This window comes from Faecalicatena contorta, assembly GCF_003149105.1.
Taxonomy (GTDB): Bacteria; Bacillota; Clostridia; order Lachnospirales; family Lachnospiraceae; genus Muricomes; species Muricomes contortus_C.
In genome coordinates this window covers 1-115,343 of sequence record NZ_QGDS01000012.1, presented here as the reverse complement: position 1 = coordinate 115,343, position 115,343 = coordinate 1, and the positions used below count along the sequence as shown (strand labels likewise).

Here is a 115,343-nt window from a genome sequence, read left to right as displayed (position 1 = left end):
ACATCCTGTCGACTTAGGCGGGGTTCTTTCACGCCTTAGTGACATGGATGTTTCCTACAATTGTTTTAACCCCATGCTGTTAGCCGGCATGTCAATCAGTTCCTTCAATTCATCATCTAATTTCATCATGGTTAATGTGGCTCCCATCATCTCAAGAGAGGTAAAATAGTTACCTACATATGCCTTATGAGTCTTAATTCCCATCTCCTGCAGGAGTTTATCAATCTCATCATATAATACGTACAGCTCCATAACAGGTGTAGCACCAAGACCGGATACAAGTATAACCACCTCATCTCCGGATTCAAACGGATAATCGGGAACAACCACATCTACCATGCGCTTTGCCATCTGAGCCGCTGTCTCCAGAGCACATACTTCAATCCCCGGCTCTCCATGATGCCCGATTCCTACCTCCATGGTTCCTTCTTTAATTTCAAAGTTCGGATGCCCTACTGCTGGAAGGGTACATGGAGTCAGACCAATCCCCACACTTCTGGTGTTGTCGATTGCTTTCTGGGATACGGCAATTACTTCATCCAGACTGCCGCCTGCTGCTGCTTTAGCTCCCCCTACTTTCCACATGAGTACTTCGCCTGCAACTCCCCGGCGTTTTTCTCTCTGGTCTTTAGGAGCAGATGCCACATCATCATTGGCAACTACTGTTTTTAACGTAATTCCGGCCTTTTTTGCCATTTTAACAGCCATCTTCACATTCATGTTATCCCCGGAGTAGTTCCCGTACAGGCACGCAACCCCTTCTCCCTGGTCCGCTGCCTTACATGCATCCAGGAATGCCGCTGCAGTCGGGGAGGAGCAGATTTCTCCTACCGCCGCAGCATCACAGAGGTTTTTTCCCACATATCCAATAAATGCAGGTTTATGCCCGGAACCCCCTCCTGTAATCACTCCTACTTTTCCTTCCGGTATGTTTTTCGCCTTTACCACCCGGGGGTTTTCTGTTGCTTCCACAATATCTCCATGGGCTTTCAAAAATCCTTTCAGCATTTCATCTACAATATCATCCGGATTATTTAATATTCTCTGCATCTCTCTCCTCCAGTATTAGTTAAAAAGTTATTTGATTGTATATCCGCCATCTATTATCAGGTTATGCCCTGTAATCATGGCTGCACCTCCGCTGCACAAAAATGCAATTGCTGCTGCAATTTCATCAGGTTCCGCAAACCTCTCAGAAGGCATTTCCTTCTTAAATGCATCTCCTACAGGGCCATCCCATGCCTTATGTCCAAGCTCTGTCAATACAACTGTGGGAGAAACTGCGTTTACACGTATCCCGTATTTTCCCCACTCGTACGCAAGGACTTTTGTCATCGAAATGATTGCTCCTTTGGATGCACAGTAGGCCACATGCTTATCAAGGGCTATAACTCCCGCCTGGGATGCCATGTTGACAATACATCCATCCACTTCATGATCAATAAAATATTTGCCTATCATCTGTGCCATCATAAAGGATGCTTTCAGATTAACATCCATCGTTCTGTCCCAGTCTGTCTCAGTCAGGCTCTCGGCACTTTCCAGTGCAACGATTCCGGCACAGTTCACTAATATATCCACCCGTCCGAAGGCGTTTAGTGCTTCCTCCAGTACCTTCTTCCGGTATTCTGCATCTGTAGCATTTCCTGCCACACCAATCGCATTATCCTGGAGTTTCTTAGCCACCTCATTTACATTGGGATTTAAATCCGCCAAGCAAAGATTGACTTCTTTTTTTGAAAAGAATTCCGCCGTGGCATATCCTATGCCCGCAGCACCACCTGTAATAATCGCAGTTTTCCCTTCTAATGAAAACTCCGCATCTACCCCATAATATTTAATCAATTCAAGCTTCCTCCTTTCTTAAGTTCAGAATATTCTGAAAATGGCTTTCAAAAGGGACTGTCCCCTGTTGTACTATTGTGCTCTCTTTTTGAATTCTGCAACGTTGTCTTTGTTTACTTCCTCAAAATCAATCCAGTAGTTCTCATCTACTGTATCGCCTTTGATTGCATTCACAAGGACTTCTACTGCTTTGCTTCCCTGGCCTGCTCCATCCTGGAAGATAGATGCTACAAGATCATCATTTTCTACTGCATTTAATGCATCTGTTATACCATCAACTCCAATAGCGGGAATATCTTTTCCTGCTGCTTTTACTGCCTCTCTTGCACCAAGAGCCATTTCGTCATTTTCAGCAACAATTGCATCAATTTGGTCAAATGCCTGGAGCCATGTTTCCATTACAGTCATTGCCTCTGAACGTGACCAGTTTGCAGTCTTCTCTGCAAGTACTTTGATGTCCGGATTTTTATCCAGAATGTTTTGGATACCTTCTCTTCTTTCAATCTGTGCAGATTGTCCCATAGGACCTTCAATAATCACGATGTTGCCTTTTCCACCTAATAAGTCTACAATTTTCTGCATTTCCATCTCACCGGCTGTTACATCCTGAGATCCTACATAGCTAGTGAGCTTGTCGCTCTTTACTCTCGTATTAACACCTACAATCGGAATTCCTGCTTCAACAGCTTTATCCACACAGGGGGCGCATGCTTCCGCATCCTGAGGATTCAGGATGATTCCTTTGCATCCGTCAGAAATCATTGTTTCAACCTGGCTGATCTGGGTACTCGGATCATAATTTCCATCATAAACTTTCAATTCAACTCCCAGTTCTTTTGCCTTTGCTTCTGCCGCATTAGCGAGCCTTACTGTAAACTCATTTTTTAAACTGTAGAGTGTAATACCGATTTTAATTGTTTCTTCAGAACTGTCCTCTTTTGCCTCACTCTTTGCCTGCTTATCTGCTGCCCCGCACCCTATAAGCATTGAGCCCACCATGACTGCACACATCAAAATACTTAATACCCTCTTTTTCATTTCTTAAATCCTCCTTGTTTTTTATGTCAAAACGGGCACCCTTAGACCCGCTTTGCTTCTTATTTGTCTATAAGGCACTTCTATTTAGACTCATTCAGGGAATCCAGCATAACTGCACCTATAATAATAATTCCTTTGATAACTAACTGCCAGTAGGAAGAAACTGCCATCATATCTAATCCATTATTCATCGCCCCCATAATCAGAAAGCCGATAATTGTACCCCACAGCCGTCCTCTGCCTCCTGCCAGGCTGTTGCCGCCGATAACTGCCGCTGCAATGGCATCTACTTCATATCCTTCTCCGCTGGCTGCCAGCCCTGATGTTACACGGGAAGTCAGGATAACTCCTGCAAGTCCTGCAAGAACACCAGAAATCATATACACCGAGCAGATAATCATCTTTACATTAATACCGGATACCCTTGCAGATACGGGATTCCCTCCGGTTGCAAATACATAACGCCCATATCTTGTTTTATACAGCACTATATAACAAACTACAAGTACTACCACAAGAACAATAATCGGTATGGGAATGATTCCAATACTTCCGCCGCCCATTTTCAGGAACTGGGGGCTAAGCCCCGGAACCGGTTTGGCATCACTTGCCATAAACGTAACCCCTCTGGCTATACTCAGCATACCCAGGGTAGCAATAAATGCAGGAACCTTTAAATATGCAATAATAATTCCATTGAGAAGTCCCAGCATCAGCCCTACTGTCAAACCTGTAAGTACCGCCAGAAACCAGGGCATTCCTGTCTCTGTCCTTGCCACCAGTGCGGCAAACATGCCGGAGGCACCAACTATAGACCCTACGGAAAGATCAATTCCTCCGGTCAGAACTACAAATGTCATTCCAATCGCCAAAAATCCATTAATGGATGTCTGCCGCAGCATATTCAGCATATTGTCCACTGTTAGAAACTTTGCTTTCATTACCGTAAAAAATGTCATAATCAGAATCAACCCGATGATAACTCCATATTTTGCAGCAAATTCTTTTATGTTAAATTGTCTTTTTTCTATCGCCTTTTCCATCCCTTTACCTCTCCATTATATATGTGATACTGCCATCTCCATAATACGTTCCTGCCCAAATTCCGTTCTCTCCAGTTCTCCGCCCGCTTTGCCATTGCTCAGCACCAGTACTCTGTCTGCCATTCCCATAACCTCAGGCATTTCCGATGAAATCATAATAATTGCATTTCCTTTGGAAACGAACTCACACATGATTTTATAGATTTCCGCTTTTGCACCTACATCGATTCCTCTGGTAGGCTCATCCAGAATAAGCAGTCTTGGTTCCCGTATCAGCCATTTTGCCAATACTACCTTCTGTTGATTTCCTCCGGACAGAGATTTTACAAGCTGCCTTGAACTATTCAGCTTAATGCGCAGCTGCTCAATCTGATGTTTAATGGTCCGATTCTCCTTCCCGGAATTAATGAATAGGCCCTGGCTCATCTCTTTCATAGAGGGAAGGGTAATGTTTTGCCCCACGCTCATCTCAAGCACCAGCCCTTCATCCTTTCTATCCTCCGTCACATATGCGATTCCATGTTTAATCGCATCTTTTGGATTATGGATATCCAGTTTTTCTCCATCGAAAATAATCTCACCCTGCTCCTTTTTGCTCAATCCGAAAATAGCATGCATTAATTCCGTTCTTCCGGCCCCTACAAGCCCCGCAATCCCAAATATTTCACCTTTTCTGACGCGGAAACTGATATCTTCAAATTGCCCTGTGACAGAAAAGTTCTTTACTTCCAGCATAGTGTCGGTAATAGGAACTTCGGTTTTGGGGAATATCTCTGTTAATTCCCGGCCAACCATATTTTTAATGAGAATATTATTGTCAATGTCCTTTGCCTGCCAGGTGTTTACATATCTCCCATCCCTGAGCACTGTAATGTCATCTGCAATCTGGAAAATCTCGTCCATTTTATGGGAAATATAAATAATCCCCTTTTGCTGGTCTTTCAAATCCCTGATTACATGAAACAAATTTTCCACTTCTTTATCCGTAATTGCCGATGTCGGCTCATCCATAATGATGATTTCGGCATTTAAGGAAATGGCCTTTGCAATTTCTACCAATTGCTGGTCTGCAACTTTCAAGTCCCCCACTCTTGCCTTAGGGCTTATTTTCACATTCAGACTTGCAAGTAATTCTTCAGTCTGTTTATACAACTGTGCATAGTCAAGGAAAATCCCCTTCTCCGGTTCTCTTCCAAGGTAAATATTCTCCGCAACAGTCATTTCCGGCACCGGTGATAATTCCTGATGAATCATTGCTACTCCCAAAGACTGGGAATGTTTTGGAGAAGTGATTTCAATCTCTTTTCCTTTAATCATCATAGAGCCTTTGTCGCATTTATGTATTCCTGCCAATGCCTTCATCAGTGTGGATTTCCCCGCACCATTTTCTCCCATCAGTGCATGTACTGTCCCCGGCCGTAATACAAAATCAACCCCGTGCAGCACTTTTACCGTATTGAAGCTTTTTTCAATTGCCCGCATCTCTAATAAATTCAAGACCCCCGCCCCTTTCCTGCATTTCTTTTTCTGACGTTAGTTCGGGTGCGTTTGAAAATGCATTCCCACAATTTGTACGCCCCACTTACTTTGTCACTGCAAACTTATTTTACCGTCTTTCTGCCTGGGAAAAAGGTTTGAATTTTTACAATTAAGTTTAAATTTTCCATATAGTTTGTGATACAATTATCAAAGAGGATGCTGCAAAATGCAAATATCTCAAAGAAAGATACTAGATTTCGCAACATCCTCTTATAAAAGTCTCTTTACTGCATTATCTGATATGCCTGGCTCTGTATTCCCTGGGTGACTCCCCTGTCATTTTCTTAAATACAACAGAAAAATATTTTGAATTGCTGAATCCGCTCAGCTCACTAATTTCTTGTATAGGAATACTACTGTCCCCGATTAACTTTTTTGCAATTTTTATTCTCTCGTTTGTTAGATAGGTATTAAATCCGCCTTCTGTATGCCGTTTAAAAATAGTACTGATATATCCGGGAGTTCTGTTAAACTTGTCCGCAATCAGATTCAGGTCCAGCTCCTCTGTAATATGTTCATCTACATACTGCAGTATCATCTTACTCAACTGTGTATTTCCCTGGTTTCCTTTATTCAGAGACTGCTGCAGGAGTTCAATTCTTTCCTTCAGCTCCCTTTTCACTTCACTGAAATCCCAGCAGCGGGCCAGGGGCGTATAGGCGCTTAGTTCCCCGTCCTTTCCGGTCTGATGCCTGATAAGCTGAAGGCTGATATATTCCTGAATGTCTTCATACTCTTTTTTCAGGGTATTGATGACCTGTTTGTTTTCCCCTTGGTTCAAGATTTTCTGCATTTCCTCCAAAATATGAAATATATTAATATTCTCAACAGGTTTCATATACTTCACAAGATTCGGTGCCTTTACCACAGACTCTTTTTCTATTTCGTCATAGACCATTACAATATCCCCATGTCCATACAGCTTAAAATCTGCTGCCAGCAGCGCATGTCTCAAAGAAGTATGCAGATGAATAAAATCGTATGCCACATCTCCGATTCCCGCATAAACTTCTGTCTTGCAGTACTTCTTAATAAGAGAAGCGGCTTTCCTTATCAGCTTTTTCTTGGACTCCTGAAGGGATAGCTGGTTGCAGCCTTCGAATATAGTAACAATCTGCCCTTTATCATATGTAACATTGATGATTCTTTCATTTTCCGCCTCCAGATTCAGGTATTCATCTAAAATATTTTTCGCAGCAAAGTCCATGTAGTCCTGATTATCTTCCCTGACTTTGTATTCAATCACCGCACAAATATACAGCTTTGACTCAAACTCCATCCCCAGTTCCTTTAGTTGTATCAAATAGCGCTCTGCTTCTGCACTGCTTGGGCATTTGAGAAGGCCTAACAGAAAATCATGCTTCAGCCGTTCCATAATTCTGTCATTTTCCATTTTTCGGTTCAGCTCTTGAATTGTCCGGGCTTTCTGCTTTCTGATATCATCTATGTACTCCTGTATCAGAGTGATAAACTCCTGTTTTTTTATAGGCTTCATGATATACTCGCTGACTCCCAGACGGATTGCCCTCTGAGCATACTCAAAATTATCATATCCTGATAAAATAACAACAGGTATTGTTTTATTTTCCTCCCTGATCTGCCTTATAAATTCCAGTCCGTCACATCCCGGCATACTAATATCTGTAATAATCAAATTCAGCGCTGTTTCCCTGGCTTTTTCCAATGCTTCCTGCCCGTTTGCAGCCTCTATGCACTGAATTTCCTCCGTCAGATTCTTCTTTAGTATGGAAATTATCCCTTTTCTAATAAACTGTTCATCATCTGCTATTAACAACCTAAACATATCCATCTCCCATTCTATTTTCCGCTGAAACATCCATGTCACTGTGGAAACAGCCATGCTGCTAAGTTCGAAAAAACACACCACTGGTGAACTTTCACACTAAGTTCGAAAAGACCTCACCAAGTGTTCAATGTTTCATTAAGTAGTATAAGCAAGTCGACAGGATGTACTTTGCAACTATGGCTTGATAACACCAAGCCTACCATATTGAACATTAGCAGTTCAATAAGTATTAGTTGCATAAGTAATAACAAGTACGATTTTTGTTCCGGCTCCCGGCTGGCTCTCTATATGCATGGTACTGCCCGGCCTGCAAAGCAGTCCGATTCTTTGCTTTACATTGGTAACACCGATAGAGTTCCTTTTACTTTCCCCATCCTGGAAAGGCCGGTTTTCTTCCATACATTTCTGGAGCATCGCCAATTTTTCCGGCTCGATGCCATTGCCATTGTCTGTAATCGTAATCACTAGGGTATTTTCCTGATTTTTAGCAGTTATGCTCACTTCCCACGGCGGAATCTTATTTTTAAACCCATGATTAAAACTATTTTCTATCAATGGCTGGAGGATTAATTTAGGGACAATCACATCATCTAAATTATCATCTTTTTCTAAAACAAATTCTACAGAATCACCATAGCGCATCTGCATAATAGAAATATAATTTTTCAGATTCTTCCATTCCAGTTCGAAGCGCACCTCATCTGCTCCCCAGCTTATACTGTAACGAAATAATTCTCCCAGTACCGACAAGCTGTTTCCCAGAGAATAATATTCATCAATTTCACACTGCATACGCATATTTTCCAATGTATTATATAAGAAATGAGGGTTAATCTGAGCCTGCAGCGCTTTTAGCTCCGCTTCTTTCTGTGCCTGCTCATACTGCACCTTTTCCTCTATCACCTTATTCAGCCTTATAGACATTTCATTAAATGATTGTGTAATACGTGTCACTTCATCTTCTACATTATCATCTGCTATGACAACTCCAAAATTCCCTTCTCTCACCTTCCCCATCATATCATCAAGAATAACCAAACGTTTCAGCATATTATGCACAAGATAATAAACAATACCAAACAAAACAAGGAGACACAAAATACACGCACACCATACCAGTATGACCCGTGTACGCAAAAAGTTCTGCAGAGCTTCCTGGTTTACAATGGACACTGTGACTAGATTTGTGTCCTTTAAGGTACGGTACAACATCAGATAACGCCCCTCATCATAAGAAAAGGTTTTTGTTCCTGATTTCCCGTCTATGGCGCCCTTTATCTCCTCTACAACTCCCCGAGAACCTTGAAAAGTGTCTACCATGACGTTTTTCGAATCATCCAGAACCATGACCCCCCGGTTTCCTCTTTCCGATTCCAGATTTACACTATCTGAGAGCCTCGCCACGTTCAGATCTATTTCAACCACCCCAACCACCTCTTCTGTATTCAGGTCATAAACTTTCCGGTAAAGAGGTAGAATTTCATTCCCTGAATCTCCCATGTTCAGCTTATCTGTCTTAAAGGTAGTGGTTACCAAATTCATGTTTCTTACTTTTCCATATAGCCACCTTTTCGGACTATCCATAATTTCTCCATAGTACTCTTTCTTCCTCAGGGTATCCATGTGAAACTGCCAATCGCATCCCTGATTCTCACCAATTTGCTTATTTGATGAATATACCAAGAAATTTCCAAACATATTATTATATAACTGCCGGCCATTATACAGTGATGACTCCAATGATGAAATATAATAATTCATCTCACTTTTGGAAAGAACATTTTTATCATTCATGAAATAAGGGAATTCCTGTTTATAAAACAAGTCATCCAAAAAAGAATGGGCATCCTCCAGATTCCCTGTTATATTCTGCTCTACTTTTATCAATGACTGCTCCAGCTCTCTGGCTGCATCCTCCCTGGCCGACATGGTAAAAGTCTGCAGATACACAACCGACACAACCATAATCAGTACAGATATAATCACCGTCATAAATATAGATATCTTCCATACAAGACTAAGTTTCCATTTTTTCACCGGCAACATTTCCTCCATTCCTTTATCCGCTGTTTTGCTCTATTTTAACATATACATCCCGGGCGTTCCACATATTTCGGTTTCCTGCTTTAGAGGCCAGCTTCCTATGACATAAAAAGCAGGAGTCCCGTTTTTGCGGTTCTCCTGCTATCTCTTATCTTTTTGAACGTTAGCAGTTCAATAAGTATGCTCTATTATCTTAATTAAACACATTCTCCAAATCCTCTTTGCCGCTTTTCTGCAGCCTTACAGGAAGTTTGGATTACTTCTTAAAGAAATCCGGAATTTTGATAGACTGCTCTTTCACCTTACTTGATGGTGTTCTTGGCTGTTCCAGCGTCGGCATTGCACTTCCTGCCGTCCGTCCTGACGGAGATGCTGCCCCTGTTCTTCCAGCTGCCGCAGCTCTGCGCTGTTCCATATCTATAGGACTTCTGCTCGCCATATCTCCGGAAGGAAGAATTGATCCTACCTTCTGCTGTCCTTCCAGTCTTGCTTTCAGCTTGGAAGAACTTCCGCCTACATTATGTAAGCCGGTTGCAATAACGGTGATTGTAGCCTCGTCGGACCTGGAATCGTCATACATAGCACCAAAGATAATATTTGCATTCTCTCCGGCTAATTCCTGTACATATTCAGCCGCATCGGACGCATCCATCAGTGTAATATCACCAGAAATATTGATGATAACATGAGATGCCCCTTGGATAGTTGTCTCAAGCAGCGGACTGGCAACAGCCTGTTTTACTGCCTCCAAAGCCTTGTCATCTCCACGGCCTGCACCGATACCGATATGTGCGATACCCTTGTCCTTCATAACAGTCTGGATATCTGCAAAATCAAGGTTAATCAGTGATGGTACATTAATCAGGTCTGTAATACCCTGAATACCTTGCTGGAGCACTTCGTCAGCTTTCTTAAGAGCTTCCGGCATGGTTGTCCTTCTGTCAACGACTTCTAACAGCTTGTCATTCGGAATGACAATCAGTGTATCCACATTTTCTTTCAATTTATCTATTCCCGTTTGGGCATTGGACATACGTGTTCTTGATTCGAAACGGAATGGTTTTGTGACAACACCTACCGTCAATGCACCCTGCTCTTTCGCAATACGCGCAACCACCGGAGTAGCTCCTGTTCCTGTTCCGCCTCCCATACCACATGTTACAAATACCATGTCGGCACCTTTCAATGCGGCAGATATCTCTTCAGCACTTTCCTCCGCAGCCTTCTCCCCTACTTCCGGCTGTGCACCTGCACCGAGACCTTTCGTCAGCTTCTCACCGATCTGCATCAGAGTGGGAGCTTTACATAATTGGAGTGCCTGCTTATCTGTATTGATTGCGATAAATTCCACGCCTGCAATCTGCTCATCAATCATGCGGTTTACTGCGTTATTACCGCCGCCGCCGACTCCGATAACAATTATTCTTGCAGCCGCTTCTGATTCGTTTGTTTTAATTTCTAACAAGAGTATTTCCTCCTTTATGGTCTTATTAATATTACCTTATACTTCCCTTTATAATTGAACGATATAATCCAATATGTATATAATATAGTCTTTCCCGTAAATAATCAATAGATTTTTGCTTATTTTCCGATTTTTTGTTACAGTTCAGCAAAGGGTAATCAAGCTTATGGCTGAACTGCTGCTATCTCCTCTTCCGCTTCTTCCTGAACTGTACCGTCACTCTCCTCCTCTGCCTCTGGCACGAAACGGATTGCTTTATCAGAAACATCATAGTTTTCCAGATGGAGGGTACCCTTGCTGTCAGGATACTTCTCGGACAGCTTTTCTAAAATAGGAGGAATCTGTGCAATGCGGTCCCCATAATTTGTCTTTCCCAAAAGGACCTCCACACTTCCAAAGTAAAGATTCAGGCCTCCTCCTACACAAGTAATACTGTCCGGGGTAAGTTTATATCTCACAAGGAGCTGTGAGAGCTCTACAATTCCCCGGAACACCTTTTTATCTGAGACAGGCAGCACTTCACCCAGCTTTACCTTTGATATATCTACATCCATACCTTCTAAATAGGCTGCCCCGTCAAGCTTTTCTCCGGTCACCAGCACTGCCGTTCCTTCCTTATCAAAGTAAAGGTACTGGTTCTTATAATCAATATAACCTGTGATTTCCTTTTCCTTCACCTTAAATTGTACTGTCCACGGTGTTTTCAGCACGGCCTTCGAGGATTCCACTACCGGAAGCTGTTCTATATCATTACGGTTATATTTCCACAAGACATATATAGAATTTACTGCATATTTGTCTTCTTTCAGCCAGCCTATGATATCATTCTGTGTACAATATTTGTTTCCTTTTACTTCTACCTTCTGAATATGGAAAAGAAGCAGAAATGCAAATACAATAATTGCTATTCCCAAAATAAAGGTCAAAAGCCCGAGAAATACACCGTGACGCTTTTTCTTCTTAGGCTTGGGAGGATGTTCTTCTTCCCAGTCCAGCATTTCATTCACATATGCTTCGTCATCGAACTTTTCATATTCTTCACGCCTGCTTTTATTTTTGCGCTTCATCTACAGTCCTCCTTATTCGATAGGAGACCAGCCTGATTCCGCTATGCTCCATCTCGCTGCGGCTAAACGCCGAACAGCTACCATCATTCTATCAGATTTGAAACACTTAGTACAAGTCCCATTTCTAAAAGAAGAAACATAACGGATGTTCCTCCATAGCTAATGAAGGGGAGTGTAATTCCCGTATTTGGTATTGTATTTGTCACAACCGCAATATTGAGAATTACCTGAATCATCATATGGGCCATTGCCCCGGCGGCAATTAATGCACCCAGCAGGTCTTTCGCATGAGTTGCAATGACAAAGAACCGCCAGATTAAGATTAAAAACAAGATTACAATCAGGCTGGCTCCCACCAGACCCAGTTCTTCACATATAATAGAAAATATCATATCATTTTGTGCTTCCGGCAAAAACCCTAGTTTTTGCACACTTTCTCCAAGACCCCTTCCAAAAAGACCGCCGGAACCGATTGCATACAGCCCCTGCAAGGTCTGATATCCCTTTTCATACATCTCCGGGTTTCGCCAGATGGCCAGTCTCTCCAGGCGGTAGCTCTCCAGTGCTAAAAAAATCGCCATGAACCCCACACCGGCACCTCCCATCCAGACAAACTGGGCATACCTGGGACTTGCCACAAATATCAGAACAACCGCAATACCCATAATGATAATTGCAGTACTCAGGTTACTGGCTCCTACCAGCCCTACTACAGGAAGAACGGGAATCATTACCTTTACAAGAGTTCTGAATTTCCCCATTTTTTTTACATTTTTTGTGACTAAACATGCAAGAAAAAGTATAACTGCTACCTTGGCAAACTCGGAAGGCTGAAAAGAAATAGGCCCCAAAGACAACCATCTTTTGGACCCATTGTACTCGTCTCCTATAAACATAACTGCAACCGATAACAGAATGGCTGTCAGATATCCCAGGTTCGCCAGGGGCACCCATTTGTGATAATCGATATTTGCCACAACCAGCATTCCAACCATCCCCAAGGCAGTTGCAAAACCCTGCTTTTTCAGATAATAGAAAGAATCATGGAATTTTACCCGCCCATTATAAGCACTGGTACTATATAAAAGGACCAAGCCTATACTTACCAAAAGTAACACAACAATCAGCAATGTGTAGTCATACCGCCTTTTTTTAGCCGGACGCTCCAATATAAATTCACTCCTTATAAACGATTTACAAGTTCTTTGAATTTATCTCCACGTTCTTCATAATTCTGAAACATCCCCCAGCTCGCACAAGCTGGTGATAAGAGAACAGCATCCCCTGATTTGGCATGTTTTACACAGGCTTCCACAGCCTCCTCCAATGTATCCACAAGAATGGTATCTGTAAACCCTAATCTCCTGGCTGTTTCATCAATTTTCTCTCTTGTCGCGCCCAACAGCACCAATTTTTTTACTTTTCCGTCAAAAGCCTGAATCCATTCTTCATAAGAAGAATCCTTATCATAGCCGCCCCCTATCAACAGTGTAGGGCGGTTCATTGCCTGAATCCCTTTGATTGCCGCATCCGGGTTTGTTCCCTTTGAGTCATTATAGAATGCGATTTCATTTTTCTCTGCAACAAATTCGATCCGGTGCTCTACTCCCTGAAATTCCATAATCGTTTTTCTTATAATTTCCATAGGAACTTTATAGGCTGCTGCCATGACTGCCGCTGCCATAACGTTCTCATGGTTATGTGTCCCCAGAACCTTCAGTTCATTTACATGACAGATTTTCTCCGGTCCGTCTGAGATATGACAGATGATATCCCCCCGGTCCAGGTAGATTCCTTTTTCTAGTTTACGCTGGCTGCTGAAATATAGAACCTGTGCGTTGACTTTTTCTCCAAATCCTCTCGTAACCTGATCCTCGTAATTCAGTACACAGATGTCCTCTGCAGTCTGGTTTTTGGCTATATTCTGCTTTGCTTCTATATAAGCCTCCATCGTATGATGGCGGTTTAAGTGATCCGGTGTAATATTAAGCACTGCGCTTACCTTAGGCCGGAAGGTATGTATACTTTCCAACTGAAAACTGCTCATTTCCGCAACAACAACAGAATCCTCTTTCGTCTCCAGTGCAATACCCGTATAAGGAGTTCCAATGTTTCCAACCACAAAGGTGCTCTCTTTATAATTTTTCATAATCTCACCGAGTAGTGCCGTTGTTGTTGTTTTTCCGTTCGTTCCGGTAATCGCAAGTACATCTCCCTTGCTCAGAACGTAAGCAAGTTCTATCTCTCCCCAGACAGGTATTTTTCTTTTCTTCATCCGGTTTACTACAGGGAGGTCCGTGGGTACGCCCGGACTTATAATAACCAGATTTAAGCTGTCCAAAAGTTCTTCCGGCAGCTCTCCTAATATGACCTGTACATGGGTCTGTCCGCCTCTGCAAATTTCACTTTGAATCCTGGCTGCATCCGCTGAAGCATCTCCATCATAGAGAACCACTTCCGCGCCCTGGCTAAGAAGCAGGCGGCTTGCAGCTACCCCGCTGATGCCTGAACCAAATACCAGAACCTTTTTATCTTTCATATCCATTACTATACCCCCATGAGTGCGATGAGACAGAGAATAGCAGTGATTATAGAAAATACCGCAACCACTTTTGTCTCGGACCACCCACATAGCTCAAAATGATGATGAATCGGTGCCATTTTAAAAAAACGCTTCCCGCCTGTCTTTTTAAAATAAGCAACCTGTATCATAACAGAAGCTACTTCTACCAGATAAATCAACCCTACAATGATTATAAACAACGGCATCTGCATGATATAAGCCGTACCTGCCACAAATCCTCCCAACGCGAGAGAGCCTGTATCTCCCATAAAGACACTGGCAGGATATACATTAAATAGAAGAAATCCCAACAGCGCTCCCACAACTGCACAGGTAATCGGCTCTACTCCGCTTTCCGTTCCAATGGCTACAACCGTAAAGAAAGTGGCTACCAATACAGTAACGCTGGAAGCCAGACCATCCAGCCCGTCTGTAAAGTTCGTGCCATTTACCGTTCCGATAACTGCAACGAACAAAAGCACAATCGCCAGCCATCCAATGTCCCAATACTTTCCTCCGGAAAACGGAATCAAAAGGGTCAGCGGGATCTTAGCCACTCTTATAATGTAATAGGCAAAAACAGCTGTCACCACAATCTGAAGCGCCATCTTTTGCTTTGGATAAAGGCCATCTGAACGCTTCATCACAACTTTTAAGTAATCATCCAAAAACCCAATCAGCCCGAACCCTATGGTCAGAAACAGAATGGGGATGATATTGGGGGAACTCTTCACATAAAACAGGGAGGTAATTACCACACTGCCAAGAATGATTACACCTCCCATAGTAGGAGTCCCCGCTTTTTTCAAATGGGATTGCACCCCATCTGCCCTCTCGGTCTGCCCCATTTTCAATTTTCTAAGAAACGGTATTACAACCGGCCCCATCAGCAAGCTCAATGCAAATGAAATCAGCACCGGAATCACAACATGATAACTCATACACACACCTCTTCATCTCTTTTGTTAAACGAAAGCAGCTTTAATCTGCTTTCTTTTGCTAACCTGCCGCCCATTTCCAGCCGACACTTCATTTAGTATACCTCATTGGCTTTTGTTTTTCAAGAATTCTCTTAATCCGCAGCTTCTGTTTTCTCTTTATCCGCAGTTTCTGTGTTCTCTTCACCAACAGTTTCGGCCTTCTCTATCCCCAGATAGGGAAGTACATTGTCAAAAATATTTTTCATTACCGGCGCGGCAATTGTCCCCCCATAATACACACCCTGCGGATTATGTATCACTACCATTCCCAGTACTTGGGGATTCTCTGCGGGTGCAAATCCGATAAAAGAAGAAATATATTTATTTGCACTTCTTGGCAGAGTCTGTGAAGTCGCCGTTTTCCCTCCGATAGAATACCCTTCAATATATGCGTTTCTCCCCGTCCCTTCTGAAACTACACCTTCCAGAAGCATCCGCATGGTAGCAGAAGTTTCCTGGGATACAACTCCATTTTTTTCCTTATATTCTAATTCTTCAACTACATTTCCTTCTTTATCCAAAACTGCCTTTCCCAGATGAGGGGTGATCCGTCTTCCCCCGTTAATAAGGGAACTGACTGTTGCAGCCATCTGAATTGGTGTAATCTGAAAAGACTGCCCAAAAGACATAGTTGCCAGCTCTACTGTGCCAATATCTTCCTTCTTGTGCATAATCGTTCCTGCTTCACCTGGTAAGTCTACATTGGTCAGATTAAGAAGCCCAAATTGACCAAAATAATCATAAAATTTATCAGAACCAAGACGAAGCCCAATATCGATAAAAACAGGATTGCAGGAATTTTGGATTCCCTGGACAAATGTCTCTGATCCATGTCCGCCGACTTTATGGCACCTTATTTTACGGTCTTCCACAACCCGGTATCCGGGACAGGAGAACGTATCATTTAAACTTACGACACCTTCTTCCAGGCAGGCGGCTGTTGTAATAATTTTAAAAGTAGAACCTGGCTCATAAGTATCATTGATACAGCCATTCCTCCACATCTGATTTAATTGGTTCTGCAGTTCTTCGTCTGTCAACGTGTCCATATCTACTTCTGTATTTAGTATATACGGCTCATTCAGATTAAATTCCGGAACATTGACCATTGCCAGAATTTCTCCATTCTGGGGATTCATTAACAGTATAGATACAGCGTCTGCCTGTTTTTCCTCCATAGCCTTCAAAGCGGCCTGCTCACAGAATGCCTGGATATTATAGTCCAGACTGAGTTGAAGTGTCTGCCCTGCTATAGGCTCAACCCTATCTTCTGCCACACCTTCCAATTCGATTCCTCTTGCATCGGTTGTTGTCAGAATGGTTCCATTAATTCCTTTTAAATATTCCTCATACTTCACCTCAAGTCCGATGATACCCTGATTATCCCCGCCTGTAAATCCAAGCACTTTAGATGCAATTTCATTGTACGGATAATAGCGTTTAAAATCCTCGTCTACTTTTACACCTGCCAGATTATAATTACGGATTCTATCCCCTGTTTCTTTATCCACATTTGTTTTTATTTTTTCTATAGAAGAAACTTTTTCCACACGTTTTCTAATCTTGGATTCATCCATCTCCAATTCCTTCATCAATGTCTGGATGACTAATTCCGGGTCCTCAATCTGATTGTGTATGACAGAAATTGTGCAGACTGTCTTATTTGTAGCCAGCACCGTTTTATTCCTGTCCACAATTTCGCCTCTTGCTGCTTTAATTTCTCTCTCCCTCTCATGAAGAGATTCCGCCTTTTTTTGGTAATATTCTGCATCAAATACCATCAAATAAACCAAACGTCCGATTAATCCCAAAAGAATTATGGAGGCACCAATAAAGACGACAAGTATTTTTTTCTTATTATATGTTTTGTTCTTCATAAATAAAAACCTTACAAAAGATATTTTTATAACATATTACATCTTTTGTAAGGTTATGCGTATCTATTGTGCCGGCTGCCCCGAAGCCCAGTCATCCAGGTCCGGGCTATAATTTTCATCAATGTAAGAGCCATCGGCATTATCATATGTATCCTCATAAGCAGAATCAAAATCTGCATAGTCTGTCTGCTGGGATGTGTCATCTCCTGAGACTGTTTCACCGGCATCAGGTACATAACCCTCTTCTGTGGTTATATTCAAATAAGGAAAGGCCTGGGCCATAATTTTTTGAGAAAGTCCCAGCACATAGGAGCTGGTATCCTGCTTCGCCACATTTGGTTCATCCACCACCACATAAACCATTACCTCCGGATTTTCCTGGGGTGCATATCCTATAAAGGATAGTAAATACTTTCCATTATTACGGGGGAGTTTCTCGGCTGTACCGGTTTTTCCTCCGATATCATAACCCGCCACGGCTGCTCCCTGCCCCGTTCCTGATGTCATAACTGTCTTCATATATTGTTTGACCATTTTAGATGTCTCAGTTGATACTGTTTTTCTAAGAAGCACCGGATTTTTTGTCTCAATGACACTTCCGCTCTCATCTTGAATTTGTTTTACAATGTGAGGCTCATAATAATATCCTCCATTTATCAGTGATGAGAAGGCCGCCGCCATTTGCGTCATTGTCACGTTAAATCCCTGGCCAAAAGAATTCGTTGCGAGATCTGTAATTCCCATTGTTTCCTCTGTATAAATAAGAGATGCAGTGGACGCTTCTCCCGGTAAATCGATTCCCGTATATTCACCAAATCCAAAAATACGCTGATACCGTGCAAAGTTCTTCACACCAATGGACTGTGCAGCCTCCATCAAGGCAACATTACAAGAATTCGCCACCGCCTGTTCCAACGTCTGTACACCGTGCCCTGTCTTAAGGTGACAGTAAATATCATAGTCTCCTACATGAAGAAAACCATTGCACACATAGGACTCATTTCCTGTTAAAGCACCCGTCTCCAGTCCTGTTGCCACTGTAAATGGTTTAGCTGTAGACCCCGGCTCATAAGCATCACTGACGCAGAAATTCCGCCATAACGAATTTAGTGCATCCAGTTGTTCTTCCTCCGTCATCTCTGCCACTTTTTCTTTCGGATATAAGGAAGACAAATCTCTCGGATCATTCAAATTAAAATTCGGATAAGATGCCTCAGCAAGGATTTCTCCTGTATTCGGGTTCATAATGATAACTGCTGTATTCTTACTTCCCAGTTCACCTTCCCTTTCTTCTCCGGCATGTTCCTCATTGAACTCTTTGATACACTGCTCCACAATACTTTGCAGAGTCACATCAATAGTGGACACTACTGTATCTCCATTTTTTGCAGGCTTCACAGTACGTTTTACTGTAGAGGCACTGTCAAAATAACCATACTCCCGTCCATCTGTTCCATTCAATATGCTATTGTATGCACTTTCAATCCCTATGGCTCCCTGATTTCCTGCGGTGGTAAAGCCTATCACATCACTTGCCAGTGAATCATATGGATAAGACCTCTGATAATCATCTTCCAGCCAGATGCCCTTCACATTTTCATTCTTCTCTTGATCTGCTTCTATATCCTGAAATTTTTTTGCCTTGTCATAAGACACTCCCTTGGCCAGTATCTCATAGTGGCTGTCAGGGCTTTCTTCCATTCGCTTTCTGACATCAGCTTCCTTTACTCCAAAACACTCTTCCAGTACCTGAATGGTAGGAGCAACATAATCGTCCTTGGACATCATTACATTTACATCCAATATGACATTATACACTCTCTCGCTGGTAACAATCCTGGTCCCGTTCCGGTCCACAATATCTCCCCGCTTATAAGGGATTACCCTGCTGTCATATTCCTGCTGGTCGAGCACGATTTTCGTGTATTTATTTCCTTTTGAGGCATTAATATATGTAATTCTTCCCACAAGAACAATAAAAGCCAGTATAATTGCCATAAATAGCATTACCAGCTTTTTCTGCATTTTTTTCGAAAATCGTTTTGTTAAAAAGTTAAACCTGTTTCTTTTATTTCGTTTTGCCATATTTTATATCCTTAATCTGATGCCGCCTTAGACTTTGCAAGAACACCGTCAGATGGTATGTCGCTGTACTGCTTCACATAATCGCCGGTAAGACTTTCATACTCTATCACATTTCCCTGCGCTGCATATACCATTCCCATCTCGTTCATCGCCTTACTGCGGATTTCCTCCAGGTTTACAGAATCTGCGGCTGCATGATAGGCCGTATCATTTTGTTCTGTCAAATCCGCCAGCTCTTCCTGTAATGCAGAAATGTTTTCAGATCTGCTCACAATATCTGACTGCAGCCTTAGGTATCCAACACATATCATGACTGCACAAACTGCAGCAATCATCTGGAATACTACATATGCAGGACTCATACTTAATGCACGTCTGCGGTTTTTGCGTACCTGACGGCTTGTCCTGGCTGGATTCTTTGGTTTCTCCTGTACTCTTTTCTTTGGCAGAATTTCCGGCTGGCGTACTGTGTTGCCATAAACATATTCCTGCCTGTAGCTGCCGTTTATGCTTTTTGCCCGTCCAGATGATGATATCCGTCTTCTTGCCGCCATACTGTCTGCCCCTTTCCTAATACTGTCTCGTCAGGCTCTCCCCTTCCTGACGAATTTATATGCTATACTCCTCGCTCAAAGATTCTCAGCTTTGCGCTTTTTGAACGGCTGTTTTCAGCCAGTTCTTCCTCATTTGGTAAAATTGGTTTTCTTGTAATCACCTTTCCCTTTGATATGTTTCCACATACACATACCGGGAAATGACTTGGACAAGTACACGGATTCTCATTCTTCCTGAATGCGCTCTTCACAATCCTGTCTTCCAGTGAATGGAAGGTAATAATGCAAATCCTTCCGCCCGGATTCAATAAATCAATCATATCATCCAGTGTATCCTTTAAGACATCCAATTCATGATTCAACTCTATCCGAATTGCCTGAAATGTTCTCTTAGAAGGATGCCCGGCCATTTTCTGAAACTTCATTGGGATAGCTTGTCTTATAATTTCATTTAACTGTCCCGTTGTTTCAATCGGACCCCTCCCGCGTGCTATTGCGATATGTTTCGCAATGTTTTTCGCGAACCGGTCTTCTCCGTAATCGCGGATTACGCGGTAAAGGTCTGATTCACTGTAGTCATTGACAATATCCTTTGCTGTCATTTTCTGCCTCTGATCCATCCTCATGTCCAGAGGAGCATCGGACCGGTAGGAAAACCCCCGGTCTGCCGTATCCAGCTGATAAGAAGATACGCCCAAATCCAGTACGATTCCATCCACTTTGTCAATGCCTATCTCGTGGAGCCTCGGCTTCATATCACAATAATTGCTCCTGATTATTGTAACTCTCTCCCCGAAGTCGAGTAATCGGATACTTGCTGCCTCAATTGCAGCCGCATCCTGGTCTATTCCTATAAAACTCCCCTTGCTGCTTAACCGCTTACACACCTCCCAGGCATGTCCGCCTCCTCCGAGTGTAGCGTCGACGTAGATTCCATCCGGCTTTACAGCCAGGCCATCTACAGTCTCTTTCAGTAAAACTGATGCGTGCTTGAATGCCATAAATTCCTCCATGTGTTATTTGGTCTGAGTTCCAAGGTTAAATCCGGATACCGATTGACTCCATACGCTCTGCAATCGCATCCAAATCCTCTTCACTGACCTGACTCTTATCTTCCCAAAGTGCTTTATCCCAGATTTCAACGCGGTCCTGTACTCCTACAAGGACAACATCTTTTTCCAGTCCGGCTGCTTTCCTGAGTGTAGGGGGAACTAAAACTCTCCCCTGCTTGTCAAAACTGCCTTCTGATGCGCTTCCGAAGAAATAACGCTTGAATATTCTGGCATCTTTATTCATACGTGGCAAAGTTTCCAGTTCGGTAACAAAGTTATTCCATTCGTCCATGGAGTACACAAAAAGGCAGCCCTCCAAGCCATTACAGATTACGAAACTTTCTCCCAAATCGTCTCGTAACTTGGCTGGGATGATTAATCGGCCTTTTTCATCAATTGTATGATTAAACTCCCCTAGTAACATCCGGAACCCCTTCTGCGAAGTGGGCCTCCACATTTCTCCCACTTTACACCACTGTCTACCACTTCCTACCACTTGACTCCATTGTAAACCACACTCCCCCCATTTTCAAGTACTTTTTTCAAAACTTTTACGATAAGAAGTTAGATTGTTACTATTCAGACCGTGCCGTGCACTCCGCTGCGCGGCATCGGAGCCATTAAAGTATCGGTTTCAGGACATCCATCCCCTCGCCGCAGGCAACTTAAATGGGCTGGATGTCATTATAGTGTGCACCCGTAGGGCGGGAACTGTAACGTTAAATCCGGGGCGGCTCAGTAAAAAAGACAAAAAAATAAGGCAGTCCTGACAGACTGCCCTGTTTTTCGCCTTTTTCATTTTTATACTTCTTAAACCTACTGATCCAGCTGGCTCATGTAGTTATTGATGGGGTCATAATTAACCTCTGCTAATGGCCGCTCTTTTCCTGAATCATGCTTTTGATATGCAGAGTATCCAAGCCATCCCACCAGTGCGAATGCTGCCAATACCAGCATCCCTTTCCGGACAATATTCATCACCCGCTGTTTCCTCATGATTTTCTTCCGGTTTGCTTTTTCCACTTTATATCGGTCTACTTTTTCCTGACTCATATTCCCAAACTCCTTCATGCTCAATTAGAAGCCTCCACCTGGCCCCACTGCCTATACAGCATTTTAGCATAAACTTTTCTATATCACAACTATTATTCCGCCGTCGCTGGCATACATAGTACTGATACCTGCCGTATCTACAATAAAACTGGATTTCACTTTTGCTCTTTCCAAAATCATCCGCTGTACCTCCAATGCCCTATCCTTACAATTACAGTGGGCAATTGCCAGCACCTTTTCTTCCGGATTCTTCAACTCCGCTATAATATGATCTATCATCTTCTCCAATGCCCTCTTTATACCTCTGGCCTGACCCAGCTGGCATATGACCCCCTCCGGCTTTGCCCCCATAACCGGCTTAATGTTTAAAGCACTGGCTACGATAGCCTTAATCCCTGTGAGCCTTCCATTTTTTCTGAGCGTGTCCAGAGTCTCCAGTACAAAATAAGTATGCTGGTCTGCAATATACCCTTCTACAGCAGCAATGACTTCCTGAAAAGTCATGCCCGCATCTTCACATTCACGGACTTTCATTGCTATAAGCGTCTCCGCCACTGATGCGGCGCGGGAGTTGAACACATAGATATCCTTCTCTCCATATTCTTCCACATATAATTTTCTTCCAAGCTCAGCACTATTATAGGAACCGCTTAATTCCGAAGATAATGTCACTGCGTAAACTCTTTCTGCGCCGCAGTGGTAAAGCTCCATATATTCCTGGGGTGACGGGCAGGAAGATTTGGGACTTTCTGCACTCGCCGCCACACGCTTTAAAAAATCTGCCTGGTTAAATGTTGTATCATCTATAATCCGGACTCCATCCACTTCCATTGTCAGAGAGGCCGTTTCGTAAAACCCGCTGTTCTTCATCTCTTCTGTAAGTTCGCCGCAGCTGTCAACAATCACTTTATAACTCATGCCATATCCTCCCGCACCCTACATCGTGCATTCTATATCTATGCTTATGCAACTTAGGTTTGGTCTTTCCAAACCTTAGTAGCAAAGTACATCCTGTCGACTTAGGCGGGGTTCTTTCACGCCTTAGTGATATGGATGTTACCCTGATATGTAGTTTTAAATACTACATATCAATATAGCATATTTTATGGCATATGAAAAGGTATTTTTTTCAATTATTCTTCATTTAATTTTATTTTCCGGGAGATTCCCAGGGCGATGCCCATCTCCGCCATAAGAAATAGTATCGAAGTTCCCCCGTAACTGATGAAAGGAAGGGTAATCCCTGTTGTAGGAATCATGTTCGTCACTACCGCTATATTCAGTATGACCTGAAGCGCAATGTGTGCAAAAATTCCCACAGCCACCAATGAGCCATACATATCCGGAGCATTTCTTGCAATAAACATCAAGCGGTACAAAAGCAGACCAAATAGAACAAGTATTACAATTGCACCGAATACACCAAGTTCTTCACATACAACAGAAAGGATGAAATCATTTTGTACCTCCGGGATGACTCCCAGCTTCTGGGCACTGTTTCCCAGTCCCTTTCCAAAAAAACCGCCGGAGCCAATGGCATACATCCCCTGCATTACCTGAAACCCTCCGCCGTCCTGATTGTTTTCCAAGTCCAGCCATGCAATAATCCGGCGCATGCGGAAATTTTCACTTGTTGTAATGGTCGCTGCCAGAATGGAAACCGCTACTGCCGCGAAAGCCATTGCCCCTCCTGCAAGCATAATAAATGGCTTTGTCTTAGGATGCACAATAAAAAGCAGTACACAGGTAATGAACATGACGATAATCGCCGTACTCAGGTTTTCCGTCAAAAACAGAACCCCGCCGGAGGCGGCAGCACCAAATAGCATAATGCGGATTATTCCCTCCCGGGTATTGATTTTCTTCTGCAGCCTGCATAATTCATAAGATATGAACAGAATCACCGCTATTTTTGTAATCTCCGAAGGTTGCAGAGTCAGATTTCCGGGAAGCTGTATCCACCTTTTTGCACCGTAAATCTCAACTCCAAGTGGTGTCTGTACAAGAGCCATCATAACCATAGCAAATATGTAACATTCATAAGAGAAAGCCCCATAAATATGATAGTCTATTTTCGAGACAACAAACATGACACCAAAACTTAAAATACTGATGATTGCCTGTTTGGAAAAGTAATACATATCATCTCCGCTAAAGTCTGCCTGTGCGTTGTATGCACTGGTACTATACAGCATCACCAGCCCAAAGCACATTAAAAATATAATGACCAGCAGTAAATCATAATCAAAATATTGCGTGGCCCTTCCAGCCTCCCGTTTCCGCCTTTTGGGCGTCCTGGGGGAGGCCTGTGCCGTTCTGCTTCTCATAATATCTCCCCCCGCTTATTTACCACTCATTGCAGGATGCACCGGCTTTCCATGCTCAAAAAACCGGTCATACCATACAAGAAAAATATAAACTGTCCAAATTTTACGGCTGTTATCCGTCTTCTCATTGGTATTCTTTCCATTTTTATGGTTATCCAGCATCTTAACAAGCATGTCTGTGTTGAAAAACTTCTTCGCTGCTTCTGAGGTGAACATCTCTCTTACAATCTTATAATACTTCTCCTCTTTCAGCCATACCCTTGTCGGTATAGGAAATCCAAGTTTTTTCTTCTCTGCGGTCTTACTTCTGATTACTTTTTCTGCAGCAGCCCGGAGTGCAACCTTTGTTTTTGGAGCTCTGACTTTATAATCCAACGGCAAAGTCTCCGCCAGCTCCAGAACTTTTTTATCCAGGAAAGGCACCCTGACCTCCAGCGAATTTGCCATTCCCATCTTATCACCCTTCATCAGAATGTCATGAACAAGCCAGAGATGCAAGTCTACATACTGCATCTTTGTGACCGGATCTTTGCCTTTTACCCTGTCATAAAATGGACGGGTCACCTTCTGGATTCCCGGCTCACAGCCTTTTTTCAGTATTTTATTTGCCTCACGCTCCGTAAAAATATTTGTAGCATTTGCGAAATACCGTTCTTCCAGTGTCTTACCGTGGCGCATCAGGAATCCTCTTCCCTTCATCCCCCGGGGCAGACAGTATTCTGCAAATTTTCCCATAAATCTTCTCAAAAACATAGGAAGTTTATTAAAACCAGTATGCTCCAACGGCTCACAGTAAATATTATAACCACCGAACAGCTCGTCCGAGCCTTCCCCGGAAAGCACTACTTTTACCTTTTTAGCCGCCTCCTGGCTCAGGAAGTAAAGTGCAACAGCGGCAGGGTCTGCCACCGGCTCGTCCATATAATACTGGATATCTGACAATTTATCCCAATACTCCTCCGGCGTGATTACTTTTGCATCATTTTGCATATTAATGCTGGCAGCAAATTCCTTTGCATCCTGTATTTCACTATATTTTCCTTCATCAAATCCCACTGTGAAAGTTCTGTCTACCTGGCCTAAGTAAGTGAGGTAGCTGGAATCCACCCCGCTTGATAAATAAGAAGCAACCTCAACATCACTGATTTTATGCTTTTCAACAGAGTCTTTCATAATGCTTTCTACATCTTCTACAATCTCTTCAAAGGATTTCTTACTGTCGCCCGTAAAATGCGGTTCAAAATAACGGCTTATCGTCATTTCTCCATTTTCATAAGTAAAGGTATGTCCCGGCTGCAGACAGAATACTCCTTTAAAAAATGTTTCATTTGTCGGAACAAACTGGAAAGACAAATAATTTCCAAGAGCTGCCTCATTAAAAACTTTGTCAAACTTAGGGTGCTCCATAAAGGACTTAATCTCTGAGCCAAACATTAGAGTACCATTCATCTGAGCATAATACAGAGGCTTAATCCCAAAAATATCCCTTGCCGCAAAAAGCTTCTTTTTATTTATATCCCAAATTACAAATGCATACATTCCCCGCAGCCTGTCCACAAGGCTCTCTCCCCACTGCTCGTAGCCATGAAGAAGAGTCTCCGAGTCTGTATTAGATGTAAAAATATGTCCTGCCTCCAACAGTTCCTCTCTCAGGTCCTGATAATTGTAAATCTCACCATTGAATACAAGTACCAGGCTTCTGTCTTCATTATAAAGGGGCTGGTCCCCCACAGACGAAAGGTCGATAATACTTAAACGCCTGAATCCCAACGCCGCGTCTTCATCTACGTATTTTCCAGCACTGTCTGGCCCACGATGCACAATCGTGTCCATCATACGGACCAGCACCTGCTCTCTATCTTCAACATCTCCTACAAAACCTGCAAATCCACACATAAAATGTTTTCTCCTTTAATGATACTTCTCGTAACTTGCAACTCATTATAACTGTTTTCGTATGTAAACACAACGTTTTTTTATATAATAGGAAATTGCATTTCCTATTATATAAAAATCCGACCGGGGATCACACTGCGGCGTAAGCGGTAGATGTCGCTATGCGACCGCCGCAAGCGCAAGAGTTTGCTTCACAAACGCTTTGTTCTATAATGAGTTCTTTTCGCTGAGCCCGAAAGGACCCTGCCAATCACTGCCGGTTAGCAGATCCGCGGCAGTCCTTCACCATAAAGGATATCAATAATCCGGCTTCCATGCAGTGCTGTTGTCATAGAAACTCCGCTTCCCTCAGTAATTTTTCCAATGATTTCAGCATTTTTTCCATACTTATTCTGTTTCATGGCTGCGAGAGCTTTTTTTGCCTGTTCCCCAGGTACCACAGCTATCATTTTTCCTTCATTTGCCATATACAAAGGATCAAGTCCCAGAATGTCACAAAATCCTCTTACCTCCCGGCTTACGGGTATAGAAGTTTCGGATATTTCAACTCTGCAGTTTGAGCTTTCTGAAACTTCGTTCAGGACAGTAGCAAGGCCGCCTCTTGTCACATCACGCATGCAGCGAACATCAATCCCATTTTCCAGCAAATCTGAAACAACGGAAAAAAGAGGGGCACAATCGCTGGAAATTGTATTCTTAATTCCCATCCTGCCTGACATAATTGCCGCATGATGCTCCCCAAGGTTACCAGAAAGTAAAATCGCATCTCCGATGGAGCAATTTTGGATGCTGACCCCTTCTTTTAAAATATCTCCTACTCCGGATGTATTAATATAAATATTTCCGCTTCCCTCTATTACCTTAGTATCTCCCGCCACAATTTTTACATCCGCTTCCAAAGCAGTTATTTTCATAGTTTGTGCAATTTGATTCAACTGTTCCATATCTGCGCCCGCTTCAATGATAAACCCGGCAGTAAGATATTTGGGCTTAGCCCCCATCATAGAAAGATCATTGACGGTTCCGCACACAGCCAGTTTCCCGATATCACCTCCGGGAAAAAACATAGGTGTTACAACAAAGGAGTCCGTTGTATAGGCAATCCTGCCGCTAATATCAAGAACTGCTGCGTCTTCTAATTTATTTAAAATTTCATTATCAAAGTTTTTCAAAAATATGTCGTGTATCAGATTACTTGTCTGCTTCCCGCCGCTGCCATGTGATAAATCAATGTTCATACTTCTCTCCCTCTATTCTTATGTTACTGTTCACAGGTGCCCTGTAAACTGTAACATTTTTATACCAGATTCCACACACTCCCTCCGCTGATACCATACAGGGGCCAAGGGCATTGAGTGGGGTGCAGCCTTTGGAAAACAAAGGGCATTCCGTTGGATTTATTCTGCCCAAAATGACCTCTTTACATTTACATCCCTTTGGAAGAGCTTCTTTAAATTCTCCAAAAGAACTTCCTGCATCATACCGGGCATATTCTGCCTTCAGCCCATACGCCGATTTTTCAATGGTTCCAATTCCTCTCCAAAAGTCGTCTTTCACCTCAAAATACTTCTGAATCATTGACTGGGCCTTAAGATTCCCTTTTTCTGTAACAGCGCTCGTATACATATTTTTCATGTCATGCCGGTTTTGTTTTATCTGGCGCAAAATTTCATAAATCGCAGCAAGGATATGCTCCCCTTCAAATCCTGCCACTACGAATGGTTTTTTATATTTTTCTGCCAACTCCCTGTAAACATCACAGCCAATAACAACGCTTACATGCCCCGGGGAAAGAAACGCGTCAATCTTTTCTTCATGCTCACATACATAGGAAACAGCCGGAACAATCGTTTTTAGAGAAGTAAGCAGCTTCAAATTGTGTATCTCATTTTTTATAACTTCTTCAAGTAATACCCCATAAATGGGAGTTGTCGTTTCAAACCCCACGGCAGCAAAAACATACTGTATATTTTTGTTCTCTAACGCAAGTTTTACGGCATCCAGCGGGGAATATAATACTTTCACATCAGCTCCTCTGGCAACCGCTTCTGTCAGGGACATCTGGCTGCCCTTCACCTTCATCATATCTCCAAAAGTGAGAACGCAGTGTCCTTCCTGCCCGGCTATGTCCACCAGTTTATCTACGTAAACAGAAGGCGTCACACACACGGGGCAGCCGGGGCCGGAAATCAACCTGATTTTAGGGGAAATCAAGGTTCTTATTCCATTTTTAAATATACTGGAGGTGTGCGTTCCGCAAACCTCCATAATTTTAATTTCATCTCCGTCATAGGATTTTAATTCTCTCACGATTTGCTCAAGGGTTATCATTTATTTCTTCCTCCAGCTCTTCAAACATACTAAGTATATCCAGGGCAGAATCCTCCACCACCACATCAATCGCACATCCTGCATGAATCAGCACGTAATCTCCAATCTTTACATGAACTAATTTGATATTGATGTCACAAATATTATCCATAATATCTACTTTTGCAGTATCACCATTTATCTCCATTACCTTTCCAGGTACAGCAACACACATATCTTCACCTTCTCTTTCTTTCCTCGTATCTGTTCAGAACCATGAACAGTCACCTTCTGACATTAACCCTATATAGGTCTGGCCCAGACTAATTGACCCGTCATTTGGAGGAACGGCTATATTGTAATATACCTCAAAATAATGTTCCCTCAGAAGCTTGGTCATCCGGTTAGACAGTACCGAATTTTGGAACACACCGCCGCTAAAAGCGACACTGTTTATCCCTTCCTTTTCCCTCACCAGAATGCATACCTGTAATGCAAGCTCTGCCAGTGCATAGTGAAAACCAAGTGCCAGGGACTGGCGCAGAACCGCCTTACTTTCTTCTCCTTTTTCACTCCCGCCTCTTCCAACAGCCTCCAATATGGGACCGGGATCTATCACCATGCATCCCTCTGTTTGAATGATACCAAATGACATGGACCGGGGTGAAACATTATTTTTCTCCGCCAAAAGAGCTTCCTTTTCTAAAGACGCAGCACACTCTCCTTCATACCGGTTTTCATCCGATATTTCCAGCATACTGGATATTGCATCAAACAATCTGCCCATACTTGATGTCAATACTGTATGAATCCCATGCTTCAGGGCCGCTTTGATTATATCACTTCTGCTGTCTTTTATAAACTGGTCCAGGCCATAGTTTAGAAGAAAACAGGCTGCTGTCTTTTTTGCATCCCGCATAGACTGATCCCCGCCCAGCATCGGCGTATATGCCAAATGGGCGGCCCGCTGAAATCCGCTGCCCTCGCAAATCAAGAATTCACTGCCCCAGACATGTCCGTCCGTTCCATATCCAGTACCGTCAAAAGCAATTCCCAAAACTTTCCCTTTCAGATGATGCTCCGCCATAACAGATGCAATATGGGCATGATGATGCTGCACATAAAGAACCGGTTTGTTTAGTGCTTTTGTATATTTGGAAGAAAAATAATTCGGGTGCAGGTCACAGACCGTCAAATCCGGAGTAATTTTTAACAATTCGCATAAATCTTCTGCTGAAGCCTTATATTCTTCAAAAACTGCATTCTCTTCCAAATCACCAAAATACTGTGACACAACTGCATTTCCATCATGATACAGGCAGAATGCAGCTTTCAAGTCTCCTCCGGCAGCAAATATTTTTACATCCTTACCACAGTCCGGTAAAAAGACCGGATAAGGTACATATCCCCTGCTTCTTCGTACTAACTGAGGTTTCTTATCTATAATTTTTGCCACGGAATCATCTACCGACCTGATAATCCGCCTTGTGTTGTACAATACACCATCAAGCAGCGGTGCATTCAGAGACAACATAACGCTGTCGTCTTTGATAATTGGCTGGTCTGAAATATTTGCACTTGTCATAATCAAAGGGCCACAGTTATGAATCAGCATAATCTGCAGCGGAGTGTATGGTAAAAATGCTCCGCAGTAAATACTTCCTTTATACGTGGAAGGTGCCATTTTTTCATTATTAGAATAAAGCAATACAATAGGTCTGGGACCGGATTCTAAAAGCAGCCGCTCCTCCTCTGTAACCTGACAGTATTCTTCTATCTCACTTACGGAACCAAACATAACTGCAAAGGGCTTTTCTTCCCGGCCTTTTAATTTTCTCAGATTCTGTACTGTCTCTTCTATAAATGGAGAACATACAAAGTGATAGCCGCCAATCCCTTTTACCGCCACAATCCCGCCTTGTTTAATAACTTCAACCGCCCTCTCATACCCTGCCTGATTGGTCAGCTCCCCATCCTCCTTAAATATCACGAAGGGTCCGCAGTCATGACAGGAGATGGTCTGCGCATGAAAACGCCTGTCTAAGGGTGAAGAATACTCTTTTCCACACTCCCCGCACATGACAAAGTCTTCCATCACTGTATTTTCCCTGTCATAAGGAAGCCGGTCTATAATGGTATACCTTGGCCCGCAGGACATACAGCTTATAAATGGATGGAGATATCTCCGGTCTGTCCCTTTATACAATTCTTCTCTGCACTTACTGCAAACCGCGAGATCAGGTGGGATAATAGATGCTTCCTGAGCTGCCGAGCTTTGAATAATCCGGAATTCCTGAAATTGTTCTTCAGCCGTCCCTGTAATATCCTTTATTTCCATATTAATGATTTCGCAGCCATCGCACCGGGCAGTTTCTAATTCTTTTATAAAACATTCAAAATCATATCGGGCAGACTGGGCAATAATTTCCACCATTCCCCCAATATTCTGAACGGTTCCTTTAATAACATGTTTTTGGGCTAAACGAAAAGTAAGGGGGCGAAAACCAACCCCCTGCACAATTCCCGAAACCAAAACCTTTTTCGTCACTATTTCAAATTTTTCTTTATCCATGAAACAACTTCCTCAAATCCCTCGCCTGACTTACTGGATACCTTGAAAACAGGTACGGTGGAATTCAATGCTCTGACACCTTTCATAAAATATTCTTCATCGAAATCCACATATGGCAGCAAATCACATTTATTAACAAGAATAATATCTGCTTTTTCAAAAGCAAGGGGATATTTATATGGCTTATCACTGCCCTCAGTAACGGTAGAAATTAACATCTTAACATGTTCACCAATTTCAAATTCCGCAGGGCATACTAAGTTTCCGATATTTTCAATAAACAAAATCCCTTCCTGGACATTTAAATCCTCTACTGCTTCACCGATCAAAGGCGAGTCCAGGTGGCACGCACCATTTGTATTAATCTGGATTGTTTTTACACCTAATGAAAGCAATTTTTTTGTATCGATATCTGCCTCAATATCTCCTTCAATTACGTAAGGGGTAATGTCACCTAATCTTTGCATGATCTGAATCAGTGTAGAAGTCTTTCCCGCACCGGGGGCTCCCATCACATTAACAGCAAAAATCCCCTTTTGTGTTAACTTTTCATTAATCTGTTTTGCAATCTCTTCATTTTTGTCATATACAGACTGCATAACCTCTATTTCTTTTGTTTCTGGCATAAATACCTCCTCTCAGTATCTGCTCACTACCATGAACAGATACGCCACAAGCCCATGAAAATCGTCTTTGACGATGGGGCTTGCTATTGCATGTTCAATGTTTTCACACGGACTGTGCAGTTACTTCTCTCATACTTCAATGGACTTTATATAAAATTCTTTACCGATATCTGTAGGGCTTCCATCCCCCTTACAGTCAGGACATTCGAAAGAAAAAGGCTTACGCTCAAATAGCTTACCGCACCCGGTACACTTTAATTTGGGCTTTACCCGTTCTATATTCAGCACTGCATTTTTGCACATACTGTCCTTAGCAATAATTCCAAAATATAAATCAATTGAGCTTGCCACATACCCTGAGTAATCTCCCACAACCAGATTAATCTGTTTCACATCCCCGGCATTATTTTCTTTCGCAAGTTCTTCTGCTATTTCAATAATCCTCTTAGTTATCGGATACTCGTGCATCTACATATTCATCCTTTACTTTTATTGTATCAGGTGTTGTATACTCATTCCTCATATGAAGACATTTTTTAGGGCAAACCTCAACACAATAACCACACTGAATACACTGCATTCTCTCAATGCTCCAAAGTTTTTCTGCTTTTTCAATTTTCAGGGCAGATGTGGGGCATCGTCTTACACACAATCCACAAAAGATACAAGCTTCAATATCATTTTCAATGCTGCCCCTTGTCCGCTCAAAATTTTCCCTTGGCTTTATAGGGTAAAGCTGAGTATAGGGGCCATGCACAATACTCTTAAAAAGTGTCTTCGTCATACTTAAAATAGACATATTATTTTCCACGCCTTTCCGTAAGTTGGTGTTTCACAATTACCTTTCCGTGTATCTGTTCAGAACAATTACCTTTCCGTACAACTGATACATGGGTCAATTGTAAGAATCAGGATAGGAACATCTGCAAGGTCACAATCCTTTAAAGTTTCAAGAAGAGCAGGAACATTTGCGAACGTGGGGGTGCGAACTCTGAAACGGTCTAAAAAGCTTGTCCCGTTTGCTTTTACATAATAAATAACTTCTCCCCGGGGCTGTTCCAGTCTTATAAAATGTTCTCCGTTTGGGTTTCCTTTTACTTTTGTAATTACATCACCTTCCGGAATTAATTCTACACACTGTCTGATCAAATCTATCGCCTGGTAGACTTCTCCGATTCTAACTTCCATTCTGGCATAGCTGTCTCCGGCTTCCGCGGTAATAGGCTCAAACTTCAAGTGCTTATATGCCGCATATCCTAAGGTCCTCATATCCATGAAAATACCGCTTGCTCTTGCCATAGGACCTACTGCACCTGTTTCCTGTGCCTTTTCTTTTGATAATACTCCCACACCAACCGTACGGTGCTTTACAGACATATCATTTAAAAATACATTTGTAAGGTCACGCAGTTCTTTCTCCATTCTTGTCAATACAGAAACCATTGTATTTAACATCTCGGCATCAACATCTTTTCTCACTCCGCCAATATCGCATACAGAGAAAATAACACGTCCTCCTGTGGTCTGCTCAAATAAGTCCAGGACTTCTTCTCTCAATCTCCAGGAATGCATAAACAGACTTTCAAATCCAAAAGCATCGGCAGTCAATCCTAACCATAGTAAATGGCTGTGAATACGGGACAATTCGGCCCAGATAGTTCTGAGGAACTTTCCTCTTTCAGGCACTTCAATCTCCATGATACCTTCAACCGCCATACAGTATCCCATTCCATGCATGAAAGAACAGATTCCGCAAATTCTCTCTGCTACATAGGTATATTGTTTAAAATCCCTTTTTTCTACTAACTTTTCCAATCCTCTGTGGATATAGCCAATCTGAGGAATCGCTTCTACTACCTTTTCATCCTCAAGTACCAAATCCAGATGGATTGGTTCAGGAAGCACCGGGTGCTGAGGGCCAAAAGGAATTACTGTTCTCTTTCCCATTATTCCTCCTCCTTCTTCATGTTAAATGGAGTTTTCACCGATATTCTATACAGATTATCATTAAAATCCACTGTGATATTTTTTATCTTTACACCAAAAAGTTCTTTTATCTCATTTTCATATAAAAATGCATATTGATAAAAACAGCTCACGCTTTCTATTTCTGTATCATAATCCATATTAACTCTTAAATGGACAAAATCATAATCTTTATCAAAAGAATAACTTAATTCTATTCCATCCTTATTTACACAGGATATTGCCACCAGACGATAACCGGCATTTTTAAGATCTACAGTTTCCGCCAAAATCTCATCCGGAGATATTTTTATTATTTTTTGTTCTTCCATACTACACTACCTTCCTTTCAGAGCATTTTGCTTCTCTTCCAATATAGAAAGTGCCTTTACAACGCCATCAATAATTGCCTGAGGCCTGGCAGCACAGCCCGGCACATAAACATCAACCGGCAGTACCTTATCAACTCCGCCGACCACATTATAACACTCTGCAAAAATTCCGCCTGATGTGGCACATATCCCGATTGCCACAACCACTTTTGGCTCAGGCATTTGATCATAAATCTGCTTCACTACCGGGATATTCTGCGCATTCAGGCTTCCGGTAAGTAATAAAATATCCGCATGCCTTGGATTACCTGTGTTAATAATCCCAAAACGTTCTACGTCGTACAATGGTGTAAGGCAGGCCAAAACTTCTATGTCACAGCCATTACAGCTGGAACCGTCATAGTGTAATATCCACGGTGATTTTTTACTAAAATTCATATTTCCTGCTTTCTGAATAAACACAACCTGATTTATTCTAATAATGATATTATGTTATAGTTCAGCCATAAGCTGGATTCCTTATGGCCAAACTCCGACTAGAATTCAAAGAAAAACAAGACCGCAAGATTAAGTATTCCAAGAACTCCAGATACTACCCATGCAGAAGTCAATGCCATCTGCCATTTTACACGTACTGTTGAGTTATCTACAATAATTTCAAACCAATATACGAGTATGCACACAATAACCGCAACTACATGGCTGATAACGCTGTTCGCAGCAAAAAAGATGTATACAAAAGCCATGGCAATGATGGACTCATACCAATGGGTAACTTCTATGGCAGCCAGTGCCCTTCCTGAATACTCTGTTGAAATCCCCTGTACCAGTTCCTGATGCGCATGATGTCCCACGCTCAAATCAAAAGGCGACTTTCTCAATTTAAAGGTCAGAATATATACAAACCCCAGAAAAATTGCAGGTAAGTATACAACCGCCGGTATATCTCTGCTGATGATATCTTTGATAAAAAATGTATTGGTTACATAATACAGCCCCGCAGCCGTCATAAATACCATTGGCTCATATGCCATCATCTGCAGCAGTTCTCTTTCCGCTCCGATAACGCTGTATGGGGACTGAGAAGCATATCCTCCAAAAACAAAGAATATAGAGCCCAGTGTAAGTACAAAAATTGTCAGCAGTATATCTCCGCCCAACAACATAACAATAGCTGTAAAAACAATGAACAGCAGAGATACATATACATAAAAACGATGTGATGCATTTACCTCAATGGTTTCCTTTTGCAAAAGTTTAAGCACATCGTAAAAAGGCTGCAGCAGCGGAGGGCCTTTTCTTCCCTGAAGCCTTGCTGAAATAATTCTGTCGAAGCCTGCAAGCAGTCCGCCGGCTAATGGTGTCAAAATAATAATTAGAACTACTTTAATTGCCAGCAGCATTATGCCCACCTCCCAATCAGTAATAATACACCAATGCACAGTAATACAATTGAAATAATGTTACTCAACAGCATTAAATTTTTATTTCCAAATATTCCTTCCATATACCAGTTACTCATCTCACTCTTACGCTTTATACCTGTGGCAGCAATAAAGTTCTCATTATCACCTGCATTTTCACCCGCCATATAAATTGGGGTAATTCTTCTCTTAGACCTGACATTTGATGGAACATAGCCTAAAGGCACTAAAATAAGCAGACATATCATGACAAACATAAGGACCATAAGAATCTGGTCTCCTGTGCCAATCGGAGTGGACGCACTAATTCCAAATGTACTCTCCAGATATGGCACAATTGCATATTTAGAGATTATCGGATAAGCAAGGCATGACAAAAGTACAATGACTGCATGAATGAATATAGGGACTTTTTCATCTTTGTATAAGCCCCCATGAGGTTCATCCACTTTTGGCTGTCCGTTAGAAACAAGCTTTCCAATCCATTTTCCCCAATAGAATAATGTTGCGGCGCTGCCATAAGACAGAATAACCACAATAATCATATTTCTTGAATCAATAAAAGATTTCATTGCTACCCATTTTGATATCAACATACCAAATGGCGCCAGGAACATGCCTGAAATACCAATAATCATGCAGACAGCAAGTTTTCTTGATACATTCATCAATATGTCCATTTTTTCAACATTTCTGCTGCCAATCTGATTCTCAATAGAACCAACTGACAGGAATAACAGGGATTTTGAAACAGCATGGAAAATCACCAGCAGAATGGCTGCCCAAATTGATTCCTGCGTCCCAACACTGGCACATATCACAATCAGTCCTAAATTCGCAATAGTAGAATATGCCAGCACCTTTTTTGCATCCCTCTGAGAAATTGCTATCAGAGAGCAGGCAAGGAATGTAACTGCACCTACTAATGTAATGATTCGCCCTACCACTGTCTCACCTAACAGCGGAGCAAGCCTGATAATCAAATATACACCTGCTTTTACCATAGTTGCAGAATGCAGCAGCGCGGATGATGGCGTAGGTGCAACCATTGCCCCCAAAAGCCATGCTGAAAATGGAAGCTGCGCTGACTTTGTAAGTGCTGCCAGACAAAGCAAAAATACAGGAACGAGTACTAATGCTTCCGGCTGCATTGCAATAAAATCAGATAATTCCAATGTATGGAAATTCATGCCAATCATCACAATTGCACATGCAAAAGCAAGCCCGCCGCCTACGTTTATTGTCAGGGCAAGCAGTGAATTGTTTCTCGCCTCTTCTGTCTTTGTATAACCAATCAGTAAGTAAGAACAAAAAGTTGTAATTTCCCAGCAGAAATATATCCACATCAGGTTGTTGCTCAAAACCAGTCCAAACATAGCAGCTAAGAAAAGAAATAGGACCGCGAAGAAAAAGGACTTTCTCTCTTTTACTTCTGTATGGTGCACATGATAAGACTTCATGTATCCCACTGCATAGATGCAGATCAAACTTCCGATAACTCCAATGATTAAAATCATAACGCTGGATAGCTTATCCAGTATGATACCTGTCTGTACTTCAATTCCTTCCTTCCAAGTAAACTCAAACCAAAGAATCAAAATAATCTGAGCAATCGAAAACAGAGACAGCAGATATTTTTTTTCTCTAATACCAGTCACTATAATATAAACCGCCAGACACACTTCAACCACCATCATACAAATATCTATGAACTCAGTCCCATGTGCGGAAAGCTGGAGTCCATCGTTAAAATATGCAATAGCTGTCACCAATGTTAACCCAGCCGTAATCACCGCACCCACTCTTACGATGGTATTCCTGATATTCTCCGCTCTAACAAGATATACCATAATGGATGCTGCTAATGGAAATAGAATTAATACTGTAATTAGACTCATAACCCACCTCTTATTTTATCATTATGTAATGACTGTTCCAGGTATATATACTATCCCAGAAGACTTGGTTACTAATACCAAAACATTTGTATTCTTTATAACACCCTGCCGTCATTAGAACCAAATAAGCCACCTTCCCATTATACTACTCTATATATTTTTTACAATAACATTTTCATTTCTTTACGACTTTTATACACGAACCGACAATTTTTCCTCAATTTCGCCATAATATATACAAAGCTGTACCTTGCAGGTAATAAAGCAAAAGTAAAAAAGGCACATAAACAGACTATTTTATCTGTTCATATGCCTCTTTGCACTTATCCTATGCATCTATTTTTGATACAGCATTTCACTATGCTCTATCCCCTCATATAATATAGATGTCAGATATTGCTTCTAATCCAAATCCCTTATAAAATTCTTGAATATATACCTGTGCACAAATTCTGATTTCCTTTTTTTCCAGAGTATCTGTAATAAAATCTATTGCTTTTCGAACGATTTCTCCCGACAATCCCTTTTTCGATAGGCTTCTTTTGTCGGTCCCCTCCTATTGCTGCTTCCGGGTATGCTATGCCACTTGACAAAATTCTTAAATAGGCCGCTATCTCACTATTATCTTCTAAAAACAAATAATAACTTCCTCTTTTTTAAGTCTCTTAAATAAATTTATCTTTCAGTTATATTTCCCATCACAGATTACATAAAAATATACACTTTTAGTATTGATGTTTCCTGCTCTATGGTAAATATATTCGGTGAGTTTAAAATAGATTCTCTGACATAAAATATGCAAATAGAAGAATGATACGAAAAATGAAAAACGGATAAAAAAATCGGGGTGACAGGATTCGAACCTGCGACCTCACGGCCCCCAGCCGTGCACTCTAACCAAACTGAGCCACACCCCGCTCTCACTTTTCCTATTATATATGACTTTTTCCAAAATGTAAAGAGGAACCTTTTTAATTTTCTTCCATAATATAATACTGTAAGTAAGATTGGAAGGAGATATCGCAAATGGCGAACTACCAAAACAATATGCGCTATGGCAGGCAGATGAATTTTAATAATGGCTGCCGCCCCATGCCGGTTAATAATAATAACTGCCGCCCTGAACCTGTCCAGGCACCATGTGGGGAACAACAGCGCCGTGCGTCAGAATCATGCGAATGCCGCGTACCGGAACGCGAAATGCCAAAAAATAAAAAACCGGAACAATGTGAATGCCGCTATGATGTATTAGAGGATCTGCCAATTGCTATGGCTTATGTACCATGGCAGAAGTGGCGTAATCTGTGTAAACCTTGTAATGCATTAAGAATGGGCACTATTTTTGAAGACCTCTATAAACCGTTTTATGGGAGAGGAGGCTGTAATCGATGAGCGAACGCCTAAGCAAAAAAGAATTATTTGATCACATAAACGCTGTAAGTTTTGCTGTAGACGATGTGAAACTCTTTTTGGATACCCATCCATGTGATGAAGAGGCACTTGCCTATTTTCGTGAACACAGCCGCATGAGAAATGAGGCATTGAAAGAATATGCCGCACGTTTTGGACCTCTTACAATTGATACCGCCGTTTACTCATGTTCCGATAAATGGAACTGGATTAATGAGCCATGGCCATGGCAGGAAGGAGGATGCTAATATATGTGGAGTTATGAAAAACGACTGCAGTACCCAGTAAAAATCACGCAGACCAATCCTGAAATTGCCCAAATCATTATTACACAGTTCGGTGGACCGGATGGGGAGCTTGCTGCTTCCATGCGTTATCTTTCACAGAGATACACCATGCCTTATAAAGAAGTTACAGGCATCCTGACAGATATCGGCACTGAGGAACTTGCACATATGGAGATGATTTGTGCCATTGTTTATCAGCTTACCAAGCACCTGACACCAGAAGAGATCGAAAGATCAGGTTTTGGAAAATATTATGTAGACCACACCCTTGCACTTTGGCCTCAGGCAGCCAGCGGAGCTCCATGGACAGCTACAGTATTCCAGTCTAAGGGAGACCCTATCACTGATTTACATGAAGATATGGCAGCAGAACAGAAAGCAAGAACAACTTATGATAACATCCTGCGTTTAGTAAAAGACCCAGAAGTCTGTGACCCGATTCGTTTCCTTAGAGAACGCGAAATTGTCCATTATCAGAGATTTGGAGAAAGTCTCCGCATTGTACAGGATAAGCTGGACAGTAAAAACTTCTATGCAATTAATCCAGAGTTTGACGTTCGTCAGGATTGCGGGCGCAGGTAAGAAAATATTAGTGTATTAAAGAAACAGTTAAGGACGTTGAAAAGCAGCCTGACATATTCTCCTCGGAGTGGAACGTGAAAGAAACAAAAAGTCATTGTTTGCTCCGGGGTATTTTTATGCTATTTATAATATTCTTATACCAAATAGGTAAAGATTATTACACTGTCTTCTATAGTTAAATTTAAAAAGTTTTATTTTTAGAATCAAAATAATAAACACTAAACATTGATATTTGATTTTAACTATGTTATCTTAAAGAAGTCAAGTGGTCTCTACAAGTACGGTGCAGTGAGAAATGTGTCAAAAGCAATTGAATTGGTCTGCGGGCAAAAGAACGATATATACGTTAAATAATATGGGAATGAGGTTCTCCCTTGGACAAGATCCTAAAGTGCCTATGGGCTGATGACTTCTGTGGTAACGCAGGAGTTGTTGGCTTTTTTTATTTATAGTATGAATAATCTTTCTGGAAAAGTGAGGGTGTTTGACGAACTTTATTATAGTTATCAAAAAGAGAGGAAAGCAAAATGAAAACAAAAATCGTAAAAATTTATCGGACTTACGGCGGCTTGGCACTGCTTGGAATTGTTGGCATACCAATTGGTATCGTTGTAGGACTTATAGATGTTATATTTGGTAAAGTATTGCTAAAGCTTATGGATATCCGTGAAGCCTATCCCATGTATTTTATTCCATTTTTAGCTATTGCAGGTGTTATTATCGCCTATTGCTATTTTAAATTTGGTGGTAAAAGCAGTAAAGGAATGAATCTGATTTTCGAAGTAGGACATGGAGATGAGGAAGTTATACCATTGCGCTTAATTCCATTTATTATTTCTGGGACATGGCTGACCCATCTCTTTGGAGGGAGTGCCGGGAGGGAAGGTGTTGCAGTACAGATAGGGGCCACCTTTTCTCACTGGGCAGGGAAAAAGCTGCCGTTTAAAAATGCTTCCAGTATTTTTTTAGTTACCGGTATGGCGGCAGGGTTTGCCGGACTGTTTCAGACACCTATTGCTGCTACTTTGTTTGCAATGGAAGTCCTAGTCGCCGGTGCATTGGAATATCAGGCACTTCTTCCGGCATTTACAGCCGCTTTTACAGCAAGTACGGTTTCAAAAGCTTTAGGGTTGGAAAACTTTTCCTTTGCTCTTACAGCAAAAGTTACTTCTGATTTTTCTGTATTCTGGAAACTGATTGTACTGGGAATTCTTTTCGGAATTGTGGGTGGTGCTTTTGCATGGTGTCTGAAATGGACAAAGAAAATAGCCGGGACTAAACTGAAAAATCCGATTATTCGAATTGCTGTTTTGGGAGTATGTCTAAGCATATTATTTTTACTATTTTATAAAGGCCGATATTCAGGTCTCGGTACAAACCTGATTCAAGATAGTTTTCAAGGAGGCGAAATCTTCTCCTATGACTGGCTTCTGAAATTTGCTCTGACAATTTTAACATTGGCGGCAGGTTTTCAAGGTGGTGAAGTGACTCCTTTATTTTCCATAGGTGCCAGCTTTGGAGTAATCCTCGCAGGAATTTTTCATCTTCCAATAGAGTTGGTGGCGGCATTGGGATATGCAAGTGTATTCGGAAGTGCAACCAATACGTTGTTCGCCCCCATTTTTATTGGTGCAGAGGTTTTTGGTTATGCTTATCTTCCATACTTTTTTATAGTCTGCACAATTGCATATGCTTTCAATATGAACAAATCAATATATTCATTGCAGAAAATTGCAGCACACAGGAATAGAAATTAAATGTGAAGGACACTAAGTAAGTTCAGATACTTTATCAGCTCCCGGTGCGGCATATGCCGTCTTAAACGGCAGAATGTTCAGAAGCGGCATCAGTACCAATACCCGGCTTATAAGTATTTGTTTTTTACCATAGCTTTCTCTCACTTCCTACACGATGCCCTTCTCCCATGAGTATATTGATATTTGGTTCAAATCTCCCCCTTACATATCCGCCCCTGTGCTCATATAGTAAATCATTTTGTTATAGCTATTTTAGAAAAGCAGCAACATAAGATTATCGTTGATCTTATTTTCTAAATATAAGCTGAATATTCCTATGTACACAATTATTTTCAGCACTGCTTGAAAAATTGGAACAAATTAACATTTATACTAGACAAAAAAAGAAATTTTTCTTAAACTAATTTCATTTATAGGAAAGCAGAAGTCAAAAAAAATGTGTATAATAGAAAATAATACTACTTTTACTTTAAGATGAAGCGGAGGATAAAAATGAGAACTGGTGTGTTGTTAGAAGAGCTTATCAATATAGCCAAAATACCCAAAACTGACTTTGCACTTAGTATGAACATGACACCAAGTGGTTTGAGTAAAATTCTGACGGGAAAAAGACTACCTCTTTTAAAAGAAAAAAGGATATTCAGCAGACAGGCTGCCAGTTATTTTTCTGAAGTCATATATGATTACGGCTGTTATTTGAGATTTGAAACACTATTTCCAGTGGTATATGACTTCAGCTCAAAATATGAACTGGAGCTGTTTTTGGCAACTGCAATAAAATATTCCCTGGATAAAGACTTTGCTGCGGAAAATAGGGAAAATGTAGACTACTTTGATATGGAACGAAGTTTCCTTGGGAAAAAATCAGTTTTAAATATGGTCTGTGTGATTCTTTCAGATTACCTCCTGAACGATGACAATATTCCTTTGGAGTTTTACAGCACTATCCCTGTATTCAGTCAGCTTTATTCTGATATTTTTCAACGTATCAGGATGATAGGTTCAAAAAAGCCTAAAAATGTTTCCATGAATCATTTTTTTGATATGTCTTTCTTTGAAGCTTTCTACAGCAAGTATAATATTGATCTCTTTCTAACGATTTCCAAGGCACAGCAGCATTTTGACCTGAATTTATGGAAAACAGAAGAAAAGATAACTTCTACATTTTTGTTATTAAAGGGACGGTTATTACTACTTTTCAATATCCAGATTGACGGAACTCCTCTCATGACTTTTGTTACCCATAAAGGGTATATCACTGCATTTTTTAACTCTCTCATGAAGAAGAATGTCAAAAAAATCAGCTATAACCGAAATGAAGCTATTGCCGCCCTGGAAGCCAATCCTTCCTGCATGGATCAATTTTTCAATAATCCTATTGATGCGGTATATAATTTTATATCCATAGGGTATTTGATTGAGAAAAAAGAATTGGATGAAGCAGAGGGAAGTGAAGTCATAAAAGAGCTTGTTATGAAGTTTTTCAATCATATTTTAACAACAGAAACGACTTTCTTTGTAACCATTGATGCTATGACAGGTTTTTGTGCTACAGGCAATGCAATTGTCCCCCTCCTTGGAGCTGTTAACTTTTCACCGGATAAACGAATCCCCTATCTCCAGCGGTTCAATTTATATATCGGTCAGGAAACCCCTGATAAAATCAGAATTTTAAATGGAGAACCTCCTAAAATGGCTGTTCTCTGTTCACAGGAATACAGTATAATTTATCTCATTGATGAGGAATGTAAATCTGAAAAAATTCATTATTTTGAAACAGATGTGATTCACAATATCCTGTCCAGACAGGTCACGGGAGATGATACGAAAGAAATGGATTTTAGTACTGATTTGTGGGAAGTTTATATTGAAGAACTGTCAAGGAACATTAACTAATCCAATTACGAAAGTAAATCAATAAAACGTTCTAATAATGAAACTTAAAAGGGTGCCCCAAAAGTCATGAAGTAACTTTTGGGGCACCCTTGGCTGTCTTTACTCTATTACATTGTTTTTCTTTATTTGGCTTATTCTGACTTTGTACCTAATATAACCTTGTAGGTCTCCTCGGTATATTCGCCATTATTTTCAGCTTTCTGGACGGTCAGTGTCACAGTATCACCTTTTGCATAATACTTTAACTGCTCCTGCAAAGTATTCATGCTGTCAATCGTAATACCATTCAGCCCGGTGATAATTCCACCCTTTGTCATGCCGGCACTATCTGCACCACCTCCGCTGACAACATCAGTAATATATACTCCCAGAGGCATGTTAAATCTTTCCGCATATTCTGAAGTCACATCAAACCCCTGGATGCCAATATATCCTCTGTCTTTCTCAGCAACTTTGGTCTTTGTCTGCTGGTTCATCAGATTCGTAATAATATCAGAAACATCACTGATTGGAATTGCATATCCTACACCTTCTACTGAACTTGCCACCAATTTAGAGGAGTTAATTCCAATTACCTCGCCGTTTGCATTCACCAGAGCTCCGCCGCTGTTTCCAGGATTAATCGCTGCATCTGTCTGAATCAGTTTTACATCACTGTTTACTGCTCCACTAGCTGCCCCATCTGCTGCCATAATTCCACGATCTGTAGCACTGATAACGCCTGTTGTAACAGACTGTCCATATCCAAGTGCATTCCCAATCGCAATCGCAGGCTCTCCCACTTTTAATTTTGTAGAATCTCCCAAAGTAGCCACTGCGATGGCATTCATTGTATCTTTGGAGATTGTGTTCACTGGTACCGCAATTACTGCAAGATCATGTGCAGGATCTGTTCCCTTAATATCAGCCTCCAGACTGGTATTATCATGGAATGTGACAGTCAGAGTCTCACTGCCCTGTACCACATGATTATTTGTTACAATCAGTAATTCCGAGTCATTCTGGTTAATGATGATTCCAGTCCCTGCACTTTCACTTTCCTGTTGGGAAACCCCTCCGAAGAAATCCTGTACCTGCTGAACACTCATGTTTGTAATAGATACAATAGACGGCATTACCTGCTCAACAACACCGGACACATCGGATGTCACTACATTTGATGTAGTTGTAAGTGCAGTACTATTTACAGATGCCGTATTCTCGGAAGAGGAGTTGGTCGGCTCATCCAGCCTGAGCACCTTGCTTCCTATTATATTTGATGTCAAAAATGTGGCGCTTGACACCACTCCGAATAACAGGGCAAATCCGGTCACTGCAACAGCTTTGGGCATTTTTTTCTTTGGCCTTCTATTGTTATTTTGATCTGGCTGGCTATTATACTGAATATCTCCCTGCTGTCCTTCAGGATTATAATAATTATACTGATTTTCCATATAAACTCCTTCTTTCTCTTGTATTTTATATTGATATAATAGCCGTTCTTTGTGATAGAAGTGTGTTTAATTATTTAACAAAGTTTGAAACAATATAAGAATTACTCTACTGTAACAGATTTCGCAAGGTTTCTCGGTTTATCTACGTCGCAGCCTCTGCCCACAGAAATATAGTAGCCGAATAACTGCAATGGTATAATTGCAAGTGAGTTTGTAAAATACCGGTTCGTCTTAGGTATATAAATAACATAATCGGCAGCACGTTCCACTTCATCATTGCCTTCATTCGTCACCGCAAGCACAAACGCTCCACGGGTACTCACTTCTCTCATATTGCTAATCATTTTCTGATATAAATCTTCTTGTGTCAGCACTGCTGCCACCAAGGTCCCCTCCTCTATCAGGGAAATGGTTCCATGCTTCAGCTCACCCGCCGCATATGCTTCTGAATGAATATAGGATATTTCTTTTAACTTTAATGAGCCCTCCATAGAAATAGCATAATCAATTCCTCTTCCGATGAAGAATACGTCTCTTGCGGCCAGATATCTGTTTGCAAACTTCTGGATTCTGTTCTTATTATTTAAAAGAAGCTCTACTTGATCCGGAATTCGTTTTAAATCTTCTATATAACTTTTCAATTCTGCGTCTGTAATTTTTCCCCGCACTTTTGCAAACTTCATAGCCAACAGGTACAGCGCAATCAACTGACAGGAGTATGCCTTTGTAGTTGCCACGGCAATTTCAGGGCCTGCCCATGTATACATCACATTATCAGCCTCCCTTGCAATGGAACTTCCTACCACATTTACAATGCCAAGAACCTTTGCTCCTCTTGCTTTGGACTCCCGCAGGGCTGCCAGTGAATCTGCCGTCTCACCTGACTGACTGATAATGACAACTAAGGTTCCCTCCTCAATAATCGGATCACGGTACCGGTATTCCGATGCTAAATCGACTTCCACCGGGATTCTCGCCATTCCTTCAAATATATATTTACTTGTCATTCCAGTATGGGATGCTGAGCCACAGGCAACAATCATAATTTTTCGGATGTTCTTTATCTCCTCATCTGTCATGTTTAATTCTTCAATTACAATTTCATCACCTTTGATCCGCGGAGAAAATGTATCCGTAATAGCCTTGGGCTGCTCATACATTTCCTTCAGCATGAAATGCTCATATCCTCCCTTTTCAGCCGCATCTACGTCCCATTCGATGTGGACAAATTCCTTCTCAATGGGCTCTTCATCCACGTTAAAAAACTCCATGGAATCCTCCGTCATTCGGACGATTTCTTCATTCTCTATGAAATAGACGTCTCTTGTATATTTCAATACTGCAGGTACATCAGATGCAATAATACTTCCGCCCTCGGACTTTCCTACAATAAGAGGACTGTCTTTACGTACCGCATAAAGCTCATCCGAATGGTCCTTGAACATGATTCCCAAAGCATAAGAACCTTCCATACGATGCATGATTTTCGTAATAGTTTGGAGCGGATTTCCCTGATAATAATAATCCAGCAGGTGAGCAATGACTTCTGTATCTGTATCTGATATAAACTGATATCCCTTGCCGATTAATTTATTTTTCAGCTTCAGGTAGTTTTCTATAATTCCATTATGTACTACAACAATACTTTCATCCTTGTTAAAATGGGGATGAGCATTGGTATCGGAAGGTTCCCCGTGAGTTGCCCATCTTGTATGTCCTATTCCAATAACACCCGGCAAAGTTGCCCCGTCATGTGTCAGTTCTTCTAATACCTTCAGACGTCCTTTGGACTTTTTCATCTCAATTTCTTTTCCATCATACACAGCAATTCCTGCCGAATCATAGCCCCGGTACTCCAGCCTTGATAAGCCATCCAGTAAAATTGGCGCTGCCTGTTTCTCGCCTACATATCCAACTATTCCACACATATTGTACTCCCTTCATACAACCAAGTAAACTTAATCATAACACTCTGTGATATATTGTAACAAATCTTTAACATTTTGTAAATTAATTCTTAAACTGACTAATTATTTTTCATAGTAGGCATTTTGCATACTACCGGGTGGGTTCGCGCCTTTAGGCACTAATACAATCCGTATACCTTCCAAACGTTTTGCCATACCCGCACTGCCTGCGTTTCCTCCATTTCTTGCCCACCCCAGCCAGCCATAAGTTTGTATATGGACCTGATAGTATATATCATACCTTTCTGCCATTTCTCCGGTTAACTGGATACGGATTGCCTCAAGTCTTTTTGCCTGCCCCTGCGTCCCGCTCATCTCTCCATTGGATTTCCAGCCCTTTTCCCATCCATAGGTCTGTACATGGGTTATATACTGAATATTTCCCGAATATTGTTGCTCTAATAAAGAAATATGAATTCCTTCTAATCGCTTTGCTTTTCCTGCCGTTCCACTCACGGCTCCATCCTGTACATATCCCTGCCATCCATAAGTTTGAACATGGGTTTGATATTTCACTAAGGGGTGGACATAGGCATTACCCGTGCTTCCAGGCGCCTGTCCTCCTTTTTTTACTAATTTTATCTCAATTCCCTCCAGGCGCTTTGCGTAGGAAGAGGAGCCTGCCGATTCTCCATTTTTTGCCCAATCCAGCCATCCATAAGTCTGCGCATGTACCCGGTAATAAATATCATACTTCTCGGCCATCTGCCCTGTAAGACGGATTTGTATTGCCTCCAGACGCTTTGCCTGCCCTTGTGTCCCACTCATTTCGCCATTAGCTTTCCATCTCTGCCACCCGTAGGTCTGCACATGAGTTTTGTATTCAACTCCTCCAGATACCTCAGGGTTGTTCAATTTAATCTGTATCGCTTCCAGGCGTTTTGCCTGCCCTTGGGTACCACTGGTCTGTCCGTCTGCTTTCCAGTCCTGCCACCCATAAGTCTGCACATGAGTCTTATATGATATGGAAGCGGAAGACTCTGTCCACTTTCCTGCACGTAATGCTGCTTCCCTAACCGCTGCCTCTGCATTAACAAGCCCATAACTGCTATAGATATCAAATCCAGAAGAATAGAGGTCTGTGGACGTTTGTCGCAAAATTTCTCTTACCTCCGTAAAGGACAAGTTCGGGTTCACAGAAAGCATCATGGCCGCAATCCCTGTTACAATGGGTGCTGACATTGAAGTTCCCGACTTGCTGATATAAGAACCTTTATTCTTTGTGCTCCAAATATCCGTTCCTGGTGCCGACACATCCTTCAGACTGCCATAATTAGATGTAACATTTTTCTGATTTGTTCTATCTACATTAATCACACTAATTGTAGACGGTAAATCTCCCGGCAGGCTGGTTATGTTTCCATTATCAGGGACTCCATCTCCATTATCACCATTTCCCGCAGCACAAACCACAATAATCCCCTCATTCATAAATGCATCAAAGACCTTCTGAGTCCCCTCAATAAGAGCCTTCGTATTCGCAGCATTCAGGTTCAGGTTAATGCCGAGGCTTAAATTGATTATTTTCGCTCCCTGGCTTTTCGCATAATCCATTCCTTTAAACAGGTATGAAAAGGTAGTTTCCGAATCTGGAAATACATCAATCACCATCAAATCCATTACCGAATTATCATAAGAGCTTGCCACTCCTGCAATTCCCACACCATTATTGGCCTCGGCCCCCAAAATTCCTGTTACATGTGTGCCGTGTGTAGTATCCCCGGACGTCCCCGTTACCCCGCCGAGTGCATATCCATCTCCCTGCAGCGGTCCGAGTTCACTATCCAGAGCATCAGAAAGGACCTCCCCGCTCTCCCCCTGATTTATCACATTTATTAAATCTGGGTGAGAAATATCAGCACCAGTATCTAAAACTGCCACCTTAATGGGCTCGTGGGGAATCTGGCTGACAATGTCCCATGCTCCTTTTGCACGAACTTGTTCTAAATACCATTGGTACGGTGCATAATCTGTATCATTCACACCTCCCTGAACTCCTATCTCCGTATTTTCAATTTCTTCTTCACATGTATCAAGTTTGTAATTTGGAATGGCAAGGTCAATTAGAGGATCCGATGTGTAATCTTCCACCGCATCTTCCACTGAACGCCCCTGAGAAAGTTCTACAACGGAGACAGCCATATTATCGGTTGTCAGTACTGTCTCCGTTAACCTGTCATCATTTTCCTGAGAGATAGTTTTGACTGCATCCTCTGTTATCTGTCCATTCTCATAAAAAACCAAAACCTCACCCGATATGTATTCAGCAGCAGCGTCTGTTTCCAGGTCTAAAGCTGGAGTTTCACTTTGACTTATCTCACTCTGCTGTAGATTTTCTTCGGCATAAAGCAATAAACTGCTGCTAGCCCATAATGTCAAAACAATAAGAACAGACATCCATCTTTTAAAAATAGTATGCTTTCCTCTCATCTCATCCTCCTTTACAATCTAAAAAGGGTATTGCCCACCCGCAACACCCTTGTTTTTAACCTATATATCTATAAAGTCCATAGAATAATCATCATCCTGTTTTTTATTTGATTTTCGCACAGGTTTTGCCTCATACTCTTCTTCTGAAAACTCATCATCATATTCTTCAAACTCATCATCATAATCATCGAAGCCGTCATAATCCTCATCGTCTTCATAATCATTGAAATCGTCATTGTCTTCATAATCTTCGAAGTCATCATCACCGTCGTCTTCAGCAAAGCCAATAAATTGTTCACGAGATTTCTTCTTTACACGAGGCAGGTTATCGTCATCATCGTGTTCCTCATCATCAAGCCCGTATTCATCATATAAGTCGTCTAATTCCTGATTGCGGTGGGATAATTTCACACCTAATATGATGATAATTATCAGAAGAAACAGGAAAACTCCCCATATAGCACATATAACTATGGTCAAATACTTTTCCAGGAAATTCATAACCTTATCCACTAAAGTATCCGTACCTTCCTCTTCCACCACTGACGGCGCTGCATATCTCTGATATGTGCCTTCTGTAGTATCATATTGGTAATATCCTTTATTTCCATCACTGCTCAACGCATAGATAAGATAATACTCCTGTTCTGACATATTCTGCCACACCTGAAAGACCTTGCCGTCTATATCTGTTGTAGTCTCCTGATATTCGGAAGGAAGCCCCGTTGTACCCTCATGATTCATCAGATAGATAGACACATTTGAGTTTATATCCACTACGGCAGTCGGTGTAAAAGAACCGTCATCCATACTATAAAGGAAGTAGTCTGAATTACCGTCACTATCTTCAAGATAGAACATATATTGCCCGCTTGACTCCTGCATCATTGCTTTTGTGGATGTCCCGTCCAGCTCCATATCTGTAGCTGTAAATCCTCTGGGAATTGCAGCTTCTGTAAAGTTTTCATTGACAGTATATGTTTTTCCATCCACTGTCACCTGAAGACTTCCGGCACTTGAGTTACCATCCTTGTTATCACTCTCTGTATCAGTAACCGGAGTCCCCCCCTGTATCGTCACCTCTGAAGTTCCCAGGGACAGATTCAAAGAGCTGTCATCATACATATAGGCCGTATATGTTGATGCCTCCAGTGTAGCGGTACCTTCCTTCAATGCAGTAAATTCCAGGGAATAGCTGGCCTCTGAAGAGGTACCATCCCCTTTTGAAGATAACTGTAAAGTGCCGTCCCCACCAGTTGCACCTGTGCCGCTCACAAATTTTAGAATTGATGTATCGTATGTGACGGTAAGATCTACATCACCAATGGCCCCACCGCCTGTGTTCACTTTCACAGAAACTGTCACATTATCTCCGGCAGCTGCCGACGGGTCCGAAAATTGAAGAGTCCCTTCAGCCGCAAACGTTACAAATGAAAGACATGATACAGTCAAACACAATGCCAGTAATATGCCGCCTATCTTTTTAATTATTTTCTCCATCTTACCTCTTACCTCTTTTGCTTCTTAATTATCCTTCAGTTGCTGTACCTTGCGCGTTGCCAGAATCCCCTGTGCCTTCTCCGCTCCCGGAGCCTGATGTATCAGGATTGCCTCCTGCGGTTCCATCTGTGGCACTGCCGTCTCCTGTAGTTCCATCTGTGGTACTGCCATCCCCTGTAGTTCCACCCGTACTCCCACTCCCATAATCTGGTTCTGTGGGCGGTTCCGTGTATCCTGTTCCCGTGCCTGGATCGCTATAATTGTAATTGCCTATCGGGTCTTCATAATACACTGCTTCTTCATCCGGTATTGTATTTGCCGCGTAGGACTGTATTGCACTGCTAATTGAAATTACTGTAGATGAAGGGCTATAAGCGACATCTTCAAAAAAGAACTTGTGTAGTTGGATTACATTGCTTTCTAAATCATCCGGAACCACAGAGCTTCCAACCCCCGATAAGGTTGCCGTTGATTTGTCAAATGGAAAGCCACTCATATCAGTTAATTTATAATCGAAGGCATCTTTTGCATAAGCCAAAATCTCAGCCAATGTAAAATTCGTAGCAACCTTTGGAAAAACTTTATCAATAATCCGGTTCAATGTTGATAAATTTGCTGTCTGCGCTTTTTTCACAACCTGCTCCAGCACATACCTCTGCCTTTCTGCTCTTCTGAAGTCGGTTCCATCCTGAGGATCTCCGTCAAAAACCTGATATCTGATCCGGGAATAAGAAACGGCCTGTACACCATTTAAAAGCTGTTTTCCCGTATGATCGAGCAATTTTAATTCCTTCCCGGTCACCTTGGATGTCTCATTACCATATCCATTCACAAGTTGTACTTCTTCAGGGGTTTTCAAGTCGACTTCAATTCCACCCAGCTCATCAATCACATCTACCAAAGCATTAAAGTTTACCGTAGCATAATGCTGTATATCCAAATCCAGATTTTTATTTAACATAGCCACAGCACCTTCTGCATCGTCCGTTGCATATGCTGCATTTGCTTTATTGTAACTGCCGTCCGGCTGCTCCAGCAAGGTATCGCGAAACACTGAACAAAGTCTGACTTCCTTTGTCTCCCGGTTTAGACTGGCAATAATAATTGTATCGCTGCGGTCACCAGCAGTAAAACTACCATCTCTGGAATCCAAGCCAAATAATGCCACGTTCAGATATCCGGTTTCATTATGCTCAATTTCCTTCGAAATATTCAGCTTTGTTGTGTCTAATTTTGTTGTTTCTAATTTACCTAACTTGGATGCAGCAAATGCTACCCCCGCCGTTGTCAATAAAATCAGAGTCCCACCGACTATCACCAGTGCCTTTTTCCAGGGTGCCCATGTTATGAATCCCTTTTGTGCTCTTCTGCGTCTTCTATATCTTCTTTTTGCCATCGTAAACCCCTTTTGACAATATTCGTACTTTTTGAACTATCAATGTTCAAAAAAGCATATTTAATTTTTCACTCTTGCACTTTATCATACAATAATTCCTCACAAACTTCAATCACAATTTTGTGATTCTTTGTTCACATTTATCCAATATTTAGGATTGGAAGAGAGCTTTACCACAAGCTTTAGTGGCAGCTTTCCGTAATTCTTCCCCAAAAGATAGCCCATATATTTAAAGCCGCTTTTAACAATCAGCTCTACAATTAACCATGGCTTTTTTATTTTGATAAGATATGCCGCAGTCTGTTTTACAAGGCGTATGCCCTCCCTCTCAGACGGAACTCCCTGAAATATATCGGGATGATCTGTCTGGGATACTGCTACATCAAAATTCCTTTTGAACTGCTGTATACAATTGTAATTATGAGAATGTATTACCGCTGCTTCCGATGCATAAACACATTTATATCCAAGCTTCATCATATGTGCAGCCATAATCATATCTTCATTAAATATTGCACGCTTCACAAAGCCGCCTGTTTCTTCATAATAAGACCGCCGATAAGCCGCACATACATTGGAACAAAAAAATGCCTTAATTCCCATTTCTTCCACGGATTTCAAATCTTTTACACATCCCTCAGCAGGATAGTTGAACTGCCGGGTATACCGTTCAATTACATCACAGTTTTCATCCGGCAACTGTCTTGCATAAGCACACCCCACACTTTCATCCGCGAATGGGGTAATCAGATGTTCAACCAGCCGATTATCCTGGGGTATAGCATCCTGGGTCATACAAATTACAATATCTGCGTCGGATAACCTCACGGCCATACGCCTGGTAGCGCCATGATCAAACTCACTTTTACTGATTTCTTTTACTGCAATCCGCGAATCAAGTCCTACTATATCCCACGGAAACACGCCGGTTTTCGTATTTACCACGATAATCTTCTGTACCTGAATTGTCTGACGCAGCAGACGCCGGATTAATATTTCAAATTTCTCATCCGGCTTATACGTTGGTATTATAATGTCAACTTTCCTGATATCCATTCATTTTCCTCTGTTACCATTCCGAGTCATAACTCCCGGAGTTATCCTGATAGTCATAAGTTCCATCATCCGTATAGCTGCTTCCATCGTCATAACTTCCATCATCCGTATAGCCACCATCGCCGGTGTAACTATTTGCATCCTCATTGCCTTCACTTCCCGCAGGGGCCGCGTAATCATTCCCGTTTATCCCCGTAAGATATATGATATCACTGTCAATGCTTTGTACCTTCTCTGATGGCTGGTAGGTATTCTTATCAAATAGAAACGCATGCATCTGCTTTACATTATCAGCAAATCCAATGGCTACAACATAAGAGCCCTCTAAACCAATTACATTTTCTGATGTTGTAACGTCAAAGGGAAAACCTTTCATCTCCCCAAGCTGGTATTTTACAGCATTTGCTGCAATTCCCATAAAGTCACTTGCAGAAAGGTTTGTTGAGACCTGGGGCAATACCTGATCAATAATTTTATTTAAAGTAGGTAAACTTGCCTTTTTCGCCTTTTCAACCACTTGCTGTAATACAAGCCGCTGCCGTTCAGATCTCTTAAAATCATCGCCTTCCGTATATCTGATACGGGTATAGGAAACGGCCTGAATTCCATCCAGCGTCTGTTTTCCGGCCTGCGTAAGCTCCGTAGTAGTCCGCCCGACTACTTTTGAGGTCTCCGTAGCATATCCGTTTGTCCAGTAGACTTCTTCGTCCGTCAGCTCCAGTTCGATTCCCCCCAGCAAATCTATGACATCAGCCAGAGCATTAAAATCAACACTCATATACTTTTTAATGTCTAAATCAAAATTACGGTTTAAAAGAGCAACTGCTTCCTGGGGACCTCCGTAAGAGTAAGCTGAATTTGCTTTCTCATACGTCCCGTCACTTTGCTGGGTCAGAGTATCCCTGAATATAGACACAACTTTCACATTTCCTGTCTTATTATTTATGCTGGCAACCATCATAGCATCACTTCGTACACCGCCATCCAGTTCCCCCTCCCGGGAGTCAAGTCCAAAAAGAGCTATGTTGGTATAGTCTCCAGTGTCCTGATAAATTTCCAAATCATCTTCATTTAACGTCTGATACTCAAGCTTATCCAATTTGGACATTGCGTATGCTGCCGCCCCCAAAGCCAAAAGAATGATAACCTCGATTACGAGGAGAATAATCCTTTTTCGCATCTTTTTCTTATGTAACAAGGCATGCTGCTGCCTTGTCATCTTAATTTTGGATTTCTTTCCTGCCATTTTAATTCCCCTTATTACAACCCGTTTTAGTAAGCATTCTTATTAACGAAACCTTTGAAAAAGGTCAGGAACAAGATCTTGAAGTCAAGACCAATTGTCCAGTTTTCAATATAGTATAAATCAAATTCAATACGTTTTTTTATGGATGTGTCTCCCCTGTATCCATTTACCTGTGCCCAACCGGTCAGACCCGGGCGTACCTGATGTTTTACCATATACCTGGGAATTTCTTCTTTAAACTTTTCAACAAACAGTGGACGCTCCGGCCTTGGACCAACCAGACTCATATTGCCTTTTAACACATTCAAAAGCTGTGGTAATTCATCAATACTTGTTTTTCTTATGAATTTTCCAACTTTAGTAACTCTTGGGTCATCTTTGGTTGTCCACTTATTTTTCTCTTTATCGGCATCCTGCACAACCATAGAGCGAAATTTGTACATAGCAAAAGGTCTGTTTTGAAGCCCTACTCTTTCCTGCTTAAATATGAGGGGCCCCGGAGATGTCAGCTTAATAGTTAAAACAGTGACTAGCATAACTGGCGAAAACAAAAGCAATGCAAATACGGCTCCGAAAATATCGATTGCCCTCTTTAAAACTTTATTTCCCGTATTACTCAGAGGAACATGTCTGATATTTACAACAGGCAGACCCAGTAAATCTTCTGTATAAGGCCTTGTAGGAATAATATTGTTATAATCAGGAATAAACTTCGTGTGAACACCAGACTTTTCGCACATATTCACAATATACTCCAATTTGTGGTACTCCTCGATTCCCAAAGTGATGGCAATTTCATCCACCCTGTTCTGGGGAAGAATAATGAGCAGATTATCAATGCTGCCTATTACCTTTACTCCCTTGTAATCCATACCTCTTGGCTGATGGTCATCCAGAATTCCTCTCACGGAATATCCCCACTCGGGATTTGCCGCAATCCTGTCAAGGTACTGTTCCGCAGCCCTGCTGTATCCTACAAGAATCATATGTTTCTGGTTGTATCCATTTTTTCTGATGTTTCTTAAAAACAGCCGTATCAGATTACGGACTAAAACCCCCAGAAAGACATTGATAATAAAAAATACAAATATCATCTTTCTGGAGAAATTTTGTTCTTTTATTAAATATAAAATTAGTATAAAGCCCATCAGGCCTATAACATTTGCCTGTACAATATGCCAGGCTTCCAGGCGCCTTCCCTGCACCCTTTTTGGAGTATACAACTGGAAAAAGCCATATAAAACCAGATATCCTGGAACGATATACATCAATGCCCGTAAATAGATTTCTAGCGGGAGATACCATTCATCTATAATAAAAAACCCACTTCTAAATCTTAAATACCACGACAAGGCATACGAAATTATAATAATTAAGCCATCTATTACTATCTGTATACGGTTAAAATACTTCTGATTATCCTTAATCACCAATTCCACCCTGCTTTTCTTCATTTTGATAACAGTTCGTCTAAAGCGAGATTCGGCAGGCAAAGCAAAATCAAGCCTACGACTGAGCTGTGACTAAATTATCTGTTATATGATACAATACTTTTACCAAAAGGACAAGTGAAATCTATCTTAAACTTAACATTCCCTTAATATTTTTGTAATATGCTTCCCTTGGACATATTTCATAAAAAGAAGGGGCGAATTATTCTGCCCCTCGCAAATTATAAATCTTTATATACATTCCAGATAACGAGCCAGTGCGTCCTGCCAGTCTGGAAGCCGCACAAATCCGTTCTCGTCCAGTTTATCTTTACTCATCCGGCTGTTAGACGGCCTTTTCGCTTTTGACGGATACTGTTCGCTAGTTACAGGCTCTACAGTAATATTTTTACCAGCCTGTCTGAAAATTTCTTTTGCAAATTCATACCATGTGCAATACCCTTCGTTCGTCACGTGATAATGACCATATTTATCCGTTTCCGCCATATCTACCAGCAGACGTGCCAAATCATAAGTATAAGTAGGAGAACCCACCTGATCATTGACAACTGTAATTTTATCCATTTTTTCAGCAAGGTTGAGCATTGTCTTAACAAAGTTCTTGCCATTGATCCCAAACACCCATGCAATACGAACAATAAAGTACTTTTCAAGTAATGATTCTACTGCCAGTTCTCCTTCATATTTGGTCTGTCCATAATAATTCAGCGGCTCTCTCTTATCATCTGGCTCCCACGGTCTTTCACCAGTACCATCAAAAACATAGTCAGTACTGATATAAATCATTTTTAAATCTAGTTTCTTACAAAAATTGGCTATATTACGTGTTCCCTCTGCGTTTACCTTATAACAAATTTCCTTATGATCTTCTGCAGCATCTACGGCAGTATATGCCGCACAATGAATGACAATATCTGCCTTGGCATTTGTGATAACTTGAGACACTTTCTGAGCATCCGTAATATCCATTTCTGCTGAATTCACACCAACTGTTTCATATCCCCGCTTCTGAAGTTCTCTCATTACGTCATATCCAAGCTGACCTCTAATACCTGTCACTAGAACTTTCATATTTATTTATACCTCTTTTCTATTAAATAATCCAATTTTTTGTTTCAAGTTTAACATTGCTTTCATGTTTTTGCAAGAAAAGATAGTCTCCTCCTTTATTCTCTGCTATAATAGGTAAATACGATAAATTATAGGAACTGAGGATATTTATTTATGGACGTTACAATTATTATCCCGAATTATAATGGCAAACACTTTATGCAGCCTTGTCTGGATTCATTAAAATTACAAACTTTTACTAATTTTAAAATCATAGTCGTTGACAATGCCTCCTCTGATGACAGCCTTTCATACATGAGAGACTTCCACCCGGATATTCAAGTCATTGCCTTAAAAGAAAATTATGGTTTTAGCAAAGCTGTGAATGTAGGAATTCGCTGCGCTGACACCCCTTATGTAATTTTACTGAATAACGATACTATAGTTGACTCCCATTATGTAGAAGAGATGATTAACGCCATCCGGAAATCCCGGAATTTTTTTTCTGTGAGCAGTAAAATGATCCAAATGTACCATCCAGAGCTTATCGATAGTGCTGGAGATTTATATACTCTGTTTGGCTGGGGTATCTGTCGTGGTTCCGGCCGCTCTATCACAAATTATACAGATCCTTCTGTAATTTTTTCAGCATGCGCAGGAGCCGCTATTTACAGACGTTCTGTCTTTGAAGAAATTGGCTATTTTGACGAGAATCATTTTGCTTATCTTGAGGATATTGATATTGGATACCGCGCTAAAATCTATGGTTATCAAAATATATACTGCCCTACGGCACTGGTCTATCACGTGGGCAGTGGAACGAGCGGTTCCAAATACAACAGCTTTAAAGTAAAATTATCTGCTCGCAACAGCGTGTATCTGAATTATAAAAACATGCCGTTGTTTCAACTTCTTTTAAACCTTCTTCCATTAATAGCAGGTTATTGCATCAAGTACCTTTTCTTTCTCAAAGCTGGATTTGGAAAAGATTATCAAGAAGGTATTATGGAGGGAATTCGCTCAATAAGAGCTCAAAAAAAAGTGCCTTTTCACTTTAGACACTTTGTTTATTACTGCCGCATTGAAGGAGAATTAATTTTTAACACCTTTGCTTATGCAAAAGACTGGTTTTCAAGAAAGCTATTTTCAAAATAAACAATTATATAAACTTAACTCTATTGAACAAGAGAAACTCATAATTCAGTTTCTCTTGTTCCGTAAAACATCTGCGACTGGATAATCATATTATTACAGTATATTTTTGAATATTATATATCTACTCTATTTGACCAGAACATCTTCTTCTATTGCTTTAAAAATCACATCTTTTACCTTGTCAGCCTCTTTCTCCCACGAAGTATCTTTCACAAATTCAAGCCCCCTCTTTCGAATATTCTCAAGCTTGCCTGGGTTGTTAAAATAATATTCTATCGTATTAGCTATTTGAACTGGGTCATAATCAACCAAAACTGCATTGTCTTCACTTACCATCCATGAGCTATTATCTCCCTTTGAACAAATTGCTACCGAACCACACGCCATTACCTCCAACGGAACCAGAGAAAGATTTGTATTTGAAATTACCAGACACATATCACACTTATTATAACACTCAGCCAGCTTCTGCATAGAGACAACGCCAAGACTCTCATGTCTAAACGGGATTATATAATTATCTAAATCCCATCCGGCAAATACTACTTCAACATCTGGGAGCCTTCTGCATACTTCCTGCAATGCAAGCAGCCCTAATTCAAAATCACGACGGGGCGTCACTGGCCGCGCATAAAAGAATACTCTCCTCTTATTATCTGTCCTGGCAACTGGATAATAAACCTCTTTCTGGTAAGAAAACAAGAAACTATCCGTTTTCATACCGTATTCCGTACTCAACTTTTCTTTCAGCCAATCTCCGGCAGTAATACCTCTCAAACCAAATTTATATGTGTTTTCCGCAAATTGATACTCAGAACCATGAGCATAAAAATATGGCTCAAAGTCCTGCACAAAATAAAACTTTGAAATTGTGTTTTCAAAATTCCTGACAAAATAAGCAGTTTCCCAAGATGTTGCAAAGGTGGCATGTGCAAATTTAGCATACTTTACATCATAGTATATCTCCACATTGGGGTCTAGTATTGGAAATGCGGCCTTCACAAATCTTCTTAGTGATTTATTATCCAAAAAACGTGGGGATTGAAACAGATATATACGGCTGTGGAATCCTCGTTTTTCCAAATTAGAAACAAATCTAAAAATCGTCGTGTGCCCTCCTGAACCCTCTCCCATTTCCGGAATAATCCAATTCAGCACTTTTACTTTATCATTTTTATGCTTTTTATAGGAATCTTCATTTAAACGTATTATTTTTTCATTCATAATAAATTTATACAGTTCTAACGGGTCCGCTTTCTTGCTAATAAGGTGGAGTTTTTGCAAAACTCTCACAAAAATTCCGCCAACCCCTTCATTTTTTAAAATTTTTGGTATCTTTTTTAACATAATACTTATTCTATTCATACCCTACGCCTCCTTTATGCTCTTCTTTGTTTATATTGCTGCGAAATATGACGGTCCAGCCATTGCTGCTTTTTAACAGAATATCCTGCATACCGCCCTCCAAGATACCCCCCTACATACCTGCTGAAATTTCTACATATAGAATATTTAACCCAGTACAATTTTTCCATTTTCCTCATATCCTGTTTTTTAATATATCTGGCGTCATCTAATATATGTTTAGCTATCTGAAATGGAATCTTCAACCAGCTTGTAGATATTAAAAATCCGTGCAATTTATATAGACCCTTATATTCATCATAATATCTGGTAAAATATGTTGATAACTTAAAATTATGAGAATGATATACAGGCGCAAAGGGACAATACAATTTCTTGAACCCTTTCTCAATCATCTCTCTGGCCCAAATTTGGTCTTCGGAAAAATTTACATCTTTATAAGGATATTTTTCAAATATATCTCTTCGTACACAGGAATTATTGTCAGAAAAAAACACCATAAAGTGACGATATGCTTCTTCTGAATTATATCTTTCTCTATTCTCGTCTGTTAATTGAAATACCGTGTTATCTTCCCCAAAATTTTTAAAATGATAATACAAATCCCTCTTATCAATAATATTACAGTCCGGATATGTATAGTGTATACCAAAACCACCTACAATCTCTGGATCACTTTTCATTGCATCTACAAAATTTTGCAGCCATTTTTTCGATGCCGGTAATGCGTCCTGTGTAATAAAGACAATATATTCTCCGCTACCTTTAGATGCTCCATAGTTTCTTGTTTTCCCATGTCCAAATTCTTCGGCAGGAATTTCAAATAATTTACAGGGATATTTTTTGATAATATCTATAGTTTTATCTTTTGAGCCTGAATCCACACAAATCACTTCATATTCATATTGTGTTTCCTGCACAAAAACTGCATGTAATACCTTATCTAATAAAGGACCTGCGTTCTTGGTAGGAATTACTATTGTTACATCCATGTTATACCTCAACTATCTAAATAATTTATACATAAATTTAAAAAAGACAAATACATATGCCACCAGCCCTAAGAATACAATAAATGTTTCCAGATTAAACCTCATTATATCCATTTTTAAAACCAATGCACCTTCTATATTTTTTTCATCAATAGTAAGTTGTTTCGCATAGTGATTTCCATCTGCCACATATGCCTGCAGGCATCCTTCCTTAGATACATCTGCCCCATTTATATAAAGAATATATTCTTTTCCTTTACTATCTTTTTGTTCTGGTATCTTAAATGTCAGAAATTTTTTTCTCATAAAAGTGCTGTCTGTTAATTCACTTTCTCCAATTTCCCCCTCAGCAAGAACTTCTCCTTCGTCGTTGCAGACACGCCAAGAATAACCTTCTACTGCTTCTGCCCCAACACGCAGCATTTTGATTTTTACACCATTCAATCCATTATAGGGAGATAAGAATGTCTGCGCTATTTCAATATTTCCAATTAATTCATTTGTCAGCTTATTATCTCCACTACTTGCAGTCTGTACGTATATATTTTTCCCCCACGTTCCAAAAGAATAAATTGCAGCTATTCCTATGATTATAATAATTAAAATACTGTTTCTAATTATCTTCTTCATTTTTCCCTATCCAACTTTCTTCTAATCAGGATGATAAGCCTTCTTATAGCGTTCTCCGACTTCTATACTTGTACCATCTTCTATAATATGGCCTTTCTCAATCCAAATAGCTCTCTGGCAGATGCTTTGCACCTGTTCTATGCTATGTGATACAAATAATAATGAAGTATCTTCTTTCATCATACTTTGTATTCTTTTTTCACATTTTTCCTGAAACCGGAAATCTCCAACAGATAATACCTCATCAACAATAAGGATATCAGGAGTTCCAATTGTGGCAATTGCAAATGCCAATCTTGCAAGCATTCCCGAAGAAAAATTTTTTATAGGTACATCCATGAAATCACCCAATTCTGAAAATTCAACAATCCCGTCATAGAACCCCATCATTACACTTCTACTATGACCAAGAATTGCGCCATTTAAGAAAACATTTTCTCTTGCCGTAAGATCCATGTCAAATCCAGCCCCAAGTTCAATTAGAGGTGCTATGGTTCCTTTTACAGACACACTTCCCTTAGTCGGTTTTAACACACCTGCAATGGTCTTTAATAATGTACTTTTTCCACATCCATTCAACCCAACCAGTGCAACAGATTCTCCGCGTTTCATTTTAAAATCAATATCCTGCAAGGCCCAAAATTCATCATGCTTCAAATTATTTTTTATTCTTTTTATAAAATATTCTTTAAAGTTATCTACTTTTTCTGTGGATAAATTAAACTTCATTGAAACATGATTTACTTCAATAATTGTTTCATTCATCTATCTTCTCCTGCTATTACAAGTTTAGTATAAAACTATCCTGCTGTTTATAGAAAATCCACATTCCGGCTCCAAGTGTAACAATCACGGTTACTCCGGAAACCAAAAATGACTGTATGCTAGGTATTGTATTATATATTACTACGTTACGGAAAATGGTAAGAATTCCCGTCAGGGGATTTAATTTTACAATAAATTGAACCCATTTTGGAAGCATTGATATAGAATAAATAACAGGAGTCAAATACATCAATGCTGTGACAAACACAGAATATAAATGCATAACATCCCGGAATCTTACTGTCAATGCCGCTAATATCAATCCAATCCCTAAAGAAAAAACAAATAAATATGCTAAGGGAATTACCGCCAGGAACATTGTCCAGTGTAATTCACTTTTTGTAAAAACCATAACCAGAATTAACGCACAAAAAGATGACAGTATGTTAATTCCGCTGGAAGTAATTCTCGAAACAACAAATAAATATTTAGGAATATACACTTTCTTAATTAAGGATGCATTCCCTAGTATTGCAGTCATTGCGCCGGAAGTTGATTCATTATAGAAATTAAAAATTATTTGGCCTGCCAATAAATACAAGGAATAATTTTCTATGTCAAACCGGAACAGGTTAGAGAAGACAACCGACAAAATCACCATCATCATCAGAGGATTTAAGAGTGTCCACAAAACGCCCATTGCCGACTTTCTATATTTTATCTTTACATCCCTTGCTACCAGTTCATATAGCAACGGCTGAAAACGCTCATAATTAGATAAATACTGCCTCATCCATTCATCCTCTCTACTTTTTATACTCTCTTATACCGCCCCATTTTTGATCCTTTTCAGAAATAATGAGATCTTTTACCGTCATTCCTTCTGGTATTGGCCACTCTATCCCAATGTCGGAGTCATTCCATGCAATTCCACCTTCATCATTGGGATGATAAAAATCAGTACATTTATATGCAAATTCCGCACTATCAGACAAGACGATAAATCCATGCGCAAAATTTTTAGGTATAAAAAACTGCTTTTTATTCTCTGCAGACAGCCTCACACCATACCATTGTCCATAGGTCTTAGAGCCTTGCCTCAAATCGACGACTACATCAAACACTTCTCCGCTTATAACCCGGACCAGCTTATCCTGAGGATAGTTGATTTGAAAATGCAGCCCTCTCAGTACGCCCTTCTTAGAGCTTGACTGATTGTCCTGCACAAACCCCATATCAATGCCGGCCTTTTTGTAATCACTATAGTTATAAGTTTCCATAAAGTACCCTCTCTCATCTCCAAACACGGACGGAGTGATAACCTTTAATCCCTCTATCTTACAGGTTTCTACTGTTATTTTGCCCATATCATACTCCCTTTTCTATTATTGCTGATCAATATATTTACCATCTAATACATCTTTCAAATAGCTTCCATACTGGTTTTTCTGATATAATTCACATGCTTGCTGTAATTTTTCTTTATCAATCCATCCATTGTTGAAAGCAATTTCCTCCAGGCACGCAATTTTCCGGTTCTGATGCGTCTCTACTGTCTTTACAAAATTAGTAGCATCTACTAAAGACTCATGTGTACCAGTATCAAGCCATGTAAATCCCTGTCCAAGTAATGTTACATCCAACTTTCCCTTTTCAAGATAAATTCTGTTCAAATCCGTTATTTCCAATTCTCCCCTGACACTCGGCTTAATTTGCTTTGCGAATTCAACAACGTGATTATCATAAAAATATAGGCCGGTTACCGCATAATTAGATTTTGGATTTTGAGGCTTTTCCGCTAAAGACACTGCCTTTCCTTCATTGTCAAATTCCACAACACCAAATCGTTCAGGATCATCTACATAATATCCAAATACAGTGGCCCCTTCTTCTTTTCCTGCTGCCGACTTAAGCCTCTTTCGTAATCCATGTCCATGAAAAATGTTATCCCCTAATATCATGGCACAGCTATCACCGTCAATAAATTCTTCACCCAATAAAAATGCCTGTGCAAGGCCATCCGGTGACGGCTGAATTTTATATTGCAGGCTAATACCAAATTGGCTGCCATCTTTTAAAAGTTCCTCAAAACGCTGGGTATCATCCGGTGTAGAAATAATCAAAATATCCCTGATTCCTGCCTCCATTAAAATACTTAGTGGATAGTAAATCATCGGTTTGTCATAAATAGGCAGCAACTGCTTACTTGTCACCTGTGTCAATGGATAGAGCCTTGTTCCTGAACCACCTGCTAAAATAATACCTTTCATTCTTCTTCCTCCATTTTTGCATAACGCAAATTAGCAGTACCTCTCGATACTGCCCTTTAATTTATGCTATTTATACATTTCTTCGTAATATTTCTGATAATCACCACTGGTTACATTTTTCATCCATTCTTCATGTTCAAAAAACCATTTAATCGTAAGCTTTATACCTTCTTGGAACATTGTCTCCGGATACCAGCCAATCTCTTCTTTGATTTTATCCGGCGCAATTGCATAACGCCTGTCATGTCCTTTTCTATCTTCTACATAGGTAATTAGATTTTCAGATACAAGCTGTTTTCTAGGGTCACCCTCCGGCAGCATCTCCTGTAATGTGTCCAAAATAATATAAATAATTTCAATATTCTGCTTTTCATTATGTCCACCAATATTATATGTCTCAAAAAGACGTCCCTTTTCCTGTACCATATCAATTCCTTTGGCATGGTCTTCTACATATAACCAGTCACGAACATTTTTTCCATCTCCATAAACCGGAAGCTTTTTCCCCTGCAATGCATTGTTAATAATTAAAGGAATTAACTTTTCCGGAAACTGATATGGTCCATAATTGTTACTGCAATTTGTGATATTTGCAGGAAATTTATAAGTATCCATATAAGACTTCACCAGCATATCTGAAGAAGCTTTGCTTGCAGAGTATGGACTATGGGGATCATAGGGTGTCGTCTCGTAAAAATACTCGCCTTCATTTTCCAGAGAACCATAAACCTCATCTGTGGAGACATGTAAAAACTTCTTATCTGCTTTGAAGGTGCCGTCCTCTAGTTCCCACGCTGCCTTTGCTGCATTAAGCATCACCAGGGTCCCCAGTACATTCGTCTTTACAAATACATCTGGATTCTTAATGCTTCTGTCAACATGGCTCTCTGCGGCAAAATGTACTACCCTGTCAATCTCATTCTCTTCAAAAATTTTATTTATTGTATCTGCATCACAGATGTCCGCTTTTACAAATACATAATTATCCCTATCCTGAATATCTTTTAAATTCTCTAAATTTCCCGCGTAAGTCAGCTTATCCACATTAATGATACGAATTTCGTTGTTATATTTTTCAAACATATAATGAATATAGTTTGAACCTATAAATCCAGCTCCGCCAGTTACCAAATATGTTTTCATACGTAACCTCCAATAAATAATCTTTACCTAGTATAGCATTGTGTTTCTAAAATGGCAAGCATCCTGCACCTTATTAAACATTAGTAATTCAATAAATTTACCTTCACATCTAATTACTCCAAATATAGTATTCTCCTTTATTTATTTTCTTATATAAACGGTATCCCATTTCTCTTAGATATGGCCCACACTCTGCTTTATTTACCACCACACAATTAACACCATACTTCTTCAATTCCTTTTCAAGAAAACTGCCTGTTTCATCTGACGGGTCTGTAACAAACTTGTCGTAATATTCTTGTGAGTATCCCTCTAAATCAGAGCCTTTATCAACCCGATACCTGTTTATCGCTGACAAAACTACAATGTTCGGTGCAAATGTTCGTATTTGAACTGCTAAATTGTGGACAGTTCCATTCATCGAAACTCCCTCTGACAGAACTACACTCAATTCCCCCCCCCTATTTTCCGATAGCTTTTCCAATTCCTCTCCTAATTGAATTGTAGAGCCTGGTATAAAGTATGGATTTTCTAAAATAGTCTTCAGATTATACTTGATATTTGCATCCACTGGTTCCTCTGTTGCAAATAATTCTCCTCCATATGAATCGAACGCTACAGCATCTGATACTATTAAAATTATGCCTGATGTTAAGTACAGAGCTTTAACTATTTTCTTATTTTTTAAGCACTTATAAAGCAACCAATATAGATAAATAACATTTATTATTACATATGTATATGCCCATGTGGCCCATGCTCTCCCAGTTACAAATCTGTATACAGATAAAGTCTCAAATACGTCATTAGCTTGAGGGATTACCATTGTTCCCATGCAGATAAGCATAACACAATTCAGCTTTATTATAGTCTGTTCTTTCCAAAAAAAACTAAAAATAAACACAACTGTACATAAAATCATTATTGGAGATTTTACCGCCAGAAGGACATATTTATATACTTCTTCCTGGAAGTCCCCATTTCCCTGCATAAATATACCAGTAAACACGTATATAACCCCTAACAGAAGTGCTACAATCCTTCCCTTTTCTTTATAATGGAATAATAATCCAATTTCTAAATATGCAAAAGTTGTTATGACAATTAGCGGCAATGCAATACTTGACTTAGATATCAATACACAACCAACAACACTGAAGAACATCATCGTTTTAATATCTATCCTGCCTATTTCTACAACAAAGACCAACAATAAAAGAATAGATAACGTTTTGGTTATACTAGACCCATAAAACATTGCACTATTAAATTGAAACATATCCCGCACAAAAAATAAATTTGTATCTTGGAGATACAAATAAAATCCTCCAAACAATAGGGCTACAACCGTAACAAACTGTGCTCCTCTAATCTTAATTCCTGCTGATAACTTTGTAAAAATCTGCTCCGCAAATAATTTCAGGCAGTTCAAAAATAAAAAGTATTGAAATGCCGATTGAAACAATCTCAGAAATAATGTTGCCTTCACATTAAGTATTCTTACGTAAAAGGAAGCCTCTAATTCCCATGTATTGAATATATAAGAATCTAGGCTTGCATGTAAATCACCTACAGAATAGTTTGTCCTGAAACCTGTTGCATTGTAAGGCATGGTTGCCACTTTTGTAATATAATACCCATCATCCAAATGATTGCCATACCAAAAAGCATTATAATAAAAAAATAGCATTCCAGATAAAAATATACAAACTGATAAAAGAACCCAATTATCCTTTATATAATTCCATAAGATAGTTCTCCATTGCATCTTTTGACTTTTATTTCTTTCTACTATTAAGGCTGCTAATATAACAATCCATAGTATTACCATAAATATCGCAAAGATATTCCACGGCATGTTGAATATTTGTATGGTAATACCAGCTACTGCAACCGTAAAGCTATAAGCAAGGTATCCTGTAACAAAATAAAAGGAAGTGCTTTTCGTTTTCCTACATAAAAATTTTCCAATACCGTGCAATAGTACTGTAAAAACTATCCAAAATACAAAACAAACTATATATTCTCTCATTCTTCTACTTGTTCCTTTTTCTCCTCTTTATCTATTTTCCTATCTATGGCAATCTGCTGTGCCAGTGCCTCAATTTTGTGTTCCAACAGTGATATCTGCAAAGTCATAAAAAACATTTTAATTATTAATACAAAAATAATTACCAAGAACACCATACTGATTGGTGACTGAAATCCAATAAAATTGGAAATCTGATAAAGAACTCCCGGGAAGATTCCCATAATAACCAAAATACTCGCAAAAGTAATCCAAAATATCATATATTCAATTTTCAACTTCGCCTGGCGTATTCTTTTTAACATAAATACAAGCATCAAAACAGCACTGATGATTAGTAGAATTCTGATTAAAACTGACATGATTTTTCTATCTCCTCTTCCTGAAATTTTGTACAAAGAATATAGATACCAGCATTTTTATCATATATCTGGCAGAGCCTGTAAGATTCAGATAACTCTCGCCAAACTGTCTCTCTTCCATTGTCACCTGTACTTCTGAGACTTTTGCACCATTTTTCAAAAGATAGGATACAGTGTCTGGTTCTGGTCCATAATTTAGATTCTGTGCAAATTCCTCAATCATTGGTTTAGAAAACATTCTCATGCCAGAAGTGGGATCCGATACCCTCACCCCGGTAGTCATCTTTATGGCTACTGTTAATATTTTGCTGCCTATCATTCTCAGTGACTTGCTTTTTCTGTAATTTAAAAATCGGGAGCCGATAACAATATCATACCCCCCTTTCATTCTGTCCAACATTGCCTGAATGAATTCGGGCCTGTGCTGTCCATCTGCATCAAATTGAATAGCATAGGAATACCCCTTAATGTATGCATATTTTAAACCGGCCTGAAAAGCTCCCGCCAAGCCTAAATTTGTAGGCAAATCTAATAATTCATAGCCTTTGTTTCTGCATATTTCCGCAGTTCTGTCTCTAGAACCGTCATTGACAATAATATAGTCGTACTGAGCATAATTATCTCTAATGTATGTTACCACATTTTCAATATTTTCCTCTTCATTATACGCAGGTATCACGATTAGTAATTCGCTTTGCATATTATCTTTCCCTTCTTTTGTATCTCCATAGGAACATTAACAATCGCTTTCCATCCTGGATTGTTTATGAAACGATTCCCTTCTCAGTTATATCTTCCACTTCATCTGCCCTAACATTCCAGGTGAAGTGTTTCAACACTCTATCATAATTATTATTTACTGCTCTTTTTCGGTGCTCCGGATTATCCAGCACATATTCTATGGCTTTTTTTAAAACTTCAGAGCTTTGATTTTGTTCTAAAACAGTCCCATACTCCAAACTAGTAATTAATTCTTTTGACCCCCCTGCTGTTGTTGTAATTGTATAACATCTGCAAACTGCCGCTTCTAGTACAGAAGTTGGGAATCCTTCCGGATAATCAGAGGGAAGACAAAAAATCAATGATTTCTTCATAAGTTCAAGAACCTCATCATGTTTTACCCGTCCTAACCATATACAATTATCATCCCCACATCCTGAAAGCCTGTCATATAATTCCCCATCCCCGGCAACCACCAGGTATAGCTCCGGATATTCTTTTTTCAATTCCCTGAAGGCTTCTACCAGCTTTTCAATTCCTTTTTCCTTTAGCAGACGCCCAGCATATAAAATAATGTCTACGTTAGCAGGAATACCATATTTTTTACATATATCTTGTTTTTCTGAGCTCTGTGCCACTTCATACTCAATAGAATTATATAAGACACCTTGTGAAACAATGCGAAAGTGCTTTAACCATTCGTTACAGGCTTGTGAAACTCCCAGGAATTTACAATCGAAAGCTTTTAGAACTTTTGTTATAACATGTTCATAGATTTCAAACATCTTGTTGACAAAATTTCCGCCTATATTAATATGATTTGTGGAATGATCCAGTAAAATACAAGGAATACTTTTCCGCTTTGCATATCTGGCCCCATAGACAGACAAAGGATAATATCTTGTTTGAACAATTACTAAATCAAATTCATGCTTTTTCATGCTTCTATCAAACATTCTAAAAGCTTTATTAAATCTCATAAGAGGAAGTCTTCCATTAAAAGCTTGTATTCCTGGAATTTCAATAATTCGAACATCATTTTCCATCCTATTTTCAGTTGTTTTTTTTTCATTTAATGTAATAATAGTGACTTCATTTCCTCTTTTTACTAACGCCTTTGCCAGACAGTGTGTATATACTTCTACGCCACCCAGTTTAGGCAGATAATTAGCAGTAAAGAAGCAATATCTCTTTGACATATCTGATTTATCCTTTCACTGTACCCTTCCTTTTTAATTAACATTATTTCGTCATGGCACTCATATATATACATTTGCTTTTTAGCACGCCTAATTTACTCAGAGACTTATGCAACAGTATGCTTAGCAATACACTTAAACACATAATCATGAACCAAATCAATATTCCCTGGAATGAGGAACTGTTCACACTTTTGGGAACATAGTGTTTATACACTGAGCGCAAAAAAATATGTATCAAATATAACTCTAGTGAATATTTACCCATTGTACCCAAAAAACGGTTTAACTGTCCAACATTTAAAAATTTTAGTATACCCCCAATACTCAAACTACAACCAAGTCCCAGTGGTAAATAAATCAAACGTACTACTCCGGGAAACCTCATCATATAGTTTAAGATAAATGCAATGGCAATAAATCCTGCCGTAATACTTCCCATCACAAAAAACTGTATTTTATTAATTTTATGATTTATCATCACCCGTTCTGCTAATAGATTTCCTAATATAAAGCTACTAATCCTCCAAAAAGCAATTTCTGTCAGTCCAAAATAATAAGGATTAATTACATATACTAAAAAAGGTAAAGCAAATCCCAATGCAATAAAAATTCCTTTTTTCAAAACTGTTGTTTCTTTCATAAACACTCGAAAAATAAAAGGATATACGGCGTATATAGGAAGGATCAATGCTATATACCAAACTGTATAAACTCCTTCTTTCCAAAAAGACAACAAACTAATATCTAAAAAGAACCTTCCAACATTCTTTTCCAGGCAGATATCCTTCCATATCCAAAACGGAAAAGCTATCACCAAATAGGGAATCACAACCCGGTTAATTCTTTTTGTATAGAACTGCAAAAGATTTTCATTTTTGAAAAGAGAAAAAAACAGGCCAATCCCAGACATTAAAAGGAACATTTCCACTCCAATCATACCCCGATCAATGATAAACCTTATCATTGGTACTCCCTTTAAAGCCCGTGGGAATAATTCCAGCCCATGCATCAACATGATCCAAATGATCGCTGTTCCCATAATCTGGCTTCTGTATGTACTTAAAATCCCCCATGTAATCTGTTTATCTTCTAACCTTTTCACAAATCTCTCCTCCAAGTTTTGCTTCCTCTACCTATCTGTCAAATAATTCTTTATATTGCACAATAGAGTACTCTTGAATTCCCTTAAAATCCTATGCTTCTTCCCAACTATACCAGTTCCTTTCATAATCCATAACTCCGTTCACATTAATCACAGGATACGTTACATACAAACTTTCCAAATATTTCTGATAATCATTAAGTGGTAAACCTGCCGCTTTCATAAGCAATACCTGCAAATAATTCACACTCATATTATCATAAGATTGTCTCACCATCTCATAATTTGAATAAAGAATATATGGTGTTTGGTACTTCTTCGCCTGCTTTAAAATATCAGAATCTGCAGACCCTTGCTGAATTTCTTCATAAAAACCCGTTTCAGCAGAAGGCTGATGATCTCCAAACATACAGATAAGTACTGGGTTCTCTCTGTGAAAAATATGTAATTAACTCTTCAAAAGCAGCATCTGATTCTCTTATAAGGCTCAGATATTGTTCTGTCTGAGGATAAGACCCGGACAAGTCTGTAATATGTACAGTCCTTTCATATACTTCACTCACATAACCACCATGATTTTACATAGTTACATTGAAAAGAAACACATTCTCGTTTTTCTCTTCAGCCTTTTCATACCTTGTAATGACATTCTTATAATTACCACTGTCTGATATCATGCCGCGAATGGTATCCTTATTTACCCAATCTTCAATGTAATATGTTTCATCAAATCCAAATGCCTGATAAACATTTTTTCTATTCCAGCCACTTGAATTCATAGGATGCATGAATATACTATACTGGATCCGTAAACTTAGCGTATCATTTTCACATAATTCTGATAAGGCATAATTCCACCTGCTAAGAACACGTTTGAAAATCCTGTCAAAAATTCAAATTCTGTATTTGCAGTCAGCCCTCCGAATACAGGCACGCTTGTATATCCGCAGATTACATTCTCCTGTAGACTATCGAAGTATTCCAGGTATTTCGCATCTGTCTCAAAGTCCCCTACTGCACTAAGATCTGAGAAGCTCTCATTCATAATATCCGGTTTCTTCCCATTTAATTCTGTACTGTTGTATAAAACCAGTAAATAACATAACGTTACAATTCCTGCTCCGATTCTTCTTTTTATATCTTTTTGCCTGTATTCACATCGTAGTGCTGACAGTATCACTGCAAGCGCAACCAGTATAATATAAGCTCGGTGATATGTAAATACCAGTTCATATCCTTCTCACACATTAAGTGCAGTCCTCAGTGCATAAATGTCTGCTGTACGGATACAATTATATGTTTTTATATAAATTTCTTATCATATCTAAGCATTTACTTCGGTATTTTCCCACCATTTTATCTATCTGCTCCATTTTCAGGATATTGTATTCCACCTCAACATGCCTATCTTACCACTTATTCATTATTTTTTCCACCTTTTTTCTTTTGTATATTGTAGTTAAAGTATGAACAATAATTTGAATATTTACTTTAATTATCGTATAATGCTATCATTACTAGTAAATACAAACTTATACCGCATTTAACATTAGTAGTTCAATTAGCGTATATTGATGGGTATTTTTATGAAAGGACTTTACAAATGATTGATAACTTAACGACCACATTGGCTGGTATCTTGCGCCATATTCTGAAGATATTATCCATTGGCAGATTTCACAAGAAAAGAGTAGTGTTCTTCAGTTACTTTGGTTCACAATACTCCTGTAATCCCAAGTATATTTCCCAGTATCTGCATGAACATATGCCCGAATTTGAGATTGTATGGGCATTTGTCTGCCCTCATGAGTTTAGGAATCTAGAAGCTAAAAATATAAAAACTGTTAAATATAACTCTCTTTCCTTTCTCAGAATTTGCCTGACCTCCAGATACATTATTACAAATTCCGAGATTCCTGCCTGGTTTCCGCTTACAGGACGCCAGACGCTCATCAACACCTGGCATGGAGGAGGCGCTTACAAAAAGGTGGGAGCTGCCTACCAAAAAGAAACTATCGGAAAGCAAAAAAGAGCGCAAATCGCCCGGAAGAATCCTTGTATATATCTCTCCAGTTCACGGGCCTTTAGTGAGATGACGCTTCAGCAAAGCTTCCTGCATACCGGTGATATACTAACATATGGTATGCCAAGAAATGATATGTTAATCAAACAAAATCGAGAGGATTTGTATGAAAAAGTCAAAAATTTTTATAATATTCCTGCCGAAAACCATATACTATTATATGCTCCCACATACAGGGAGTCTAAAAAGGCTTCAGAATATTTATTTAACTGCACTAAAATGAGACAAGTATTAACACAGCGTTTTGGCGGCGACTGGTCGATTCTTTTCCGAATGCACTATTTCATTATGGAACAACTCGAATTCTCGGAGGAATATATTGATGCTTCCCAATATTCTGATATGCAGGAATTATTATATGTATCCGATATCCTGATTACAGATTATTCCTCTTCTATGTGGGATTTCGCATTGATGAACAAACCTTGCTTTTTATTTGCAACAGATCTGAATCACTATGATTTATCCAGAGGATTTTATACAGATATCCACACATGGCCTTATCCTTTGGCTGAGAATATAGAAGAATTGCTTGCAAATATCCAAAATTTTAATAATATACTTTACTCTGAAGATGTTCAAAAACACTTTAATGATTTAGGTAATCTGGAATCTGGGGACTCAGCAAAAAAAGTTTGTGAATATATGCTGAAAAATTTATAAACTTAATGGGGACGTACCCAACATTGGTTGTCCCCATTGAAATAAAAACTTAATTTGAGTGTTTGAAATTATCTATGTAAATAACCTTTCTATGATAATTAGATTTGAGGCAGGAGGGACTTTTGGAAGACTTTCCTGTCTTAGTTATAATATAGTGAAAAGCTCAATACATGTCAAGAGTGCCTCCTAAATGACAGTAGCAGGCATTCTTAGACACATCGCTTTATGCTATTCTGGAATACACCCTTTATACATGATAGACAATACACCTTTGCTACTCCGTATCGGGAAAAGTAACCTGAATCAATTCCTTAATTCCAGAAAGTCCATCTGCGCAAAGGATAAGGATGTCCTTTACTCCGCGGTTTTCTTCTTTCCATAAAAATAGCCTCCTATGATAGTTTGTTTTATCATAGGAGGTTATTACATTTACTATTTTACATACTCTTTTTCACAGGCCATATTCAGGCGCTTTTTGCATTTTTCAAAAAATGTAAAAGAATGCCATTTATTTTAAATACAATTAAATACAATTCTACCAAATCATATTTTAACAATATTTTTTGAATTTTCTGAAAACTATCTAAGGTTTTATCATCCTTATTTTTCAAAGTATCTCTCATTGGCTGAAGTCTGGTCATTGTCCGAAAACGCCTGCATTTTTCCCGAAAGCCTTCCGTATTCTCTTCATGCATAAAATCAGTACGCATACAAGTACCGATTGTAACCATTACGCCTTTCGTAAAGACCGATCTGAATAAAGGAGATTTATGATGAGTTCTGATAAATTCATCCTGCTTTTGCAATACAATTGTGAAAATTTTATAAGCATCCTGTCTGTATCTTTTGGAAACAGACTCTATACTATACCTATAATAATATAACTGCTGATTATAATATGATATTTTCTCCGCCCGTTCAAACAGATTTAAATAAAAAATAATGTCCTGGGAACGAACCAATTCTGGCTCAAAAAGGATTCCTGTCTTTCTCAGAAATTCATGATTGATTAACTTACACCATGTTCCCCCCATCATATTTTCCGGCGGTTGGAAGGAAAAACTGGGATGGCAGCGCACCATTGTTTTTAATTCAGCTTCATCTTTTAATGACCCATCAAATTCATCTATATCATTTTCGAAAAACTGGTTTTTAGCTATTACGTTTTTCTCCTTCACAGCATAATTCGCAAATATTAGAATATCAGAATTCAATTTTAAAGCTCTTTCCAGTATTTTTTCGCACATATCCAGCCCGCACCAGTCATCTGCATCCACAAAGGTTATCCACTCTCCCCGGGCAATAGCCAGGCCTGCATTTCTGGCCACTGCTACTCCTTGATTTTCCTGATGAATCACCTTTATACGCGCATCCTTTTTCTGATATTCATCGCATATACTTCCGGAGATATCTGTAGAGCCATCATCAATCATAATGATTTCAATTTCTTTCAGAGATTGCTGCAGCAGACTTTCTACACACTTTCGCAAATATTCTTCTTTTATGTTATAAACGGGGACAATAATTGATATCTTAGGCATCTCTCTTCCTTTACTTTTCATCTATTTCTTCGTATCTTACATATACTTCTTTTAATTTCTCTAAAGAGTCTATATAATGGGTTAGCATAAATATCATTTTTTCTCTTTTTCTAGTCACTAAAACATCTGTGGCCGCATCCTCCATGTGGAATACTGTAATTTCAGGACTATATACCATTTTCTTCCCATTTGAAATCATATGCTTATATAAAAACTCTTCCTCCCAAAATAAAAATGTACTCTTATCTAACCCATCAAATGCTTTGATATATTCCTGGGAAAAAACAAGAAAACAACCATGCAGTTTTACGTTTTCTTTCCGTTTTAAATATTCCTTTGCGGTACTCTTCTGTTTTCCAAATAAAATCCCCTTGATTGATGCAAGTTTGTAATAAAGCGGTGCATAATGGTATTGATACCGCTTCAAATCTTTTCTATAATGCTGTATTTTTCTGTCAATCTCTTTTACATCAGAAAACTCTGCTCTCTGTGGGTTTACATCACACCGACCGTCTTTTGTCATAATCATGGGGCCTAATACGGAAAAATGGCTATAGGTATACTCTTTATTTATCTTTTTTATTAGAGACCTTTCCGTCAGAAATACATCATTGTTCATCAAAACAATATATCGGGGATTCCATTTTTGTTTTGCATAGAGAAACCCTACATTATTTCCTCTTGCAAATCCTTGATTTTGCGAGTTAACAATCACAGTTATATCCGGCTCATTCTCATAAATATCCCGCAATTTTGCCCCCGTCCCATTACTGGAAGCATTATCCACAATAATAATATGATAGTTATCAGTATCCAAATTGTCTCTGATATACCTTACAGATTGCTCGGTCTCTTTTAGCGCCATGTAATGTAATATTACAAATACTATTTCCACTTTTCATTCCTCTATTATTACCAATCTACTTTTTCTTGTTTTCCAACCATATATCCCCAAAAAGGAAGCGATACATATGATATTTAAGCATTAACATTCTTATTTTTGTCATAGAAAATTCCATATCCGACAGCTTTGCATTTCTGATTGCTTCTCTGTATGGTTCTGTCCTCATCAGGACAGAAAACTCCCGTATCAACGCTGTCATTCTGCCCCCTTTTTTCAAATAATATCTTCCTATCAAAAACCAGGCAATATACATTACCCGTATATAATAAGTATTTCGAAACTCAAAATTATTTTGAATTTCAGGTTCGATTTCGTAATACTTTTTCAGTATTCTTGTTGAGGTCTCTACATGCTCCCTAAAAAAAGTGTGAGTTGTAGATTCCTGATGAATTCTATAATGATACAGTGGTAAATTCAAATACAAAAAATTCCGGATATGCATGTAATATTGATAATTAAAAAGCTTATCTTCTCCTTGTTTGAAGGAGATATCAAAGGTAATATCGTGTTTTTCAATAATTTTTCTTTTATATAAATGACAAACCGGCATACCTAACGTAGGAATTTTCAATTCCCTTTTCCTTACTGCAATGGTTCTTAGTAGGAAAAGTCTGGCCTCCTCCAATCTCTGGGGCTCCTCCACCCATATAGATTCAGGATAATTTTTTCTTATAATCTCACGGCTTGGATAATTAAAATAAAGATTCCACACCACCATATCCGGAGCCCTGCCCGCCATGTTTTCAAGGACTTCCTTTATCATATTTTTTTCTATCCAATCATCAGCATCTACAAAACAAATCCACGTTCCCTCTGCTTCCCGCATTCCGCGGTTTCGTGCCGCTGATACCCCTTGATTTTCCTGATGTATTACCTTAACTCTTTCATCTGCATTTCGATATTCATCACATATGAGCCCCTCATTATTCTTAGAGCCATCATCCACAAGAATCAATTCTATCTTTTGATACTCCTGTTGAAGAATGCTTTCTATACATGCCCTTAAATAATGATCCTGTACATGATATACCGGAACGATAATACTTACTAATTCCATAAATTATTCTCCCAATATCATGTCAAAAATCATCCGTTCATACATCTCCTGTAAATCAACCTCCGGCTGCCAGCCCAACTCCCGCATCTTTGCGCTGCTTAACTTCATTTTAACAGATGGTGCATAACCGAATGACAATACAGATTCTGGTATTTCAAACTTCACCTTGATTTTTCCACCGCTGATTTTCTCTGCTACCAGCTTTGCCATCTCTCTTATCTGCATATGCGTATTTTCATTTACAATATTATAGGCTTCACCTTTTTCGCCTTTGCACCCTAAAAGAAGTAATGCTTTTATGACATCCCTTATATAACAATAATTTCCTTCCGATGTACCTTCTGTATGCAGTATAATATCTTCTCCGTGAATTGCGCTTTTTGCAAACTGTATATATACCCTGCTGTCACTGGGCAATACTCCAGCCCCAAAAGTCTGGGCCAGTCTGGCAATTTTCACAGGTACCCCATATTCCGAAGCATATGCCGTACATAAACATTCGCAAATCCGTTTCCCTTCTGAATAGCTGCTCCTAACACTGCTAATGTCTATATATCCCAAATCCTTCTCTGAGATATACTCAAGCTCAGAATCCGGCCTGCCATACACCTCCATCGAAGATACATAAACCACTCCTCTAACCTGTTTTTCTTTGGCGAACTCTAAGATATTCCGTGTTCCTTGATAGGCAGTTTCTATTGTACATACCGGATGATCCACCATTGTTTTTGATGTAGTGACACTTGCGGTGTGGAAAATATAATCTATATCATCTTTATAATCCACCGGCTCTATAATATCACCAATGTATAATTCTATATCATCTCTTTTTATTGACCTTCCATATATCTGCTCTGCTTTCTTACGGCTTCTCACACCTGCAATCACACGAACATTTAAATTGTTCTTCCGATTGCCGCACAAAAGGCTTTTTACAAGGGAAGATCCAATCAGCCCGGTTGCCCCCGTAACAAATACAGTGGTATTTTTATACACGTCAAAATCAATACCGCTGTCTGCAATCATCTCAAGGTCTTCCTGCTGTTTTGAACTTTTAAAACATTCCTCTGTTAGCTTCATCCGCTCTGTCATAGATTTACTCCTAATCCCGATAAAAAACATCTCTCGTATATACTTTTTCTTTTACATCATCTAATATTCTATCATAACGGTTAGCAATAATTACATCTGCTGCTTCTTTAAATCTTTCAAGGCTCTCCACTACCTCCGAATGATAAAATTCCTTTTCTTTAATCGACGGCTCATAAACAATCACCCTGATTCCTTCACCTTTCAGCCTTTTCATCACTCCTTGAATGGAAGACTGTCTGAAATTATCCGAATCCGCTTTCATTGTCAGTCTGTAAACACCTACTGTTTTGGGATTTCGTTTTAATATCTGAGCTGCTACAAAGTCTTTTCGTGTACGGTTTGCTTCCACAATGGCCGTCATAATATCATTTGGCACATCATTATAATTAGCCAGCAGCTGTTTTGTGTCTTTTGGAAGACAATACCCTCCGTATCCAAAAGACGGATTGTTATAATGGTTTCCTATACGTGGGTCTAATCCAATACCTTCAATAATCTGCTTTGTATCCAACCCTTTTGTTTCTGCATATGTGTCCAACTCATTGAAGTACGCAACCCTTAGGGCCAGATACGTATTGGCAAACAGCTTGATTGCTTCAGCTTCTGTTGTATCCGTAATCAAAACAGTAATATCTTCTTTCATTGCCCCTTCTTCCAAAAGCTTTGAGAATTCCTGTGCCTTCTGATGAAGTAACTTATTTCCCTTTGGCGCACCCACTACAATCCTGGAAGGATACAGGTTGTCGTATAGAGCATGTCCTTCTCTTAAAAATTCCGGGGAAAATAGAAAACTATGTTTACTATACTTTTCAATTAATCTTTCCGTGTATCCTACCGGCACTGTGGATTTAATTACAATAACTGCCTGTGAATTCACCTCCAGTACCTTTTCAATTACTGATTCTACTGAAGAAGTATCAAAGTAGTTTTTATCCGGGTCATAGTTGGTAGGTGTAGCAATAATCACGTAATCTGCATTTTGCAGTTCCTCCTGCAAGGTTATCCCTGCATGCAGATTTAATTTTTTGTATCCCAGAAATTCTTCTACTTCTTTATCCTGAAGAGGCGATTTACGTGCATTAATTAAATTCACTTTCTCTTCTGAAATATCATACGCATATACCTCATGATTCTGTGACAATAATATTGCATTTGATAATCCAACATAGCCGATGCCCGCTACCACAATTCTCACGTTCCTTTTCCTCCCCGATAATAAAGTGATTATTTTCCTGTCACTGCTCTAATTTTCTTTATAATTTTATTTTTATACTCATGTAAATATGGATCCTTTATCAGCAATAGAATTGCAAAATATCCGAATACACAGACCGCTACTGTGATAAACAGCCTGGAAACCTGACTGTCAACCAACCGATCCGCACACCAGCGTGCAATAAAAAACCAGATACTTGCCGCAAGGTAAACCGGAAGCCTCTTATACAGGGTTTTTACTTCCACAATTTTTCTAACATAGTTAGTCAGTATGAAAAACACAATAAACTCCGAAAAAAGCGTGGCAATAGAAGCCCCCGTTACACCTACTGTCGGAATCAACACTATATTTGCCACTAAATTAAACACAGCCCCGCCGATTGTCGATGTCAGTACTTCCTTGTCCTTCTTGTACGGTGTACATACCTGATATGCAAGTACCCTGTTCACCGCTCCAACTATAACCCTGGCCGATAGAATCTTTGCTGCCAGGGTTCCACCCAAAAATTCTTTGCCGCTAAACAATAATATCAAGATATCGCTAGTACACATCATACCAACCGCAGCAGGTATTGATATCATTAAAAGCACATCCATAGATGACTTCAGCAGTCTTTCATATTCCTTTTTCAGTCCATTTCCTATATAGTAGGACACTCTGGGCAGAATTGTAGCTGATATCGTACCAATCAGAGTGCTGATTACCAAATTAATTTTTATTGCTGCTGTATATACACCTACGGCAGCATCACCCTTCATTGCTCCAAGCATCGTTGTATCCAGTGTCATATAGATACTGGAGGCAAGGCTTGTCCCAAAGATTAAAAAAATTGGTTTTAAATGCTTCCTATATTCACAAGATTGCTTTTCTCGCCAATCAATAAACTTTCTGGAATGCCATAAATTTAAAATGGCTGATCCACCAGACGAAATCACCGTCAGTGCCGCATACCAAAAATAATCCTCTCTGCTTTTTACCAGCAAGAATAGCAGTACCAGTGATACAAACTGAAATAAAATGGCACGTTTCGTAATATAGGAGTACTCCTCCTTGATGATAAAAAGCCACTCCATACCTATCGTTGTAAACACAATTCCGGCACTGAATATAATCAGCAGCTTTTTATATCCCTGCAGGATCGGCAAGTTCAAAAACACTATTAATAATATATAGGAAATAAGAGTCGTACACAGGTTGATATTTAATATTTCTTTTGCAAATTTATTAAACTTTTCCTTGTCATCCCGTATCCTGGCACCTTCTCGTACTGCATAAGTACTGATTCCCAGGGAGGCTATTAAAGCAAAGTAAGTAATAATGGAACTGGCATATCCCACTTTCCCGATACCAACAGACCCCAGGATTCTTGAAGCATAGGGAAATGTAATGAGCGGAAACAGTACACTCATCAGCGTCTTTATTCCATTTGCTATGAGATTAAAGGTAATTGACTTTTGCTGCATATTTATTTGCCTCCAAATAGGCTTTTTATTGTTCTTCTCCAAACTCTATCACATATGGCCTGTGATTTACACGCTTTTCCTCCGGGGGCAGTTTCATATAATCCCCAAAAATTCTGGTCAAAAGCTGATCCGTATTTTGGGGGATGTTCACATAAAAATCCATAAAAGGCTTTCTCTGCATAGGATAAACATCACTTTTTTTCATAGCATTAACCCATGGCTTAGGAGTCTCAAAGGCTGCATAATATTCAGTACGCTTGTGATTGTACCTCTGTGAAACTTTTTGAAACCTTCGGTAAACCTTTATAGGAGTAATATGGAGTATCCTGAGACAAAGGCGTACCATATTGCAGATAAATTCTGCCGTCCTCTTCTTTAATCCGTGATAAGGGATAAAAGGAGTTCCTTTTCCGCTAAGATAAAGAAGACGTCCTAAAAACCAGGTCATAAAATACTGATATTTCCTTGCTATATATCCGTCTGCAAGATGATCATATACAAAAATATCAATATTAATTCCTGGAATGTAATCACAATTTTTCACATCTCTTGAGATAAACTTTGTCCCCTTTTTCTGAAAATGTGTCACTGTACAAGCATAATTTTTATTTGTTTCACAAGTAAGAAATTCATATTTATCCCCAAGCTCTTCTTCTGCTGCTTTTTCAAAGCGCTCCAGGTCTTCCCGGAATATTCCAATATCAATATCATCATCCCAGGGAATGAAGCCCTGGTGGCGTATGACGCCCAGTGCGCTCCCGAAAATAATAAAAGTATCAATCTTGTACTTTTCACACAAAGCTAAAACATCTTTTAAAATTCCAGCCTGTGTTTGCTGCACTTTTTGCAGTGTTATTTTATCGTAAAATTCTTCCATAATTATCGCCATCCATTGTTATACAATTTTATCCAAAAATCTGTGAATTTTCCTCCGCCTCCACAATTGCCCGAAAGGTATAAAAATCAGAGGGAGTAGTTATCTTTATATTATCAGCTTTTCCGACTACCGGATATAAAGTATACCCTGCTTCAGACATCATTGTGGCAGAGTCAATCATATTATCGACCCCCATCTCTCTTGCCCGGTCATGTGCCTTCAGAAGATTTTGATAAACAAAGCTCTGGGGGGCACGCACAACCCGGCACTTATGCCTGTCAACGCTCTGCACAATCTGCTCATTTTCATCCACCAGCATCACGGTCTCTGTTGCCGGTACAACAGTAACCGCACAACCTTTTTCCTTTGCCATTTTGATATTCTCAGAGATGAGCTTTTCATTTATTAGCGGCCTGACACCATCATGAATCAGAACAATAGAATCTCCGCCAATATCCTCGCGCATAGCATTGAGGCCATTATAGATAGACTCCTGTCCTGTACTGCCGCCGGCCGAAATCCATTTCACCTTTTTTATCTGGTATTTATCCAATAGCTTTTTTAGATAGTCTATCCATTCTGCAATACAAACAACCGAAATTCCGTCTATGTCCGGATGGTTCTCGAAATGTTCCAGTGTATATATAATGATTTCTTTTCCGTGTAATGTAAGGAACTGTTTTGGACGTGTTTTTGTGTTCATTCTCGTGCCAGTTCCTCCTGCGAATATCACTGCATAATTCATTCATCTTTCTCCTTCATGTCTCTGAAAACGCCTTTTCACATTTGTAAAGTATAACACTATTTCTATTCTCTAGCAACCGGTGAATTTCCATCTTCGTGCAGTTCTTCCTATGAGCTCCCTGTTCCTGTAATGAAATATATAATTAAGAAAAAGCGGTGCTGCCATTTTTAACAAACACCGCCTTCTCGCTATTCTTTTATGGTTACTTCCACTTACCTGCATAAGTGACATCATCTTTTCTTCCATACAGCACAACTTTATCTGCTTCCCCAATTTGAATGGAATTTTTAATGTGATAAGCATTTCCTCTTCTTACACAAAGTGTGTCCACTCCATCATTATTCCAGTCTCCCACTAATATAGAATCTGAAGCCCAACCATACTTGATCACAGAGTCTGCCTCTCCTTCGGATAAACTGTTTTTAAAGTAATATGTATTTCCCCGGCGCGCACAAATAGTATCTTTTCCATCTCCATCCCAATCTCCCACCAGTACAGAATCTCCTGCTTTTCCATAGAGAACGACCTGGTCAGCCACTCCGGGCTCAAAGTTATTTTTAATATGATAAGCATTTCCCCGGCGCACGCAAAGTGTATCCACTCCGTCCCCGTCCCAATCTCCGACAAGCACCACATCATTAGCTTTTCCATAGGAGACTACTATGTCCGCCTCTCCGCTTGACAAACTGTTTTTAAAATAATAAGTGTTACCCCTGCGCACACAAAGAGTGTCCACCCCATCTCCATTCCAGTCTCCGACGAGAACTTCATCAGTCGAATATCCATAAGGGACTACCAAATCTGCCTCCCCATTTTTCAGTGAGTACTTAATATGATATTTATTGCCCCTCCTTACAGCTAAGGTTGTTCCCGCAATATCTTCATCTGGATCCTGCGGTGCCAGGTCTGCATTCATCAGAAAATTCAAATCTACATCTTCATTAATTCCTGCCACTCTTCCTGTATCTGAACATTGCCAAATATCATAAGGGCCATTATAACTACAGGTTGTATTGTACTGTGCAACCCATTTGGACCAGGAAGGGTTATTAAATACTGGGCTAGTAAGATATGTATCCCACCAATATAAGTTTGCATAAATTCCGACCTTATATCCCGCTGCTGACACTATATCACAAAAGGTCTTTGCTATTTCCCCTTTCTCTGCTGCAGTTTTACTCTCTACTGCTTTAATTTCCATATCAAAATAAACTGGATAGGATAGATTGCGTCCTCTGATTAATCTAAGCACGTGCTCTGCCTCGCTTTTTGCCATGGCTGTATTTGTTGCGTAAGAAAAGAGATAAACCCCATAGGGAATACCTAGGCGTTCGCATTCTGAGGCATTACGTTCCCAGTACTTGTCATCTTGAGAAGAATGATCGTTTCCAAATCCACATTGAATGATAGCAAACTCTATTCCATCAGCCTTTACTTTTTCCCAATTAATCTCTCCTTGTGCATAACTAACATCAATCCCTTTTTTCACAGCCCCCTCAATTGGATTGCCAATACTATTTACATAAGCGCCATTCACTTTTTGCCATGCATAAGGATAAGAGGCTGTTCTTGCCTGGAGCTGCGGAGTTCTAATTAACTCTCCCTTTTGGTAACGCCAGCTATTTTTCATCATTTCGCTCTGTTCCCCAAGGCCATCCTGTTCTTGAATATTCGTAATACTTTCTTCTGTTCCCGGGTCCCCTATACCGTCGCTTTCTATATCTTCATTTTCCATTCCTGCTGTCTCCGGAATTTCATTGTATGCACCTTCAGCAGATTCCTCTATAATTATCTCCTGGGAGATATCCTGTGTCGCCTCACCTTCTGCATAGACAGGCAAACTGGCAGATATGCTGCCCATCAATATACATATTCCCAAGATTCCAACCAGTATTTTTCTACTCTTCCTTCTCAAGCCATTTCTCCTTCTTATACAACTCATAATATACCTTATTTTTTCCATCTTCCCGCATATGTGATATCATCTGCTTTTCCATATAAGACTACTTGATCAGCCACACCTTCAGCAATACCGTTTTTAATATGATATGCATTGCCTCTCCGTACACACAGAGTATCTTTGCCATCTCCATCCCAGTCTCCGGTTAGTATCTGGTCTGTGGCTCTTCCATATGGAATGGCAGAATCCGCCTCACCATTTGACAAGCTGTTTTTAAAATAATAGACATTTCCTCTGCGCACACATAATGTATCTGTTCCGTCCCCATCCCAGTCACCTACTAAGACTGTATCATTTGCCCGGCCATACAGCACCGTAATGTCCGCCTCACCATCTGACAGACTATTTTTAATGTAATAGGTATTGCCTCGCCGCACACATAGCGTATCCACGCCATTTCCGTCCCAGTCTCCTACCAGAACCTCATCGCCTGCCCTGCCGTATCTTACCACATAATCAGCTTCTCCACCGGATAAACCGTTTTTAAAGTAGTAAATATTTCCCCGGCGTACACACAGAGAGTCCACTCCGTCCCCATCCCAATCGCCGATGAGCACTTCATCACTTGCTTTTCCGTAGGGAACTGTTAAATCAGCGACTCCATCTGATAGGGAATACTTAAAATAATAAGTATTTCCTCTGCGCACAGCTAATGTATCTGCTGTTTTACCTGGAGGCGAAGTGCCTTCTCCAGGTGTTCCCTGATTTACTTTTCCGGATACTACAGTCACATAGTTAGAGCTTACATATGCATACATCTTGGAAAAATCATATCTTCCAGTAGAGCCGTCAATTCCTGTTCTCCCGCTGTTCAATACCGGATCGCTCTGTACTTTGTAGAATTCACTACTTTGTCCTAAGATAAGAAAAGAATGATCTGTCTGGGGCCCTGCTGTAAAGAGCTGTGCAGAAGAAGCATTGCTTTCTTTCCTCACATTCAAATTTATATATCCGGTACCACTGATAACGTCCTTTACCCCGAGAGTATATTTATACCTGTCTTTCCCTTCTGAGTCCAACCCCCACGCAATGGCTGCTGCTTTTTCACCCCAGTAGGGGTCAGAGGCATACTTTACATTAACTCCACTGGCTTTATTTCCCAAAAAGCCACCATAATAATTTTCATTATTGGGGTTCAAGTATCTCTTTGACATCCAGCCTTCTGCAAAGTTTTTGACACATGCATCCACTGTGGAATATGTATCGGAACTGGTTCCCGGAGAATTATCAACAGCATTTAAACCAAAAATATTGTTTTTTGCCTGGGCAATATCACTTCTCCCCCAAGCACTTTCGTTTGCCGCAATCCCTGCCGCCAGAAGAGCATTTATTCCATATGTATTCTGATTGGTAATCAAGCTGTTTCCAAGATTCCAGATTTTAGAACTGTTATTCGTTTTTGCATTGATTTTGCTGCTCAATTGTGTGGCAGTGTAACCAGTCGTGCTTCTAAAAGGCAGATACTGATAATAATTGTAATAAGGACTTTGCGCATTGATAGATCGGCTTCTTGTGTTATTTCTATAATCAGCCAGCATAACTGAGTAATCTGTATAAAAGTAATGTCCGTCATAACTATAATACTTTGTCCCTGTTTTCATGTACGACTGTTGCGGTCCAACATTTAACTCGCTTCTGTAGTCATTAGGAGCAGCATTCATATTGGAACAGATTATATGTATAAGGCTGGTCCCATTTGCATAGTAACTGCTGACTTTTTCAGCGCTTTGACTTACCACTTGCACCTCTGCTTCATTTACCATCCCAATGACACCGCTAATCATAAATTTGACTTTGCCGTTTTCAGTACCCAGGTATGCCGCATCCGCCCCCATGTATCCATATACGTACCCTTTTTTTCCTGTTCCGTATTCCGTATAGTTCATAGGATTTTTAACATCCGCCGCCGTACCATTTTTTTTTGCCCGTAAGTTCACTACCTTATCACTAACATCAAATGTCCGTGCTCTCATAGAAGGTTCCTCCACCACCGGCGAAACCTCATCCATGATGTAAGTAATATTTCCATATTCATCCATTATCTGGATTTCCACAGGAGTAACACTCTCTTCCTCTGACGGCACCGCATTCTCTTCCGCTGAAATATCAGCCTCATTTTCCTCTGACATTTCCTCCTTTTCGTCTTCAGAAACATCCCCCTCCTGCGCCGGTATAGCTGTTTCGTCTTCCACTAAAGTTGTTTCACCTTCTTCTGGAGGAACTATAGTTTCCTCTGCCGGAGCCACTCCTGCATCCTCCGCAGAAACCCGTACGTCCAGCGTAGAAAACATGCTTAAAGCCAGACAAATACTCAATCCGATTGCTAGCCATCGTTTTTTCATATACTCACCCTTATCGTTTGTCCTTTCTGTAATTTCATCATTACCTTCCATTGTAATCTGGTTTCATTTCTCCCCTATTCATTTAAAAATGAAGTCACATCTGTTACATATATGTACTCTGTTTGATTTTTACTTTCCTTTCCATCTGCAGTAAAGTATTCTTTCTGCATGAAAATGTTGATTTTCTTACTTTGATTCCACAGTGCAATATCATAATTGGGTTCCCACTCTTCTAAAGATGAACCTGTTATATCAATCATTTTTTCTGTTATAATTTCCATACCTTGCAAGCTTAATTTTGCAATAGAGGCCTTTCCGCCTCTCTCATCATCCCGAAAAAGCACATAAATATCTACATCTTCCCCTACCCCATTCACCAGAATCTGCGGTCTGGCACAGGGAAGTTGCCTGGTGCCTGCCCCGGACAGATCAAAGTTGCTATTTCGGATATCAGTGTTATAGATAATCCATTGTTCTCCGGTAAAACGGATTACATTATACTGGACTACACCATTTACCCTCCAATAGGAGATGATATATGGCTTGTCCTCCCCGTCTGCTGTCATAGCGGTCTGGTTAATCAATGCACTCCCCTTTGGAATATGATAGATTGGCTTCGCTCTGTCTTCTGTAATCGGCAATGTCTGCACTTCACCAGACGAATTCACAAAAGTGCTACCACTTGCATCTGAGGAAACTGCGTACGACAAGTTATAATTTGTAGAGGCATCCGCGGTTTCTCTCCAAACCCATGATATATGCAATTTGCCCATACTATCAACACACGCCTGCCAATAAGGAGAAATTCTTCCTTCTCCGGAAATCAGATTATCCTGTACTCTCTGCCAGCTTCCTGATGATACGCTATATCTGTTCAGAACTATGTTTCCATTTCCTGAACTTCCGTTTCTGTATAAGAAAAACATATCCCCGGAAGGCTGCACATAGAATTCCGGATATGTCACGTTGTTCTCCAGGGTCCCTATCATTTGTCCTGGAATCATTGTCATCGTTCCGGGAGATTCTGATTTTGCATACATCAATGCTCCTGCATGCCGGCTCCATGCCATATGAAGATAGCCGGCTCCATCAACTGCCAGAGATACCACATTGTGTGCATCCGCGATATCACCTTTAAAGTCTGTCCACTGATAACTCCATTCCCCTGCATTGGTTCGCCTGGCAAGTACAATTGTTCCATCAGAATCATAGTATGCACAATATTGAATCTGATTCCCGCCGGCATCCACATGTGTTGTTACGGCGCTTTTCCGAAAAGCAGTTGAATTCACACTATTCCCCGCAAAGGCCTGGGTCAGCCTACTATAATTAAAGCCCTGAGAATTGTTAAAGCTCAGATTTTCTGCATTATTTTTCTCTATTTTGGATTGTGAAGCCCAGGCTCCTGTGTAGGTGACATCATTTGCTTTTCCATAAAGAACAGTTAAATCTGCAGGACCACTTTGAATACTGTTTTTTATGTAGTATGCATTTTGTCTCCGCACGCAAAGCGTATCCATACCGTCTCCATCCCAATCTCCTACCAGAACTTCATCTCCTGCTTTTCCATATATTATGATAGAATCTGCGGCGCCACTGGATATGCTGTTTTTAAAATGGTACTCTTTTCCCCGTCTCACACAGAGCGTATCTAATTCATCTCCGTTCCAATCTCCAATCAGTACCTTGTCTCCTGCTCTGCCATATTGTATGACAGAATCAGCTTCTCCACTGGATATGCTGTTTTTAAAATAATAGGTATTTCCTCTTCTTACACAGAGCGTGTCAAGACCGTCTCCATCCCAGTCTCCAACCAGTACTTCATCTCCTGCTTTACCATATTGTATCACTGAGTCTGCTTCTCCGCTGGATATGCTGTTTTTAAAATAATAGGTATTTCCTCTTCTCACACAGAGGGTATCCAGACCATCTCCGTCCCAGTCTCCGACTAGTACTTCATCCCCTGCTTTGCCATATGCCACCACTTTATCTGCTTCACCATTACCCAATGTATTTTTGAAGTAATAGACATTTCTCCTGCGCACTACTAAAGTATCTGCACACTTCTCTATCCTGCATGACGCAGTTCCTTTTTCAAACTTTTGATAAGCATGGCCATTTTTTATAATCTGTTCCCCGAGAGGGACCCCAAGACTCTCTACTCCTCCACTGGAAATAAATGTATTCAGCATAGGAAGCCGTATACTATAGGTTCCATAGTCTGAAGTGAAAATCATGGCATTCTCATACTCATAAAAGGCAACTTTTGTATTTTGTATTTGTCCCTGACTTATTAATTGACCAAAATTAATTTCCTCAGTATTCTTTTTCCAATAAGTCTCAATTTTATTCTTTAGAGAGGTTTCTACCTTGACTATCACCAAATCTGAAAAAACAGGAGCAAACTGGTCATCCCTGCTATCCAGAGTTTCCGGTGTAATACCCTTCCCCTGTCCCCAGACAACATACTCTCTTTCATCTTGTTCCATACTCTGCGGTATATCCTGCTCTAGACTCTGACCTGCATTTTGCTCAGTACTTTGCCCTGTGTTTTGAGCTGCACTTTGTTCAGTACTTTGGCTTGGATCTTGACCTGCATTCTGTTCCAAATTCTGACTGGCATCTTGTTCTGAATTTTGCCCCTCATCCATTCCAATCCCAGTAGTCCCATCTTCATATGTTTCGGTACTATTTTCTATATCCTCTGCATAACTGATATTAGAAACACTTACCAGCATCGCCGCTAAAAGGCAAATTCCTTTCTTCCATTTCATATGTCAGCTTGTCCCCTCTTCGTATTCTCCCTCTCTACTTATAAACACACAAAAGCACATGTACCCTTTTGGATACACATGCTCTTCTCATCCTTAACTTTCAAATAACTTCTCCGGATATACTCCCGCATCAATCAGTCCCCTTACTGCTGAAACCACAGCATCTTTATCTTCCTTATAAGTTACTCCAAACCACATGTCCTTTGATCTCAGTACTTTAACATCCAGTTTATTTTTCTTCAGCAAATCTCCTATCATAGTAGGAAGCAGATATTCGGCCTTCAGGTCTGACTCATCTACCTTACCTAAAAATTCCCGAAACCCTTGTTCTAATATCTGGAAAAACTCCGGCCTTAATCCCCACATGTTCATGGATACCGGAGACTCTAAATCTATCTCCTGCATTCCGTCTGCTTTCTGCACAACGGCTCTGCCATTCACCTTCTCTATATTTTGCGTCTCCACTATCTGGGAAAGCATTCCCTTATCATCAACTTTACATACACCACGGGTCACTGCCCCGTTATCACTAAGTGTATTTTTCAGTACAAAGCTAATCATGCAGATTTCCAGACTATCTTTACAGGCTCCCCCTGTCAAGTATTCATAACCTTCCTTAAAAGCCTGCTTTCCATAATAATCATCCGCATTGATCACAAGAAACGGTGCATCTACCACGTCCTTACAGCAAAGAATGGCCTGTCCAGTCCCCCAGGGTTTTGTTCTTCCCTGGAATCTCTCTTTATATATATCAGGTATGTCATCTACTTCCTGATAGGCATAATCCACGTTCACAATCTTTTCGATACGGCCACCAATTACTTCCTTGAAATCTTTCTCCAGATCCTTCCTGATTACAAATACAACCTTATCAAATCCTGCTTCTATAGCATCATAAATGGAGTAATCCATGATAATTTCCCCATTTGGTCCCACCGGCTCCAGTTGTTTGATGCCTCCTCCGAATCTGCTTCCAATACCTGCCGCCATGATCACTAATGTAGCTTTACTCATTATCTTCTCCTTATCTTTTTTCCGGCACAACCTGCCGTTTTATTCTCCTAAACCGTCTTCTACAATGCGTATCATTTCTCTGAGGGCTGCTTCTTCATCTTCGCCCTCACACACAATTTTGATTTCATCCCCACTTTTGATACATGCCCCCAAAACGCTCAGGACACTCTTTGCATTTGCAGTTATATCCTCCGTTTTTGTCTTTTTCTCTATGGTGATTTTACTTCCATACTGCATAGCAGTTTTGCAGAACAACCCTGCCGGTCTGAGGTGCAGACCCGTTGGATTCTTAATTGTAACTTTTTCACTAACCATCTCTAAGCTGTCCCTCCTATTATCTGTTCTCTGTTGTTTCTTCCTGCTCCGTTTTCTCATCCTTCTCTGTCAGGACCACCTTTACAGTGGGCTTCTTCGTCAGGGTAATATTCGCCGCCGTTTCTATATTTACCGGTACTTCGTATGTGCCCGGCTTTGTATATGCTTTTAAATCTATAGAGGCTGCATTCCTGATATCCAGGCTGTCCAGGACCTCCTGAATACCTTTAAACTGCAATTCTATATCCGTATTTTCATCAAAAGATACCCTAAGATTATTCTGCAGGTTATTCACACGGATAGCTTCTACCGAAAGCTCTATCGTCCGTGTCCCTTCCTGTTCAATGGATATTGTCACAACAATATTATTTGCAGTTTCATCCACCAGTTGGGTTCCCTCAGGCAGGTAGGGCAGGATATCTATCGTCTTTTCCAGCTTTTCCGCTGCTCCGGTTATATCTATCTCTGATGCCGGAATTTCTAGTTCCTCAAAGCCCTCCAAAACCTCTGCCGTTCCGGATACTTGTATTTTATCAGGCTCACAAGTAAGTCCGCTGAAAATATATCCCTCTTCTGGAATACCAGAAACGCCAAAATTTAAAGCCACACTTTTTGTGTTAAGCATCTGAACATTTACTGTAATTCCGTCGCTTCCCAGATTGTCTTTTAACTGAGACCTATCCACCACATTTCCATTACTGTCATAATATATCAGTTCTGCCTGCAGTACAGTTGTCTTGGACAAACCGGATACATCTACCTTTGCAACTGCCTTATCTATACTGTTGACCAGTGATTCCGCACCGCGAACTGTTATTTTTTCAGGATTTGTGGTCATTTCACCCACCACAAAGCCATCTCTTGGAGTACCTGATGCACTGACCGTCAGAGGAAATACATTTTTTGTCTGGTCTTCAGTCTTTACTCTCAAATTGACCGGCATTACCTCGGTGGTATAACGGCCCTCATATCCCGGAATCGTAGCTCTGATGGGAATCAGCGAATCAATCTGCATCTCACTCATATCTGCTGTTGCAACAATATTATTGGCGGACAGCTTGGATAAAACAGAACGCTTTGCCTTCACAACAACGCTTACGGTCTGCGTATCATCCAGTATTTTATATGTTTTTCCTTCATTTGTTACAATTTCCGGATTTTTTACTGTAACAGGGATATTACGGAAAGTGGATGTTTCCACCGGGTCGTCAACATTTACAACTATCAGCCACAGGAAAGCAGAAAAAACAAGAGCCATAACCTTCAGCCCCAGATTATTCGTAAACTTATACTTCTTCATGCCTCTGCCGTCCTTTCCATATAGTAAATTTCTTATGTTCAGAAGTTCTATACTGGATTTGACTCAGCCTTGACGCAAGATATTCAGGCGTAATTCCTCTTACCAATTGTCCTCCCATTGCGACTGAAACCTGACCTGACTCTTCTGATACAATGATAATCAGGGCATCGCTTACCTCACTCATTCCAAGTGCGGCCCTGTGCCTGGTTCCCAGTTCTTTGCTAATCTGCATGTTATCTGAAAGCGGCAGATAGCAGGTGGCAGATGTGATTCTGTCTCCCCGTACAATGACCGCACCATCGTGAAGCGGTGTATTATGTTCGAATATATTCAGCAAAATCTGAGTTGAAACTTTACAGTCCAGTTCAATCCCTGTCATCTCATATTCTGTAAGCCGGATAGCCTGCTCCACAACAATCAGAGCACCCGTAGACACACTTCCCATATCAAAACATGATTTGACAAGAGCTTCCAGTGTCTCATCAGAAAATCTTTGATTATCCTTGCTTCTGTCAAATGGATTGATATTACTCAACAGATTCTTTTCTCCCAGCTTTTCCAAGGCACGACGCAATTCTGGCTGAAACACGACCACGGCGGCAATTGCCAGCACGTTGATAGACGTTTTAGCAAGGTATAATATTGTATGCATCTGAAAAATTGCAGCCAGTAATATAAACGCTGCAAGGACTATCATTCCCTTTAAGAGCATCCAGGCCTTTGTATTTTTCATCCAAAGCATAATCTCATATACAATGACTGTTACAATGAGAATCTCTATCACATCAGTCAGGTGGACATTCGGAAAGTACATGTCACTTACATAGTTGTCAAAAAAATTTCTAATCCACTGTTCCATTCTGCCACCTCCTGTCTTAATTATTTGCACTTATGGCGAAGTAGATACCCAAAATCCTCTCTTTTTAAAAACGGCGGGAATCATCTGTAGGGTTATCATCTAAATTATCTAATCCCAGCTCCTTTGTAAGACTTCTGGTCAGCAAAATATCGTCTGCTGCAATGCCAGCATCTACTCTGCCCGCTTTATTTCTTGCTTTAGGAACAACAGGCCCTGCTTTCGGTCTGCGGGATTTTACAGTTCCTTTTCTGTTTGCAGTATTGACAGCCATTGTTCCCTTGCCGCCTTCACCTCCCTCAAATTGTTCCTGTCTTGCATTAATATGTTTTACACTTACCTCAGGCGCAGACACGACAATCTTCGGAACCGCTTTTACATAATAATAGTATTCATCATCTTCAAATTGCATACGCTCCGTACTGGAATAATCTACAGAAAAGAAGAGGAATTCCAAAACTAAGCCTACTACGAAAGCAAGCACTCCGCTCAATACCATAGAACCATATGAGAGATGAACATCCAAAGCCACATTTCCCACAGCTCCAATGACAATGGCAATGATAGATCCTGCTGCTGAGCCAATCTTCCACGCATGGTCCACAGACCTTGTGCGGATTGCATATACAATCAAAAGGCTGACAACAACTGCCAGAACCATGACCCACATTTCTTTATTGGTCAAAGACTGCTTTGCAAATGCCATCAAACTATCTACTAATCCTTTTGCATCCCCTCCCTTGAGAGCGGAAGAAGACATTTTCACATAATGCAGTATATAATAAACAATTGTTCCAAATGCAGCCGGAAATACACATATTGGTCCTCCTAAAAGACCAAAGGCTACCGGAATTACAAATGGGACCTTTAAAGAAAATGCAATGGGAGTCAAAAGAACAATCCATGCCCTTTTCGGTGTGAATCTGAAGTAGAAAATGTACATAATAAGAAAAATAACCAAAGATACCAGCATTATCGGCATAGACAATGCATAGAAATGCAGCATTATCAGTACTGTGGCCGCAATCACCATCACAACTAAAGGCAGAAATGCACAGACTGCTGAAAGCCCAATTGTACACAGTATCGATGAAGCAGCCTTCATAAAGCCAATATTGGAGTTGATAAGGCCAAATACACACAGTCCCAAAATAAACTGTAATACTTTTATAATATAGATGGAAAACCTGGCGTAGATTTTCTGCAGTTGTTCTTTCCAGACAAGTAATGTGCTCATATTCTTATTTTTTCTCCTTCATATACATCTTTCCTAAATGGGATAAATCCCTATAATATTTCTTTACGCGCTGCTTTGCCTGATTATGCTTTGATCTGTAAAAACCCGACGCACAGACACAGTATATTATTAGTAATATAAGATATGCACCAACTGCAATTGATACGGCTATAATAAACTTTGTTATTGTGAGATCCTTCAATAACGCATCTATATTGCTGATTACAATAAGGCCTGCTGCCAGCACATATCCAATGGTAATCCAAATAGCTGTAATCAATGTGTTAAGACTCGTATAATCCTTTTTATAGTAGCTGCTGATTTTTAAATCGTCCGGTGCCAGAGACTTCTCATACCCTGCCATCTTCGTCATCAGCCTGATTCGATTTTTATCTAACATTTTGTCACCCCAACATATTTTAAGGAAGTTCTGTTTAAACATCGTTTTTAGTATATCATATATTCAGAGCCCTTGTCCAATGCTTATAGTTAAAAAGTACACTTTTTCAGCGCCCGCAAGCTTCAGCATATAAGCTGCTTTATGTATGGTACTTCCTGTTGTATAAATGTCATCTACAAGCAGTACAGCCTTTTTCACCCCCTGCTGTTTTGATACTGCAAAAGCACCCTTTAGGTTACGGATTCTCTGCATATTATCCAGATTCTTCTGGGGCCTTGTGTTTCGGACACGGTACAGGACCCTTTTATTCACAGGAATATCCAGAATCCTGCCCAATTCCTCCGCCAGTATATCTGCCTGGTTATATCCCCGGGCCCTTTTCCTGGCCGGGTGAAGAGGAACTGGAATAATTTCTTCAATTCCCCATCTGTGAATGTGACTGCCGCATGACTTTGCCATCTCCGCTGCAAATATCCTTCCGTAATATCTTTTATTCTTATATTTGAACCTGTATACTGCCTGGGAAACAGGTGCATAATGCCGCCACACGCTGCGCCCCTGCTCATAGGACGCCGGATGTCTCAGGCAGTCCCGGCAATATTCCTGCTCTTCTTTTTCCACCGGTTTACCACAGCGCATGCAGCGGGGTTCTCCAATATATACAATCTTTTTCATACAGACCGCACAAACTCCTTCTGAACATATTTTCCTGCAAAAGGGGCAGACAGGCGGATACAGAAGATTTAAAAATCCTGAATATGCTCTGCCAGGCTTGTATAGCGGTTTTGTTCGTCTTTGTTTTGTATCATTTCCTGAAATGTTATATCACTCCCTACAATTGTCAGGCATTTTTTTGCACGTGTTACTGCTGTATAGAGCAAGTTTCTGTTGTACAGCATCCTGGGGCCCTGCAGCAAAGGAATAATGACAGCAGGGTATTCACTCCCCTGAGATTTATGTACAGTTATGGCATAGGCCAGCTCCAGTTCTTCCAGCATTTCAAATGAATATTTTACTTTTCTTTTTTCATCATATTCTACCTCTACTGTATCATCATAGGCATTAATCGCTGTTATGATTCCCATATCACCATTGAAAATCCCCATGCCCTTATCCACAGTCAGGCCAAATTTTGTACAGATTTCCCATTCCAACTGATAATTGTTCTTAATCTGCATGACCTTATCGCCTACACGGAACAGGCGCTGTCCATGCTCTTTCTCCGCTTTTCCCGGCGAAGGGGGATTCAGATATTTCTGTAAAATGGTATTTAGACGTTCCACACCCAGCAGCCCCTTTCTTGTCGGTGTCATAACCTGAATTTCTAAAGGGGAAGCATTTACATACTTAGGAAGTTTCTGTTGTATCAGTGTAATGACCACACTGATAATAGCATCCGGTTCCTGCCGTTTCAAAAAAAAGAAGTCCCGGCTCTTATTATTTAATACAACCGGCTGGCCCGCATTAATCTTATGGGCATTCACTACAATATCGCTCTCTCCTGCCTGGCGGAAGATTTTTGTCAATGTTACAACTGGAAAACTGGCTGATGCAATAATATCTCTCAGAACACTTCCAGGACCTACGGACGGAAGCTGGTTCACATCACCCACCAGAATCAGCCGCGTTCCTTCCACCACCGCAGACAAAAGCCCGTGCATCAGCGTCAGATCTACCATAGACATCTCATCAATAATCAGCACATCTGTTTCCAGCGGATTCTGGCGGTTTCTCATGAACCCATTTACATTTCCCTCTTCTTCAGGGTTCCCGCTGACCTCCAAAAGACGATGAATTGTCTGCGCCTCATATCCGGTGGTTTCCGTCATTCGTTTTGCAGCCCTTCCTGTAGGAGCTGCCAGGAGAATGTTCATACCTTCACTTTCAAAAAACTGTATCATCGTATTAATTGTTGTGGTCTTTCCTGTTCCGGGACCTCCGGTTAAGACCAATAGTCCATGCTTGATGGATTCGATGACCGCCCTGTGCTGCATTGGATCCAGAGAAATTGCTTCTTTCTCTTCCACCTGCTGCAGCCGTTTCTCCATAATATCCTCCGGCATATTGCAGTCAATATTCAGATCATGTAGCATTCTGGCAGTATGCAGCTCAAGATAATAATAGCGGGCAGGATAGATTCTGATTTCTCCCTGCACTTCTTTTAGTACCGTCTTTTTCTCAATGCAGAGGTCCATAACATATTTTTCCATGTCCTGAATTTCCACTCCAAGAAGCTGCTTTGTGCGTGCCATCAGAACTTGTTCCGGAAGATAAATATGCCCTTCTCCTGCTGCCTGCTGCAGTGCATAAAAAATACCGCTTCGGATTCTAAAATCAGAATCTACATGAATTCCTACTCTGGAAGCAATTTCATCAGCCGTTTTAAACCCTACACCTTCTATGTTGTCAGCCAGCTGGTAAGGATTTTCTTCCAAAACCTGATATAACTTTATTCCATAATATTTATAAATTTTAACAGCCAGGGTGGTAGAAATTCCATACTTCTGCAAATAGATCATCGCTTTACGCATGTCCTTTTTCTCTTCCACCTGTCCTGCAATTTCCCTTGCTTTTCTCTCACTGATTCCTTTTACTTCTGCCAGCCGCTCCGGTTCCTCTTCTATAATGCGGAAGGTATCTTTCTTAAACTTCTTGACGATTCTTCCGGCTAAAGCCGCGCCCAAACCTTTTACCGCACCTGAGCCCAGATACCGCTCAATAGAAACCAGATCTTCCGGTTCTTTCACTTCATGGGAACTGACTCTGAGCTGGCTTCCATATACATTGTGATTTACAAAATCACCATGCAGCTCCAGCATTTCTCCCTCATTTATAAAGTTGAAATTCCCGACACAGGTCATTTCCCCCTCTTCATTTTCCAGATTGAATACAGTATATCCATTATCATCATTCCGGAACACAATATGTTCCACATATCCGGTAACTACTTCCACAAGTATCTCCTCCGTGCTTATGTACTTTATAGTAACTGTTCAGTACAGGACTGTGCAGTAAATGCACAGTCCGTGCGAAAACATTGAATACGCAATAGCAAGCCCCATCGCCAAAGGCGATTTTCATGGGCTTGCGGTGTATCTGTTCATGGTTCTGAACAGATATACTCTATACATAAGTTAAGACAGACTTCTTCCGGCATCATCTTCCACACCTTTTGAAGTAGCCTGTCCCATCCCGACATTCTTCCTTAGAAATCGCTTCTGCCGCTCATAAACTCCACAAACTGCCCGGTCCCGATTGCCACAACCTTCATGGGATCTTCCGCAGTCATCGTATGAATCCCTGTTTTCTCTTCTATCAATTCTTCCAGGCCTCGAAGCATAGAGCCTCCCCCTGTCAGAACAATCCCCCGGTCCAGGATGTCCGCAGATAACTCCGGAGGGGTCTGTTCCAGTACCGCAATCACTGTCTCCACAATCTGCCCTGCGGCCTCACGAAGCGCCTCCTCCGTCTCGGAAGAGGTTACCGTAACCGTTTTAGGAAGCCCTGTCACAAGATTCCGGCCTCTGACTTCAATCTTTTCCTCTTCTACAAGAGGATATGTTGTCCCTATTTTGATCTTAATATCTTCTGCAGTCCGCTCTCCTATCAATAGATTATGTTTCTTGCGCATGTAGCGGACAATTGCTTCGTCAAAATCGTCACCGGCAATTTTAATGGAGGTATTCACTACAGTTCCTCCCAAAGAAATTACTGCAATATCTGCCGTACCTCCTCCGATATCTACAATCATATTTCCACAAGGCTTTGAAATATCAATTCCAGCCCCGATAGCCGCCGCTACCGGCTCTTCTATAAGATGTACCTCTCTTGCCCCTGCTGCAAAAGTAGCCTCTTCTACCGCCTTTCTTTCTACCTCAGTAACCCCGCTTGGCACGCAGATACTGATGCGCGGTTTTTTAAATGTTCTCCTGCCCAAAGATTTCTGTACAAAGTATTTAATCATCTTTTCCGTCACAGTATAGTCAGATATAACCCCTTGGCGGAGCGGACGTACGGCCACAATATTCCCTGGTGTTCTCCCCAACATCAGGCGGGCTTCCTCTCCGATTGCCTTGATTACATTTGTATCCCTGTCAAATGCCACCACTGATGGTTCTTTCAGTACAACACCCTTCCCCTTTACATACACAAGCACACTGGCTGTCCCTAAATCTATTCCGATATCTACAGACATTTTAACTCTCCCTTCCATTACAAACCCTTATTACTCTTTTCGCTGCTCATTTGTATTTCACTGCCAACCGCAGAAATTTTCCAGATGTATAGTATTGTTTATTCGTTTTGCTAACACAGCTTTTCCAAAGTTGCACCAATAGTATAATAAAATTTCCCCAAAATGGAAACCCTTTTTTCATATTTTTAGTTTTTCTTAATGATTAGGAAAATGGTTTTTACAAAATTCGTTTTTTTAACATAGATGATATTAGTATGGCACCAACGGCAGTATTTTTATACCCACCCGGACAGCGATGCCTTATGATATGCAAAACACAGAACAGACATTCGATTTTTTACTGTACTTTTTTAATATATTCTGCTATAATCAAATCTAGTACAAAAGTTTTTACGCTTACAAATGAGTTCATAAAGGAGGAGCTTTCATGGATCATTTTGAATTAATATCTGAATATTCCCCTACCGGTGACCAGCCTCAGGCAATTACTGAACTGGTGAAGGGTTTTCAGGAAGGCAACCAGTGCCAGACTCTGCTGGGTGTTACCGGCTCAGGCAAGACATTTACCATGGCCAATGTTATCCGGCAGTTGAACAAGCCTACTCTTATTATAGCCCATAATAAGACATTAGCGGCACAATTATATGGAGAATTTAAAGAGTTCTTCCCCCATAACGCAGTAGAATATTTTGTCAGCTATTATGACTACTATCAGCCTGAGGCTTATGTCCCCTCATCTGATACTTACATTGCCAAGGATTCTGCTATCAACGATGAGATTGACAAACTCCGTCTGTCTGCCACTATGGCACTGGCAGAACGAAGAGATACCATTATCATAGCCAGTGTTTCCTGCATTTATGGCCTTGGAAGCCCGATGGATTACCAAAACATGGTGGTTTCTCTCCGTCCGGGTATGATTCGGGACAGGGATGAAGTGATGGCAAAGCTGATTGAGATTCAATACGATAGAAATGAGATGGATTTTCATAGAGGAACCTTTCGTGTACGCGGTGATGTACTGGAAGTGATCCCTGCCAATTCTGCCGATACAGCAATCCGCATTGAATGGTTTGGTGATGAGGTAGAGCGAATTACTGAAATTGATATCCTGACCGGAGAGATTAAGGATGAACTGAAACATGCTGCCATATTTCCCGCCTCACACTATGTGGTAGATAAAGAAAATATTGTGAGGGCTGTGACCGCTATTGAGGAAGAGCTGGAAGAACGGGTAAAGGAGTTCAAGCGCCAGGACAAGCTGCTGGAAGCACAGAGAATTGCAGAGCGCACGAATTTTGACATCGAAATGCTCAAGGAAACAGGATTCTGCTCCGGAATCGAGAACTATTCCCGCCATATGGCAGGACTTGCTCCGGGACAGCCTCCCTACACCCTTATTGATTATTTCCCCGATGATTTTATTATTATGATTGATGAGTCTCACAAGACGATTCCTCAAATCGGCGGAATGTACGCAGGCGACCAGTCACGTAAGACAACTCTTGTGGAATACGGGTTCCGTCTGCCCTCGGCAAAGGATAACCGTCCACTGAATTTCGAAGAATTCGAAAGTAAGATAAATCAGGTTCTGTTTGTCTCTGCAACCCCGGGTCCCTATGAGGAAGCACATGAACTTCTGAGGGCCGAACAGGTAATCCGCCCCACAGGTCTTCTGGATCCCCAGGTGGAAGTCCGTCCTGTGGAAGGACAGATTGATGACCTGATAGGAGAGGTAAACCGGGAAGTTTCAAAGAAAAACAAAGTGCTTGTTACCACGCTCACAAAAAGGATGGCTGAGGATTTAACAGACTACATGCGTGAAGTCGGAATACGGGTAAAGTATCTGCACTCTGACGTGGATACCCTTGAGCGGACCGAGATTATCCGGGATATGCGCCTGGATGTATTTGATGTCCTGGTGGGAATCAACCTTCTGCGTGAAGGACTGGATATCCCTGAGATTACACTGGTAGCTATTCTGGATGCTGATAAAGAGGGATTTCTCCGTTCAGCAACCTCGCTGATTCAAACGATAGGACGTGCTGCAAGAAATGCAGACGGTCATGTTATTATGTATGCAGACATCGTCACAGAATCCATGAGAACCGCAATGGAAGAAACACAGAGACGCCGTACAATCCAGATGAAGTATAATGAAGAACATGGTATTACACCTCAGACAATCCAAAAGGCTGTCCGTGATTTAATCAGTATTTCCAAAAAGGTCGCTGCTCAGGAGCTGAAGCTGGAAAAAGATCCGGAATCTATGAGTAAAAAAGAACTGGAGAAATTAATTGCCGATTTATCAAAGCAAATGAAGAAGGCGGCCGCGGAACTGGATTTCGAATCCGCTGCAGAACTTAGAGATAAACTTGTAGAATTAAAAAAGACCTTGAATAATATAGACAGCTGACAGGAAGGGTTACAGTTCACACCCGACGGGTGCGCACTGTAACGATATCCAGCCCATTTAAGTCGCCTATGGCGAGGGGCTGGATGTCCTGAAGCTGATACTTTAATGGCTCCGATGCCGTGCAGCGTGGTGCACGGTACGGCCTGAACAGGAAACAGGAAGGAACAGAAATGGGAAAAAAAATGGACGCCAGAACGTACATTAAAATACGAGGCGCAAATGAAAATAACTTAAAAAATATCAGCCTGGATATCCCCAGGAATGAGCTTGTAGTACTAACAGGGCTGAGTGGCTCCGGAAAGTCTTCTCTTGCCTTTGATACCATTTATGCAGAAGGACAGAGGAGATATATGGAGTCTTTATCCTCCTATGCAAGACAATTCCTGGGACAGATGGAAAAGCCGAATGTAGAAAGCATAGAGGGACTTTCTCCGGCAATTTCAATTGATCAGAAATCCACAAACCACAACCCCCGTTCTACTGTGGGGACCGTGACAGAAATTTATGACTACCTCCGCCTGCTCTACGCCAGAATCGGAATTCCCCACTGCCCCAGCTGTGGGAAAGAGATTATGAAACAGACCGTAGATCAAATGGTGGATCAGGTAATGAATCTTCCTGAGGGCACCAAAATCCAACTTCTGGCACCTGTTGTCAGGGGAAGAAAAGGAACTCATGTCAAGCTGCTGGAGAGAGCCAAGCGAAGTGGTTATGTAAGGGTGAGAATTGACGGTAATCTATATGAATTATCCGAGGAAATCACTCTGGAAAAGAACATCAAGCATAATATTGAAATCATTGTAGACCGTCTCATCGTGAAACCAGGAATAGAGAAACGTCTGACGGACTCCGTGGAAAGCGTACTTACTTTGGCAGAGGGTTTGCTTATTGTGGACATTATCGGCGGGGAACCGATGAATTTCAGCCAGACCTTCGCATGCCCGGACTGCGGTATCAGCATTGAGGAGATTGAGCCCAGAAGCTTTTCCTTCAATAATCCCTTCGGTGCGTGTCCGGAGTGTTTCGGACTTGGATATAAGATGAAGTTTTCTGAAGACCTGATGATACCGGACCCATCTCTTAGTATTAGCAAAGGTGCAATTGTCGTAACCGGCTGGCAGTCCTGTACAGATAAATCCAGCTTTACCAGGGCAATCCTGGACGCACTGTGCCAAGAGTATCACTTTGATCTGGATACCCCTTTTGAGCAGTATCCGAAGGAAATACATGATGTCATTATCCATGGTACAAATGGGAAATCCATAAAAGTTTACTATAAAGGACACCGTGGGGAAGGAGTTTATGACGTTGTATTTGAAGGACTGGTTAAAAATGTGGAGAGGCGTTACCGTGAGACTGGTTCCGAGACTATGAAAGCTGAATATGAGAGCTTTATGAATATTACCCCCTGTCCTGAATGCGGAGGGCAGAGACTGAAAAAGGGAGCCCTGGCAGTTACCATCGGCGAAAAAAATATAGCGGAGTCTACCTCCATGTCTATTGCAAAGTTCCAAAAGTTTTTAAAAGAACTTCAACTGACAGAGACCCAGCAGATGATAGGCGGACAGATCTTGAAAGAAATTACCGCCCGTATTCAATTTCTGATGGATGTAGGACTGAATTATCTGACCCTGGCAAGAGCCGCTGCATCCCTATCAGGAGGGGAAGCACAACGTATCCGGCTGGCTACACAGATCGGCTCCGGGCTGGTTGGTGTCGCATATATTCTGGATGAACCAAGCATCGGTTTGCACCAGAGAGATAATGATAAGCTTCTTGTGACCTTAAAGCACCTTCGCGACCTTGGAAATTCACTAATTGTCGTAGAACACGATGAAGATACGATGCTTGCGGCGGACTGTGTGGTTGACATTGGGCCCGGTGCCGGAGAGTACGGCGGCGAGGTCGTTGCCATAGGTACAGCTAAAGAAATCATGAAAAATAAGAACTCCGTTACCGGCGCATATCTGAGCGGAAAAACTCAGATTCCGGTTCCTGAGAACCGTGAAAAGCCGACTGGCTTTCTCAAGGTAATTGGAGCCAGTGAAAACAATCTGAAAAATATTGATGTGGACATTCCTCTGGGAATCATGACCTGCGTGACTGGGGTATCCGGCTCAGGAAAAAGTTCTCTGGTCAATGAAATTCTCTATAAAAAACTGGCAAAAGAATTGAACCGCGCAAGAACCATTCCCGGAAAGCATAGGAGAATCGAGGGACTGGACCAGCTGGACAAGGTCATTGCCATAGACCAGTCTCCCATAGGACGTACTCCCCGCTCCAATCCTGCAACCTATACAGGTGTATTTGATTTAATCCGGGATTTATTTGCTGCGACTCCTGATGCAAAATCCAGGGGATACAAAAAAGGAAGGTTTAGCTTTAACGTTAAGGGAGGACGCTGCGAAGCCTGCAGCGGTGACGGAATTCTAAAAATTGAGATGCATTTCCTGCCGGACGTATATGTTCCCTGTGAGGTCTGCGGGGGAAAACGCTACAACAGAGAAACTCTGGAGGTCAAGTATAAGGGGAAGAACATCTATGATATCCTGAATATGACTGTAGAAGAAGCTTTCCAGTTTTTTGAGCATGTTCCCAGTATCCGAAGGAAAATGGAGACTTTAAATGATGTAGGTCTTTCCTATATCCGTCTGGGTCAGCCTTCTACAGAATTGTCCGGCGGTGAAGCTCAAAGAATAAAGCTGGCATCCGAACTAAGCAGGCGCAGTACAGGAAAAACCGTTTACATTCTGGATGAGCCTACAACGGGGCTTCATTTTGCAGATGTCCATAAACTGACAGAGATTCTGCGCCGTCTTTCAGGAGACGGAAATACGGTTATTGTAATTGAGCACAACCTGGACGTTATAAAAACTGCTGACTACATTATAGACATAGGCCCCGAAGGGGGCGACAAGGGAGGAACCATTGTCGCTGCCGGAACCCCGGAAGAAGTGGCGGAAAATCCAAACTCCTATACGGGAGAATATATCAATGCAATCCTCCGTAAAAACCGGAATCAATAAGAGAGAAAATCTGAAGTCCTGTTATAAAACATTAGAGAGGAAATCCGGGGAGCGCTTGCTGGAAAGCGCTCCCCGGATTTCCTCTCTATCTTTTTCTCTCACATTTCCGATATTTTACTTTTTGTCCGATTCTTCCCTCAATCCCAGAATGCCCTCCACCAAAAGTCTCACATCATCCAGGATGTAATCAAAAGCGCCTGCCCGAATCATATTGATCAGAACCAATCCTATCGGCACCGCCAAAATCATTCCGATTACGCTGCTCACCTTGTAACCTATATAAAGCAGAAGCAATGTTACCAGCGGATTCATACCCATACTGTCCCCAACCAGCTTTGGCTGGAGCAGCTGGCGTACCAACTGTGTCACAATATAAATAATAATAAGGGAAACTGTCATTTTATAATCTCCCATAAGCCCTGTATAAAGAGCCCAGGGTATCATTGCAGTGCCCGTCCCAAAGAATGGAAGAAAATCCAGGAATGCAATCAAAAATGCGATCAATACAGAATAATGCACTCCCAGTACTGCAAAACCGGCAAATAAGATAACAAACACAATTGCCATAATTTTAAACTGTGCCTTGAAGTATCCTCCTACCGCATATCTCAGGTTATCCATAACCAGATCCATTCGTTTTGCTACAGAAGGAGGTGACACCTTTTTCAGCCACTGAATCACCTCGTCCCGCTCTACAGTAAAGAAATAAGCTGACATCATCACTACAATAAAAGAAATCAGGTAAGAAGGAAGGCTCTTAGCAAAATTTCCGGCTGCTGTCATTGTAGGACGGCTGATTCTGGTAACCAGATTCCCCATAGACTGATCCAGGTTCTGTACCACAGCATTCCATCCATGCTGTACTCCCTCAGGCAGCCTTAAAAAAACGCCTGACATCGTATTCCCAATCTGCCTTAACCCGACTTCAAGCTGGGCATATAAGCCTGGGAAGTTCTCAACCAAGTCTCCTACCTCCGCTGTAATCCTGCTGAACGCAAAATAAATTAGCATTACAATCAGAACCAGCACCACAACTACAATCAGGGCGGAACCCAGCTTTTTCACAATCTTCAGCCTCTTCTCCAACCAGTTGACTACCGGAGATGCAATGGAAGATATAATCCATCCTATTACAAACGGCATCAAAAAGCCCAGAGCTTTTATTCCGATAATTACAAAGGCGGCTGTTGCCGCCAGGCTAAAAATAAGACTCACAACAATCTGCCAATAGGGACGTCGTCTGCTCTCCATCGTCAATCCACCTCGGTTCTCTCTAGACACTCTGTCTCTACAAACTCCCATATCTCATCCCTTCCCTGCTTTGTCGCAGAGGAAAAGGGGATGACAACGGAATCTTTTTCCAGCTCCAGGCCCTCTCTGACCATTTTTACATGCTTCTGCACCTGGCTCCTTTTAAGTTTGTCCAGTTTTGTAGCTATAATAACAGGCTTAAATCCCTGGTCTACAATCCACCGGTACATCATCTTGTCATTGGCGGATGGCTCATGCCGGATATCAATCAGTAAAAATATTGCCCTGAGCTGCCTGGAACCATGCAGATACCGTTCAATCAACTTCCCCCACTGAGCCTTTTCCTTTTCGGAAACTTTAGCGTATCCATAGCCAGGAAGATCTACAAGGTACATCTCTTCATTGATATTATAAAAATTGATTGTCTGGGTTTTCCCTGGTGTAGCGGAAATCCTGGCATAGGATTTCCGGTTCATCAGGGCATTAATTAAAGAGGATTTGCCCACATTTGATTTGCCGGCAAATGCGATTTCCGGTTTATCATTATCTGGAAGTATGCTTGTGATTCCACAGACTGTTTCTAAGTTAATATTCCTGATTACCATATAATTCTCCTGTTTACTTTCCCGTTGTGTATGTCTCTGTTACAAGTGCCGTCTTCAATACTTCATCCATATGTTCCACAGGAAGGATTTCCAGACCCTTTGTGATCTCAGAGGAAAGTTCCTCTACATCTGCCTGATTTTTCTTTGGAATCATCACGGTCTTAATGCCGGCGTTTTTAGCAGCAAGCAGTTTTTCCTTGAGTCCGCCAATAGGAAGTACCCTTCCCCGAAGCGTAACCTCACCAGTCATTGCCAGATCCGCCCTGACCTTATGTCCTGTTATGGCGGACAGCATAGCCGTTGCCATAGTTATGCCCGCTGAAGGACCATCCTTTGGCACTGCTCCTTCCGGTATGTGCACGTGAATATCGTGCTTTTCAAAGAAATCCTCTGCAATCTGATATTTTGGGCTTACAGAACGTATATAACTGATTCCGGTTCTTGCAGACTCTTTCATCACATCACCGAGCTGCCCAGTGAGCATAATATCGCCTTTTCCAGGCATAATGTTCACTTCAATCTGCAGCGTATCTCCTCCTACACTGGTCCACGCAAGCCCCCGTACAATACCGACTTCATCTGATGTGTTCGCCATCTGATAAGTGTACTTCTCTTTGCCGAGATATTTATGGATGTTCTTTTCTGTTATTATAACCCTATTTTTCTTTATTGTCAGTATCTCTTTAGCCGCTTTTCTGCAAATATCCCCAATCTTTCTTTCCAGCTGTCTGACTCCGGCTTCCTTCGTATAGTTCCGAACTATCTTCCCTATTGCCTGTTTACTGAAGGATAACTGCTCTTCCTTGAGTCCATGCTTCTGAATCTGCTTTGGAATCAGGTGTTCCACAGCAATATGAAGCTTTTCATTTTCAGTATAGCTGCTGACTTCAATCACCTCCATACGATCCAGGAGGGGCCTTGGTATAGTTTGAAGTGTATTTGCCGTTGTTATAAACAATACTTCCGACAAATCCAGAGGTACTTCCAGATAGTGATCACGGAACTTGCTGTTCTGCTCGCTGTCCAATACCTCTAAAAGAGCAGAAAATGTATCCCCCTTATAATCTGTACTTACTTTATCAATCTCATCCAAAAGCATCACCGGATTTCTCACACCTGCCATTTTCATGGCATTTGCAATTCTTCCCGGCATTGCCCCCACATAAGTTTTTCTGTGTCCGCGGATTTCTGCCTCATCCCGGACTCCTCCAAGGGAAATTCTAACATAGGGCTTCTTCAGCGCTGTTGCAAGGGATCTGGCAATGGATGTCTTTCCTGTTCCAGGAGGGCCTACAATACATAAAATAGGGCTTTCTCCTTTTTTCGTCAAAGAGCGGACGGCCAGGAATTCTAACACCCTCTCCTTAACCTGCTCCAGTCCATAATGATCTGCATCCAGGATTTCCTGGGCGTATACAAGGTCATTGCTGTCCTTTGCTGCCTTATTCCAGGGCATTTCCAAAAGCGTCTCAATATAAGTACGAATGACGCCGCTCTCCGCAGGGCTGCCCGGTGAGCTCTTGAAGCGTTTGATTTCCTTCGCCAGCTTTTCTTTCACTTCTTTGGGTGCTTTTAATGCTTTTGCAGCTTTCTCAAATTCATCTGCATCAGAAATTGTAGTATCATCCCCCAGCTCTTCCCGGATTAGTTTTAACTGCTCTCGAAGAATATATTCTTTCTGGTGCTTATCCACCCGTTCCTTTACCTTTAGCTGGATTTCTTCTTTAATATCCATAATCTGTACTTCATTCACCAGCTTAAAGGCAAGTACTTCATATCTCTTCCAAAAATCTGTCTCATTTAGAATTTCCTGCAAATCCGTATAGAACAAAGGTATATTTGCTGCAATCTCATCTACAAGCTTTTTCAGACCTTTTACTTCTAATATCTGGGCAACTGCCTCTTTAGACAACTTTCCATTTTTGGCAGCAAAATCTACGAACATGTCCTTTAGTCCGCGCTCCATGGCCTTTCCATTCAAATCCTCAGGAATCGTAGCATGATCATCATCAACTACTTCCACCTCAGCACGCAGATAAGGTTCCTCATACTCGATTCTTTCAAGTACCCCCCTTGTCTCTCCTGCTACAAGAACCCGTACAATTTGTCTGGGAAGCTTAATAATCTGTTTAATTGTTCCTATAGTCCCTACTTCAAACAAATCCTCCTGGCCGGGCTTCTCTGTCTCCGTCTCTCTCTGGGTTATCATAAAAATCTTCTGATCTTCTACCATAGCTTCCTGAACCGCTGCTATGGACTGCTGGCGGCTCACATCAAAATGTACAATCATCTCCGGCATAATCGTCATGCCCCTAAGTGCCACCATAGGAAGGCTCTGCGTCTCACTTTTCATATTGTCTCCTTTTCCTATTATACAAAATAGAGTTTCGCTCGCGAAACTCGCGCCTGGGTTGGCCGCACAGCGGCAGCTTCCTTATACAGCCCAGTGCGCATCCCGCCCGGAGGGCTTTTTACTTTATAGGATGCGCATCCTATAAAGTAAAAAAGCGGATACATGGTTTTCCCATTGCACCCGCCCTAATCTCTCATGAAGTTCTTTTCCCTAAGCTCGAAAACACCTCGCCAAGCTCAAAGAACGACCTCGCACTAGGCTCGACAATACCTCACCAAGTTGCTTTCGGTCTATGCACTTTCTGATGTCAGGAATGATCTGCGTTCTTCCCCATCACATTCATACAATGGGCTTCCCGTTCCTTTCACCACTTCTTTCGTTATCCGGCATCCTTTGATTGTATCATCAGACGGAACTTTAAACATTGTATCCATCATAATCGTCTCCATAATCGCCCGCAAACCTCTTGCCCCTGTCTTTCTGGCAAGAGATGTCTCCGCAATTTCATAGAGGGCATCCTTATCAAATTCCAGCCTCACTCCGTCCAGCTCTAACAGCTTTTGATACTGCTTTACAATTGCACTCTTCGGCTCTGTCAGAATTCTAATTAAAGCTTCTTTATCCAGCATCTCCAGTGAGACAGTGACCGGCAGACGCCCGACCAGCTCCGGTATCAGTCCAAACTTCACCAAATCCTGGGGCAGAACCTGATGGAGCAGAACATCCACATTTCGCTCTTGCTTAGAAGCAATCTCTGCATTAAATCCAATAGATTTCTTATCCAGACGTGTCTCAATCAACTTGTCAATTCCTTCGAAGGCACCCCCGCAGATAAACAGGATATTCGTCGTATCGATCTGTATCAGTTCCTGATGAGGATGCTTTCTGCCTCCCTGAGGAGGTACAGATGCAACAGTACCTTCTACAATCTTCAGCAGTGCCTGCTGTACCCCTTCACCTGATACATCACGGGTAATGGAAGGGTTTTCAGATTTTCTTGTAATTTTATCAATCTCGTCAATATATATAATACCATGTTCTGCACGCTCAATATCACCGTCCGCAGCCTGAATGACTTTCAGCAGAATATTTTCCACATCTTCACCCACATAACCGGCTTCTGTTAGTGCCGTAGCATCTGCAATTGCAAATGGTACATTCAATATTCTCGCAAGTGTCTGGGCAAGCAGCGTCTTACCGCAGCCGGTAGGCCCCAGCATTAATATGTTACTTTTCTGCAGCTCAACTCCCAAATCCTGCTCTGCCATAATCCGCTTGTAGTGATTATATACGGCTACAGAAAGAACTTTCTTTGCCTCCTCCTGACCAATAACATATTCATCCAAAAAGGCTTTCATTTCTTCCGGTGTCAGAAGATTAATATCTTCAAATTTTTTTCCTTCGTCGTATTCGAACTCTTCTTCAATAATTTCCGCGCACACATCAATGCACTCATCACAGATATATGCCCCATTGGGGCCTGCTATCAGCTTGCGCACTTGTGCCTGTGTCTTATTACAGAAGGAACATCTCACTGTATCATCACTTACTCTTCCTGCCATAATGCTCTTCACCTCACGTTGCCATTAGTGTCTGGCAATTACCTCATCTATTAATCCATATTCCTTTGCTTCCTGGGCAGACATGAAGTTATCTCTCTCGGTATCTCTTTTGATAACTTCCAGGTCCTGTCCGGTATTCTCAGCCATAATCTGGTTTAATTTCTGACGGGTCTTCAAAATGTGTTCGGCCGCAATCTGGATTTCCGTTGCCTGTCCCTGCGTCCCGCCTGAAGGCTGATGAATCATAATTTCTGCATTAGGGAGTGCAAAACGCTTTCCCTTCTTTCCGCCTGAAAGCAAAAATGCCCCCATACTTGCAGCCATGCCAATACACACAGTAGAAACATCGCATTTAATGTACTGCATTGTATCATAAATCGCCAGTCCGGCCGTCACAGAACCTCCCGGACTATTAATATATAACTGTATATCTTTATCCGGGTCATCTGCCTCCAGGAAAAGCAGCTGTGCTACAATCACACTTGCTGACACATCATTTACATCTTCTCCCAGAAAAATAATTCTTTCTTTTAATAACCTTGAATAAATGTCGTAGGAGCGTTCCCCACGACTCGTCTGTTCAATGACGTAAGGTACTAAACTCATTCATGTCCCTCCTGATTATTCCTCAACTGCCGCATCGGCAAGCACTGTAACTGCTTCCTGTACAGCAATATCCTGCTTGATTTGTTTCTTCTCGTTATCACCCATGAATTCTTTTAACTTATCCACTTCCATCTGATATGCTTCTGCCATCTTCTGTAATTCTTCATCCAGACGTTCATCAGAAACCTCAATATTTTCAGCTTTTACAACAGCCTCTAAAACCAGTCTGGTCTTAATCTGCTTGTCAGCCTGGGGTCTCATTTCTTCTTCCATCTTCTCCGCTGTCATTCCGGTAAACTGGAAGTACTGCTCCATAGACAGTCCCTGCTGCTGGATACGGCGTGCAAAATCATCTCTCATCTGCTTTACCTGCATATCAATCATAGCCTGTGGAATATCCATCTGGGCATTCTCTACTGCCTGCTCTACTGCCTGGTTTTCTTTCTTTTCTTTCGCTTCACGCTCTTTACGCTCTTTAATGTTTTTCTTTACTTCTGCTTTGTAAGCTTCTAAAGTTTCGCACTCAGACACTTCTGAAGCAAATTCATCGTCAAGTTCTGGAAGCTCTTTTGCCTTAATCTCATGTACTGTGCATTTAAATACAGCATCCTTGCCAGCCAGTTCTACCGCCTGATATTCTTCCGGGAAAGTAACCTTCACATCCAGTTCTTTGCCAATTTCAGCGCCAATCAACTGCTCTTCAAAGCCTGGAATAAATGAACCGGAACCAATCGTAAGCGGATAGTTCTCACCCTTGCCGCCTTCAAATGCTTCTCCGTCTACAAAACCTTCAAAATCCAGTACTACCTGATCTTTGTCCTGAACCGCACGATCTGTTACATCGACCGTTCTCGCACTCTTTTCACGTTCTTTGTCGATTTCTTCGTCAATCTCTTTTGCTGTAACTCTGGTAGAGCCTTTGTCTACCTTCAGTCCTTTATATTCACCAAGAGTAACTTCCGGCTTCACTGCAACCTCTGCTGTAAAAATGAAAGGTTTTCCCTTTTCCATCTGAACAACATCAATCTGCGGCTGAGAAACAAGTTCCAGTTCACACTCGTCATATGCTTTACTATATGCTTCCGGAATTATCTGGTTTGCTGCTTCATCATAGAACACTTCTGGTCCATACATCTTTTCAATCATCTGTCTCGGTACTTTCCCTTTGCGGAAACCTGGCAGGTTCATCTGCTTACGCTGTTTTAAATAGGAAGCCTGAAGTGCCTTCTCCACATCCTCTGCTGGAACCTCGATCGTCAGCTTCACCATGTTATGTTCTAAATTTTCTACCTGTAAACTCATTTTTTATTTTCCTCCTTGATTCGTACCATTCAAATTCAAATGCAAATTCTCTAAACTTTCGCAGTCATTGAAACAGTATAGCACATTCAGCTTTAATTTTCCAGTAGTTTGTTATATAAATACGATTGACTTTCCTATTTCTTCTGACTTTTCCAGTCCGCATAATTTTGAAATCAATTCCAAAGAAAAAGGAATTGCTGTGCCTACTCCGCGGCTCGTAATAATTTGTCCGTCCACTGCAACCGGACTCTGCACTACCCTTGCACCTGTAAGCTTCTCCTCCATGGCCGGATAGGAACACGCGGTACGCCCCTCCAGAAAACCAAGGCCCCCTAAAATACTTGGCGCAGCACAAATTGCAGCAATATATTTCTTCTGAGCATACTGCTCTTCCAGAAGCTTTTTCAGTCCCTGATGTTCCTGAAGGTTGGCAGTCCCAGGCATCCCGCCCGGAAGCACCAGCATATCCATGCCGGAGAAATCCTGCTCTTCAAATAAAACATCTGCTTTCACTATAATGTCATGGGCGCCATGAATATCCAGCCTTCCCGTTATAGATACCATACTTGTATCCACACCTGCCCGTCTCAATAAATCCACAACTGTAAGCCCTTCAATTTCCTCAAAACCATCTGCCAGAAACACACTGACCTGCTTCATATTCCTTTCCTCCTTCAAGTTTTACATCCGCATTTTTACATGTCCTCAGTGTAGCAAATGATATTTAAAAATGCAATGGTTTACATTTCATACATACCGTACTATGATAAACAAAAAGCAAAAAGGAGTTTCTTTATGGAAATTGAACGCAAATATCTGATAGACAGAAAAAACCTGCCGGCTGATCTTCATTCTTATCCCAGCCGCCATATAGAACAAGGCTATCTCTGCACAGAGCCTGTTGTCCGTATCCGCAGAGACCAGGAAGAATATTTCCTGACCTATAAATCGAAAGGGCTTATGGTAAGAGAAGAATACAACCTTCCTCTCACAGCCGAGTCTTATGCACATCTGAGGTCTAAAATTGACGGAAGATTAATTCAGAAGACCCGTTATATGCTCCCATTAGAGGGAAACCTAACAATTGAACTGGATATTTTTCTGGAAGACCTTGCGCCCCTGATTCTAGCAGAAGTCGAGTTTCCTGATGAGGAGTCTGCAAACACGTTTAAACCGCCTGCATGGTTTGGAGAAGATGTCACATTTTCCTCCCAATATCATAACAGTACACTCAGCAAATAGCAACTTGTTGTTGCAATTAATCACAAATCTACGTTTCGTGTCATACATATCTATTTACAGGGAAAATTGCTATAATCTATGAAGAATTTTCAATTCCTGTGAATGGAGGTGCGGCATTGTCTAATATACAACTAGTAGAAAACTTATACATCCTGAGAAAAGCACATAATTATACACAAGAAACATTAGGCAAAATGCTTAACATTTCCAGGCAGGCATATTCCAATTATGAGACGAGTAAGCGTACCCCTGATTTGGACCTTTTAATTAAACTTTCACAAATTTATGGCGTCACATTGGACCAGCTTGTTAACCAGCCATACACTGCAAATGGAATTATAAGAGAGCAAAAAGGCCCCTATGCACCCGGCATGGAAATAGGGAGCGGCGATATGCTTTATCTTACAGCAGAGGAAGTCGATGTCATTAAAAAGTATCGTAAAATAGATGGTGAATATAAAATCATAATAGATAAGCTTCTGAACAGATAAGTGAAGAATTAATCGAGTAGGAGGCAGTGACTAACCGCCGTCCTCTCACAGCACCGTGCGTACCGTTCGGTACACGGCGCTTTCAATAGTTGATGTGCACAGACTGATAGGCTGTGGCTAAGTCATAAAAGCCACTGTTTATCAGTCTTTCTTTTGTTAATGCTCTGTTGACCGCACCCATACCCGATACATACCAGTATTTCCTTCGGCTATTGGCCGCCTGGTGTGCAAAATATTCGGGTATGCCAAGCTTCATCAGATTGCGTTTCTTGGTTTTCGGTTTCTTCCATTGTTTCCAAATACACATACGAATCCGATGGTAAAGCCACCCGTTGATGGCATCAATGGGATTTTTAATCCTTGCAGTTCCGTAATAGTTAAGCCATCCTCTGGCATATACCTTTATCTTTTCCAATGCCGGTCGTATGCTCTGAACAGACCTTCGGGAAGAAAGCTCTTTCAGCTTGGATTTAAACTTCTTCCATGACTTCGGATGAACTCGGACAAATATACCCTCCCCGTTCCTTCCCAATGCGAAGCCAAGGAATTTAAAATTTCGGATTGCAAACACACTGACCACACGACTTTTATCTTTGTTTACGGTCAGCTTAAGCTTTCCTTCAAGATAATTCGTGCTTGTCTCCAAAAGTCTCTTTGCGGCTCTTTCGCTCTTTGCCAACACAACGATATCATCTGCATAACGTACGAACGGAACTCCTCTCTTTTGGAATTCTTGGTCAAACTCATTGAGATAAACATTTGCCAGTAGTGGAGACAGATTTCCACCCTGTGGTGAACCTTCCTCTGTGTCCACGACTACTCCATCTTCCAGGACACCACTCCTCAAGTACCTCTTAATCCACTGTATTACTCTTTCATCCTTCACATTTCTCCGAAGAATGTTCAGCAATAATTCGTGGTTCAGGGTGTCAAAGTACCTCGAGAGGTCAATTGATACTGCATAGCGATAACCCTCTTCTGCATACTCCTTCACCTTAATGATGGCATCTTTCGCATTTCTTCCCGGGCGATAACCGAAGCTTCCATCCGAGAATTGCGCTTCATAAATCGGCATCAGTTGTTGTGCAATGGCTTGCTGAAAAATACGGTCTTTGACTGTTGGAATACCAAGCTTTCGCATTCCACCGTCTGCTTTTGGGATTTCTTTGCCCCTTACCGGGTCGGGTGTATATTTCCCCTTGTATATCCTCTCGATAATGGTTTCTTGATTATCCCGTAGGTATGCACCTATCTCATCAACGCTTATTCCGTCAATTCCCGGTGCTCCCTTGCTTGCCTTCACCCTTTTATAAGCTCTGTTTAAGTTGTCCTTATACAGTATCTTCTCCAAGAGTTCTGGCTGTGCACTGTCCTTTTCTTTCCATATCGAGCGGAATGACCTACGCACTTCCGCATACCCTTCATGTTCCGCACTATCTCTTTGCGGACAGTCTCTGTTATCAGAGTTTTCTGCCTTCATCAGCCATTCCTCCTTTCTCGGTTATACTTGGGACTCCTATTGATTCGGTCCTTCACCTCTCGACTACTACGACCTCTGCTGACTTCTGCATGTTCAGTATTACCTTGCGATAATAGTTACTCCTTTCAGAGCGCATCATGCAGATCTCCCCGGGTACTCGCACGTTCCTTCTCTCCATCCATCTGCCATATTTACCACAATCGGTTCCGTGTAGTTATTGGGCTTCAACTTGTATAGCAGCCTTACCCCCGATTTTAGCCTGATATGATTTCTGTGCGTCAGACCAGAGATTTGCCATCCGGCTTCCTTCAGATTCGTAGTCACCCACAACACCCTTGCCATTGGCTATGTCCTTCCTACTACCAGGCGGACTCGGGACTCACACCCGTTGAAACGTGCGCCCGCCGGGCGCACTATA

99 protein-coding genes, 1 tRNA gene, 1 pseudogene and 1 riboswitch are annotated in these 115,343 nt (G+C 40.9%); of the genes and pseudogenes, 11 read left to right on the top strand and 90 right to left on the bottom strand.

Annotation, left to right across the window (positions count from 1 at the left end; all coding sequences use genetic code 11):
- Positions 1-54: 54 nt before the first annotated feature.
- The 35 genes and pseudogenes from A8805_RS16845 to A8805_RS16680 form a co-directional block, all read right to left on the bottom strand.
- The gene (locus A8805_RS16845; RefSeq protein ID WP_109713295.1) at positions 55-1,050 is read right to left on the bottom strand and encodes a dihydroxyacetone kinase subunit DhaK; all 996 of its coding nucleotides are present in this window, start codon (positions 1,048-1,050) and stop codon (positions 55-57) included.
- Positions 1,051-1,077: 27 nt separating this feature from the next.
- The gene (locus A8805_RS16840) at positions 1,078-1,845 is read right to left on the bottom strand and encodes a GolD/DthD family dehydrogenase (protein ID WP_109713293.1); all 768 of its coding nucleotides are present in this window, start codon (positions 1,843-1,845) and stop codon (positions 1,078-1,080) included.
- A 72-nt stretch (positions 1,846-1,917) separates the two neighbouring features.
- Positions 1,918-2,883: a substrate-binding domain-containing protein gene (locus A8805_RS16835; RefSeq protein WP_109713291.1), complete on the bottom strand. Its 966-nt coding sequence runs from the start codon at positions 2,881-2,883 to the stop codon at positions 1,918-1,920.
- 80 nt (positions 2,884-2,963) lie between these two features.
- The gene (locus A8805_RS16830; protein ID WP_109713289.1) at positions 2,964-3,926 is read right to left on the bottom strand and encodes an ABC transporter permease; all 963 of its coding nucleotides are present in this window, start codon (positions 3,924-3,926) and stop codon (positions 2,964-2,966) included.
- A 15-nt stretch (positions 3,927-3,941) separates the two neighbouring features.
- Positions 3,942-5,423, bottom strand: a complete 1,482-nt coding sequence (locus A8805_RS16825; RefSeq protein ID WP_109713287.1) for a sugar ABC transporter ATP-binding protein — start codon at positions 5,421-5,423, stop codon at positions 3,942-3,944.
- Between the two features lie 36 nt (positions 5,424-5,459).
- Positions 5,460-5,510, bottom strand: a pseudogene (locus A8805_RS23155) (DUF6783 domain-containing protein); the annotation flags it as partial.
- Between the two features lie 187 nt (positions 5,511-5,697).
- Entirely contained in the window at positions 5,698-7,269 is a 1,572-nt protein-coding gene (locus A8805_RS16820) for a response regulator (protein WP_181392885.1), read from the bottom strand.
- A gap of 222 nt (positions 7,270-7,491) precedes the next feature.
- Positions 7,492-9,327, bottom strand: a complete 1,836-nt coding sequence (locus A8805_RS16815) for a sensor histidine kinase (protein WP_109713283.1) — start codon at positions 9,325-9,327, stop codon at positions 7,492-7,494.
- Between the two features lie 244 nt (positions 9,328-9,571).
- Positions 9,572-10,780 (bottom strand): cell division protein FtsZ, encoded by a 1,209-nt coding sequence (gene ftsZ / locus A8805_RS16810; protein ID WP_109713281.1) that lies wholly within the window; start codon positions 10,778-10,780, stop codon positions 9,572-9,574.
- Positions 10,781-10,944: 164 nt separating this feature from the next.
- Complete coding sequence (locus tag A8805_RS16805) at positions 10,945-11,847, bottom strand: cell division protein FtsQ/DivIB (RefSeq protein ID WP_109713279.1); 903 nt, start codon at positions 11,845-11,847, stop codon at positions 10,945-10,947.
- A gap of 83 nt (positions 11,848-11,930) precedes the next feature.
- Positions 11,931-13,016 carry an FtsW/RodA/SpoVE family cell cycle protein gene (locus A8805_RS16800; RefSeq protein WP_109713277.1) on the bottom strand — a complete coding sequence of 362 codons (1,086 nt, stop codon included), beginning with the start codon at positions 13,014-13,016 and terminating at the stop codon, positions 11,931-11,933.
- Positions 13,017-13,030: 14 nt separating this feature from the next.
- Complete coding sequence (gene murD / locus A8805_RS16795; RefSeq protein ID WP_109713275.1) at positions 13,031-14,392, bottom strand: UDP-N-acetylmuramoyl-L-alanine--D-glutamate ligase; 1,362 nt, start codon at positions 14,390-14,392, stop codon at positions 13,031-13,033.
- A gap of 2 nt (positions 14,393-14,394) precedes the next feature.
- The gene (gene mraY, locus A8805_RS16790; protein ID WP_109713273.1) at positions 14,395-15,351 is read right to left on the bottom strand and encodes a phospho-N-acetylmuramoyl-pentapeptide-transferase; all 957 of its coding nucleotides are present in this window, start codon (positions 15,349-15,351) and stop codon (positions 14,395-14,397) included.
- A 131-nt stretch (positions 15,352-15,482) separates the two neighbouring features.
- Complete coding sequence (locus A8805_RS16785) at positions 15,483-17,267, bottom strand: peptidoglycan D,D-transpeptidase FtsI family protein (protein WP_109713271.1); 1,785 nt, start codon at positions 17,265-17,267, stop codon at positions 15,483-15,485.
- A 63-nt stretch (positions 17,268-17,330) separates the two neighbouring features.
- Entirely contained in the window at positions 17,331-19,352 is a 2,022-nt protein-coding gene (locus A8805_RS16780) for a peptidoglycan D,D-transpeptidase FtsI family protein (RefSeq protein WP_109713269.1), read from the bottom strand.
- Positions 19,353-19,363: 11 nt separating this feature from the next.
- Positions 19,364-19,906 (bottom strand): hypothetical protein, encoded by a 543-nt coding sequence (locus A8805_RS16775; protein ID WP_109713267.1) that lies wholly within the window; start codon positions 19,904-19,906, stop codon positions 19,364-19,366.
- 62 nt (positions 19,907-19,968) lie between these two features.
- Entirely contained in the window at positions 19,969-20,907 is a 939-nt protein-coding gene (gene rsmH / locus A8805_RS16770) for a 16S rRNA (cytosine(1402)-N(4))-methyltransferase RsmH (RefSeq protein WP_109713265.1), read from the bottom strand.
- 37 nt (positions 20,908-20,944) lie between these two features.
- Positions 20,945-21,382: a division/cell wall cluster transcriptional repressor MraZ gene (gene mraZ, locus A8805_RS16765; protein WP_109713263.1), complete on the bottom strand. Its 438-nt coding sequence runs from the start codon at positions 21,380-21,382 to the stop codon at positions 20,945-20,947.
- Between the two features lie 392 nt (positions 21,383-21,774).
- On the bottom strand, positions 21,775-22,011 hold the full coding sequence (locus A8805_RS16760; RefSeq protein WP_109713307.1) for a hypothetical protein: 237 nt from the start codon (positions 22,009-22,011) through the stop codon (positions 21,775-21,777).
- A gap of 78 nt (positions 22,012-22,089) precedes the next feature.
- Positions 22,090-22,929, bottom strand: coding sequence for a DegV family protein (locus A8805_RS16755; protein ID WP_109713261.1), 840 nt, complete (start codon positions 22,927-22,929; stop codon positions 22,090-22,092).
- 215 nt (positions 22,930-23,144) lie between these two features.
- On the bottom strand, positions 23,145-24,338 hold the full coding sequence (locus A8805_RS16750) for an FtsW/RodA/SpoVE family cell cycle protein (RefSeq protein ID WP_109713259.1): 1,194 nt from the start codon (positions 24,336-24,338) through the stop codon (positions 23,145-23,147).
- A gap of 15 nt (positions 24,339-24,353) precedes the next feature.
- Positions 24,354-26,234 carry an asparagine synthase (glutamine-hydrolyzing) gene (gene asnB / locus A8805_RS16745; RefSeq protein WP_109713257.1) on the bottom strand — a complete coding sequence of 627 codons (1,881 nt, stop codon included), beginning with the start codon at positions 26,232-26,234 and terminating at the stop codon, positions 24,354-24,356.
- A 260-nt stretch (positions 26,235-26,494) separates the two neighbouring features.
- Positions 26,495-27,472: a hydrogenase expression/formation protein HypE gene (gene hypE / locus A8805_RS16740; protein WP_109713255.1), complete on the bottom strand. Its 978-nt coding sequence runs from the start codon at positions 27,470-27,472 to the stop codon at positions 26,495-26,497.
- Positions 27,462-28,565 carry a hydrogenase formation protein HypD gene (gene hypD, locus A8805_RS16735; RefSeq protein ID WP_109713253.1) on the bottom strand — a complete coding sequence of 368 codons (1,104 nt, stop codon included), beginning with the start codon at positions 28,563-28,565 and terminating at the stop codon, positions 27,462-27,464. Before hypD ends, hypE begins: the two co-directional genes overlap by 11 nt.
- Positions 28,552-28,779 carry a HypC/HybG/HupF family hydrogenase formation chaperone gene (locus A8805_RS16730; RefSeq protein ID WP_109713251.1) on the bottom strand — a complete coding sequence of 76 codons (228 nt, stop codon included), beginning with the start codon at positions 28,777-28,779 and terminating at the stop codon, positions 28,552-28,554. The genes hypD and A8805_RS16730 overlap by 14 nt, the downstream gene beginning before the upstream one ends.
- Positions 28,780-28,812: 33 nt before the next feature.
- Complete coding sequence (gene hypF / locus A8805_RS16725; RefSeq protein WP_109713249.1) at positions 28,813-31,116, bottom strand: carbamoyltransferase HypF; 2,304 nt, start codon at positions 31,114-31,116, stop codon at positions 28,813-28,815.
- A complete protein-coding gene (gene hypB / locus A8805_RS16720) occupies positions 31,092-31,742 on the bottom strand; it encodes a hydrogenase nickel incorporation protein HypB (protein ID WP_109713247.1) in 651 nt (216 codons plus the stop codon). The genes hypF and hypB overlap by 25 nt, the downstream gene beginning before the upstream one ends.
- Before the next feature lie 129 nt (positions 31,743-31,871).
- Positions 31,872-32,210 carry a hydrogenase maturation nickel metallochaperone HypA gene (locus tag A8805_RS16715; RefSeq protein ID WP_109713245.1) on the bottom strand — a complete coding sequence of 113 codons (339 nt, stop codon included), beginning with the start codon at positions 32,208-32,210 and terminating at the stop codon, positions 31,872-31,874.
- A complete protein-coding gene (locus A8805_RS16710; RefSeq protein ID WP_109713243.1) occupies positions 32,188-32,541 on the bottom strand; it encodes a 4Fe-4S dicluster domain-containing protein in 354 nt (117 codons plus the stop codon). The genes A8805_RS16715 and A8805_RS16710 overlap by 23 nt, the downstream gene beginning before the upstream one ends.
- A 68-nt stretch (positions 32,542-32,609) precedes the next feature.
- A complete protein-coding gene (locus A8805_RS16705; protein WP_109713240.1) occupies positions 32,610-33,689 on the bottom strand; it encodes a nickel-dependent hydrogenase large subunit in 1,080 nt (359 codons plus the stop codon).
- Positions 33,689-34,039, bottom strand: coding sequence for an NADH-quinone oxidoreductase subunit C (locus tag A8805_RS16700; RefSeq protein ID WP_109713238.1), 351 nt, complete (start codon positions 34,037-34,039; stop codon positions 33,689-33,691). Before A8805_RS16700 ends, A8805_RS16705 begins: the two co-directional genes overlap by 1 nt.
- Before the next feature lie 6 nt (positions 34,040-34,045).
- The gene (locus A8805_RS16695) at positions 34,046-34,477 is read right to left on the bottom strand and encodes an NADH-quinone oxidoreductase subunit B family protein (protein WP_109713236.1); all 432 of its coding nucleotides are present in this window, start codon (positions 34,475-34,477) and stop codon (positions 34,046-34,048) included.
- Positions 34,478-34,575: 98 nt separating this feature from the next.
- Complete coding sequence (locus A8805_RS16690; RefSeq protein WP_109713234.1) at positions 34,576-35,442, bottom strand: respiratory chain complex I subunit 1 family protein; 867 nt, start codon at positions 35,440-35,442, stop codon at positions 34,576-34,578.
- Positions 35,442-37,361, bottom strand: coding sequence for an NADH-quinone oxidoreductase subunit L (locus A8805_RS16685; RefSeq protein ID WP_109713232.1), 1,920 nt, complete (start codon positions 37,359-37,361; stop codon positions 35,442-35,444). The genes A8805_RS16690 and A8805_RS16685 overlap by 1 nt, the downstream gene beginning before the upstream one ends.
- 842 nt (positions 37,362-38,203) lie before the next feature.
- Positions 38,204-38,278: transfer RNA gene (locus A8805_RS16680), tRNA-Pro, on the bottom strand.
- A gap of 109 nt (positions 38,279-38,387) precedes the next feature.
- On the opposite strand from A8805_RS16680, the gene A8805_RS16675 reads away from it, so the two are divergent.
- The 4 genes from A8805_RS16675 (at position 38,388) to A8805_RS16660 (ending at position 41,397) form a co-directional block, all read left to right on the top strand.
- Positions 38,388-38,753 carry a spore coat associated protein CotJA gene (locus A8805_RS16675; RefSeq protein ID WP_109713230.1) on the top strand — a complete coding sequence of 122 codons (366 nt, stop codon included), beginning with the start codon at positions 38,388-38,390 and terminating at the stop codon, positions 38,751-38,753.
- A complete protein-coding gene (locus A8805_RS16670) occupies positions 38,750-39,019 on the top strand; it encodes a spore coat protein CotJB (RefSeq protein WP_109713228.1) in 270 nt (89 codons plus the stop codon). Before A8805_RS16675 ends, A8805_RS16670 begins: the two co-directional genes overlap by 4 nt.
- A 3-nt stretch (positions 39,020-39,022) precedes the next feature.
- Positions 39,023-39,640, top strand: a complete 618-nt coding sequence (locus A8805_RS16665; protein WP_109713226.1) for a manganese catalase family protein — start codon at positions 39,023-39,025, stop codon at positions 39,638-39,640.
- 348 nt (positions 39,641-39,988) lie between these two features.
- A riboswitch (Fluoride riboswitch) is annotated at positions 39,989-40,062 on the top strand.
- Between the two features lie 105 nt (positions 40,063-40,167).
- Positions 40,168-41,397: a chloride channel protein gene (locus A8805_RS16660; RefSeq protein ID WP_109713224.1), complete on the top strand. Its 1,230-nt coding sequence runs from the start codon at positions 40,168-40,170 to the stop codon at positions 41,395-41,397.
- 12 nt (positions 41,398-41,409) lie between these two features.
- Here A8805_RS16660 and A8805_RS22785 read toward each other — a convergent pair whose 3' ends face one another.
- Positions 41,410-41,541: a hypothetical protein gene (locus A8805_RS22785; RefSeq protein ID WP_278321254.1), complete on the bottom strand. Its 132-nt coding sequence runs from the start codon at positions 41,539-41,541 to the stop codon at positions 41,410-41,412.
- A 348-nt stretch (positions 41,542-41,889) separates the two neighbouring features.
- Here A8805_RS22785 and A8805_RS16655 point away from each other — a divergent pair, with 348 nt between their 5' ends.
- On the top strand, positions 41,890-43,293 hold the full coding sequence (locus A8805_RS16655) for a hypothetical protein (protein WP_109713222.1): 1,404 nt from the start codon (positions 41,890-41,892) through the stop codon (positions 43,291-43,293).
- 131 nt (positions 43,294-43,424) lie between these two features.
- Here the strand turns inward: A8805_RS16655 and A8805_RS16650 are convergent, their stop codons facing one another.
- The 9 genes from A8805_RS16650 to rfbD all read right to left on the bottom strand — a co-directional run bounded on the left by A8805_RS16650 (position 43,425) and on the right by rfbD (position 56,843).
- Complete coding sequence (locus A8805_RS16650; protein ID WP_109713220.1) at positions 43,425-44,726, bottom strand: S1C family serine protease; 1,302 nt, start codon at positions 44,724-44,726, stop codon at positions 43,425-43,427.
- Positions 44,727-44,827: 101 nt separating this feature from the next.
- Positions 44,828-46,654: a glutamine--fructose-6-phosphate transaminase (isomerizing) gene (glmS, locus tag A8805_RS16645; protein ID WP_109713217.1), complete on the bottom strand. Its 1,827-nt coding sequence runs from the start codon at positions 46,652-46,654 to the stop codon at positions 44,828-44,830.
- Positions 46,655-46,756: 102 nt separating this feature from the next.
- Positions 46,757-49,123 carry a S8 family serine peptidase gene (locus A8805_RS16640; RefSeq protein ID WP_109713215.1) on the bottom strand — a complete coding sequence of 789 codons (2,367 nt, stop codon included), beginning with the start codon at positions 49,121-49,123 and terminating at the stop codon, positions 46,757-46,759.
- A gap of 60 nt (positions 49,124-49,183) precedes the next feature.
- Positions 49,184-50,623 carry a cohesin domain-containing protein gene (locus A8805_RS16635; RefSeq protein ID WP_109713213.1) on the bottom strand — a complete coding sequence of 480 codons (1,440 nt, stop codon included), beginning with the start codon at positions 50,621-50,623 and terminating at the stop codon, positions 49,184-49,186.
- A gap of 28 nt (positions 50,624-50,651) precedes the next feature.
- Complete coding sequence (locus A8805_RS16630; protein WP_109713211.1) at positions 50,652-52,019, bottom strand: LCP family protein; 1,368 nt, start codon at positions 52,017-52,019, stop codon at positions 50,652-50,654.
- Positions 52,020-52,127: 108 nt separating this feature from the next.
- Positions 52,128-53,075, bottom strand: a complete 948-nt coding sequence (locus tag A8805_RS16625; protein ID WP_109713209.1) for a glycosyltransferase — start codon at positions 53,073-53,075, stop codon at positions 52,128-52,130.
- 13 nt (positions 53,076-53,088) lie between these two features.
- Positions 53,089-54,321 carry an LCP family protein gene (locus A8805_RS16620; protein WP_109713207.1) on the bottom strand — a complete coding sequence of 411 codons (1,233 nt, stop codon included), beginning with the start codon at positions 54,319-54,321 and terminating at the stop codon, positions 53,089-53,091.
- A gap of 26 nt (positions 54,322-54,347) precedes the next feature.
- Positions 54,348-55,751, bottom strand: a complete 1,404-nt coding sequence (locus tag A8805_RS16615) for an undecaprenyl-phosphate glucose phosphotransferase (protein WP_109713205.1) — start codon at positions 55,749-55,751, stop codon at positions 54,348-54,350.
- Between the two features lie 252 nt (positions 55,752-56,003).
- Positions 56,004-56,843: a dTDP-4-dehydrorhamnose reductase gene (gene rfbD / locus A8805_RS16610; protein WP_109713204.1), complete on the bottom strand. Its 840-nt coding sequence runs from the start codon at positions 56,841-56,843 to the stop codon at positions 56,004-56,006.
- Between the two features lie 153 nt (positions 56,844-56,996).
- Here rfbD and A8805_RS16605 point away from each other — a divergent pair, with 153 nt between their 5' ends.
- Positions 56,997-57,977: a glycosyltransferase family 2 protein gene (locus tag A8805_RS16605; protein ID WP_109713202.1), complete on the top strand. Its 981-nt coding sequence runs from the start codon at positions 56,997-56,999 to the stop codon at positions 57,975-57,977.
- A gap of 126 nt (positions 57,978-58,103) precedes the next feature.
- Here the strand turns inward: A8805_RS16605 and A8805_RS16600 are convergent, their stop codons facing one another.
- The 16 genes from A8805_RS16600 to A8805_RS16525 all read right to left on the bottom strand — a co-directional run bounded on the left by A8805_RS16600 (position 58,104) and on the right by A8805_RS16525 (position 71,737).
- Complete coding sequence (locus tag A8805_RS16600) at positions 58,104-59,342, bottom strand: glycosyltransferase family 4 protein (RefSeq protein ID WP_242992452.1); 1,239 nt, start codon at positions 59,340-59,342, stop codon at positions 58,104-58,106.
- Positions 59,343-59,356: 14 nt separating this feature from the next.
- Positions 59,357-60,334 carry a glycosyltransferase family 2 protein gene (locus A8805_RS16595; protein ID WP_109713200.1) on the bottom strand — a complete coding sequence of 326 codons (978 nt, stop codon included), beginning with the start codon at positions 60,332-60,334 and terminating at the stop codon, positions 59,357-59,359.
- 12 nt (positions 60,335-60,346) lie between these two features.
- The gene (locus A8805_RS16590; protein ID WP_109713198.1) at positions 60,347-60,964 is read right to left on the bottom strand and encodes a hypothetical protein; all 618 of its coding nucleotides are present in this window, start codon (positions 60,962-60,964) and stop codon (positions 60,347-60,349) included.
- A gap of 21 nt (positions 60,965-60,985) precedes the next feature.
- Positions 60,986-61,729: an ABC transporter ATP-binding protein gene (locus tag A8805_RS16585; RefSeq protein WP_109713196.1), complete on the bottom strand. Its 744-nt coding sequence runs from the start codon at positions 61,727-61,729 to the stop codon at positions 60,986-60,988.
- A gap of 16 nt (positions 61,730-61,745) precedes the next feature.
- The gene (locus tag A8805_RS16580; RefSeq protein ID WP_109713194.1) at positions 61,746-62,522 is read right to left on the bottom strand and encodes an ABC transporter permease; all 777 of its coding nucleotides are present in this window, start codon (positions 62,520-62,522) and stop codon (positions 61,746-61,748) included.
- A gap of 13 nt (positions 62,523-62,535) precedes the next feature.
- A complete protein-coding gene (gene rfbC, locus A8805_RS16575; RefSeq protein WP_109713192.1) occupies positions 62,536-63,096 on the bottom strand; it encodes a dTDP-4-dehydrorhamnose 3,5-epimerase in 561 nt (186 codons plus the stop codon).
- An 18-nt stretch (positions 63,097-63,114) separates the two neighbouring features.
- Positions 63,115-63,999, bottom strand: a complete 885-nt coding sequence (rfbA, locus tag A8805_RS16570; protein ID WP_109713190.1) for a glucose-1-phosphate thymidylyltransferase RfbA — start codon at positions 63,997-63,999, stop codon at positions 63,115-63,117.
- A 66-nt stretch (positions 64,000-64,065) separates the two neighbouring features.
- Positions 64,066-65,142, bottom strand: a complete 1,077-nt coding sequence (gene rfbB, locus A8805_RS16565; RefSeq protein ID WP_109713188.1) for a dTDP-glucose 4,6-dehydratase — start codon at positions 65,140-65,142, stop codon at positions 64,066-64,068.
- 109 nt (positions 65,143-65,251) lie between these two features.
- The gene (locus tag A8805_RS16560; RefSeq protein ID WP_109713186.1) at positions 65,252-67,174 is read right to left on the bottom strand and encodes a DUF6077 domain-containing protein; all 1,923 of its coding nucleotides are present in this window, start codon (positions 67,172-67,174) and stop codon (positions 65,252-65,254) included.
- Positions 67,171-67,533, bottom strand: a complete 363-nt coding sequence (locus A8805_RS16555; protein WP_109713184.1) for a DUF2304 domain-containing protein — start codon at positions 67,531-67,533, stop codon at positions 67,171-67,173. Before A8805_RS16555 ends, A8805_RS16560 begins: the two co-directional genes overlap by 4 nt.
- 7 nt (positions 67,534-67,540) lie before the next feature.
- On the bottom strand, positions 67,541-68,233 hold the full coding sequence (locus tag A8805_RS16550; RefSeq protein WP_109713182.1) for a glycosyltransferase family 2 protein: 693 nt from the start codon (positions 68,231-68,233) through the stop codon (positions 67,541-67,543).
- Positions 68,234-68,297: 64 nt separating this feature from the next.
- The gene (locus A8805_RS16545) at positions 68,298-69,452 is read right to left on the bottom strand and encodes a glycosyltransferase family 4 protein (RefSeq protein ID WP_109713180.1); all 1,155 of its coding nucleotides are present in this window, start codon (positions 69,450-69,452) and stop codon (positions 68,298-68,300) included.
- A gap of 43 nt (positions 69,453-69,495) precedes the next feature.
- On the bottom strand, positions 69,496-70,494 hold the full coding sequence (locus A8805_RS16540) for an acyltransferase family protein (protein ID WP_146199454.1): 999 nt from the start codon (positions 70,492-70,494) through the stop codon (positions 69,496-69,498).
- A 154-nt stretch (positions 70,495-70,648) separates the two neighbouring features.
- On the bottom strand, positions 70,649-70,966 hold the full coding sequence (locus tag A8805_RS16535; protein ID WP_109713175.1) for a hypothetical protein: 318 nt from the start codon (positions 70,964-70,966) through the stop codon (positions 70,649-70,651).
- 169 nt (positions 70,967-71,135) lie between these two features.
- Positions 71,136-71,345, bottom strand: a complete 210-nt coding sequence (locus A8805_RS16530; RefSeq protein ID WP_109713172.1) for a hypothetical protein — start codon at positions 71,343-71,345, stop codon at positions 71,136-71,138.
- Positions 71,346-71,371: 26 nt separating this feature from the next.
- Positions 71,372-71,737, bottom strand: a complete 366-nt coding sequence (locus A8805_RS16525; protein ID WP_109713171.1) for a hypothetical protein — start codon at positions 71,735-71,737, stop codon at positions 71,372-71,374.
- A 423-nt stretch (positions 71,738-72,160) separates the two neighbouring features.
- On the opposite strand from A8805_RS16525, the gene A8805_RS16520 reads away from it, so the two are divergent.
- Positions 72,161-73,303: a CDP-glycerol glycerophosphotransferase family protein gene (locus A8805_RS16520; protein ID WP_109713170.1), complete on the top strand. Its 1,143-nt coding sequence runs from the start codon at positions 72,161-72,163 to the stop codon at positions 73,301-73,303.
- Positions 73,304-73,767: 464 nt separating this feature from the next.
- Here the strand turns inward: A8805_RS16520 and A8805_RS16515 are convergent, their stop codons facing one another.
- The 20 genes from A8805_RS16515 to A8805_RS16420 all read right to left on the bottom strand — a co-directional run bounded on the left by A8805_RS16515 (position 73,768) and on the right by A8805_RS16420 (position 98,591).
- Positions 73,768-74,865, bottom strand: coding sequence for a glycosyltransferase (locus tag A8805_RS16515; RefSeq protein WP_207657718.1), 1,098 nt, complete (start codon positions 74,863-74,865; stop codon positions 73,768-73,770).
- Positions 74,855-75,739 carry a glycosyltransferase family 2 protein gene (locus tag A8805_RS16510; protein ID WP_109713169.1) on the bottom strand — a complete coding sequence of 295 codons (885 nt, stop codon included), beginning with the start codon at positions 75,737-75,739 and terminating at the stop codon, positions 74,855-74,857. The genes A8805_RS16515 and A8805_RS16510 overlap by 11 nt, the downstream gene beginning before the upstream one ends.
- A 25-nt stretch (positions 75,740-75,764) precedes the next feature.
- The gene (locus tag A8805_RS16505) at positions 75,765-76,805 is read right to left on the bottom strand and encodes a glycosyltransferase family 2 protein (RefSeq protein WP_109713168.1); all 1,041 of its coding nucleotides are present in this window, start codon (positions 76,803-76,805) and stop codon (positions 75,765-75,767) included.
- A gap of 3 nt (positions 76,806-76,808) precedes the next feature.
- Positions 76,809-77,897, bottom strand: coding sequence for an NAD-dependent epimerase/dehydratase family protein (locus A8805_RS16500; RefSeq protein WP_109713167.1), 1,089 nt, complete (start codon positions 77,895-77,897; stop codon positions 76,809-76,811).
- Positions 77,898-77,907: 10 nt separating this feature from the next.
- On the bottom strand, positions 77,908-79,092 hold the full coding sequence (locus A8805_RS16495; RefSeq protein WP_109713166.1) for a nucleotide sugar dehydrogenase: 1,185 nt from the start codon (positions 79,090-79,092) through the stop codon (positions 77,908-77,910).
- 29 nt (positions 79,093-79,121) lie between these two features.
- Positions 79,122-80,576 carry a flippase gene (locus tag A8805_RS16490; protein WP_109713165.1) on the bottom strand — a complete coding sequence of 485 codons (1,455 nt, stop codon included), beginning with the start codon at positions 80,574-80,576 and terminating at the stop codon, positions 79,122-79,124.
- A gap of 25 nt (positions 80,577-80,601) precedes the next feature.
- Positions 80,602-81,465, bottom strand: a complete 864-nt coding sequence (locus A8805_RS16485; RefSeq protein ID WP_109713163.1) for a LicD family protein — start codon at positions 81,463-81,465, stop codon at positions 80,602-80,604.
- A gap of 16 nt (positions 81,466-81,481) precedes the next feature.
- Complete coding sequence (gene ispD / locus A8805_RS16480; RefSeq protein WP_109713162.1) at positions 81,482-82,198, bottom strand: 2-C-methyl-D-erythritol 4-phosphate cytidylyltransferase; 717 nt, start codon at positions 82,196-82,198, stop codon at positions 81,482-81,484.
- Between the two features lie 202 nt (positions 82,199-82,400).
- Positions 82,401-84,113, bottom strand: a complete 1,713-nt coding sequence (locus A8805_RS16475; protein ID WP_181392881.1) for a glycoside hydrolase family 25 protein — start codon at positions 84,111-84,113, stop codon at positions 82,401-82,403.
- 35 nt (positions 84,114-84,148) lie between these two features.
- A complete protein-coding gene (locus A8805_RS16470) occupies positions 84,149-86,551 on the bottom strand; it encodes a glucosaminidase domain-containing protein (protein WP_242992451.1) in 2,403 nt (800 codons plus the stop codon).
- 23 nt (positions 86,552-86,574) lie between these two features.
- Positions 86,575-89,274 carry a BNR repeat-containing protein gene (locus tag A8805_RS16465; RefSeq protein WP_109713158.1) on the bottom strand — a complete coding sequence of 900 codons (2,700 nt, stop codon included), beginning with the start codon at positions 89,272-89,274 and terminating at the stop codon, positions 86,575-86,577.
- Between the two features lie 93 nt (positions 89,275-89,367).
- Entirely contained in the window at positions 89,368-90,288 is a 921-nt protein-coding gene (locus A8805_RS16460) for a nucleotidyltransferase family protein (protein WP_109713156.1), read from the bottom strand.
- 39 nt (positions 90,289-90,327) lie between these two features.
- Positions 90,328-90,603: an HPr family phosphocarrier protein gene (locus tag A8805_RS16455; protein WP_109713154.1), complete on the bottom strand. Its 276-nt coding sequence runs from the start codon at positions 90,601-90,603 to the stop codon at positions 90,328-90,330.
- 19 nt (positions 90,604-90,622) lie between these two features.
- Positions 90,623-91,903 carry a YbbR-like domain-containing protein gene (locus A8805_RS16450; protein ID WP_109713152.1) on the bottom strand — a complete coding sequence of 427 codons (1,281 nt, stop codon included), beginning with the start codon at positions 91,901-91,903 and terminating at the stop codon, positions 90,623-90,625.
- Complete coding sequence (cdaA, locus tag A8805_RS16445; RefSeq protein ID WP_109713150.1) at positions 91,890-92,762, bottom strand: diadenylate cyclase CdaA; 873 nt, start codon at positions 92,760-92,762, stop codon at positions 91,890-91,892. The genes A8805_RS16450 and cdaA overlap by 14 nt, the downstream gene beginning before the upstream one ends.
- 64 nt (positions 92,763-92,826) lie before the next feature.
- The gene (locus tag A8805_RS16440) at positions 92,827-93,996 is read right to left on the bottom strand and encodes a hypothetical protein (RefSeq protein WP_109713148.1); all 1,170 of its coding nucleotides are present in this window, start codon (positions 93,994-93,996) and stop codon (positions 92,827-92,829) included.
- A gap of 4 nt (positions 93,997-94,000) precedes the next feature.
- Positions 94,001-94,396, bottom strand: coding sequence for a hypothetical protein (locus A8805_RS16435; protein ID WP_109713146.1), 396 nt, complete (start codon positions 94,394-94,396; stop codon positions 94,001-94,003).
- Positions 94,397-94,459: 63 nt separating this feature from the next.
- Positions 94,460-95,101: a ComF family protein gene (locus A8805_RS16430; RefSeq protein WP_330405984.1), complete on the bottom strand. Its 642-nt coding sequence runs from the start codon at positions 95,099-95,101 to the stop codon at positions 94,460-94,462.
- A gap of 38 nt (positions 95,102-95,139) precedes the next feature.
- Positions 95,140-97,350: an ATP-dependent RecD-like DNA helicase gene (locus A8805_RS16425; protein WP_109713142.1), complete on the bottom strand. Its 2,211-nt coding sequence runs from the start codon at positions 97,348-97,350 to the stop codon at positions 95,140-95,142.
- 251 nt (positions 97,351-97,601) lie between these two features.
- Positions 97,602-98,591, bottom strand: a complete 990-nt coding sequence (locus A8805_RS16420) for a rod shape-determining protein (RefSeq protein ID WP_109713140.1) — start codon at positions 98,589-98,591, stop codon at positions 97,602-97,604.
- A 427-nt stretch (positions 98,592-99,018) separates the two neighbouring features.
- Between A8805_RS16420 and uvrB the strand changes: the two genes are divergently transcribed.
- Together uvrB and uvrA are read left to right on the top strand one after the other, a co-directional pair.
- Positions 99,019-101,007: an excinuclease ABC subunit UvrB gene (uvrB, locus tag A8805_RS16415; RefSeq protein ID WP_109713138.1), complete on the top strand. Its 1,989-nt coding sequence runs from the start codon at positions 99,019-99,021 to the stop codon at positions 101,005-101,007.
- A gap of 170 nt (positions 101,008-101,177) precedes the next feature.
- Complete coding sequence (gene uvrA, locus A8805_RS16410) at positions 101,178-104,033, top strand: excinuclease ABC subunit UvrA (protein WP_109713136.1); 2,856 nt, start codon at positions 101,178-101,180, stop codon at positions 104,031-104,033.
- A gap of 114 nt (positions 104,034-104,147) precedes the next feature.
- Here uvrA and ytvI read toward each other — a convergent pair whose 3' ends face one another.
- The 7 genes from ytvI to A8805_RS16375 all read right to left on the bottom strand — a co-directional run bounded on the left by ytvI (position 104,148) and on the right by A8805_RS16375 (position 112,372).
- Positions 104,148-105,284: a sporulation integral membrane protein YtvI gene (ytvI, locus tag A8805_RS16405; RefSeq protein ID WP_109713134.1), complete on the bottom strand. Its 1,137-nt coding sequence runs from the start codon at positions 105,282-105,284 to the stop codon at positions 104,148-104,150.
- A 2-nt stretch (positions 105,285-105,286) separates the two neighbouring features.
- Positions 105,287-105,889, bottom strand: a complete 603-nt coding sequence (gene yihA / locus A8805_RS16400) for a ribosome biogenesis GTP-binding protein YihA/YsxC (protein ID WP_109713132.1) — start codon at positions 105,887-105,889, stop codon at positions 105,287-105,289.
- Between the two features lie 13 nt (positions 105,890-105,902).
- Positions 105,903-108,242: an endopeptidase La gene (gene lon, locus A8805_RS16395; protein ID WP_109713130.1), complete on the bottom strand. Its 2,340-nt coding sequence runs from the start codon at positions 108,240-108,242 to the stop codon at positions 105,903-105,905.
- Between the two features lie 290 nt (positions 108,243-108,532).
- Complete coding sequence (gene clpX, locus A8805_RS16390) at positions 108,533-109,804, bottom strand: ATP-dependent Clp protease ATP-binding subunit ClpX (protein ID WP_109713128.1); 1,272 nt, start codon at positions 109,802-109,804, stop codon at positions 108,533-108,535.
- Positions 109,805-109,828: 24 nt separating this feature from the next.
- Positions 109,829-110,410, bottom strand: coding sequence for an ATP-dependent Clp endopeptidase proteolytic subunit ClpP (gene clpP / locus A8805_RS16385; protein WP_109713126.1), 582 nt, complete (start codon positions 110,408-110,410; stop codon positions 109,829-109,831).
- 15 nt (positions 110,411-110,425) lie between these two features.
- A complete protein-coding gene (gene tig / locus A8805_RS16380) occupies positions 110,426-111,712 on the bottom strand; it encodes a trigger factor (RefSeq protein WP_109713124.1) in 1,287 nt (428 codons plus the stop codon).
- A 111-nt stretch (positions 111,713-111,823) separates the two neighbouring features.
- Positions 111,824-112,372, bottom strand: a complete 549-nt coding sequence (locus A8805_RS16375) for a DJ-1 family glyoxalase III (protein WP_109713122.1) — start codon at positions 112,370-112,372, stop codon at positions 111,824-111,826.
- Positions 112,373-112,507: 135 nt separating this feature from the next.
- Here A8805_RS16375 and A8805_RS16370 point away from each other — a divergent pair, with 135 nt between their 5' ends.
- Together A8805_RS16370 and A8805_RS16365 are read left to right on the top strand one after the other, a co-directional pair.
- A complete protein-coding gene (locus A8805_RS16370) occupies positions 112,508-112,954 on the top strand; it encodes a CYTH domain-containing protein (RefSeq protein WP_109713120.1) in 447 nt (148 codons plus the stop codon).
- A gap of 116 nt (positions 112,955-113,070) precedes the next feature.
- Complete coding sequence (locus A8805_RS16365) at positions 113,071-113,445, top strand: helix-turn-helix transcriptional regulator (RefSeq protein WP_109713118.1); 375 nt, start codon at positions 113,071-113,073, stop codon at positions 113,443-113,445.
- Between the two features lie 82 nt (positions 113,446-113,527).
- Here the strand turns inward: A8805_RS16365 and ltrA are convergent, their stop codons facing one another.
- Together ltrA and A8805_RS16355 are read right to left on the bottom strand one after the other, a co-directional pair.
- Positions 113,528-114,925 carry a group II intron reverse transcriptase/maturase gene (gene ltrA / locus A8805_RS16360; protein ID WP_109713116.1) on the bottom strand — a complete coding sequence of 466 codons (1,398 nt, stop codon included), beginning with the start codon at positions 114,923-114,925 and terminating at the stop codon, positions 113,528-113,530.
- Positions 114,926-115,060: 135 nt separating this feature from the next.
- The gene (locus A8805_RS16355; protein ID WP_242992448.1) at positions 115,061-115,267 is read right to left on the bottom strand and encodes a hypothetical protein; all 207 of its coding nucleotides are present in this window, start codon (positions 115,265-115,267) and stop codon (positions 115,061-115,063) included.
- Between the last annotated feature and the right edge of the window lie 76 nt (positions 115,268-115,343).

Coding starts and splice junctions, on each gene's coding strand:
- A8805_RS16820 (WP_181392885.1), bottom strand. CDS start 7,269: ATGTTTAGGTTGTTAATAGCAGATGATGAACAGTTTATTAGAAAAGGG.
- A8805_RS16375 (WP_109713122.1), bottom strand. CDS start 112,372: ATGAAGCAGGTCAGTGTGTTTCTGGCAGATGGTTTTGAGGAAATTGAA.
- A8805_RS16830 (WP_109713289.1), bottom strand. CDS start 3,926: ATGGAAAAGGCGATAGAAAAAAGACAATTTAACATAAAAGAATTTGCT.
- A8805_RS16600 (WP_242992452.1), bottom strand. CDS start 59,342: ATGAATAGAATAAGTATTATGTTAAAAAAGATACCAAAAATTTTAAAA.
- A8805_RS16655 (WP_109713222.1), top strand. CDS start 41,890: ATGAGAACTGGTGTGTTGTTAGAAGAGCTTATCAATATAGCCAAAATA.
- A8805_RS16650 (WP_109713220.1), bottom strand. CDS start 44,726: ATGGAAAATCAGTATAATTATTATAATCCTGAAGGACAGCAGGGAGAT.
- A8805_RS16785 (WP_109713271.1), bottom strand. CDS start 17,267: ATGAAGAACAAAACATATAATAAGAAAAAAATACTTGTCGTCTTTATT.
- A8805_RS16750 (WP_109713259.1), bottom strand. CDS start 24,338: ATGAGAAGCAGAACGGCACAGGCCTCCCCCAGGACGCCCAAAAGGCGG.
- A8805_RS16465 (WP_109713158.1), bottom strand. CDS start 89,274: ATGAAATGGAAGAAAGGAATTTGCCTTTTAGCGGCGATGCTGGTAAGT.
- A8805_RS16630 (WP_109713211.1), bottom strand. CDS start 52,019: ATGGCAAAAAGAAGATATAGAAGACGCAGAAGAGCACAAAAGGGATTC.
- A8805_RS16490 (WP_109713165.1), bottom strand. CDS start 80,576: ATGCAGCAAAAGTCAATTACCTTTAATCTCATAGCAAATGGAATAAAG.
- A8805_RS16535 (WP_109713175.1), bottom strand. CDS start 70,966: ATGTTTGGAGATCATCAGCCTTCTGCTGAAACGGGTTTTTATGAAGAA.
- A8805_RS16775 (WP_109713267.1), bottom strand. CDS start 19,906: ATGGCGGCAAGAAGACGGATATCATCATCTGGACGGGCAAAAAGCATA.
- A8805_RS16690 (WP_109713234.1), bottom strand. CDS start 35,442: ATGCTGCTGGCAATTAAAGTAGTTCTAATTATTATTTTGACACCATTA.
- A8805_RS16485 (WP_109713163.1), bottom strand. CDS start 81,465: ATGGCGATAATTATGGAAGAATTTTACGATAAAATAACACTGCAAAAA.
- A8805_RS16695 (WP_109713236.1), bottom strand. CDS start 34,477: ATGAATTTTAGTAAAAAATCACCGTGGATATTACACTATGACGGTTCC.
- A8805_RS16660 (WP_109713224.1), top strand. CDS start 40,168: ATGAAAACAAAAATCGTAAAAATTTATCGGACTTACGGCGGCTTGGCA.
- murD (WP_109713275.1), bottom strand. CDS start 14,392: ATGGATATGAAAGATAAAAAGGTTCTGGTATTTGGTTCAGGCATCAGC.
- A8805_RS16500 (WP_109713167.1), bottom strand. CDS start 77,897: ATGACAGAGCGGATGAAGCTAACAGAGGAATGTTTTAAAAGTTCAAAA.
- ltrA (WP_109713116.1), bottom strand. CDS start 114,925: ATGAAGGCAGAAAACTCTGATAACAGAGACTGTCCGCAAAGAGATAGT.
- ispD (WP_109713162.1), bottom strand. CDS start 82,198: ATGAATTATGCAGTGATATTCGCAGGAGGAACTGGCACGAGAATGAAC.
- mraY (WP_109713273.1), bottom strand. CDS start 15,351: ATGAGTTATCATGTTGTGATTCCGGTGCTGATTTCATTTGCATTGAGC.
- A8805_RS16355 (WP_242992448.1), bottom strand. CDS start 115,267: ATGGCAAGGGTGTTGTGGGTGACTACGAATCTGAAGGAAGCCGGATGG.
- A8805_RS16665 (WP_109713226.1), top strand. CDS start 39,023: ATGTGGAGTTATGAAAAACGACTGCAGTACCCAGTAAAAATCACGCAG.
- A8805_RS16460 (WP_109713156.1), bottom strand. CDS start 90,288: ATGAGTAAAGCTACATTAGTGATCATGGCGGCAGGTATTGGAAGCAGA.
- A8805_RS16755 (WP_109713261.1), bottom strand. CDS start 22,929: ATGAGTTATAAAGTGATTGTTGACAGCTGCGGCGAACTTACAGAAGAG.
- asnB (WP_109713257.1), bottom strand. CDS start 26,234: ATGTGTGGATTTGCAGGTTTTGTAGGAGATGTTGAAGATAGAGAGCAG.
- A8805_RS16635 (WP_109713213.1), bottom strand. CDS start 50,623: ATGGAGAAAATAATTAAAAAGATAGGCGGCATATTACTGGCATTGTGT.
- lon (WP_109713130.1), bottom strand. CDS start 108,242: ATGAAAAGTGAGACGCAGAGCCTTCCTATGGTGGCACTTAGGGGCATG.
- tig (WP_109713124.1), bottom strand. CDS start 111,712: ATGAGTTTACAGGTAGAAAATTTAGAACATAACATGGTGAAGCTGACG.
- A8805_RS16545 (WP_109713180.1), bottom strand. CDS start 69,452: ATGTCAAAGAGATATTGCTTCTTTACTGCTAATTATCTGCCTAAACTG.
- rsmH (WP_109713265.1), bottom strand. CDS start 20,907: ATGGCATTCAAGCACGCATCAGTTTTACTGAAAGAGACTGTAGATGGC.
- hypB (WP_109713247.1), bottom strand. CDS start 31,742: ATGCCAGAAACAAAAGAAATAGAGGTTATGCAGTCTGTATATGACAAA.
- A8805_RS16780 (WP_109713269.1), bottom strand. CDS start 19,352: ATGGCAAAACGAAATAAAAGAAACAGGTTTAACTTTTTAACAAAACGA.
- A8805_RS16675 (WP_109713230.1), top strand. CDS start 38,388: ATGGCGAACTACCAAAACAATATGCGCTATGGCAGGCAGATGAATTTT.
- A8805_RS16670 (WP_109713228.1), top strand. CDS start 38,750: ATGAGCGAACGCCTAAGCAAAAAAGAATTATTTGATCACATAAACGCT.
- A8805_RS16700 (WP_109713238.1), bottom strand. CDS start 34,039: ATGGAAGAACAAAAAATAATAAAAATATCTCCGGATGAGATTTTGGCG.
- A8805_RS16450 (WP_109713152.1), bottom strand. CDS start 91,903: ATGAAGAAGTATAAGTTTACGAATAATCTGGGGCTGAAGGTTATGGCT.
- A8805_RS16555 (WP_109713184.1), bottom strand. CDS start 67,533: ATGTCAGTTTTAATCAGAATTCTACTAATCATCAGTGCTGTTTTGATG.
- A8805_RS16805 (WP_109713279.1), bottom strand. CDS start 11,847: ATGAAGCGCAAAAATAAAAGCAGGCGTGAAGAATATGAAAAGTTCGAT.
- rfbB (WP_109713188.1), bottom strand. CDS start 65,142: ATGAAAACATATTTGGTAACTGGCGGAGCTGGATTTATAGGTTCAAAC.
- A8805_RS16590 (WP_109713198.1), bottom strand. CDS start 60,964: ATGAAGAAGATAATTAGAAACAGTATTTTAATTATTATAATCATAGGA.
- mraZ (WP_109713263.1), bottom strand. CDS start 21,382: ATGTTACTAGGGGAGTTTAATCATACAATTGATGAAAAAGGCCGATTA.
- A8805_RS16705 (WP_109713240.1), bottom strand. CDS start 33,689: ATGGGAAAGAGAACAGTAATTCCTTTTGGCCCTCAGCACCCGGTGCTT.
- glmS (WP_109713217.1), bottom strand. CDS start 46,654: ATGTGTGGAATAGTTGGATATGTAGGCGAGAAACAGGCAGCGCCAATT.
- A8805_RS16540 (WP_146199454.1), bottom strand. CDS start 70,494: ATGGGAACAGCGATCATTTGGATCATGTTGATGCATGGGCTGGAATTA.
- A8805_RS16370 (WP_109713120.1), top strand. CDS start 112,508: ATGGAAATTGAACGCAAATATCTGATAGACAGAAAAAACCTGCCGGCT.
- A8805_RS16515 (WP_207657718.1), bottom strand. CDS start 74,865: ATGAAAAGTAAAGGAAGAGAGATGCCTAAGATATCAATTATTGTCCCC.
- rfbA (WP_109713190.1), bottom strand. CDS start 63,999: ATGAAAGGTATTATTTTAGCAGGTGGTTCAGGAACAAGGCTCTATCCA.
- A8805_RS16435 (WP_109713146.1), bottom strand. CDS start 94,396: ATGTTAGATAAAAATCGAATCAGGCTGATGACGAAGATGGCAGGGTAT.
- A8805_RS16420 (WP_109713140.1), bottom strand. CDS start 98,591: ATGTCTGTAGATATCGGAATAGATTTAGGGACAGCCAGTGTGCTTGTG.
- A8805_RS16595 (WP_109713200.1), bottom strand. CDS start 60,334: ATGGATGTAACAATAGTAATTCCTACCAAGAACGCAGGTCCTTTATTA.
- A8805_RS16520 (WP_109713170.1), top strand. CDS start 72,161: ATGATTGATAACTTAACGACCACATTGGCTGGTATCTTGCGCCATATT.
- A8805_RS16845 (WP_109713295.1), bottom strand. CDS start 1,050: ATGCAGAGAATATTAAATAATCCGGATGATATTGTAGATGAAATGCTG.
- A8805_RS16560 (WP_109713186.1), bottom strand. CDS start 67,174: ATGAGAGAATATATAGTTTGTTTTGTATTTTGGATAGTTTTTACAGTA.
- A8805_RS16455 (WP_109713154.1), bottom strand. CDS start 90,603: ATGGTTAGTGAAAAAGTTACAATTAAGAATCCAACGGGTCTGCACCTC.
- A8805_RS16550 (WP_109713182.1), bottom strand. CDS start 68,233: ATGCAAAGCGAATTACTAATCGTGATACCTGCGTATAATGAAGAGGAA.
- A8805_RS16620 (WP_109713207.1), bottom strand. CDS start 54,321: ATGGCAGGAAAGAAATCCAAAATTAAGATGACAAGGCAGCAGCATGCC.
- clpX (WP_109713128.1), bottom strand. CDS start 109,804: ATGGCAGGAAGAGTAAGTGATGATACAGTGAGATGTTCCTTCTGTAAT.
- A8805_RS16605 (WP_109713202.1), top strand. CDS start 56,997: ATGGACGTTACAATTATTATCCCGAATTATAATGGCAAACACTTTATG.
- A8805_RS16710 (WP_109713243.1), bottom strand. CDS start 32,541: ATGTCTATTTTAAGTATGACGAAGACACTTTTTAAGAGTATTGTGCAT.
- A8805_RS16815 (WP_109713283.1), bottom strand. CDS start 9,327: ATGGAGGAAATGTTGCCGGTGAAAAAATGGAAACTTAGTCTTGTATGG.
- A8805_RS16530 (WP_109713172.1), bottom strand. CDS start 71,345: ATGCATCCTATGAATTCAAGTGGCTGGAATAGAAAAAATGTTTATCAG.
- hypF (WP_109713249.1), bottom strand. CDS start 31,116: ATGGATAAAGAAAAATTTGAAATAGTGACGAAAAAGGTTTTGGTTTCG.
- A8805_RS16835 (WP_109713291.1), bottom strand. CDS start 2,883: ATGAAAAAGAGGGTATTAAGTATTTTGATGTGTGCAGTCATGGTGGGC.
- clpP (WP_109713126.1), bottom strand. CDS start 110,410: ATGAGTTTAGTACCTTACGTCATTGAACAGACGAGTCGTGGGGAACGC.
- A8805_RS16470 (WP_242992451.1), bottom strand. CDS start 86,551: ATGGAAGGTAATGATGAAATTACAGAAAGGACAAACGATAAGGGTGAG.
- uvrA (WP_109713136.1), top strand. CDS start 101,178: ATGGGAAAAAAAATGGACGCCAGAACGTACATTAAAATACGAGGCGCA.
- A8805_RS16440 (WP_109713148.1), bottom strand. CDS start 93,996: ATGAGCACATTACTTGTCTGGAAAGAACAACTGCAGAAAATCTACGCC.
- rfbD (WP_109713204.1), bottom strand. CDS start 56,843: ATGAAAGTTCTAGTGACAGGTATTAGAGGTCAGCTTGGATATGACGTA.
- A8805_RS16760 (WP_109713307.1), bottom strand. CDS start 22,011: ATGAGTCAGGAAAAAGTAGACCGATATAAAGTGGAAAAAGCAAACCGG.
- rfbC (WP_109713192.1), bottom strand. CDS start 63,096: ATGGGCAAAATAACAGTAGAAACCTGTAAGATAGAGGGATTAAAGGTT.
- uvrB (WP_109713138.1), top strand. CDS start 99,019: ATGGATCATTTTGAATTAATATCTGAATATTCCCCTACCGGTGACCAG.
- hypD (WP_109713253.1), bottom strand. CDS start 28,565: ATGATAACCCTTGAGCAAATCGTGAGAGAATTAAAATCCTATGACGGA.
- A8805_RS16730 (WP_109713251.1), bottom strand. CDS start 28,779: ATGTGTGTTGCTGTACCTGGAAAGGTAATGGAGATAAATGGTGATACT.
- yihA (WP_109713132.1), bottom strand. CDS start 105,889: ATGGTAATCAGGAATATTAACTTAGAAACAGTCTGTGGAATCACAAGC.
- A8805_RS16580 (WP_109713194.1), bottom strand. CDS start 62,522: ATGAGGCAGTATTTATCTAATTATGAGCGTTTTCAGCCGTTGCTATAT.
- A8805_RS16505 (WP_109713168.1), bottom strand. CDS start 76,805: ATGGAATTAGTAAGTATTATCGTTCCGGTATATCATGTACAGGATCAT.
- A8805_RS16625 (WP_109713209.1), bottom strand. CDS start 53,075: ATGGATATCAGGAAAGTTGACATTATAATACCAACGTATAAGCCGGAT.
- hypE (WP_109713255.1), bottom strand. CDS start 27,472: ATGAACATTGATTTATCACATGGCAGCGGCGGGAAGCAGACAAGTAAT.
- A8805_RS16685 (WP_109713232.1), bottom strand. CDS start 37,361: ATGAGTCTAATTACAGTATTAATTCTATTTCCATTAGCAGCATCCATT.
- cdaA (WP_109713150.1), bottom strand. CDS start 92,762: ATGGAACAGTGGATTAGAAATTTTTTTGACAACTATGTAAGTGACATG.
- A8805_RS16640 (WP_109713215.1), bottom strand. CDS start 49,123: ATGAGAGGAAAGCATACTATTTTTAAAAGATGGATGTCTGTTCTTATT.
- A8805_RS16715 (WP_109713245.1), bottom strand. CDS start 32,210: ATGCACGAGTATCCGATAACTAAGAGGATTATTGAAATAGCAGAAGAA.
- ytvI (WP_109713134.1), bottom strand. CDS start 105,284: ATGGAGAGCAGACGACGTCCCTATTGGCAGATTGTTGTGAGTCTTATT.
- A8805_RS16585 (WP_109713196.1), bottom strand. CDS start 61,729: ATGAATGAAACAATTATTGAAGTAAATCATGTTTCAATGAAGTTTAAT.